Genomic DNA, 112,271 nt, shown 5'->3' on the forward strand with positions numbered 1-112,271 from the left:
GCCGAGCAATAATGGAGCCGCGCCATGAATGCGTGGAATGACCCTGAAACCCACGACAACCCGTTCGGCACGAGGTTGTCACCCATGTCTTAGGTACAACCTGTTACCTATGTCTTCAGGCCGGACAATGCGGGTGGGTGGCGGAGAGAGAGGGATTCGAACCCTCGATACAGCTTGAGACCGTATGACGCTTTAGCAAAGCGTTGCCTTCAGCCACTCGGCCACCTCTCCGGTGCCAGCCTTATGCATCTAATTGCTTGGGCCGGTCAATTTGGAAGCGTGTGTTTTCGTTCAAATATTCCCAACGAATTGCACCGGCCAGGATGTCCGCGCCGATTCCCGGGCGACTTCACCCTTATATAGAGTCTCCATGCCACCCATGAACGGCGGCTGGATTGTGCTTGTCCTGCCAGGAATCGCCGACAGATACAGGGCATTACACATCTCATTGAGTCCTCTTGCCGATTCCACGATTCGAGCGCGCGCGAGCTGTCTGTGTGCGTAAGTCGGCCTGCCAGCCGTCGGCCCGGAACTTTGGCGCCAAGTGGAACCGGTAAAAAAGATCAACAAGAACAGTATGTTGCAAGCAAGGCTCGATCACATCTGCGTGTTATTTGTGCAACACCTGCCGGAAAACAAACTTCATAGGCCCGTTTCGAAGCGTTCTCTTGTTGTGTGTGCAAGGACGTTCGGTAATTGTGAACGAGCGACGGAGGGGGGCATCCCAAGGTCGTCCCGTTTAGGTCTTTCGCTTAAGTCCCTCGCGTTCATGCGGGTGTGTCCGAAGACGCGAAGGTGGCCAAAGCGGTGATTTAGAGGGGGTTGGGGAATTGGCCGTTCGGGTCAGTGACCTTCCCTGAAGAGCAACTTGGAGGTTTAACATGAAGTTGGTTAAGAGCCTTTTGCTCGGCTCAGCGGCGGGTCTGATCGCCGTGGGCGGAGCTCAGGCAGCCGATCTCCCCGTGAAGGCCAAGGCGGTCGAATACGTGAAGATCTGCTCCCTGTACGGTGCGGGTTTCTACTATATCCCGGGCACCGACACCTGCATCAAGCTGGGTGGTTATCTGCGCGCTGAAGCCGCGCTGAACACCAACTCGGACTTCAGCGGTCAGCTCACGTCGAACAACGGTTCGCGCAACCGTCTGACGAACTACTACACTTTCCGCGCTCGTGAAGACCTGAACATCGACACGCGCACCGCCACCGAATACGGCGTTGTCCGTACCTTCTTCGACGGCGTGTTCTCGTGGACGACCGGTAACTATGCCGGCACCGGCAGCGCGACCGGCACGACCGCCTATAGCGGCACGCTGGCTCTGAACACCTCGGGTGCGACCCCGGCTCTCGTTGGTTCCTCGATCAACGGCACCGACGGCAACACCTCGGCCGGTTCGCTCGGCGTGTACTATGCCTTCATCCAGTTCGCTGGCTTCACGATGGGTAAGGCCGTGTCGCAGTTCGACGCGCCCTGGACCAACTATCCCGGCAACAACTTCGACTCTCTCCCCGGCGGTTCCGGCACGGTCACTGGTATCACGCAGTTCAGCTACACCGCTGACTTCGGCCAGGGCGTGACGGCTTCGTTCTCGGCGGAAGATCCGACCGCGTACATGCAGGCCGGCAACCTCAACATGACCGGCGCTTCGGCAACCGGCATGATCGGTGGTTCGTACGGCTCCAACGCCATCGGCGGTTCGCGTTCGCCGAACCTCGTCGGTGCGGTGCGTGTCGACCAGGCCTGGGGTCTGTTCCAGGCGTCGGTTGCGGCGCATGACAACCACGTTGCCTATTACGGCGCGACCGAGCCGACCGGCCACCCCGACGACAAGTGGGGTTGGGCAGTTCAGCTCGCTCTGTCGATCAAGAACATCCCGACCGGCGCGGGTGACACGATCAACATCCAGGGCGTCTACACCGACGGTGCGACCCGCTACAACTTCCAGAACCTCGCGGGCAGCACCTACTCGATGTTCGGCAGCTCGGGCACCGCTTACCAGAGCGTCGGCTTCGCCAATGCTCCGGACACGGTGTTCGTCACCGGCTCCTCGCAGGAGACGGTCAAGACCTGGGGCTTCCGTGGCGCTTACACCCACAACTGGGATCCCTACTGGAACACCTCGATCTACGGTGCTTACGCTCAGGCGCAGTTCGGCACCTTGGCTAAGACCACCCTCTGCGGCGCGACCGGAACCGGTGGCGTGTTCGGCGGCCTGGCTGGCGTGACGGGTTGTAACCCGGACTTCGCGGTTGGCTCGGTTGGTATCATCACCCGTTGGACCCCGGTCAAGAACCTCACGTTCTCGGCTGACCTCAACTGGCTCCGCGTCGACCAGAAGTACTCCGGCACCGTTGCTTACGCTGGCTCCGGCACCACCGCCAAGCCGGCTGCGGTTTACGAGCTGAAGGATCAGGACACGGTCACTCTGCTCCTCCGCGCCCAGCGCAACTGGTAAGTTCGGTCTAACGACCTGACGAGAGAGCCCCGGCGGGAAACCGCCGGGGCTTTTCTTTTGCGACCATTTCGAAACCCCTTGAGAGTGACGAAGCCTGCCGCTCTGTGTCGGCTGCATTCACCTAGACCGCTTGCACTTTCGATCAACGCGCGTTGCCGCGGGCGAGGCGCGGCCGAATGGGCTGGAACGTGACGGGCGACTGACGCGTCTATCTGGGTAGAACGCGCGGCCGTGAAGTCGCTCCGCCGAAGTGCTGGGGCCCGCGAGTCCCAGAAGACCTGCCAAAGCACGCCTGAGTTCATGTGCGGCGTTGCGAGGTGTCCAGTCAGGACACGGGGCGAGAGGCGACCGTGCCGCCGAGGCTCTGGTCCCGGCCGATGCGACGGTGCCGCTATTCCACGCTGCCGGCGCCGCGGCGCAGATCGGCCTCGATCTGCAACCGCGTGCCGCCGCCGAAGCGGGCGCGGTAGACCTGAAGATTCTCCATGATCCGCTGCACGTAATTGCGCGTCTCGGAGAAGGGGATGAGCTCGACCCAGTCGACCGCATCAACCTTGGGATCGCGCGGGTCGCCATAGCGGTCGATCCACTTCTTCACGCTGCCGCGGCCGGCATTGTAGGCCGCGAAGGTCATGATGTAGGAGCCGCGATAGTCCTCGAGCAGGCCGCCAAGCTCGGCGGCGCCGAGCGTGGCATTGTAGGACGAATCGTTCTTCAGCCGCGACAGGTCATAGGTCGCGCCGTGCCGCTTGCAGACATAGCGCGCGGCATCCGGCGTCACCTGCATCAGGCCATAGGCCTGCGCCGGCGAGACCACCGCGGGGTTGAATGCGCTTTCCTGCCGCGCGATGGCGTAGACGATGCTGCGTTCGACCTCGGGGCCGATCTGGGTGAACTGCGGAATGCCGTTGACGGGATAGGCGTAGAAATCGAACGGCAGGCCGCGATTGAGCGCGGCCTTGCCGAGCAGCAGCATGCCGCGCGCATCGCTATAGCGCTGGGTCAGCTCGCCGAGGCCGGTCAGCGCCTCAGGATCGCCGTTCTCGCCCATGTCGGCAAGCATCGGGACCGCCATCTCGCGCTCGTCGAGCTCGTAGAGCAGTTGCGCGGCACGCACGATCTCCAGCCGCTCGGCGCCGCGGCTGCGCGGCTGGCTGTTGAGCTCGATCTGCGGCAGGCCGAGCTTGGCGCGCGCGAGCTGGCCGTAATAGCTGGTCGACTGCTCGGCGGCGCGGGCATAGGCGTTGCGCGCTTCCTGCTGGCGGCCAGCGGCTTCGGCCGCGCGGCCCTGCCAATAGCCGGCACGCGCCAGCGTGGTCGGATTGACACTGCCGACACCGATCCGGGCAAAATGCTGGGCGGCGGCAGTCGGATCGTTGAGGAAGCGCAGCGCGATCCACCCCGCCGTGAACTCCTGCTCGGTCTTGTAGATGTCGCGCGAGGGCAGGGCCGCGTCGCGCGCGATCAGATAGGCGCTGCGGAAGTCCTCGGTGTCGATCATCTTGCGCGCCAGCAGACGCCGCTCGATCCACCATTCGTCGAGATTGTAGAGCCGGTTCGGATCCTTCGGCGCCGACAGCATCAACTGAGCCGCTTCGGCAAACTTCTCTTCGCGGCGCAGCAGCTGGATCTTGCTGAAGATGAAGCCGGGATCGCTGTGCAGCTCGCGCGGGACTTCTTCGAGCAGCGCGCGTGTGTTGGGCGCCTTCTTGAAGGAGGCGATACGGGCTTTCGCAAGCGCGACATAGCCGGCGCCGAGCCGCTTGGCCGCGCGCAGCGCAGCCTCGTGCTCGCTGCCATAGAGCAGCGTGTCCATCCGCGCCTTCTGGTCACCCGGCGTGAGCAACGCGCCGAATTGATCGAGCGCGTTGTTCTCCGTGTCTTCCGACATCGGATCGCTGCGCCAGGCCTCCCGCACCAGCCGCTCGGCATTGGCGCGATCGCCGCGCGCCAGCATCGCCTTGGCGAGCACGAAGCGGCCCTTGGCCGACACAGGGGATTCGTTCTCGAACCAGGACCAGCCGACCGAATCGTCGCGCCGATCGTCCCACATCGCCGCTTCAAGGCGTCGGCGCAGGAAGGTCTGCGACGGCCAGCTCGGATTGGCGGAGAGGAAGGCGCGGTAGCGCTCGGCGCTGGCGCCGTTGTCCTCGCTGCGCAGGATGATCCATTCCGCCAGTTTTCGTGCGACCGGATCCGCAATCGAATCGGCGTAGCTGGTGGCGTCGCCCGGCTTGCGCTTGCGCACCGCCTCGATGATGTTCTCCAGCGTGTCCTTGTCGGCCTGCGAGGTCGACGAGGTCGCAGCGACCGCGGCTGGCGTGACCGGTTTGCGCGGCGCGGCGTGCTGACGGGTCGCGGGCGCCAGCACAGGCGTCGCGACAGGTCTGGTGGAGACAGGGGCCGGGGCGGAAGGTCTCACGGTGGCCGTCACTGCCGGCGCGGCCTGGTCGGGAGCATTGGCAGTTGGTCGGGATTTCGGCGCCGGGGCTGCAGCCGCGGGCTTCGGCTTGTCCTTCGCTGCGTCCTTGCCGATATCTTTCCCCGCAGGTTTCGCAGCATTCTTGGAAGCGGTCTTCGCGGCATCCTTCGCTGGGGCTGCCGCCTTGCTCGCGCCCTTGGTTGTATCCTTGACTGTTTCCTTGGCCGATCCCTTCGAAGCGTCCTTCGCGGGCTGCTTGGCGGCCGGCTTCGCGGTTCCCTTCGCGTTTCCATTGGTGGCTTGCTTGGCCGGTTCCTTTGCACCGTCCTCGGCGGTCTCGCCGGACTTGGCCAAAGCGACGCAGCCCATCGACAGGCCGGCCATCACGCAGAAGGCCAGACCGGCAGATCGCCAAGCGGCGCGGGAGAAGGAGGTCACGGCGGTTCGTCGCCCCGAATCAGTCAATTGGCTCAAGACCTATCTGTACAAGATCTGGCTGTATTTGATTGAATATGCGGACAAAATACCAACAGCCGCTTACCGCCGCCGGGTTTGCACCACCACCACGGCAAAATCGCGGCTTAAACGGTGCGTCACACGGATGCAGCCCTTTTACCGGCCGGATAGACCCGATAAGAATGGGGCTTGCTCTAAAATCACGCCGCGTACGGAGGAAGTCCATGGCAGCCAAGACGAAATTCCGGGGATCGTTCACCGCCTTGGTCACGCCGTTCAAGAATGGCTCGCTGGACGAGGCGGCATTCCGGTCGCTGGTCAATTGGCAGATCTCCGAGGGGACCAATGGCCTGGTCCCGGTCGGCACCACCGGCGAGAGCCCGACGCTGAGCCATGACGAGCACAAGAAGGTCGTCGAATGGTGCATCGAGGAGGCCAAGGGCCGCGTGCCCGTGATCGCCGGCGCAGGCTCGAACTCGACCAAGGAAGCCATCGAGCTCGCCCAGCACGCCGAGAAGGCCGGCGCCAATGCCGTGCTGGTGGTGACGCCCTACTACAACAAGCCGACCCAGGAGGGCATGTACCAGCACTTCAAGGCGATCAACGATGCGATCGGCATCCCGATCATCATCTACAACATCCCGCCGCGCTCGGTGATCGACATGTCGGTCGACACCATGAAGCGGCTGTGGGAGCTGAAGAACATCGCCGGCGTCAAGGACGCCACCGCCAGCATGGTGCGGGTGTCGCAGCAGCGCGCCGCGATGGGCGAAGACTTCAACCAGCTCTCCGGAGAGGACGCCACCATCATCGGCTACATGGCCCATGGCGGCCATGGCTGCATCTCGGTGACCTCCAATGTCGCGCCGCGCCTGTGCGCGGAGTTCCACGCGGCCTGGCAGAAGGGCGACACCAAGGCGGCGCTCGCGATCCACGACAAGCTGATGCCGCTGCACAATAACCTGTTCATCGAGAGCAATCCGGCGCCGATCAAATACGCGATGTCGCTGCTCGGCAAGCTGGACGAAACGCTGAGGCTGCCGATGGTCCCGGTGTCCGAGCCGACCCGCGCGGCCGTGCGCAGCGCGATGGTTCACGCCGGCCTGGTCAACTGACGCGTTTGCCTATCGGGAGCCGTTCATGAGTGTCGATGAAAAAGGCATGCGGATGCTCAAGGAGTTCCGCGAGTTTGCCATGAAGGGCAATGTCGTCGACCTCGCAGTCGGCGTTATCATCGGCGCGGCCTTCGGTGCGATCGTCACTTCGCTGGTCGGTGATATCATCATGCCGATCATCGGCGCCGCGACCGGCGGTCTCGACTTCTCGAACTACTTCATCCCCTTGTCGAAAGCGGTGACAGCCACCAACTTAGCGGATGCGAAAAAGCAGGGCGCTGTGCTTGCTTACGGCAGTTTCCTGACGCTGACGATCAACTTCATCATCGTCGCCTTCGTGCTGTTCCTGGTGATCCGCGCCATGAACACATTGAAGCGCAAGGAGGAGACCAAGCCAGCCGAGCCGCCGAAGCCTTCCGCGGAGGTCGTGCTGCTGACCGAGATCCGCGATCTCCTCAAGAAGTGACGCGCGCGCTTCATCCGAGCTGATAAGTTCCCCGCGTATCTCGATCAGGTTTGTTGTCCATGGCCGATAAGAACGAACGTCCGATCAAGGTCATGGCGGAAAATCGCAAGGCCCGCTTCAACTATGCCATCGAGGATACGATCGAGGCGGGGATTGCGCTCACCGGAACCGAGGTGAAATCGATCCGCAACGGCAAGAGCACGATTGCGGAATCCTACGCCGACTCCAAGAACGGCGAGATCTGGCTGATCAACGCCACCATTCCCGAATACCTCCAAGGCAACCGGTTCAACCACGAGCCCAAGCGGCCACGAAAGCTGCTGCTGCACCGCCGGCAGATCAACAAGTTGATGGGCGCGGTCGATCGCGAAGGCATGACGCTGATTCCGCTTAAGCTGTATTTCAACGAGCGCGGGCGCGCCAAGCTGCAACTCGCAGTTGCGAAAGGCAAGAAGCTGCACGATAAGCGCGAGAGCGAGAAGAAGCGCGACTGGAGCCGGGAGAAGGGCCGGCTGATGCGGGCGAGGGGATAGCGGGATGACTCAGAAGAACCTGCTCGAGGTGGATTGGAGCCAGATTCCCGCGCCTGTCGACGATGGCGGTGCCGCGCATCTGAAGGGCCTGATGCTCCCTGCGATCAGCCTGCTCGCCACCGACGACACCTCGGTCAATCTGTCGGCGCTCCCCGGCCGCACCGTGGTGTTCGCCTATCCGCGCACCGGCGAGCCGGGCAAGATTGGGCTGGTCGACGACTGGGACATGATCCCGGGCGCGCGGGGATGCACGCCGCAGACCTGTGCGTTTCGCGACCTGTTCGCCGAGCTGAAGACGGCCGGTGCCGCGCAGGTGTTTGGCCTCTCGACCCAGAGCAACGCCTATCAGACCGAGATGGCCTCGCGGCTGCATCTGCCGTTCCCGGTGCTGTCGGACGAGAAGCTGGCGCTCACGCGCGCCCTCAATCTGCCGACCATGGCGGTCGCTGGCCTCATCCTGATCAAGCGACTCGCGCTTGTGATCGACGATGCCAGGATCAAGCATGTGTTTTACCCGGTGTTTCCGCCCGACCGGAATGCCGGCGATGTGCTGGACTGGCTGAAGGCCAATCCTGTCGAGGCTTAGTCGAGGTCGGCTTTCACCTTGGCGAAGACGCTGCGGAACATGTCGGTCGTCAGCACGCCCGTGTTCGTGTTGTAGCGGGAGCAATGATAGCTGTCGTACAGCTTGAACCGGCCTGCCTGATGCACGGCGCCGTGGCCGAAGGGCGCTTGCGAGGCCTTCAGCCCGAGCGGCTTGAGCACGCTGTCGTGCGCAATCCGCCCGAGCGCGACGATCGCGCGCAGCTTCGGCATCGTTTCGAGATTCGCGACGAGAAACTGGCGGCAGGTGTTGATCTCGACCGGCAGCGGCTTGTTCTGCGGCGGCACGCAATGCACGGCATTGGCGATCCGGCAGTCGGCCAGCTTCAAGCCGTCATCGGGACGGGCCTGGTAGCTGCCCTTGGCAAATCCGTATTCGAGCAGCGTGGCGTAGAGCAGGTCGCCGGCGTAGTCGCCGGTGAAGGGGCGGCCCGTCCGGTTGGCGCCCTGCATCCCAGGCGCAAGACCGACGATAAGGAGGCGCGCGGTGATGTCGCCGAAAGGCGCGACCGGAGCATTGTGCCACAACGGCTCACGCGCGCGGTTCGCCTCGCGAAAGGCGACCAGGCGCGGGCAGAGCGGACAGTCACGGTCGGGGACGAGGGCGGAAGCCCGGCGGCTTGGCCGGGCCGCCTCACTCCTCGAAATCGTCATCGCTCCTCGGCGCCATCGTGGTCGCGCGCTGGAGGAACTGCGGGGCGTGGTGGCGTCCCTCGCCACGCTCGCCGCGATCACGCGGGGCCGGGCGCTCGGACGGGTCGCGGCCCAGCTTGGACTGCAATTCCACGAGATCGGTGAAGACATCGGCCTGGCGGCGCAGCTCGTCGGCGATCATCGGAGGCTGGCTGGCGATGGTCGAAACCACCGTGACCCGGACCCCGCGGCGCTGCACGGCTTCGACCAGCGACCGGAAGTCGCCGTCGCCCGAGAACAGCACCATCTGATCGATGTGCTCGGCGAGCTCCATGGCATCCACGGCAAGCTCGATGTCCATGTTGCCCTTCACCTTGCGGCGGCCGGAGGCATCGATGAATTCCTTGGTCGCCTTGGTGACGACGGTGTAGCCGTTGTAGTCGAGCCAATCGATCAGGGGGCGTATCGAGGAATATTCCTGATCCTCGATGATCGCCGTGTAGTAGAACGCCCGCAGCAGTGTCCCGCGGCTCTGAAATTCCTTCAGAAGGCGCTTGTAGTCGATGTCGAAGCCGAGAGTTTTCGCCGTTGCGTAAAGATTGGCCCCGTCGATGAAGAGCGCGATCTTGTTGGTAGGGGAAGGTGACATTCAGTTTGCTCGCGTAGTGTGTTCGTGATTGATCGTTTTATTGTTGGCGCGACGGCAGCGTGCCGCGCATTCAAAGTGCTGCCAAAACCCGTCGAAACCGCAATCCGGAGAAGTCGGGGCAATCAAGGTATAGTTATGGCGGCCCTGCCTACACCCGGCGCCGCCCACAATGGCAGCCCGGGAGACCGCCCATCCCAGCCCCAATGTGGGGGTAGCAGAGCCGTTTGGCGAGGCCAAATCACAAATTGGCCTTGCGAAATTGCCCCGGCCCCTATAACTAGCCCCGATCATCCACATATTTCGTCCCACCCACAACGGAGCGACAGTCCATGGCTCGCGTCACCGTAGAAGATTGTATCGACAAGGTCGACAACCGGTTTGACCTGGTCCTGCTGGCCGCCCACCGTGCCCGCATGATTTCGTCCGGCTCACAACTAACGGTTGACCGCGATAACGACAAGAACCCTGTTGTATCCTTGCGCGAAATCGCCGACCAGACCATTTCGCCGGAAGACCTCCGCGAGGAGCTGGTCCACTCCCTGCAGAAGTTCGTCGAGGTGGATGAGCCCGAGCCGGACACTGTGCCGCTGATCGGTTCCGCCGGCGCCAGCGTCGATGCTGACGATACCGAAGTGGCTGTGGAGCGCATGACCGAAGAGGAACTCCTGAAGGGCCTCGAAGGCCTCGCGCCGCCGGAAGAGCAGCCCGAAGAGGACGAGTGATCGTCTTACTCGCGATCGTCGAATTCTTGTGATCTTATCAGAGGCCCGAACCCGCGTTCGGGCCTTTGCTTTTGTTGGCGTTTTCGTGGTTACCATAGCATTGCCTGATCGCACCGCGCCAGTCACCGAATTGATCGGCAGCGCCTGCGATCGGAGCTTAGGATGTATACAACGGGCCGTTTGACGGTTCGTTTGAAGGCAGGACGGCATGGTGTATCGACGCCGCAGATCAACGCAGATGCAGGCCGCATCCGAATCGGTCGCCGTGGCCCCGACTGCGCCAGTGGCGCGGCCAGCGAAGCCGCGCGCGCGGATGATGCGTCAATATGATCTCGTCGAGCGCGTCCGGTCCTACAATCCGAACACCAATGAGGACCTGCTGAACCGCGCCTATGTCTATGCCATGAAGGCGCATGGTTCGCAGACCCGCGCCTCGGGCGACCCGTATTTCTCCCACCCACTCGAAGTGGCGGCGATTCTCACCGACCTGAAGCTTGACGATGCCACCATCGTCGCCGCGCTGCTGCACGACACGATCGAGGACACCGAAGCCACGCGCGCCGAGATCGATCAGCTGTTCGGCCCCGAGATCGGTGCGCTGGTCGAGGGGCTGACCAAGCTGAAGCGGCTCGAGCTGGTGTCGCGCGAGGCCAAGCAGGCCGAGAACCTGCGCAAATTGTTGCTGGCCATTGCCGACGATGTCCGGGTGCTGCTGGTCAAGCTCGCCGACCGCCTGCACAACATGCGCACGCTTGACTTCGTGCCCACCGAATCGCGCCGGCGCATCGCCGAGGAGACGCTCGACATCTACGCACCGCTCGCCGGGCGCATGGGCATGCAGGAAATGCGCGAGGAGCTGGAGGATCTGTCCTTCCGTACCCTCGATCCCGAAGCCTATTCGGTGGTGATGCAGCGGCTCGATGCGCTGGCCGAGCGCAATCGCAATCTGATCGGAGAGATCGAGGACCAGCTCTCCAACAATCTGCGCCACCGCGGCCTGGGGGCGCGGGTCTATGGCCGCCGCAAGAAGCCGTTCTCGATCTGGACCAAGATGGAGCGCAAGTCGGTCGGCTTCGAGCAGCTGTCCGACATCTTCGGCTTCCGCGTCGTCGTGAACGACATCGAGGCCTGCTATCGCGCGCTCGGTATCGTCCACACCACCTGGCCGGTCGTGCCGGGGCGTTTCAAGGACTACATCTCGACACCGAAGCAGAACGACTATCGCTCGATCCACACCACAGTGATCGGCCCCGGCAACCAGCGCGTCGAGCTGCAGATCCGCACCGAGGCGATGGACCAGATCGCCGAGCGCGGCATCGCTGCGCACGTCTTCTACAAGGAGGGCGTAGGCTCGCCGACCGAGTTCCTCAAGCGCGAGTCGAATGCGTTCGCCTGGTTGCGCCACACCATCGGCATCCTCTCGGAGAGCGCCAACCCGGAAGAATTTCTCGAGCACACCAAGCTCGAGCTGTTCCACGACCAGGTGTTCTGCTTCACCCCGAAAGGCAAGCTCATCGCGCTGCCGCGCCATGCCAATGTGATCGACTTCGCCTATGCCGTGCATACCGACGTCGGCAACAGCGCCGTGGGGTGCAAGATCAACGGCAAGTTCGCGCCGCTGTCCTCGGAGCTCCAGAACGGCGACGAAGTCGAGGTGCTGACCTCGGAAGCGCAATCGGCGCCGCCGTCGGCCTGGGAAACGCTCGCCGTCACCGGCAAGGCGCGCGCCGCGATCCGCCGTGCCACGCGCACCGCGGTGCGCGACCAGTATGTCGGCCTTGGCCGGCGCATCGTCGAGCGCCTGTTCGAGCGTGCCAAGATCGAATATGCCGACGACAAGCTCAAGGGCGCGCTGCCGCGGTTGGCGCGCACCTCGATCGAGGACGTCATGGCGGCTGTGGGGCGCGGCGAGATCAAGGCTTCCCACGTCGCACGCGCGATGTATCCGGATTACAAGGAGGAGCGCGTCGCGCGCTACGGCGTCAAGAAGGGGCTTGCCGCCAAGCTCAAGGAAAAATCGCCGGAGCCGTCGCGCAGCCCGGTTGCGATTCCCATTGGTGGCAACAATTCCGATCTTCCGGTGAAGTTCGCGCCGAACGGCGGCGCCGTGCCCGGCGATCGCATCGTCGGCATCGTCACGCCGGGCGAGGGGATCACGATCTATCCGATCCAGTCGCCGGCGCTGAAGGATTTCGAGGACGAGCCGGAGCGCTGGCTCGATGTGCGCTGGGACATCGAGGACTCTGCGCCGCAGCGCTTCCCGGCGCGCATCAAGGTCGAGAACGTCAACGAGCCCGGCGCGCTGGCGCAGATCGCCACCGTGATCGCCGAGCACGACGGCAATATCGACAATATCAGCATGCAGCGCCGCTCGCCCGACTTCACGGAGACGACGATCGATCTCGAAGTCTACGATCTCAAGCATTTGAGCGCGATCCTGGCCCAGCTCCGCGCCAAGGCGGTCGTCGCCAAAGTCGAACGTGTTAATGGATAGGCGTCTGTCGCATCCGCCTGTTTCTCCGACCTCGTGAGTCCCGAAATGCCTGCATCTCCGCTCCGCCTCGGCGTCAATATCGATCATGTCGCGACCGTCCGTAACGCCCGCGGCGGCCGCCATCCCGATCCGGTCCGCGCCGCGCTGCTGGCGATCGAAGCCGGCGCCGACGGCATCACCGCGCATTTGCGCGAGGACCGCCGGCACATCCGCGACGAGGACATGGCGCGGCTGAAGGCCGAGATCTCCAAGCCGCTGAATTTCGAGATGGCGGCCACCGACGACATGATGCGCATCTCGCTCGCCACCAGGCCGCACGCGGTGTGTCTGGTGCCGGAGCGCCGCCAGGAGGTGACGACCGAGGGCGGCCTCGACGTTGTCGGCCAGCACAACGCGCTGGCGCCCTATATCGCGCGGCTGAACGATGCCGGCATCCGCGTCTCGCTGTTCATCGCAGCCGATCCCGCGCAGATCGAGATGGCGGCGCGCCTGCGCGCGCCCGTGATCGAGATCCACACCGGGGCCTGGTGCGATGCCGTCACCGACGGCCACACCGAGAAGGCCGAGGCCGAATGGCGGCGGATCGTGGCGGGGGTGAAGGTCGCCAAGAACGCTGGCCTCGAGGTTCATGCCGGCCACGGGCTCGACTATGCCACGGCCGAGACGATCGCCGCGCTGCCCGAGATCATGGAGCTCAACATCGGCTACTACATGATCGGCGAGGCGCTGTTCGTCGGCCTTGCGGAGACCGTGCGCAAGATGCGCGCCGCGATGGACCGCGGCCGGAGCCGGGCATGATCATCGGCATCGGCTCCGACCTGATCGACATCACCCGCGTCGGCAAGGTGATCGAACGCCACGGCGAGCGTTTCCTCGACCGCATTTTCACCGCGGCCGAGCGGGCCAAGGCGGAGCGGCGGGCCAAGAACGAGAAGATGGTGGTGGCGACCTACGCCAAGCGCTTTGCCGCCAAGGAGGCCTGCTCCAAGGCGCTCGGCACCGGCATCCGGCAGGGGGTCTGGTGGCGCGACATGGGGGTGGTCAACCTGCCGGGCGGGAAGCCCTCGATGCGGCTGACCGGGGGGGCGCTGGCCCGGCTCCAGGCCCTGACGCCTGATGGCTTCGAGGCGCAGATCGACCTGTCGATCACCGACGACTGGCCGCTGGCACAGGCCTTCGTGATCATTTCGGCCGTCCCGCAAGCCAAGCCCTGAGCGCCTGATAGGCATTTTATAATTCTTGATTGATATCAATTGCTTATGAAGTTTCGATGGGAATCCTTGATTGCGCGGCCAGCGACAACCGTCTAAAAGTCCGCGGACGCAAATCAGGCTGGGCGAATTCGGCTTTACGCCGGAATTAGCCCTCACTATCAGAATCAGGACAATCTCCTTGAGCCGCGAACCGGCGGGCTGTTCGCGGGAGGAGGGCGTTCTGTGACCGCCGGCCGGAATTGAGAGAGCAATGAGCGTGACTTCGGGAACGAAAACTGAAAGCGGCGTCGGCGAAACGGTCCGGGTCGTGATCCATGCTCTTCTGATCGCGCTGGTGATCCGCACCTTCCTGTTCCAGCCGTTCAACATCCCGTCCGGCTCGATGAAGGCGACGCTGCTGGTCGGCGACTATCTGTTCGTCTCGAAATATTCCTACGGCTACAGCCACTATTCGATCCCGTTCTCGCCGCCGCTGTTCTCGGGGCGGATCTGGGGCTCGGATCCGAACCGCGGCGACATCGTCGTGTTCCGGCTGCCGAAGGACGACTCCACCGACTACATCAAGCGTGTGATCGGCCTTCCCGGCGACCACATCCAGATGAAGGACGGGCTGCTCTACATCAACGACGTCCCGGTCGAGCGCCAGCGCATGAGCGAGTATGTCGGCGAGGATCCGTGCGGCTCCGAGGGCGGCGGCATCTCGCGCGTGAAGCGCTGGAAGGAGACGCTGCCGAACGGCGTTTCCTACGAGACGCTCGATTGTGCCGACAACGGCTACATGGACAACACCAACGTCTACACCGTGCCATCAGGCCATTTCTTCATGATGGGCGACAACCGCGACAACTCCACCGACAGCCGCTTCCTCGGCCAGGTCGGCTACGTGCCGGCGGAAAATCTGATCGGCCGCGCGCAGATGATCTTCTTCTCCATCGGCGAAGGCGAGCATGCCTGGATGTTCTGGCGCTGGCCATGGTCGGTGCGCTGGAGTCGCTTCTTCAAAATCGTCCGATGAAAGACGAAGCCAAGGATATCGCGACCCAATCGATCGACGCGCAAGCCGCCCCTGAGGGCGAAGCTGCAACCAAGACGCCTGCGAGTAAGGCTTCCGAGAGCAAGGCGCCCGAAACCAGGGCGCCTGCGAAGAAGAAGCGGACGCGCAGCAGCAAGGCCAAGGACAAGGCGAAGGCTGCGGCCGACGCCAATGCTGCGCTCGAGGCGCGGATCGGCCACAGCTTCACGGACCCGAACCTCTTGATGCAGGCGATTACGCATGTCTCGGCGCTGAAGTCCGGGCGCAAGCGCGGCGACAGCTACCAGCGGCTGGAGTTCCTCGGCGACCACGTGCTCGGGCTTGTCGTCTCCGACATGCTGTATCACGCCTATCCGAATGCCGATGAGGGCGAGCTGTCCAAGCGACTTGCCGAGCTCGTGCGCAAGGAAAGTTGCGCCGACGTTGCCAAGTCGCTCGGCCTGCTCGACGACATCAAGCTCGGCTCGGTCGGCTCCAGCGCCGACGCCCGCCTGCGCAAATCCATCCTCGGTGACATCTGCGAAGCGGTGATTGGTGCGATCTTCCTCGACGGCGGCCATGCGGCGGCGGACGAGTTCGTCAAGCGCAATTGGACCGAGCGCATGCACAAGCCGCGGCGTCCGTTGCGCGATCCCAAGACCGTGCTGCAGGAATGGGCGCAGGGGAAGGGATTGCCGACGCCCGTTTACCGCGAGGTCGAGCGCACCGGCCCGCACCACGATCCGCAGTTCCGTGTCGCCGTCGACTTGCCGGGGCTCGCGCCGGCCGAAGGCATCGGCGGCAGCAAGCGCGCGGCGGAGAAAGTAGCAGCTTCAGTGATGATCGAACGTGAAGGCGTTGGCGGCGGCAATGACGGCTGAAACGAGCGGCGAGGTGCCGACCGCGACGCGCTGCGGCTTCGTTGCGCTAATCGGCGCGCCCAATGTCGGCAAGTCCACGCTGGTCAATGCGCTGGTCGGAGCCAAGGTCACGATCGTCTCGCGCAAGGTGCAGACCACGCGCGCGCTGATCCGCGGCATCGTGATCGAGAACAATGCGCAGATCATTCTGGTCGACACGCCAGGCATCTTCCTGCCCAAGCGAAGGCTCGACCGCGCCATGGTCTCGACCGCCTGGAGCGGGGCGCATGATGCTGACCTCGTCTGCGTGCTGCTCGACGCCAAGACCGGGATCGACGAGGAGGCCGAGGCCATCCTCGCCAAGGCGGCCAGCGTCAATCACGACAAGATCCTGGTCATCAACAAGGTCGACCTGGTCCAGCGCGAGAAGCTCCTGGCGCTGGCGCAGGCCGCCAACGAGCGCATGAAGTTCGCGCGAACCTTCATGATCGCGGCGATCTCGGGCGACGGCGTCGACGACGTCCGCAAGACTCTCGCCGAGATGGTGCCGCCGGGACCGTATCTCTACCCCGAGGACCAGATGTCGGACGCGCCGATGCGGCAGCTGGCGGCCGAGATCACGCGCGAGAAGATCTATCAGAAGCTGCACCAGGAATTGCCCTATCAATCCACGGTCGAGACCGACAAGTGGGAGGAACGCAAGGACAAGTCGGTGCGCATCGAGCAGACGATCTTCGTCGAGCGCGAGAGCCAGCGCAAGATCGTGCTCGGCAAGGGCGGCGCCACCATCAAGTCGATCGGCGCGGATTCGCGCAAAGAACTGATGCAGATCCTGGACGTGCCGGTGCATCTGTTCCTGTTCGTGAAGGTGCGCGAGAACTGGGGTGACGACCCCGATCGCTACCGCGAGATGGGCCTGGAATTTCCCAAAGAATAAGCAAGAACAGATCGGTCTTTTATGAGCGTGCCTCGCAACGTCCAGCGCTTCGAAGCGCTGCTGTACGCATCGCTGATGCTGGACTCCTTGTCGGTGGCGGTGCAGGACCGCACGCCCACCGTCGAGACAACCGAGCAGATGATCATGACGGCGACGCTGCTCGCCGGCGGGATGATCCTGCTGCTGGTCTATTTCGTCTGGCTGGCCGCGCATGGCCGCAAGAACTGGCCACGCTGGGTGCTGGCCGCGGCGTTGGCGCTGTCGGTGATCTCGCTCGGCCAGATCCTCGGCGAGAAGGGCCTCGAGCTCGACAGCGCCATCGAGATCATCTCCTGCGCCCTGACGGCGTTCGGGCTGTATTTCTCGTTTACCGGCGACGCGCAGGGCTGGTTCAACGCGTGACGGCCTCGTGTCCCGGACCAGGTGCAGCGCGTCAGCGCTGCGCCGCAGAGCCGGGACACGAGGAGTGCGCGGAGAGGTGGGCCCCGGCTCGGCAATGCGCCGCTTGCGCGCCGCGTTTTGTCCGGGGCACGAGTGCGTGCGAGAGGCACTGGAATCCTGTAGAGTCACGCCCATGGAATGGACCGACGAGGGCATCGTGCTGGGCGTGCGGCGGCATGGCGAAAGCAGCGCCATCGTCGAGCTCTTGACGCGCCAGCATGGAAGGCATCTCGGTCTGGTGCGTGGCGGCGCCAGTTCGCGGCTGCGGCCGCTGCTGCAGCCCGGTAACAGCGTCAGCGCGGTTTGGCGGGCGCGGCTCGACGAGCATCTCGGCACCTATGCGATCGAGGGATTGAAGCTGCGCGCGGCAACGTTGCTGGGATCCTCGCATGGCGTCTACGGCGTCACCCATTTGGCCTCGATTGCGCGGCTCCTTCCCGAGCGCGATCCGCACGAGGAGATCTTTGCGCTGCTCGAGCATTCGCTGGACGATTTCGACGATATCGGCAGCGCCGCCGTGCATCTCATCCATTTCGAGCTGGCGATGCTCGCCGAACTCGGCTTCGGGCTGGCGCTGGAAAACTGCGCGGTGACCGGCGAGACCAATGATCTGATCTACGTCTCGCCAAAATCCGGCGGTGCGGTGTCGCGCGGCGCGGGCGAGCCCTGGCGCGACCGGTTGCTGCGGCTGCCGCCGTTTCTGCGCCACGGTGAAACGGCCGATGACCTCACCGATGAGGATCTCCAGGACGGCTTTCGGCTCACCGGCCTGTTCCTGCTGCGTCACGTGCTGGAGCCGCGGGGCCAGGCCCATTCGGACGCGCGCGCCGGCTTCATCAATGCGCTGATCCGGCAGCAGGCCAAGGCGGCGCTTGGCGCGCCATGAGCTGGTCGCGCGTCTGCATTGTCTGACGACATGGTGTTCCCGGGGAACGAAATAGGGTTCTCTGCGTCGGCCGGGCAGGTTCCGCAAGGGGGCAGCCCACATGTTGATCAGGGGTTTCGCGCTGACCGCGGCGTTGCTGGCTTTTGCGCCCGACGCGATGGCCGGCGAGCCGCAACCGGGCGTGTTTCGAAGGGCCTCCTGCACCGTGGTCCGGTACTATGTGGCGAAATATTCCGCTGCGGCGGCAGAGACATGGGCGCGCTCCCACGGCGCAACCGATGCCGAAATCGAGGCGGCCCGCCGCTGCGTGGCCAACATGCCGGCGACGCCTCCGGCCAAGGTCGAGCCGACAGTGACCGCCGGCTGGGCAGGGCAGTAGAAGCCCACAGGGAACAATCGATCCTTGCCCGATTCGCTTCCACGGTTTAACCGGGCGGCATGGGAAAACGAATCGTTCCTCCGGAAGAACCGGCCGAAATTCACGAAGTGCCGCTGCGCGACGCGCTGGAAGAGCGCTATCTTGCCTATGCGCTCTCCACCATCATGCACCGCGCGCTGCCCGACACGCGCGACGGCCTGAAGCCGGTGCACCGGCGCATCCTCTACGGCATGCGCCTGCTCAGGCTCGACCCGGGCACGGCCTTCAAGAAATCCGCAAAAATCGTCGGCGACGTGATGGGCTCGTTCCATCCGCATGGCGACCAGGCCATCTACGACGCCATGGTGCGCCTCGCGCAGGATTTCTCCTCGCGCTATCCGCTGGTCGACGGCCAGGGCAATTTCGGCAATATCGACGGCGATAACCCGGCCGCCTACCGCTACACCGAAGCGCGCATGACCGACGTCGCGCGGCTTCTGCTCGAAGGCATCGACGAGGACGGCGTCGAGTTCCGTGCCAATTATGACGGCCAGTCGAAAGAGCCCGTCGTCTTGCCCGGCGGCTTCCCGAACCTGCTCGCCAACGGCGCGCAAGGCATCGCGGTCGGCATGGCCACCTCGATCCCGCCGCACAACGCCGCCGAGCTGTGTGACGCGGCGCTCCATCTGATCGAGAAGCCCGACGCGAAGTCGAAGGCGTTGATGAAGTGGGTCAAGGGTCCGGACTTCCCGACCGGCGGCATCTGCGTCGATTCCAAGCAGGCGATTGCCGAAGCCTACACGACCGGCCGGGGCTCCTTCCGCGTTCGCGCCCGTTGGCAACAGGAAGAGGGCAACCGCGGCACTTGGGCGGTCGTCGTCACCGAGATCCCTTTCCTGGTGCAGAAGTCGCGGCTGATAGAGAAGGTCGCCGAGCTGCTGGACCAGAAGAAGCTGCCGCTGGTCGGCGACATCAGGGACGAGTCGGCCGAAGACGTCCGCATCGTCATCGAGCCGAAGTCGAAGAACGTCGATCCTGCCCTGATGATGGAATCGCTGTTCCGGCTCACCGAGCTCGAAAACAAGATTCCGCTGAACCTCAACGTGCTGATCAAGGGCCGTATCCCCAAGGTCGTCGGGCTCGCGGAATGCCTGCGCGAATGGCTCGACCATCTCCGCGACGTGCTGATCCGTCGCTCCAACTTCCGCAAGGGGCAGATCGAGCACCGCCTCGAGGTGCTCGGCGGTCATCTGATCGCCTATCTCAACCTCGACAAGGTGATCAAGATCATCCGCACCGAGGACGAGCCGAAGCCGGCCTTGATCAAGGCTTTCAAGCTCACCGAGATCCAGGCGGAAGCCATCCTCAACATGCGCCTGCGCAATCTGCGCAGGCTCGAGGAAATGCAAATCCGCGACGAGGACAGGGATCTCCGCAAGGAGCTTAGGGGCATTGAGGGCCTGCTCGCATCCGAAGCCGAGCAGTGGAAGAAGGTCGGCGAGCAGGTCGGGAAGGTTCGCGACATGTTCGGACCGAAGACGCCGCTCGGCAAGCGCCGCACCACTTTTGCCGATGCGCCCGAGCACGATCTCGCCGCGATGGAAGAAGCCCTCGTCGAGCGCGAGCCGGTGACCGTCGTCGTCTCCGACAAGGGCTGGATCCGCACCATGAAGGGCCATGTCGAGGATCTCTCGGGCCTGGCCTTCAAGCAGGACGACAAGCTCGGCTTTGCCTTCTTCGCCGAGACGACCTCGAAGCTTTTGCTGTTCGCCACCAACGGCAAGTTCTATTCGCTCGACGTTGCGAAGCTGCCGGGCGGCCGCGGCCATGGCGAGCCGATCCGCCTGTTCATCGACCTCGAGCAGGAGGCGGCTCCCGTCGCGCTGTTCGTGCACAAGGGCGGACGCAAATTCCTGGTCGCGAGCCACGAGGGTCAGGGCTTCGTCGTCAACGAGGATGATTGCGTCGGCACCACCAAGAAGGGCAAGCAGGTCCTCAACGTCGACATGCCGAACGAGGCGCGCGCCATCACCGAGGTGCTCGGCGACACCGTCGCGGTCATCGGCGACAACCGCAAGATGCTGATCTTCCCGCTCGACCAGGTGCCGGAGATGGCGCGTGGCCGCGGCGTGCGCCTGCAGAAGTACAAGGACGGCGGTCTGTCCGACGTCGCCGTGTTCGACGCCAAGACGGGTCTGACCTGGAAGGACTCCGCCGGTCGCGAGTTCTCCGCGACCATGAAGGAGCTCGCGGAATGGCAGGGCACCCGTGCGGATGCCGGCCGGCTGCCGCCGAAGGGTTTCCCGAAGTCGAACAAGTTCGGCAAGGCGATCGGGTAGAGGCGCCGCCTCCGACTGTTTGCCACAACACCGGTGTCATGCCCCGCGAAGGCGGGGCATCCAGCACGCCGCGTCTTCTCCGTATACGTCGCTGTCTCTGGAATACTGGATCGCCCGGTCAAGGCCGGGCGATAACCGCGAGGGCGGGACGCGCAAACGCCTAGCAGATAGTCGTGAGCGCATAAGTGCCTTGGCCGTGTGGGCATGAACATTGCTTTTTCCTGGCAACCGCAAACGTCGAAAGCCAAGAAGAAACCGATGTTCAAACTGAAGTCTTTCATTCCAGCATTGTTCGCCCTCGCGCTGGTCGCCTCCCCCGTGCAGGCCGCAGGCAATCTCGTCGCGGTGCTCGAGGCCGAAATCGTCACGCTCGATCCGCATTTCTCCACCGCCTATATTTCGCGCACCTTCGGCTACATGGTGTTCGACACGCTGTTCGCTCAGGATTCCAAGGGCGAGGTCAAGCCGCAGATGGTGCAGGATTGGAAGGTCTCCGCCGACGGACTGACCTACACTTTCACGCTCCGCGACGGACTGAAGTGGCATGACGGCCAGCCCGTGACTGCGACCGATTGCGTCGCGTCGCTGCGCCGCTGGGGCACCCGCAGCGCGCTCGGCCGCCGCATCTTTGCAATCACGGCCTCGCTCGAGCCGGCCGACGCAAAGACCTTCGTGCTGACGCTGAAGGAGCCTTCCGGCCTCGTCATCAACGCACTCGGCAATCCCGTCAGCCCGGTGGCCTTCATGATGCCCGAGCGCATCGCGAAAACGCCCGGCGACCAGCGCATCACCGAGATCGTCGGCTCCGGTCCGTTCGTCTACAACAAGGCCGATCATCGCACCGGGGATCGCATGATCCTGAAGAAGTTCGCCGACTATGTGCCGCGTCCGGAGCCTGCGGACTTCCTCGCCGGCGGCAAGCGCGTCAACATCGACACGCTCGAGATCCGCGTCATCCCTGACGGTGCGACCGCGGCGTCCGCGCTCCAGGCCGGCGAGATCGACTTCATGCAATACGCGCCGTTCGATCTGCTGCCGCAACTCGAGAAGAATTCTCGGGTCAAGCTCGTCAATTTCACCGGCGGCAACATGTTCGCCGGCGCCTATCGCCTCAACGCCGCATCAAAACCATTCGATGATCCTGCAATCCGGCGCGTACTGTGGAAGCTGGTCGATCAGCGCGAGGTGCTGGACGCGCTCGGGCTCGACGCCAAATACGCCACGCCCTGCGCGACGTTCTTCACCTGCGGCACGACCTATGAGAGCAAGGCCGGCACGGAAGCCGCGGCGAGCCCGTCGATCGAGGCGGCGAAGACGGCGCTGAAGGCGACGAAATATGCCGGCGAGCCTGTGGTCGTGATGGAGGCCAACGATCTCGAAGCTCCGCGCGTCTCGGCGCAGGTGCTGGCCGAGCGGCTGAAGGCCGCCGGCTTCAACGTCGATCTCCAGGTGATGGACTGGGCCAGTGTGCTGGCGCGCCGCGCCAAGAAGGAAGGCTGGAGCGTGTATGGCGTTCACGCCGGCGGCTTTGACCTTGGTTCGCCGCTTACCAACGTGATGGTTGCGTTCAACTGTGCCGACTTCACCGGCTGGCAATGCGATCAGCGGATCACGCCGCTGATGGAAGCCTTCGCCAAGGCGCCCACCGAGGAGGGCCGCAAGACGATCGCCGGCGAGATCCAGAGCGTGATGTACGATCAGGCGCCCGCGATCCCGTGGGGGCAATTCGCGCAGCCGGCGCTTTATCGCGCAACGCTTCGCAATCTGATACCGTCCGCCATCCCCGTTTTCTGGAATGTTGAGAAGTAACGCAATGTACGATGTCATTGTTGTCGGCGGTGGCTCGGCCGGTGCCGCTGTGGCCGCAAGGCTGTCCGAAGATCCGGCACGGCGCGTCCTGCTGCTCGAGGCGGGGCTCGACTGGCGTGCTGATGAAGCGCCGTGGGAAGTGAGGACGCCGAACCCGATCCCGATCATCCACAAGCGCGAGTACCAGGAGAAATGGCAGTGGCCTGATCTCCTGACGCGGCGGGTGGCGGGGCAGGAGCCGCGCTTCTACTGGCGTGGCAAGGGACTCGGCGGCTCGTCGATGATGAACGGGCAGATCGCAATCCGCGGCGTCGCTGACGCATTCGACGAATGGGCGGCCAATGGCTGCGCCGGCTGGTCGGCCAGGGAGGTGATGCCGCTGTTCTCCGTGATCGAGGACGATCTGGAATTCGGCAAGCTTGAAGGTCACGGCCGCGGCGGCCCGCTGCCGGTTTATCGCGCGCCGCCGGAAAAATGGGGCCCGATCGATCGCGGCTTGCGTGATGCGGCATTGGCGAGCGGCTATCCCTGGTGCGCCGACCTCAACGGCCCTGATGGCGAAGGCGTTGCCTGCTATCCGATCAACAGCCGCGACAGCCGCCGCATCACCACCAACGAGGGCTATCTCGAACCCGCGCGGGGCCGTGCCAATCTGGAAATCCGGGGCAGGACGCTGGTCGATCGCGTGCTGATCAGCGACGGCCGTGCGACGGGCTTGCGCGTTCACACCGAGGGGCAGGGCACCAGCGAAATCAGCGCGCGGCAGATCGTGCTCTGCGCCGGCGCGATCCACAGCCCGGCGATCCTGCTGCGCTCGGGCATCGGTCCTGCCGAGGAGCTGCAAGCGATGGGCATCTCGGTGATGCGCGATCTGCCGGTCGGCCGCCATTTCTTCGATCACCCGTTGTTTCGGGCCACGATCCAGCTGCACGAGAAGCTGCGGCCCACCGATCCCGATACCCGCCACACCAATTGCTGCGTGACCTATTCCTCGGGTCTTGCCGAGGGCGGCAAGCGCGACATGATCCTGATTGCCTTCAACCACCGCGGCATCGGCATGCCCGGCGCGATCGGCGCTGGCCTGTTCAATGCCTATTCGCGCGGAACGCTGAAGCTGGCTTCGACCGATCCCAGTATCGATCCGGTCGTCGAGGAGAACATGCTGGCCGATCCACGTGACATGCTGCGCATGATGGATGCGGTGAAGCGGCTCGCCGTGATCACCTCGCAGCCGGCACTCGCAGGCATCGCCGACTGGATCAGGCTGGCCGACACCGATCTGACCTTGCCGCAGGCGGCCGCGCTCCCGGATCACGAACTGGATGCGTTGTTGCGGCGCGAGACCGGCGATATCCAGCACGCCGCGGGGAGTTGCCGCATGAGCGGAATCAACGACGGAGATGGCGTCGTCAATCCGGACGGCACCGTGAAGGGCATCTCGGGCCTGCGCGTCGCGGACGCCTCGATCATGCCGTCCGATTGCCGCGCCAACACCCACTTCACGACAGTGGTGATCGGGGAAGCGATCGCGCGGATGATGATGCGGTAGTCCGACTGCCTCCGATGCCTGGCGTGGATCGAGCAGGAAGGACAACAGACGACCGGCCACGTTTTCAACAGTGAGCCACGCCGAAGCTGATGCCGCAACCGGCATCAGCTTCGGCGCGAAGGTTTCAGCTATCAGTTACGGCTTCACCTTGTTGGTCGGCCAGTTGTGGGTCTCGGCCGTGGCATCTCGGCACCAGCGATAGAAGGCGTCGTAGAGCAGCATGCCGGCCTCGAGCTGTTCGAGGTCGTCGTCGTACATCCGCGACAGCCCGAGCGATGCGGCGAGCAGACCGGGCGCCTCGGGTGCAAGATCCGGCCTTGCCGTGTCGGCGCCGCGCACCAGCGTGGCCAGCCGCAGCAGGGCCGGTGTCGCGATTCCGAACTCCTCGATCATGACGTCGAAGGTGCAGAGCTCGCCGCGGTGGCTCCAGAACACGTTCTCGATGTCGAATGGCGCGGCGTTGAAGCGCTCGCCGACCGCGACGACCTCGGAGGGGGCCACGTAGAGGAACACCGCGTTCGGATCGACGAAGCGGCGGATCAGCCAGGGGCAGGCGATGCGGTCGACCTTGGGGCGGGCCCGCGTCACCCAGATGGTGCGTCCCTTGGCGTCGCGCGGCGGCAGTTTGCGGGTATCGAGCAGCGGCAATTTGGCTGCTTTCCAGCCCTCGAAGCCTCCCTCCAGCGTTTCGGCTTCGGCGCCGAGCTGGCGGAGCCAGGCCGCCGTGCCTTGTGCCAGCTTTTCACCGCGGAAGCAGGAGACGATGGTGCGGCGGCCGGCGAAGTCACCGCCCCAATCCGCAACCGTCTCGTGGCTGAATCTGACAGAGCCCGGGATCAGCCGCCGGTCGGCGGCAAAATCCTCCTCCGTCCGCACGTCGATCAGGACAGGAGCGTTGGCCGTGCCGATCAGGCGTGCCAATTTATCGGATGATATGGTCGTGAATGTAGACATGTTGATGCGTCCTCGTGGGAACCGAACGGGACGCGATACTTGGGCATGTCGCCTCGTGGGGAGATCGCTCAAATCCCCATGCGCTGATTACAGCGAAACCGCGTCAGCCTGTCAATCGGCTGATGCATCGGCATTGGAGATTAGAAAGATAGCTGCCGCGCCCTATAATGCTTGGAGGCGGAATTCTGCGGCGGGATCGGGGTTGATCCTCGGTCGCAGCAAGCAGGCGCTGCAAGGAAGGACCAGGGATGACGCGCAAGATCATGTCCAAGACCACGCTCGCTCTCGCCGTTGCCGCATTCGCGCTATCGACCCAGACTGGGTTCGCGCAGCAGCAGGGCGTTGAGAAGCTTTACATCATGAATTGTGGAGAGGGCGTCGCCGGCGATATCGGGCGCTGGTCGCCCGGGGTGAACGAGGGCAAGTCGATGGACTTCGTTGACACCTGCTATCTCATCAAGCACCCGAAGGGCTGGTTCCTCTGGGACACCGGCATTCCCGACGCCGTCGCGGCGATGCCGAACGGGCTCGCGCCGGCCGATCCCAAGGCCGTGACCTGGAAGCGGCCGAAGACGCTGGCGTCGCAGCTCGAGCAGATCGGCGTCAAGCCCGCCGATATCAAGGCGATGGGCGTGTCGCACACCCATCCCGATCACATCGGCAATGTCGAGATGTTCCCGCAAGCGACGCTCTACGTGCAGAAGGCCGAGTATGACTGGCCCGGCGCCAACAACGAGCCGCGCTTCAAGCCCTCGCATCCGGTCGAATTGCTCGCCGGCGACAAGGACGTGTTCGGCGATGGCAGCATCACCATCCTCTCGACGCCCGGCCACACGCCGGGACACCAGTCGTTGATGGTGCGATTGCCGAAGACCGGCGTGGTGGTGCTCTCAGGGGATGCCGCCCACTTCAAGGACAATTACGACAATCGCCGCGTCCCTGTGAACAATGTCAACAAGGAGCAGTCGCTCGCCTCGATGCAGAAGATCGCCGACACCATTTCGAAGGAGAAGGCGCAGCTCTGGATCAACCACGACAAGGCCCAGCGCGACATCCAGAAGATGTCACCGGAGTTTTACGACTAGTTTTCGCCGGCATCGCTGTTGCCATCAGGGTGGCAGCAGGGGTGTGATAAGCGCCTCCGAAACTCCGGAACGGGAGGCGAAGGCGTGGGGGAGTGGCTCGGCGTCGCGATCGCGCTTGTGTCGAGCAGCATCGGCGGCAGTGCTGCAGCGATCACCCGCTATCTCGTCACCGGCGCCGACCCGGTCATGCTGGCGATCCTGCGTTGGGGGATTGGTTTCCTCTGCCTGCTGCCTTGCGCGCTGCTGCTCCGCGTGCGCTGGCCTGAGCGTTCGGACTGGCCGGCGGTGATGGCGCTCGGGATCTGCTTCTTCGGCCTGTTCTTCATCCTCTACAACATTGCGATCTCCTACACGACCGCTGCCCGCGCGAGTCTCGCGCTGGCGACGCTGCCGCTTCACACCATGGTGGTCGGCGCCATTCTCGGCGTTGAGCGGCTGACCGCGCGCAAGATCGTCGGTGTCGGCATCGCCGTGCTCGGCGTGGTGGCGGCGCTGGCCGTGGGCCTGGCGCAGAGCCCGCCCGGTTCCTGGCGCGGCGAGCTGATCATGACCGGGGCGGTGTTCTGCATGGCGTTCTACAACGTGCTGTCGCGCCCGCTGATGCAGCGCTCCAGCGCGCTTGGCTTTCTCACGGTCGGCATGGGCGCGGGCGCTGTGGTGCTGATACTTGCAGGGCTCTTGAAGGGTAGTTTTGCCGCGCTTGCGCAGTTCACGCCGGCGCAGTGGATTGCCGGGATCTATCTTGGCGCCGGAGGCGGCGCGCTCGCCTTCATCCTTTGGGTCATGGCGCTGCGGCGCGCGACGCCGACGCGGGTGGCGAACACGATGACGGTCAATCCGATCGCGGCCACGTTGCTGGCGGCGCTGCTGATCGGCGAGCCGATCGCGCCGAATCTTCTGATCGGGCTCGTCGCCGTGTTCGCCGGCATCTGGATCGCGACCAGCAAGGCGAAGACGGATTGATGAATCTCGCGCAGCGCGACGGGCTACATATTTCGTCGAACTCTACCAATAATCCCTCGCGGAGCAGGACGTCGTGCAGCTCAATGCAGGTGCAAGCGGCTCGCCGTCCTTTGTGCTGCCTATAGTTTCGTCAAAGCGGTCATCGATGATGCAAATAGGCGCGCAATTTGGAAGAGCAGCAATGCATTCTCCGAAATTCCGAAGAGACGTCACTTAAGCGTCCTTTAAAGAGTCGGTCGATAAGCATGCAAGCGTAAGTCAATCAGCGGTACGGCAAGCAAATGCGAAATGCGATCGGACGGCGTCAGTTCTTGTGCGGTTGTTGCGCAGTGATCGGTGCTGCGGCTGTGCCGGGGCGCGTTCGCGCCGCTGATAATCCCGAGATCGTGCCGGTCGAGTTCGCGAGCTTTCATGATCAGACATTCAAGAACGACTATCTGCAGTTCATGAATGTGACGATCCCGTCCGGACAGATCGCGGCGTATCACAGTCACACCAAGGACTTTGCCCAGGTGTACATGGCCGTGTCGGATGCGGAGGGGACGCCGCTCGGCGGCAAGCCCGTCATTACGCCGCGCAAGGTCGGCGAAGTGCTGTTCACGAACTACACGAAGAAACCGATCGTGCACCAGGTCGCCAATGTCGGCGCCAGCGACTTCCGGATCATGGGATTTGAACTGTTCGATTCAGAGCCCGGCCGCTTCTCGCCGCAGGCGCGCCCCGAGCCCTACATCTCGGTGATGGATAACCACCGCGTCCAGGCCTGGCGGCTGATCCTCCAGCCCGGCCAGGTTGCGCCGGCGATGACGCAGGCCGCGCCCGGCGTGCGCATCGTGGTGCAGGGCGGCATGTTGGTCGAGGGCGTGCAGGGCAAGCCGGACCACAAGCTGAACCTGAAATATGGCGACTTCGCCTGGCAGAATACGGGTCCGGTTCGGACCATGCGAAATGTGGGGACGTCGACCGTCGAGCTCGTCGAGTTCGAACTGAAGTAAGGCACGTGCAGAGCGTGGGAGCTGGCGGGGGCCGGTCCTCACGTCGAAGTTCGATGCGAATGAGGAGCGGGGCATGTCTATCAAGCGGTCGGGTATTGCGATTGCGGCGCTGATGTCGGGCGTCGTCGTCCTGACGTCGGGGCTGCAACTGCGGGAGCGCTGGATCGCTTACCAGAACGCCATCGCGGCGCATGCCCTGGAGACGCGCCTGGCCGCCGGCTTCGACGTCGTCGGTAACCTGACCATCGAGCGAGGTCCGGTCAACCGCGCGCTGCTCGGCAAATCCGCGGCCGATGATGCGGTGCTCAGGGAATTTGCCGACAATCGCCGCAGCAGCGACGAGGCGCTGGCGAAGCTGGAAGCGCTCGGCAGCGGCGACGCCGACCTGACGCAGCGGGTCAAGGCTGCCACGGCGAAGATAGCCGCCGCGCGCGAGGAGGCCGCTTCGCACTGGAAGAAGCCGCTGACCGAGCGTCCCAGCGGCGCCGCCGCCAAGGCCATGCGCGACTACGCCGAGGCCATGGCCAGCCTGAATGAACTGCTGGAGTCCGGCATCAAGGCGACGATGCGGCTAAGCACCGCGGCGGGCAATCTGCTCGACGTCGCACAGAAGGGCTGGGTGATCCGGCAGACCGCCGGCCAGGTCTCGCTGCTGATCTCGGGGCTGGTGGCGTCGAACCGTCCGGCCACCCTGGCGGAACGGGACGAATTGAATGCCGCCAATGGCCAGATGATGCGGCTCTGGGCTGAAATCCTCGACCGTGGCGACGACGTTCTCGCGCCCAAGAATACGCGGGCCAGCGTCGGCGCGGCCCGGGACCGCTATTTCGGCTCGGACAAGCCGCTGCGCGAGGCGCTGACGAAGGCGGCATTCGATGGCACGCCTTACGCGGTGCCGGTGGACGAGTGGCGCAAATCCGCCACGGCCGCGAATGCCTCGCTGCTGGGGATCCGCGATGCCGCACTACGCGACGCGCAGGCGGTGGCCGAGCGGGACGAAGCCGACGGGCTCGGCGGCATCCTCTTCGCTGCTGCTGCCATCCTCGTCGTGCTGGGATTGTCGGTGGCTTCGTCGGTGCTGCTGGTGCGTCATCTGCTGACGCCGATCTCGGAACTTTCTGACGTCATGACCCGGCTCGCCCGCAACGAGGAGGCCGAGGTGCCATTCGCCGTCCGCAAGGATGAGATTGGCGGCATGGCTCAAGCCGTGCAGGTGTTCAAGGAGGCCATGGCCACGACCAACAGGCTGGCCGGTGAGCAGGCCGCCGAGCGGATCGTCAAGGAGAAGCGCGCGACCCGTCTGGAAGGCCTTGTCAGCGATTTCGAAGCCAAGGCGGGGGCCATGGTGGCGCTGCTGGCGTCGGGAGCGACCGAGCTCGAGACAACGGCGCGATCCATGTCCTCCACCGCGACGCAGACCAAGGGGCAGGCGACAACCGTTGCCGCCGCCGCCGAGGAAGCGAGCGTCGGCGCGAGCACGGTTGCCTCTGCGGCCGAGGAACTGACGGCATCGATCACGGAGATCAGCCGGCAGGTCGCGCAATCGTCGACGATCGCCGGACGCGCGGTGGCCGATGCGCAGCGGACCGACAGGATCGTTCAGACCCTGGCCGAGGGTGCCGAGAAGATCGGCGAGGTGGTGACCCTGATTCAGGCTATCGCCGCTCAGACAAACCTCCTCGCCCTGAACGCGACGATCGAGGCGGCGCGGGCCGGGGAGGCCGGCAGAGGCTTTGCCGTGGTCGCCTCCGAGGTGAAGATGCTGGCAACCCAGACGGCGTCAGCGACGGCGGATATCGGTGCCCAGATCGAGCAAATTCAGGGTGCCACCAAGGAGGCTGTCGACGCGATCCGCGCAATTGCGGGGACGATCGAAGAGGTCAGTTCGATCTCGAACGTGATCGCCACGGCAGTCCAGGCGCAGGGCGTGGCAACGGCGGAAATCGCCCGCAACGTCCAACAGACCTCGCAGTCGGTGAAGGACGTGACGACGAACATCAGCGGCGTGAGCAAGGCGGCCACCGAAACAGGCGTCGCGGCGAGCGAGGTGCTGAGTGCGGCGGACGGTCTGTCGCGACAGGCCGAGCAGTTGACGAGCGAGGTCGGCAGCTTCGTCGAGGAGGTTCGGGCCGCCTAGCGCGGCAGGCTTCAGCGCGGCGCTGTCACGGCCGGCGGGGCGCCTTCCGGCGTCTTTTTCGGCTTCAGCGTGCCGGCATAGAACGAGACCAGCCACACCAGCAGGACGGCGAGCAGATAGACCCCCCAGGCCTGCGGCGGGGTCATGGCCCAGCGCAGGAGGCCCTTGAGGGTGCGGGGCGGGCTGTTGTCTTCGGTCATGCTGCGCTTGTGCGCGAAAGCCGCAAGCCCGTCAATCCGGCCGGCTCCCGGCGCGGATCAGGAACAGCGCGGACAGCGCCGACAGGCTGAGCGCAGACGAGACCATCAGCACCTTGGCGCCCATCACATCGATCAGCAGGCCGAAGGCCAGTGGCGATATCGCCTGTGCCATCCGCGCCGGCGCCCCGATGATGCCGAGGCGATAGCCAAAGTCCTTCGGACCGAAGATCGACAGCGGCAGCGTGCCGCGCGCAATGGTCAGGATGCCGTTGCCGGAGCCGTGCAGCAGCGCAAAGGCGCTTGCGGCGGGGGCGCCGAAGATGGCGACGACGGCGGCTCCAATCGGGTGGGTGAGGCACGCAAGCCGCGTCGACCACAGCGGATGGAAGCGGGAGAGAATGCTGGCTTCGAGAATGCGCGCGACCACCTGCGCCGGGCCGATCAGCGCACCGGCCGCAATCGCTTCGACATGGCTCGCGCCGGTTGCCTCCAGGATGCGTGGGAAATGCACGGCCATGGCGCCGGTGACGGTCCAGACCGCCGCAAACACGAAGGCGAGCAGGACCATGGTGCGGTCGAGCGGGACGTGCGGCTTCTCGGCTGTTGCCGCAGCCTGCTGGGCGCCCTTGATCGCCGGCAGCATGAAGAAATTGAGCGGCAGGCCGATCAGGATGTTGGCGGCGGCCCACGCAAAACAGGTCTCGCGCCAGCCGATATGGGCCAGTCCCCAGGCGGTGAGGGGCCAGCCGACGGTCGAGGCAAACCCCGCCATCAACGTGATGCCGGTGATCGAGCCGCGCGCCTCGGTGCCATAGATGCGGCCGAGCGCGGCGAAGGCGGCGTCGTAGAGTCCCATCGCCATGCCAATGCCGAGCACGAGCCAGGCGAACGCCATCAAAGCCACCGATTGCGAAAGGCCGAGCAGGACGAGACCTGCAGCAATGGTCAGGTTCGAGGCGGACAGCACCTGCCGCCCGCCGACGAGATCGATCTGCCGGCCGATGCGTGGCCCGAGCAACGCGGAGATCACGAGCGAGGCCGAGAACGCGCCAAAGATCCAGTTCGTGGAAATGCCGAGGTCGTGGGCCATGGGATCGGCGACCAGTGCCGGCAAATAATAGCTGGAAGCCCAGGCCAGAGTCTGCGTCGTGCCGAGCGCCAGGATGATCGGAAGCTGGCGCTGGCTCATGTCCCCGTGTTTCCGGTCGCTGGTGTCATCATTTTGCATTTGCAGCCGGCGCGCAAAGTGCGTCAACAGCGTTCGCGGCATATTCGACCTGCTGCGGACGGGAGCCTGGTTGCGGCCTTTCGTTCGTCACGAATGCACGCCATAATGGCGCATGCAACTCTCCTCCCGCCTTGCGTTGATGAACTGGCTGGCCGGCCAGGGGCTCACCGGCCTTCCCGAACCCGAACTCCTGCGCGGTTTCTGCGAGCGCTGCCGCGCCGAAGGGCTGGAACTCTCGCGCGGGCTCGTCGTCATCGATACGCTGCACCCAATCTACGAGGGACGTGCCTTCCGCTGGAGCGACACGCCGACCAACGAGAGCGACGTCGTCGAGTACGGCTCGACGGCGGAGGGCGATGCGGCCAAGAACTGGCGCCGCTCGGTGTTCTATCATCTGCTCGAGCATGGCAACGACGAGATGGTGATCGATCTTGCGGACGCGCCCTCGCTCGATTTCTCGCAGATCGGCGAGCTCGCCGAAAACGGCCACCGCCATTTCCTGGCCTTCGTGCACCGCTTCGGCGAGACCGGCGCGCTCGGGCAGATGGACTGCCTCTATTCCTATTGGACGACGCGGCGGGACGATGGTTTTAGCGACGCCGAGCTCGCCGCGCTGCGCGACCTCGTGCCGGTGCTGGGACTTGCGATCAAATCGGCGCAGCAGGTCGACATCGTGCGGACGCTGGGGCGGGTCTATCTCGGCCGCGACGCCTCGGAGCAGGTGCTACGCGGGCGCATCTCGCGCGGCGTCACCGAGCGCATCAATGCCGTGCTCTGGTATTCGGATTTGCGCGGCTCGACCGGGATCAGCGAGAGCATCGGCCCCGACGAGATCATCCCGTTCCTCAACGATTATGCGCAAGCCGTCATCGACGCGATCCACGAGGCCGGCGGCGACGTCTTGAAGCTGATCGGCGACGGCGTGCTCGCGATGTTCTGGGGCGAGGACATGGCGGATGCGCGGCGGGCCGCGTTGCGGGCCGAGCACCTCTTTCGCCAAAACGTCGCGGCGTTGAACGCACGCCGGGCGGCGGAGGGGCGTCCGACCACCTCGGCCTATATCGGGCTGCATGTCGGCGAGGTCTTTTATGGCAACATCGGCAGCCAGGACCGGCTCGATTTCACCGTGGTGGGACCGACCGTCAACGAGGTCAGCCGCATCGCCTCGATGAGCCGCTCGGTCGATCGCGAGCTGCTGGCCTCGGCCGAATTCTACAAGGGGCTGGATGCGGCCGGCCGCCGCTATCTCGTCTCCACCGGCCGCTACGCGCTGCGCGGCATCGGCCGTGCGCAGGATCTCTACACGCTCGATCCCGAGGTCGACGCCAGCGAGCCGGTGACGGGCAGCTACGAGCGCTACTTGGCGAATTAGGCCCGGGCTGCTTCCACATACTCCGTCATTGCGAGGAGCCCTTGCGACGAAGCAATCCAGACTGGTTCCACGGAAACATTTCCGGATTGCCTCGCTTCGCTCGCAATGACGGTGTGCCTAACAGCCCACCGCCGCCTCATCTCCCACCATGGCCGGCTGCCGATCCAGCGTCACTGCGGGCGAGAGCCAGATCACCAGCGCCTGGACGGCGAACACGGCGGCGGCAAGATAGAGGCAGGCTTCCGCGCTCCAGAGGCCGCCGACGATGGCGCCGAGTGCCGAGCCGAGCGGACGGGCGCCGTAGCTCATGATGTTGATGGCGGAGACGCGGCCGAGCAGCCGCGGCGGCGTCACCGATTGACGCAAGGTCGTGGTCGAGATCACCCACAGGATCGGCCCGACGCCGAGCAGAAAGAAGCTCAAGCCCGCAAGCCAGGGCGAGGGCACCAGCACCGTCAGGGCCATCACCACAGCGGCGACGAAGCCGGTGACCGGGCCGAGGCCAACCACGGTGCCGAACGCGATGCGCTTCATCACGCGCGTGGCGAACAGCGCGCCGATCACCATGCCGACGCCGTACATCGTCAGCACGGAGCCGACACCGGCGGCGGTCAGGCCGAGATGGCGGACCGCGTAGGGCACGAACACCGCGATCTGCAGGAACCAGCCGGTGTTGAAGATGAACTGGGTGATGAAGACCGGCCGCAGCAGCGGATGGTGAAATACGAACGCGGCGCCCTCGCGAATGTCCTGGAATGGATGGCGGCGCGGCATGGGCGCACGTGCCGGCTCGTAGAGGCCGGAGAGCAGCACCACGGCGATCGCCGAGAGCGCGGCAGCAAAGCCGAAGGCCGGGCTCGCGCCCCACCACCCGACCAGTGCGCCGCCGAGCGCAGGGCCGCTGGCAAAGGCGATGGTGCGGGCAAGTTCGATGCGGGCATTCGCAGCCGGCAGCAGCTCCGCAGCTACCAGCGAGGGCACCAGCGCCGGCGCGGCGACGCTGTAGACCACGGTGCCGCACACCGCGGCAAAGCCGAGCAGCGCCAGCAGCGGCAGATTGAGCGCGCCGTACGCGAGCAGCAGCACGATGGCACCCAGCGCCGCGGCGCGCAGCGCCTCGGCACCTGCCATCAGCGAGCGGCGGGAGATGCGGTCGACGAGCAGGCCGGCGGGAATCGCGAACAGCACGAAGGGCAAAGTGAGGGCGGTCTGGAGTAGGCCGGTTTGGCCCTCGGCGACGCCCAGCGTCAGCACGGCGACGATGGGCGCCGCGGCCAGCGCGATCTGCTCGGCCGATTGTGCCGCGAGATTGGACCAGGCGAGGCGGTTGAAGGTGTCGGGGAGGCGGGGCGGATTTGACATGGCGCATTTCCTGCAATCGCGTGATGCCGCCAATATTCACTTCCGGGGCGGTCAAACCCACCCGCTTCCCGACTGGGCTGGGTACAACGCTCCTGGCAAAGGGAACCGATGCGGCTAGATGCAGTTGCAAATGAGTTGCAATAAGATTCGACTTCGGTATTCTCGCCCCATGGATGCCCGATCGCCCGATCTGACCCCAGAGCTGTCCCAGGACCTGCCTAAAGACCTGACTCAAGGCTCGGCCGCCGGCTGGCGCGATGACGCGCCGGCGACCAGGAGCCTGTCCGAGGTGAACGCCACGGTGGCCATCCCGGCGGCGGGGGCCTGGTGGCGGCGGCTGCTGGCCTTCGTTGGTCCGGGCTACATGGTCTCGGTCGGCTACATGGACCCCGGCAATTGGGCGACCGACCTCGCCGGCGGATCGAAGTTCGGCTACACGCTGCTCTCGGTCATCCTGCTCTCGAACCTGATGGCGATCCTGCTGCAGTCGCTGGCGGCGCGGCTCGGCATCGTCACCGACCGGGACCTCGCGCAGGCCTGCCGCGCCACCTATTCGCCTGCGGTGAACGTCCTGCTCTGGCTCGCCTGCGAAGCGGCAATCATCGCCTGTGATCTCGCCGAGGTCATCGGCACGGCGATCGCGCTGAAACTGCTGTTCGGCATTCCCCTGATCGGCGGCGCGCTGCTTGCCGCGCTCGACGCCTTCCTGCTGCTGCTCCTGATGAACCGCGGCTTCCGCTTCCTCGAAGCCTTCGTCATGGCGCTGCTGGCGGTGATCGCGGTGTGCTTTGCGGTCCAGATCGTGGCGGCAGCTCCGCCGGTTGCGGACGTCCTGCACGGCTTTTTGCCGAAGACCGAGATCTTCACCAATTCCGAGATGCTCTACATCGCGATCGGCATCATCGGCGCGACCGTGATGCCGCATAATCTCTATCTGCATTCGTCGATCGTGCAGACGCGCGCCTATGCGCGCGACGACGAGGGCCGGCGCGAGGCGATCAAATGGGCGACGACGGACTCGACCATCGCCCTGATGCTGGCGCTGTTCATCAATGCCGCGATCCTCGTCGTGGCGGCCGCGACCTTCCATAGAAGCGGCCATTCCGACGTCGCCGAGATCGGCCAGGCCTTCGAGCTGCTCTCGCCGCTGCTCGGCCTCGGCATCGCTTCGACGCTGTTCGCGGTGGCGCTGCTCGCCTCGGGTCTCAACTCGACGGTGACGGCGACGCTCGCCGGCCAGATCGTGATGGAGGGCTTTCTCGACCTGCGCCTGCCGAGCTGGGCGCGCCGCCTGCTGACGCGCGGCATCGCCATCATTCCGGTGATCATCGTCACCGCGATCTATGGCGAGCGCGGCACGGCGGATCTGCTGGTGTTCAGCCAGGTCGTGCTGTCGATGCAGCTTCCCTTCGCCGTGATCCCGCTGGTCCGCTTCGTCTCGGATCGGCGCAAGATGGGCCAGTTCGCGATCCCGGCGTCCGTCGCCGCGATCGCGTGGATCGTCGCGGGCGTCATCGTGATTTTGAACGTGAAGCTGCTGGTGGATACGCTTTTCGCGTGAGAGCGCTTGCGCCTGGCCGCTAGCACAGCCCGCTCAGGTGCCTGAACTTCCAGAGCGATGGCACATCTTGCGGATTGGTCTTGGGTATGTACCCTCGTAGCGTGGCCTTCGGTCCCTTTGCCTTGTTCGCATCGAAACCGCATGACGTTGGGCCATCGTAGATGCTGACCGTCACATAGTAGAAATCCGGCAGCACTTTCTCGATCTTTGCTTCGGACTCGATGTCTGCGCTCGGGCGCTTCCATGAATGGATGATCTTGCGGCCGGGGTCTGGCTTGTCGAACAAGGGAATGTCGGAGGCGAAGAGATCGGCGACTTCGCCAACCTTGTTCGCCTGCTGCCCATAGTCCTTGAGGAACTTGAGAAGCTTGGCAGGCGGCGATTTGGCTTCGACGCAGCGTCCGTAATAGTCCTTGAAGCCGGCATCGCAGGCGTGGGCATCGGCCGTCGCTGCCAAAGCCAGGAACGACCAGAGCAGAGCCTGGACACCGAAACGGCGCGCATCGACACATTGCGTCGGTGGCGCGGCTGCGCCTGCGCGCTCGGCGCCACGCGGAAACATCGTTTCCTAATCCTGCGGCTCGGACGCCGCATCGCCCTGCGCGTCGATGCGCAGCCAGCCTGAGGGCGCGAGGCGCTGCTGCGGCAGGAAGCGGGCCTTGTAGTCCATCTTCTTGGAGCCTTCGATCCAATAGCCCAGATAGACGTAGGGCAGTCCCTGGCGGCGGGCGCGCGCGATGTGGTCGAGGATCATGAAAGTGCCCATCGAGCGGCTGACCTGGCTCGGCTCGAAGAACGAATAGACCATCGACAGGCCGTCGCTGAGCACGTCGGTGAGCGCGACTGCGATCAGCTCCTCGCCGCGGCCGGTGAGGCCGCTGTCGGGACCGCGCTTGCGGTATTCGATGATGCGGGTCTCGACATGGCTGTCCTCGACCATCATGGCGTAGTCGAGCACGGTCATGTCGGCCATGCCGCCATGGCGGTGGCGGGCATCGAGATAGGCGCGGAATACCGAATATTGCTCGGAGGTCGGCACCGCGCTGCGCTGCTCGCCGATGATGTCGGCGTTGCGCGCCATCACCTTGCGGAAGTTGCGGGACGGACGGAATTCGTTGGCCACCACCCGGACCGAGACGCAGGCCCGGCACTGGTCGCAGGCCGGCCGGTAGGCGATCGACTGGCTGCGACGGAAGCCGCCATGGGTCAGGAGGTCGTTGAGGTCGCCGGCGCGATCCCCCACGAGGTGCGTGAACACCTTGCGCTCATGCCGGCCCGGCAGATACGGGCAGGGCGACGGCGCCGTGAGGTAAAATTGGGGGGTGTCGCGCGAGTGCTGGGTCAAGGGACGTCGTGGGCCTCCGAAATGGGTATCAGCATCGCGCTACGAAGGCCCCTGGTCAATCGGTCTGCTGGGCAGGTCAGGTCCGTCAGCTTAATGGATCCGGGTTGATAGGTTCTTGATCAGTACGTTCTGGCTGCCTGCGGCACGGGCGCCCGAACCGAATTGTTGATCACGACCGTTCCCAGCACGAAATCGTGCAGCAGGCGCCGGCGGCCGTTGAACAGGCCGACCAGGACGACAAAGGGCGACAGGAACGACACCGTGACCCAGAACAGCACGGCATGGGTGGCCCCGAGCACGAAATAGCCGGGCGCGCCGTACCAGGTGCGCAGCTCCAGGTCCATGATCCGCATCCCGATCGTCGCCGACGAGGGACCGCCGATGCAGGCGCCGTAATAGACGATGGCCCAGACCACGGAGGCCGGCCAGGCCAGCCAGAACAGCGCCCAGCCGATGCCGAGCGTGACCACGCCGAACACCGCGATGAAGATGTAGCCGAGGATGACCGGAACTGAGATCACGACCATGTCGATCAGGAACGCGAACGACCGCCGCGTCGCAACACCGCGGAACAGTTCCGGATGCAGATAGGGATCATAGGCGTGCGGCTGCGTGCCGCCGTCATTGCGCCAGGTGTTGCCCGAGTCCGAGTACGACATGTCCGCTCTCCAGAGGAAAGTCCCCGCGGCAGGACATGGGAACAGGCTCTTCGCCTGCCAAGGGCGCGCGGGCGTTAAGAAGCGGAAATATTCGGGCGATTCGTGGGCGGGGAGGCCGGCGAAGCTCGTGCCACAATTGCCGGTATCGTCCCGGCCTTCGCCCGGAACGACGCAAGTGGTTATCCCTGCTGGTTATCCCTGCGCCCGCAGCTTCTCCGCCGCCTTCGGCGCGAAATAGCTGAGCACACCGTCGGCGCCGGCGCGCTTGAAGGCGAGCAGGCTCTCCATCATGGCGCGGTCGCCGTCGAGCCAACCGTTGCCGCTTGCTGCCGCGATCATCGCGTATTCGCCGGAGACCTGGTAGGCGAAGGTCGGCATCGCGAAGGTGTCCTTCACGCGGCGGACCACGTCGAGATAGGGCATGCCGGGCTTCACCATCACCATGTCGGCGCCTTCGGCGATGTCGAGCTCGACCTCGCGCAGCGCTTCGTCGGTGTTGGCGCTGTCCATCTGGTAGGTGCGCTTGTCGCCGGTCAGCGTCTTGGCCGAGCCGATGGCATCGCGGAACGGGCCGTAGAAGGCGGAGGCGTATTTGGCCGCGTAGGCCATGATCTGCACGTCGAGCAGACCGGAACGATCCAGCCCCTCGCGGATCGCGGCGACGCGGCCGTCCATCATGTCCGAGGGCGCGATGATGTCGCAGCCGGCTTCCGCCTGCACCAGGGCTTGGCGCACCAGCACCGCGACCGTCTCGTCATTGAGGATCTTGCCGTCGGAGATCAGGCCGTCATGGCCGTGGCTGGTGAAGGGATCGAGCGCGACGTCGCAGAGGACGCCGATGTCGGGGAATTCCTTTTTGATCGCGCGCACCGCCTGGCAGACCAGATTGTCCGGATTGGTCGCTTCCGAGCCTTCCTCGTCACGCAGGGACGGCTCGGTGTAGGGGAACAGCGCGAGGCAGGGGATCGTCAGCTTCATGGCGCGCTCGGCCTCGCGCACGGCTTGGTCGACGCTGAGGCGCTCGACGCCGGGCATCGAGGCGACGGGCTCGCGCTTGTTGTTGCCGTCGATCAGGAACAGCGGCCAGATCAGGTCGTCGGTGGTGAGCACGTTCTCGCGCACCATGCGCCTGGCCCATTCGGCCTTGCGATTGCGGCGCGGGCGGACGGTCAGATCGAGGGCATGGGGCACCGGTGCACCCGTCCCGCGCGCGACCTCGCGCAATTCGATCGGACGTCCGTATTTGATCGCCATCACTGTTCTCCCGGCTGGAATTATTCTTATACCAGCTCGCATGGTTCCCGTCACCGCGGCTTGACCTTCCGCAAGGCAGATTTGAACCGCCCGCGCTGCCGATTGATTTTGCCGGGCGAACCAGCCAGAAGGGGACCATGTCCGAGATTTCCACCCGCGATGCGGCCCGCGACAGCGCCAGTGCCAGGGATGCCGTCAGGGACAACTCCCGAGACGGTGCGTTGTCGGTGGCGGCGATCTCGTCGGAGCGATCTGAGTCCGACGACAATGTCTGGACGCGCCGACTGGTGTTGTTCCTGCGGGTGATGGCGCTGCTGTCGATCCTCAAGGGCCTCTATCATTGGGCGCAGGTGACGGGTTTCGTCGGTGGCGAGGACGAGGCGTTCGAGAACCAGTCGATGGCCTGGCAGGCCTCGACCATCTACTTCGCCGTGATCGAACTCGTCGCCGCTGTGGGCTTGTGGCTCGCCACGCCCTGGGGCGCGGTGGTGTGGCTCACGACCGTGGTCTCGATGGCGGTGATCGAATTGATGTTCCCGGGCATCTACGGCGGCAGCCTGATCGTCGTCGGCGTCGAAGCCTCCATGCTCGCCGCTTATCTGGCGCTCGCCTGGATGGCCGCGCGCGAACGGCCGCCGTAGGGCGCAGACGTTGTCTCGCCCCCGCGCTCGTGCCCCGGACGCAGCGCAGCACGTCGTGATGCGCTGCTGAGCCGGGGCCCATCTCTCCGCAATCGCATAGGTCTCGCTTCGCTCGTGCCGGACGCGAAAGCGGAGTTGTGGTGACTTGGTTGACCCGTGGTTGCCTCAAATTCGAGGTAACTTTTCATTGACCTGGCGATTTCGGCCACAGCTCTTACGCCTGCGTTTCGAAACGGGGCGGGGCTGTTCTGTAATGCGACAACGGGGGCGGACGGAGGGTGAACAGGACCTTGCCACGGTCAACAGACGGTTGCGAAAAGTGCTTGTGGCACAGGCTTAATCCGCAATTCACTGTCTTAAATTCATGATCTCTTTATTCTCTTATTTAAGCCGATCTTCAAACGGCCCCCTTAAGTTGGACCTATCAGACGGAACACAAGTTGCGTCGAATAAGTGTCGATAAAAACGACAACAGGGGAAGTGTCATGATGAAAGCCGTCGCAACTGCGGCAGATGCCGCAGAGCGCGTTTCCGGCCCGCAGGGTTCGGTGCAGTCGCTCTATCTGGAAGCTTTGACTCTGGTGGAGCGGCTGCATCGCCGGCTCCTCGACGTGATCAAGGACGAGTTCGATCGTCGTGGCCGCGCCGACATCAATTCCGTGCAGGCGCTCCTGCTCTATAACATCGGCGACAAGGAGCTGACCGCGGGCGAGCTGCGCACGCGCGGTTACTATCTCGGCTCCAACGTGTCCTACAATCTGAAGAAGCTCGTCGAGCTCGGCTTCCTCGATCATCAGCGCTCGCGCGTTGATCGCCGCTCGGTGCGCATCCGCCTGACGCCGCAGGGCCAGGAAGTCCGCCGCATCGTCGACTCGCTCTACCAGAAGCACGTCAAGACGGTCGAGCAGGTCGGTGGCATCTCCGGCGAGGAGTTCTCGACTCTCAACAAGTCGCTGCACCGCCTCGAACGGTTCTGGACCGACCAGATCCTGTATCGGCTCTGAGTTCCCACAGGGATCAAGGCCAAGCCGGCCGCAACAAGACCGGCGAGCCTTCCCTGACGTGCCTGACTTCCCCCAGCGCGTCGGCCCGGCTTGACCCGGACCGGCGCGTTTTGACGTTCTTTCGCATCTGCCTTCGCACGTGCGAAAAAATTGTCATTGTCGTCGGAACCAGGACTTCGCGCCGCAGTTGTCTCTCTGGATCGGAGGACGCGATGCTGGTCGAGCGCGGATTGGAGGCTCTGAACGTCGAGCTCGTGAGTGATGCCTATGCCATCGCCGCGAATTACCTGCGCCGCTCCGGCGCGATCCCCGACACGCTCGTCACCGATGAACGCCTGCTGAAGATCCTCATCAAGCTGCTCCAGCACGGCGAGTTCAACAAGATCAGGCTCGCCAACAAGGCGATCGCGCGCTTCGAGGCGCAGGGCGAGGCCAGCGCGGTTGCCTGAGCAGGATTGCAACAATTCCGCAAGACCAGAGGGTGCCATGGAAGCTGCCATCGACCGCATCATGAAGACCTATGACCTGCTCGCCAACCGGACCGCGGCGGCGAGCGAGGAGGCGCGGGAAAAGGTGACGAACTACCTCAACACCCTGATGGAAGCCGGCGAGAAGGACACCCACAGGTTGACCGTCTGCGGTCTGACCTATCTGCGGCAGCTCGACGGCAGCGTGGACCCTGTGAAGGCGGGGTATACCGGGCTGTAGACAACGGCGCCGGGTCCATCTCCCCCTGAGAGGTCATCGATCCGGCTTGGTAAGCGACGCAGCGGCCCAATCCGTGCGTTGGCGCCGTACGAGCCCGGCAAAGTTGCGGGGCCAAATCCTGTGATCCCCACCATATCTGGCATAATTCCCGCGCCCGACCCGCAAATGCTTGGCCGGGACGGGGGGATGTGGTAAGTCGCGCCTGCTTCCGACCGCCACACCAGACCGACCGTAGCCCGCCGCAGGGCTGCGGCGGTGGAGATATTCCACGATGACCCTCGCAAAGACCGCCTCCGCGCCCGATTCGTTTTTCACCGCCTCGCTCGAGCAGGCCGACCCGGAAATCGCCGCCGCCATCAAGGGCGAGCTTGGCCGGCAGCGTCATGAAGTCGAGCTGATCGCCTCCGAGAACATCGTCAGCCGGGCCGTGCTGGAAGCGCAGGGTTCGGTCATGACTAACAAGTATGCGGAGGGTTATCCGGGCGCGCGCTACTACGGCGGTTGTGAGTGGGTCGACGTCGCCGAGAACCTCGCGATCGATCGCGCCAAGAAGCTGTTCGGCGCCAATTTCGCCAATGTGCAGCCGAACTCCGGCAGCCAGATGAACCAGGCGGTGTTCCTGGCGCTGCTGCAGCCGGGCGACACCTTCATGGGTCTCGATCTCGCGGCCGGCGGCCATCTCACCCATGGCTCGCCCGTCAACATGAGCGGCAAGTGGTTCAAGGCCTCGCACTACACCGTGCGCCGCGAGGACCAGCTCATCGACATGGATGCGGTCGCGAAGCAGGCCGAAGAGGTCAAGCCGAAGCTGATCGTCGCCGGCGGCTCGGCCTATTCGCGCGCCTGGGATTTCAAGCGTTTTCGTGAGATCGCGGATTCGGTCGGCGCCTACCTGCTGGTCGACATGGCGCACTTTGCCGGCCTCGTGGCCGGCGGCGTGCATGCCTCGCCGGTGCCGTACGCCCACGTCACCACCACGACGACGCACAAATCGCTGCGTGGTCCGCGCGGCGGCCTGATCCTCAGCAATGACGAGGTGCTCGCCAAGAAGCTGAACTCGGCGATCTTCCCGGGCCTGCAGGGCGGTCCCCTGATGCATGTGATCGCGGCCAAGGCGGTTGCCTTCGGCGAGGCGCTGCGTCCGGACTTCAAGGTCTATGCGAAGAACGTCGTCGAGAACGCCAAGGCGCTCGCCGAGACGATGAAGAGCCACGGCTTCGATATTGTCTCCGGCGGCACCGATAACCATCTGATGCTGGTCGACCTCAGGCCGAAGGGCCTGAAGGGCAACGTCTCGGAGAAGGCGCTGGTCCGCGCCGCCATCACCTGCAACAAGAACGGCATTCCGTTCGACCCCGAAAAGCCGTTCGTCACCTCGGGCCTGCGTCTCGGCACGCCCGCGGCGACGACCCGCGGTTTCGGCGTAGCCGAATTCCAGCAGGTCGGCGGCATGATCGCCGAGGTCCTCAACGCGATCGCGCAATCCGACGACGGCAAGGCGCCGCTGGTCGAGGCCGCGATCAAGGAACGGGTCAAGGCGCTCACCGACCGGTTCCCGATCTATCAGTAAGAGGCCAAGTCTAGGGATCAAGGTACTCGGATGCGCTGCCCGAACTGCAACAGTCTCGATACGCAGGTAAAGGACTCGCGTCCGACCGAGGACTCTTCCGTCATCCGCAGGCGGCGCGTGTGCGTCGCCTGCAATTTCCGCTTCACCACCTTCGAGCGCGTGCAGCTGCGCGAGCTCACGGTGATCAAGCGCAACGGCCGCCGCGTGCCGTTCGATCGCGACAAGCTGATGCGCTCGGTCCAGATCTCGCTTCGCAAGCGGCAGGTCGATCCCGAAAGGGTGGAGAAGATGGTCTCCACCATCGTGCGCGAGCTCGAGACCGGGGGCGAAGCCGAGATCTCTTCCGAGGTGATCGGCGAGACCGTGATGGAGCATCTGCGCACGCTCGACGACGTCGCCTATGTGCGCTTTGCTTCCGTCTACCGCAATTTCCGCGAGGCCAAGGATTTCGCCGAGGTGCTGGGCGAGCTCTCCGGCGAGGAGGAAGCGCGGCTCGCCGCGATCCGCAAATGATCTTCCGCATCCTGGAAGATCAGTTCGCCGCGAGGATCCGCGAGTCCAAGGACGCCGATCGCCGTTTCATGCAGCTGGCGCTGGCGCTGGGGAAGCGCGGGCAGGGGCGGACCTGGCCCAATCCCGCCGTTGGTGCCGTCATCGTCAAGGATGGTGTCATCGTCGGCCGGGGCTGGACGCAAGCAGGTGGACGGCCGCATGCCGAGCCTGAAGCATTGCGACGGGCGGGCGAGGCGGCGCGGGGCGCCACGCTCTATGTCACACTCGAACCGTGCTCGCATTTCGGCAAGTCGCCGCCCTGTGCGGATGCGGTGATCGCGGCGGGCATCAAGCGCGTGGTGGCCGCGATCGAGGATCCCAATCCTGAGGTCGCGGGGCAGGGGCATGCGCGCCTGCGCGCTGCCGGCATCACCGTGGATGTGGGCCTGTGTGCCGCCGAGGCGGCGTTCGACCACGCCGGCCATTTTCGTCGTATCAGGGACAAGCGTCCGCATGTGGTCCTGAAGCTTGCAGTCTCGCCCGACGGCAAGATCGGCGCTGCCGGCGGCAAGCCGCTCGCGATCACGGGCGAAGCCGTGCGCGACCGCGTGCATCTGCTGCGCGCGCAGAGCGACGCCATCCTGGTCGGCATCGGCACGATTCTGGCGGACGATCCGCAGCTCAACTGCCGTTTGCCGGGCATGGAATTACGTTCTCCGGTACGTGTCGTCCTCGACCGGAATCTGCGCATTCCGGCCGCGAGCCAGCTTGTTCGATCTGCGCGCGAGACGCCGCTTTGGGTGATGGCGTCCGAACTCGCAGAAGCGGCGGCTGCGACCCGTCTCGGTGCGGCCGGTGCACAGATCATGCGCATGCCGGCTGGAAATGCATCCGGGCTCGATCTTCCGGCTGTTCTGCACGCGCTGGCTGAGAAGGGGATCACCCGATTGATGGTCGAGGGTGGCAGCCGCGTTGCGGCTTCGTTCGTGTCAGCCGACCTCGTCGACGAGATCTGGCTGTTCCGCGGCGCGGACGAGGTCGGCGCTGGCGGCGTCGATGCGCTCGATGCATTGCCCCTGTCGAAAATCACGCAGTCGCAGGCCTACAAGGTTCATGCTAGCGAGACATTCGGCCACGATACTCTCACCATCTACGAGCGCGCCTAACATGTTCACCGGCATTGTCACCGATATCGGCGAGATCGTCAGCTTCAAACCCGTGGCGCAGGGGCAATTGCACCGCCTGCGCATTGCCTGCAGCTACGATCAGACCACCATCGCCGACGGCGCTTCGATCGCCTGCAACGGCGTCTGTCTCACCGTGGTCGCCTCCGGCGTCGCTGATGGCAAAACCTGGTTCGAGGTCGATACCGCCGCGGAGACGCTGGCGCTGACGACGGCCAAACACTGGAAGCTTGGCACGAAGCTCAATCTCGAGCGCGCGCTCAAGATCGGCGACGAGCTTGGCGGCCACATCGTCGCCGGCCATGCTGACGGCATCGCCACCATCGTCAGCCGCGAGGATCTGCCCGACATGGCGCGGTTCGTGCTCTCGACGACGCGGGAGCTGGCGCGCTTCATCGCCACCAAGGGCTCGATCACGCTCGACGGTGTCTCGCTGACGGTGAATACGGTCGATGACGTGACCTTTTCGGTGCTGATCATTCCGCATACGCTGGATGTCACGACGATCGGCGGCTGGAAGGCGGGCAGCGAAGTTAATATCGAGGTCGATCTGATGGCCCGCTATGCGGCGCGGCTGACGGAAATGAAGTGACCGGCAGAGCCGGAATGACCCCTTTTAAGAACTTGGCTTACACGCCTGCGGCGACTACATAACGCGCCGACCCAGTAGAACGGATTTAGACGATGGCAGACGCGCGGCGCGCACCCCTGAAGGACCAGACCGACATTTCCGGCGCGCGTGCGCTTATCGTCGAGGCACGGTTCTACGACGATCTCCAGGACGCGCTTCTGGACGGCGCGGTCACTGAACTGAAGGCGGCGGGCCTCACCCATGACGTCATCACGGTTCCCGGCGCGCTGGAGATCCCGGCGGCCGTGGCGATCGCGGTCGACGCGGCGGCGGCGAACGGCAAGCCCTATGATGCAGTGATCGCGCTCGGCTGCGTCATCCGCGGCGACACCATTCATTTCGAGATCGTCTCGCAGGAATCCTCGCGCGCGCTGATGGACCTTGCGGTGGCGCGAAAGCTGCCGCTCGGCAACGGCATTCTCACCGTCAACAACGAGGACCAGGCCTGGGCGCGGGCGCGCGCCAGCGAGCTGAACAAGGGCGGCGATGCCGCGCGCGCGGCGCTGGCGATGCTGCGTATCAAGCGCCGCCTGGCGCGGGCCTGAACCATGGCTGACACCAGGAAACCAGCTGCGCCCGCAGAGAAGAAAGCGAACCGGCGCGGTGCGGCGCGGCTCGCGGCCGTTCAGGCCTTGTACCAGATGGACATCGCCGGCGCCGGCATCAATGACATCTTCGCGGAGTTCGAAAGCCACTGGCTCGGCAACGAGGTCGAGGGCGACACCTACCTGCCGGCGGAAGCCGCATTCTTCCGCGACGTCGTCTCCGGCGTCGTGCGCGACCAGAAGAAGCTCGATCCCTTGATCGACGAGGCGCTGTCGAAGGGCTGGCCCTTGAAGCGGATCGAGGCCATCCTGCGCGCGGTGTTGCGGGCCGGGGCCTATGAGCTTCAGCATCGCAAGGACGTGCCGGGCCGCGTCGTCGTGTCCGAATATGTCGATGTCGCCAACGCCTTCGTCGACCGCGAGGAGACCGGCATGGTCAACGCCGTGCTCGACCAGATCGGCCGCCAGTTTCGCGGTGACGAGTTCGGGCGAAGTAATTGAGACGACGACTTCCGCCGTAGCCGTCACCCCCGCGCAATGGCGAAGCCATTGTCGCTGGAGGTGCCGGAGCGAAGCGGAGGCCTCGAAGGGCGGCGGCGTGCCGTCGCGGTCGCACCTTGGCCGTGCATCCTTCGAGGCTCGCAAGGGCTCGCACCTCAGGATGACGGTTCTGCTATCGTGAGTCAGGACAGAAACCAAGCCTCCGGCGAAGACTCCCTCATCGCGCGCTACTTCAAGCCGCTGGTGACTGATCCGGGCGCATTCGCCCTGGTTGATGATGCCGCGATCCTGTCCTCGTCGGGCGAGGACATCGTCGTCACCACCGATGCGGTGGTCGAAGGCGTGCATTATCTTGCCACCGATCCGCCGGATACCATCGCGCGCAAGGCGCTGCGGGTGAACCTGTCGGATCTCGCCGCCAAGGGGGCTGCGCCCGCAGGCTTCTTGCTCACGCTGGCATTGCGCAGCAAGCAGGACGCCTGGCTGAAGCCGTTTGCGGATGCGCTCGGCGAGGACGCAAGGATCTTCGGCTGCCCGCTGCTCGGCGGCGACACGGTCTCGACGCCGGGACCGCAGATGATCTCGATCACCGCTTTCGGACGCGTGCCGAAGGGGCGGATGGTCGGCCGCACCGGCGCGAGGCCGGGTGACTGCATTTTGGTGACCGGAACGATCGGCGATGCCGCGCTCGGGCTCGACGTGCTCACCGGCGGCGCGGCGGCCACCGCGCTGGCGTCCGATCTCGCCGCCAAGGAAGCACTGATCTCGCGCTACCGTATCCCGCAGCCGCGCAATGTGCTGGCACCGGCCGTGCGCGATCATGCGTCGGCCTCGATGGACGTCTCCGACGGGCTCGCCGGCGACTTGACGAAGCTCTGCGCGGCGTCCGATGTCTCCGCCATTGTCGACGTGGCGAGCGTGCCTTTGTCGGCAGAGGCGGCGGGCCTGATTGCGCGCGAGGCGATTTGCGTTGAGACGCTGCTGGCCGGGGGCGACGACTACGAGGTGCTGTGCACGGCACCTCCCGCGCAATGCGATGCGCTGATCGCCGCGGGGCAGGCGGTGGGCCTTGCCGTCACGGCGATCGGCACGATCGTCGCCGGCCATGAACGCCCGCGCTTCCTGGACGGGCAAGGCCGGGAACTGGTCTTGAAGCGATTGTCCTTCAGCCACTTCTAGCAATTGCGCCGGCCGGCGGTCGGACGCTCGGGACTAGTCTAAATACCTGCCGAGATCGGCAATTTCGTCCCGATACGGCGTTGCACCCTCAATTTGATTAAGGCAAGCTTGCGGCTGACTGAAGCCGCCTGAGGGCGGCTTTGTTCAGAATCAAGGCGCCAAACCGCTCGACGGACAAGAAAAGGCGCCGGGGGTACATCAAGGATCTAAGGCAAAAATCACATGACAGCATTATGGTTGATAGTGCTCTGCGGAGTGCTTTCCGTCGTCTACGCGATTTGGGCGACGTCTTCTGTGTTGGGCGCGGATGCGGGGTCGCCGCGCATGCAAGAAATTGCAGGAGCGGTGCGCGAAGGCGCGCAGGCCTATCTGCGGCGTCAGTACACCACCATCGGCATCGTCGGCATCGTCATCTTCGTGCTGCTTGCCTATTTCCTCGGCCTCTATGTCGCGATTGGTTTTGCCATCGGTGCGATCCTGTCGGGGGCGGCGGGTTTCATCGGCATGAACGTCTCGGTTCGGGCCAACGTGCGGACCGCCCAAGCTGCGACGACGTCGCTCGCCGGCGGCCTCGAGCTCGCCTTCAAGGCGGGCGCGATCACCGGCCTGCTGGTCGCCGGTCTCGCGCTGCTCGGCGTGACGCTGTATTTCGGCTTCTTGACCTATTCGCTGAAGCTCGCGCCCGATAGCCGCACCGTGGTCGACGCCATGGTGGCGCTCGGCTTCGGCGCCTCGCTGATCTCGATCTTCGCCCGTCTCGGCGGCGGCATCTTCACCAAGGGTGCCGATGTCGGCGGCGATCTCGTCGGCAAGGTCGAAGCGGGCATTCCCGAGGATGATCCGCGTAACCCGGCCACGATCGCCGACAACGTCGGCGACAACGTCGGCGACTGCGCCGGCATGGCCGCCGACCTGTTCGAGACCTATGCGGTGACTGCGGTTGCCACCATGGTGCTGGCTGCGATCTTCTTCGCCAAGACGCCGATCCTCACCAACATGATGACGCTGCCGCTCGCCATCGGCGGCATCTGCATCATCACCTCGATCATCGGCACCTTCTTCGTCAAGCTCGGGCCGAGCCAGTCGATCATGGGCGCACTCTACAAGGGCCTGATCGCAACCGGCATCCTGTCGCTGATCGGCATCGCGCTGGTGATTTATTACCTGATCGGCTTCGGCAAGCTCGAGGGCGTCGATTACACCGGCATGGCGCTGTTCGAATGCGGCGTGGTCGGCCTCGTCGTCACCGCGCTGATCATCTGGATCACCGAGTACTACACCGGCACGGACTATCGTCCGGTGAAGTCGATCGCCCAGGCCTCGGTGACCGGCCACGGCACCAACGTGATCCAGGGCCTCGCCGTCTCGATGGAAGCGACCGCGCTGCCCGCGCTCGTTATCATCGCCGGCATCCTCGTCACCTACAGCCTGGCCGGCCTGTTCGGCATCGCGATCGCGACGGCCACCATGCTGGCGCTGGCCGGCATGGTCGTCGCGCTCGATGCGTTCGGCCCGGTGACGGACAACGCCGGCGGCATCGCCGAGATGGCGGGCCTGCCGAAGGAGGTGCGCAAGTCGACCGACGCGCTCGACGCGGTCGGCAACACCACCAAGGCGGTGACGAAGGGTTACGCGATCGGCTCCGCCGGTCTCGGCGCTCTCGTGCTGTTCGCGGCCTACAACCAGGACCTCAAGTTCTTCGTTGCAGACAGCGCGCATCATGCCTATTTCGCCGGCGTCAATCCGGACTTCTCGCTGAACAACCCCTACGTCGTGGTCGGCCTGTTGTTCGGCGGCCTGCTGCCGTATCTGTTCGGCGCGATGGGCATGACCGCCGTCGGCCGTGCGGCCGGCGCGATCGTCGAGGAGGTGCGGCGCCAGTTCCGCGAGAAGCCGGGCATCATGCAGGGCACCGACAAGCCTGACTACGGCAAGGCGGTCGACTTGCTGACGCGCGCGGCGATCAAGGAAATGATCATCCCCTCGCTGCTTCCGGTGTTGTCGCCGATCGTCGTCTATTTCGTGATCTATGTGATCGCGGGCGGCGGCGTCGCCGGCAAGTCGGCGGCATTCTCGGCCGTCGGCGCCATGCTGCTCGGTGTGATCGTGACGGGCCTGTTCGTCGCGATCTCCATGACCTCGGGTGGCGGCGCCTGGGACAACGCCAAGAAGTACATCGAGGACGGCCACTTCGGCGGCAAGGGCAGCGATGCTCACAAGTCGGCCGTGACAGGCGATACCGTCGGCGATCCCTACAAGGACACGGCGGGACCCGCGGTGAACCCGATGATCAAGATCACCAACATCGTGGCCCTGCTGCTGCTGGCGATCCTGGCGCACTGAGGCTGACGCGATCCCACAAGACAAAACCCCGCGGCGCGAGCCGCGGGATTTTTATCCGGGCGCTCGTAGTCGAGCTGCACGACAAAATAGAGCTTGACGGTCAAGCATCAGTCTTTCGGCGGCGATCCGTCTTCGGCTCTTTGCGCAAATACCTCCTTCGCTGCGAACAGCCCGTTGAGGGCAGCCGGGAAGCCGGCATAGACGGCCATCTGCATGAGGATCTCGACGATCTCGTCGCGGCTGAGCCCGACATTGAGACCCGCCTCGATATGCACTTTGAGCTGAGGCGCAGCGTTCCCCATGGCCGCGAGCGCGGCGATTGTTGCGATCTCGCGCGAACGCAGGTCGAGCCCGGGCCGTGAATAGATGTCGCCAAATGGAAATTCGAAAATATAGGTGGCGAAGTCCGGGGCGATGTCGGCAAGCGCCGCCACGACCTTGTGGCCGGCCTCTCCGTCGATCTCAGCGAGTGCGCGCCGACCGCGCTCCAACCGGTTTTCGGCGGCGTTCGGGAAGTGTTGCATCATAATCCTTCATCCTCTGTTCCGTTTCGGCATAACCGCCGATCTTGGTGTCGAGGGCGAGAAGACAGGCATTCAGCTCGTCGACATGGGCGCGCACACTTTCGCGGTGCCGCTCCAGCAGCGCGCGCCGCTCGGCCTCGGTGCCGCTGCCTCGGTCCCGGAGCTCCGCGTAAAGCAGCATGTCCCGGATCGGCATGCCTGTTGTCTTCAGACGGCCGAGAAATTCGATCCACACGAGGATCGAGGCGTCGTAGTCGCGCCGGCTGGAGCGATCCCGGTCGGCGTAAGGCAACAACCCGATCCGCTCGTAGTAGCGGATCGTATGGGCCGTCAGTCCGGAACGCTTGGCGAGTTCGCCGATCTTCATGACTGTCTCTCATCACGACGCACGGAAACTACGTGTTCGAGCGCACTCTAAGTCAAGAGAGATTCCGGCGCTGCCTCTGCGAGCGTCGCGCCTGAAGTGAGACACGATAATTACAGTGAGAGTGGGGTTGCCTGGAGGCCGGATGTCAGCTGGCATTCCGTGCGTCGCCTACGGCGATCGGCTGTTGCGTTTCCGAATTGGTCATGGTGGCATTATGCCACTGTTTTGCCCGACGGGTCAAAGGAAATTCGAAAAAGGCGAAGTCGCCTTCGGTTTCGCTCGGCGCGACCGCGTGCCGCGCATGGCGGTGATGGCCAGCGCGAGGCCGCTTGTCGGTCGCTCGACCCGCAATTGATCTGACCCGATCGACCGCGTGCCGCGCGACCGCACCTCTACTGTGCATGGGGTTGTTTTTCATTTTTTGCCGAAGGGGGCCGCGCGATCCGGCAGCGACTGGTGAGGACGCATCGTCGTCTGCCGGCGGAGCGGGACCTACTGAACGTCCATCTGCAGCCCTTCCTTTTGGATGATGCCGGCGAATTTCTTCGTCTCGGCGTCCACGAAGTCGGAGAATTGCTGCGGGGTGCCGTAGTCGGCGCGAGCGCCCATGGCGGCGATCTGCTTCTTGATGTCGTCGCGCTCCAGCATCGCCTTGACCTGGAGATTGAGCGCCTCGAGCACGGGCGCGGGGACGCCCTTCGGCAGGAAGACCGAGAACCACGACGACACGTCGAAATTCGCAAGCTCCGGCGCGCTTTCGCGCATCGTCGGCAGGTTCGGCGCGAGGTCGCTGCGTTCGGTGGTGGTGACGCAGAGGCCGTTGAGCGTGCCGTTCTGCACCTGCGGCAGGCTCGGATAGAGATTGTCGAACAGGATCTGGATGTCGCCGGCGAGGGCGGCCTGAAGCGCCGGCCCCGCGCCGCGGAACGGGATGTGCGTCATCTTCAGCCCGGTGAGCTGGAGGAACCAGGCGCCGGTGAGGTGAGGGCTCTGGCCGACACCCGACGAGGCGTAGCTCAGCTTGTCCGGATTGGCCTTCAGATAGGCGATCAGCTCGGCGATCGATTTGATGCCGGTCTTGGGATGCGCCGACACGATGTTCGGGATCCGGATCATGTTGGTCACAGGTTGGAGCTGGTCCGGCTTGTAGGTGAGGTTCTTGAAGATGCTGTAGGCGATCGCGTTCGGCCCGGGATTGCCGATCAGGACGGTATGACCGTCGGCCTTGGAGCGCACCACTTCCGCCGTGCCGATCGTGCCGCCGCCGCCCGAGCGATTCTCCACGACGGCAGTCTGGCCCCAGGCCGATTGGAGATGGGCGGCAAGCAATCGGCCCATCACGTCGGTCGAGCCGCCGGCTGCGGCCGGCACGATAATGCGGATGTTTTCGGTCGGTTTCCAATCGGCAAGGCTCGATCGCGGCACGATCGCGGCGGCCGAAAGCCCGGCGATACCGGCAAGCACGCGACGGCGGGACAGAATGTTGTTTGGCACGAATCCACTCCCAGCTTCTTGTTTTGCAGGGAGCGTAGGGAACCCGGCGTGCAACGGCAAGTCGCACGCCCGCGCAAACAGCGGCACGACGCCGCAGGCTGAAGGCTCAGTTAAAGCTGAGCAACTTGAACAGCGGTGCGAGGTAGCTCATCTCCTGGCCCGACGTCGGCGTGGTCCGGCTGATCGAGTCGAAGATCTTGCCGTCCTGGAGGCCATAATTCGCAAGCCGGCGCACGCGCCGGTTCTTGTCGAAATAGATCGCGATCACGCGCTGGTCGACGACCTTCTGGTTCATGAAGGCGACCATGCGCTCGGAGCGCTGCGAGATGTAATAGAACACCTCGCCGTCCAGCGTCGCGACGGTCGAGGGTGTGCCCATCACGATCAGCACCTGGTCCTGGCTCGCGCCGATCGGAATCTGCTCGAGGGCGCCGGGTGGCAGGATGTAGCCCTTCTGGAACTGTTCGCCGGCGCAGCCTGCAAGGGCGGCACCGACCAGGGTCACGGCCGCGAGCATGCACAAGCCGCGCCAGCGCGAATTCAAGCCGTGCCAACGCGCATGAAGGCCGCGCCGCTTGTTCAGGCGCAGGCTGGTCTGGTTCGTTATCGTCATAGCGGAACTGATTCCGTCCCCTTGCGTCGCGCGAGGCGCTGAAGTACCGGGCTGGGCGACTTGATGCAACTCACGCGCGCCCGCTTGCGGAAACCACAATGCTTTGGCCGTTCAATCACTTCAGGAAACCCCGGCTAACCCCGGCCGGCACCATTGAGGCCATCTATGGCATGATCGTGACGCAGGCGCGAGAACCCATATTTTACCGGGACTTGGGCGTGCCGGATACGGTTAATGGCCGTTTCGACCTATTACTCCTGCACCTCTGGCTGTTGCTGCGGCGGTTGCGGGCGGCCCAAAGCGGGGTGGAGCTGTCGCAGGCCCTGTTCGACCGCTTTTGCGAGGACATGGACGACAATCTGCGCGAGATGGGGGTGGGCGATCAGGTCGTCCCGAAGCGGATGCAGGCCTTCGGCGAGGCCTTTTATGGCCGCGTCCAGGCTTACGACCAGGCGATCGAGACGGGCCCTGAGGCGCTGGCGCAGGCGATCTGCAAGAATATCTTGAACGGGGTCAGCCTGGATCACGCGCGGCATCTGGCCGCCTATGCAGTGGCCGCGAATGCGGATCTCGGCCTAACTGATGAGGCCGCGCTGCGGCTCGGATCTTTCAAATTCCCTGCACCGCTGCAGGAAGGTGAGGCGTCATGACCAGACCGGAGACCGGATCTAAACCCGATCCCTGGCGCTCGCCGGTAATGGTGGCGCAAATTCCCGACACCGGACTGCATCGCAAGCTTGAAGCTTCGGCGGCCGAGCGCCAGGCCATGGCCGATGTTGCGGGCCTGCGCGACATCCTGGCGGCCCACGCCGATTTCGACGTCGTGCCGAAGAGCGGCGGCCGGATCCAGGTCACTGGCCGCGTCCGGGCCAGGGTCGGCCAGACCTGCGTGGTTACGCTCGATCCGATCGAGAACGAAATCGATGAAGAGGTCGATCTGACCTTTGCCCCGGAAGCCGAGACGCGACGGCTCGAGGACCTGATCGAGGAGGGGCAGGACGACGACGAGCCGCCGGAAGTTGCCGATCCGCCGGAGGCCATCGTCAACGGAGCCATCGACCTCGGCCGCATCGCCACCGATGCGCTGTTCCTGGCGATCGATCCCTATCCCCGCAAGCCGGGTGCGGTGTTCGAGGCTGACGTGACCGCGCCCGATCCCGAGGACCATCCATTCGCGGCGCTGAAGGCCCTCCAGGACAACAAGCGGGGCAAGAAGAAGGGCAAATAGCTGGGTATTGCCCGTAAGAGCCCGTTGCCTCGAGGCGCGAGGTGTTTGCGGGAGTGCTTTCAATGGTTGTTTTATCTAGCTGATCTGTAATTGTTTTTCGCGAAATCGCCAGTTCGTCGCCAGGTCGCCTGTGATACAAAAGGCTGGGGGCAAGAGGTTGTTTCGGGATAACAAAACGCTATTGTCCGCCCCGGTCCGGGTGCGGCGTGGCGCTTGGCCGGTCGCCATGTCCATGGCGAGCCCATTTCGCGGCCCCGCTAATTCAAGACCGCACCAGACCAGGTTTCCGGGACTTCTATGCCAAGCAAGGTTCGCATCGCGCTGGACGCCATGGGGGGCGACGCCGGCGCCGCCGTGGTCATTCCGGGCGCCGCCATCTCGCTCGGCAGGCATCGCGATACTGAATTCCTGCTGGTCGGGGACCGCGCCAAAATCGAGCCCGAACTCGATCGGCATCCCCAGCTCAAGGCCGCCGCGAAGATCATCCATACCGACGTGGCCGTGAGCGGCTCGGACAAGCCGAGCCAGGCGCTGCGCCGCGGACGGAAGACCTCCTCGATGTGGCTTGCCATCGATGCCGTGAAGAAGGGCGAGGCCGATGTCGCGGTCTCCGCCGGCAATACCGGCGCGCTGATGGCGATGGCCCGGTTCCACCTGCGCACGCTGCCCGGTATCGACCGTCCTGCCATCAGCGCGATCTGGCCGACCAGGCGCGGTGAGTCGGTCGTGCTCGATCTCGGCGCTACGATCGGCGGCGATGCGCATCACCTGGTGTCGCTTGCGATCATGGGTGCAGCCATGGTCAGCGTGGTGTTCGACAAGAGGCGCCCGACCGTCGGCCTGCTCAATATCGGCACCGAGGAGATCAAGGGGCACGAGGAGATCCGCGAGGCCGGCGAAATGCTGCGTGCGATGAACCTGCCGGAACTCGACTATATCGGCTTCGTCGAAGGTGACGGCATCGGCAAGGGAATGGCGGATGTGATCGTGACCGAGGGCTACGCCGGCAACATCGCGCTCAAGGCTGCCGAGGGAACCGCGCGCCAGATGGCGGACTTACTCCGTAACGAGATTCAGCGGAGCTGGCTGTCGCGGCTCGGTTATCTCTTTGCCCGCAACGCCTTTCAGGCGCTGCGCGACAAGATGGATCCGAACAAGTCGAACGGTGGCGTGCTGCTCGGGCTGAACGGGCTCGTGGTCAAGAGCCACGGCGGAATCAACGCCGAAGGCTTTGCCTATGCGATCGATGTTGGCTATGAGATGGCTCACTACGATCTCCTGAACAAGATCAATCAGATGCTCAACCGCGAGGGTGGTGCACTCAGTTCCGTGCAGACCGCGCCGGAGGATGTTTCGTGACTCAAATTCGTTCGGTCGTGCTCGGCTGCGGCTCTTATCTGCCGGAGCAGGTGGTGACCAACGCCCAACTGGCGGCGCGTATCGACACGTCCGACGAATGGATCGTGCAGCGCACGGGCATTCGCGAGCGGCACATCGCGGCCGAGGGCGAGTTCACGTCGCATCTTGCGATCAAGGCCGCGCAGGCCGCGCTGACCGACGCCGGCGTGGACGCGCAGTCGATCGAGCTGATCGTGCTCGCGACCTCGACGCCCGACAACACCTTCCCCGCCACCGCGGTTGCCGTGCAGCACGGGCTCGGCATCAATCATGGCGCGGCTTTCGATCTCCAGGCGGTGTGCTCCGGCTTCGTGTTCGCGCTTGCCACCGCAGACAATTTCCTGCGCACCGGCGCCTATAAGCGCGCGCTGGTGATCGGCGCCGAGACCTTCTCGCGCATCCTCGACTGGAACGACCGCGGCACCTGCGTGCTGTTCGGCGACGGCGCCGGCGCGGTGGTGCTGGAGGCGCAGGAGCAGCCGGGCAATCCCGCGACCGACCGCGGCATCGTCACCACGCATTTGCGCTCCGACGGGCGCCACAAGGCCAAGCTGTTCGTCGACGGCGGGCCGTCCTCGACCCAGACCGTCGGCCATCTGCGCATGGAGGGACGCGAGGTCTTCAAGCACGCGGTCGGCATGATCACCGACGTGATCGTCGACGCCTTCAAGGCAACCGGGCTCGATGCCGAGGGCATCGACTGGTTCGTGCCGCACCAGGCCAACAAGCGAATCATCGACGCCTCCGCCCACAAGCTGCACATCGCGCCGGAGAAGGTGGTGCTGACGGTGGACCGCCACGGCAACACGTCGGCGGCCTCGATCCCGCTGGCGCTGGCCGTGGCGCGCAAGGACGGCCGCATCAAGAAGGGCGATATGGTTCTCTTGGAGGCCATGGGCGGCGGCTTCACCTGGGGCTCGGCGCTGGTGCGCTGGTAAAGCCACATCGATAAAATTTTGCCGGAATTCGTGCTCGATATCGATGCGTCTGCATTGATGAACGGTGTTGACCGTCGTATCGTAAGTTCATAATTTCAGACAACAATTGTTCGCCGTGATGTGGGGCAGGGCGATGACCGATCAAAGCAAAACCGTAACGCGTGTGGATCTCTGCGAAGCCGTCTACCAGAAGGTGGGACTGTCGCGCACGGAATCGTCCGCCTTCGTGGAACTCGTGCTGAAGGAGATCACCGATTGCCTTGAGAAGGGCGAGACGGTGAAGCTGTCGTCGTTCGGTTCCTTCATGGTCCGCAAGAAGGGCCAGCGCATCGGCCGCAATCCGAAGACCGGCACCGAGGTGCCGATCTCGCCGCGCCGGGTGATGGTGTTTAAGCCGTCGGCGATCCTGAAGCAGCGGATCAACGCCCAGCACCGCACCAATGGCGATGCCACCAAGGCTCCCCAGGAGGCCTAACGCCTCTCGCAAAGGATTTGGCATTTGGACAAGGCGCCGGATGCGTTCCGAACCATCAGCGAAGTAGCGCAGGAACTCGACATCCCGCAGCACGTGCTGCGGTTCTGGGAGACCCGCTTCTCCCAGATCAAGCCGATGAAGCGCAGCGGCGGCCGCCGCTATTACCGCCCCGACGACGTCGACCTGCTCAAGGGCATCCGCCGTCTGCTCTACGGGGAGGGCTACACCATCCGCGGGGTGCAGCGGATCCTCAAGGAGCACGGCGTCAAATCAGTGCAGGGCCTCGCCGACAGCGCAGCCGCCGTCTCGTTCGGGGCGATCGAGGATGCCATCGGCGCGAGCCTGATGGAGGTGGACGAGGAGCCGCCGATCAAGGGCGTCACCGACAGCGACGATGACGACTACCAGGGCGAGGAGGAGGAAGGCATCGACTTCCGCTTCGCCGAGATCGACGACGAGGAGATCCTCACCACCTTCCGCAAGGGCGGCGCCGCCGCCGCGCCGGCCGGGCCCAGCGCGCTGGACCGGGAGCGGTTGGAACGGGTGCTCGGCGACCTCGTCGCCTGCAAGGACATGCTGGATCAGGCGCTGAAGGATGGCTGAGGGGGCATCCGCCGCAGATGGGCCCGCGCCCGCAAGCGGGCTCGATCCCGTCCGTTCCTTCACCCGCTGGATGCTTTGAGAAAAATGGTCGGAGCGAGAGGATTTGAACCTCCGACCCCTAGTCTCCCAGACTAGTGCGCTAACCGGGCTGCGCCACGCTCCGAACGTCGTTCCATTAGCTAGGATCGGCGCGATGCGCAAGGCGAGGTCGCAGCATTTTAGCGTTCCCGCCCACACCCCCGGAACGGCCCACGCAGGCAGCGAAAAGCGTGGTAGTGGCTGCCACCGGTGGCCGGCAGACCAAACTATCGAAAACAACCCCATGCACAGTAGCGGAGTTGCCACGGGGTAACGTTTTTCCGAATTTTACTTGATCCGTCGGGCAAAACAGTGGCATGATGTCATCCTGCCAGCCGCATCGCCCCGCTAGCTGGAGCCGAGACCACCGCCGCCGCCGGGCAAAGGGGCGTCGAGTTCGCCTATACCGTGCTCCGGCGCGAGATCGTTTCGCTCACCCTGCGACCGGGCGCGCCGCTCGATGAGGCAGTCCTCGCTGCAAGGCTGGGCCTGTCGCGAACCCCCATGCACGAAGCCCTGGTCGGGCTCGCCTCGGAATCGCTGGTGGTGGTGCTGCCGAACCGCGGCGCCAGCGTTGCAAGTCTCAACTGGGATGATCTTCGCGAGATGTTCGAGGCGCTCGATATCACCCAGCGGCTCGTCACGAGGTGGGCGGCGCTACGCCGAACCGATGCCCAGCTTGCCGAGATCGATGCCGAACGTGTTGCATTCGAACAGCACGAGGCGGCGGGTCGCGCGGAGGAGATGAACGAGAGCAATTGGCGGTTTCATGCGCTGATCGCCGCTGCCTGCGGCAACAAGCTGATCGAGCGCAACGACCTGCACCTCCTCACGCTCGCGCTGCGCATCGCCTATCTGGCCTACAATGTGGAGCACTTCGCCTCGAAGGCTGCGTATCAGAAGCACATGAATACGATCCTGACGGAGCACATCGCGATGGTCGCCGCGATCAGGGGCCGGGATGCGGACAAAATGGATGCCTTGGGGCGCTCGCACGCCGATCTCGGCCGGCAACGGATTCAGGATGCGCTCACGCGAGGGGTGAGCAGCGAGCTTGATATCGCGCTCGATCATCCGATCGCGATGTTGAGGCCATGGTGGCGTGGCCAGGGGATGCCTTCACATCAACGGCGCGGGGGAGTTTGTCTCGGTTCAATTTAGCGCTGTCACCGAATCCCGCGTTTCGCTCGATGTCGAGGCAAGATGGGAGTGATGGTCACGGCAGCGGACACACTGGCCGCGCAGAAGGCGGCCGTTGCTGAACGTTTCTCACGCTCGGAATGGACGTCTCTGCCCCAGCTTCCGTGATCGCGATGAAGAGGCAATTTTCGTTCCTCAAAACCACGCATTACGCGGCGGCGTCTGCGCAACCCCATCATTGCGGGCGCGGTGGTGCGGCCGTGAGCGGCGCCGTGTGGGCGTTCTGGACGGGGCTTCAAAGCGAGCGCCGCGGCGCCGATCTCAGTTCCTAAATAGTCAACTTAGCAGCGTCCACTTCGCAGCAACGACGAGGCCAAGGCCTACGGTCACGGCTGTGGCGCCGCATTTGTGAATGTGATCTGAATGACCGGGTTAGGGATAACTGCAGGAAGGTGTGGCTGAGGATTGCCAAGGTTCGGTTGCCGATCAAATCGCAGACCTGCAGCGCGGAGAGCATCAACTACGATCTTAGATTCTGTTGAGTTTGGGTCGAAAAACGCAACTCCAATACCGGATGGAACAGTGTGAGGCCCGCCCATCAGGACTTGATTTCTCACCACCCATCCTGGGTTGGCCGAGAAGGCGGCTACAAAGTTCTCGGCAAGAATGTGACAATCGAAGCAAGATGATTCTTGATAGATTTGTACCAAGGGAGTGAGTCCTGCCGGAAGCTGCAGTTTTCTGGTTAGCTCTTCCTGTTGGCTTGCAGTCAGGCGACGAGGTTCCAACTTGGATAGCCTCGCTTCCAATGTATCAATGCGGGCTTTTGCTTGGTCTGGTGACGCACCGCCCAGCTTGTCTTTGTAGTCGTCCCTTTGGCTCTTGAGCAGAGCTATTTCTGATTCTTTGTTGCTAATGACGCTGTCACGATCAGCCAAGCGCTGGTTATAAACCTGCCCAAATAGATACCATACGACACCAACCATAAGAACTAAGATCACTAGGAACGTGGGCAGGTTAGCGCGGATCATCGGCCAACCCGTAATTAGGTCTTGCAGCCACTGGGGCATAGATTCTCTCGGCATGGGATAATCTTGTTGCGTGAGGGAAGGACTTTCGCACGTCACGCTAGCAGGGCGAAAGGACGATAATCGGTGAGACAAGGATTGTCTGGGACGATTTCAAATCCTTGCAACAGCTTTCTCTCTAACCGCGCCGTGCCCTGACAATGGGGACGAGTAGCGTGTGATAGGATCGCCGGCTTCGCAACCATCATCGGCAAGGATGGAAGAAATCCCCTGAATGCCCGGTACACGGATTGCAACGGGCGCGTGGCCGTACTGATTATCTCTCGGCTCTCGGCTCGCGCAACTGACCGGCGCCTGCGTGAAACCTGACACGATATTCGTTGGGCAGAACGCTCAAACGCCGACGGAAAGCGCGGCGCATGTGCTCTTCGCTTTGAAAGCCGGCACGAGCTGCGATTTCCTTGATGCGCGCTTCGGATTCTTCGAGAGCGCGACGCGCCGCCTCGACGCGAAATTCCTCAACGGTCTTGCCGGGGGACTGCCCCGTTCGTTTCCGGAACATCCGGGCGAACGTGCGGGGGCTCATCTTGGCCTGCTCGGCCAATCGTTCGACGCGCAAATCTCCGCCAAGATTGTCCTGGATCCATGCCGAGATCTCCTCGAATGCCGGATGGTCGGACGATTGCACTGAAAGCGGCACACTGAACTGGGCCTGGCCGCCGGGCCGCTTGAGAAAGACGACCAATCTGCGCGCGACCCTCATCGCTTCGCGATGGCCGAGGTCGTCCTCCAGCAGCGTGAGCGCCAGATCGATGCCGGCGGTGACCCCTGCCGAAGTCCAGATGCCCCGGTCATGAACGAACACAGGATCGACTTCGACCGTGACGTCGGGATAGCGCGTCCTCAGCAAATCGCATGATCCCCAATGCGTCGTCGCGCGACGACCGGCAAGGAGGTCGGCTGCTGCCAGGACAAACGCCCCCGTGCAAACCGAGCAGACCCGCCTGACGTGCGGAGCGGCCGATCGAAAGAATGCGATGAGCCTGGGATCCGTGGCGGCCCGGTGCACGCCGGGCCCACCGCCGATGATCAGCGTGTCGATGCCCTCCACATCGACCGGGAGGGGGCGCGTCATGACTTCAAGGCCGGCGGAGGTCCGAACAGGCCCGCCGCTCACGGAGCAGATCTCCCACAAATAAGGCGGATTCGACGGGGCCGTTTCGCAAGCCAGTTCAAAGACTTGAAGCGGCCCCCCAAAATCGAGCAGAAGCCCATCCTCGAACAGGACGAAGACGAGACGTCGGGGCGAGGCGGCGGTCATGTCAGCCTTGGCAGAAAATGCGTGTCGTTTGACATTTCGGCAAAGCCCGGCGGCTGTCAACATCGTCCCCGTCAAGGACGAGGCGGCATCAGTCAAAGGAAGAGGCGATCAATGTCCAGCAAGCCCATTCACATCGGGATCGTCTACTTCCCGGGCATGACCCAGCTCGATGTCACCGGACCATTTGAGGTTCTGGCCCGTTTGCCGAACGCCAGGGTTCATCTGCTTTGGAAGCGCATCGAGCCGATCGTGAGCGACGTCGGACTGCCGCTGCTGCCGACAACGACGTTCGGCGAGTGTCCTGACCTCGACATTTTCTGCATCGGGGGAGGTCCCGGCATGACGTCGATCATGGGCGATGACGAGGTGATTTCGTTCGTCCGCGAGAAGGGCGGCTCGACGCGCTATGTCACGTCGATCTGCGCCGGCAGCCTCGTGCTGGGATCGGCTGGCCTGCTCACGGGATACAGATCGGCTTGCCATTGGTTGATGCGAGACATGCTGGCCTCGTTCGGTGCAATCGCCGTCGACCAGCGCGTCGTCGTCGATCGCAATCGCATCTCGGGAGGCGGCGTCACGGCCGGCGTCGATTTCGCGTTCCGGGTCGCCGCAGAAGTCTGCGGCGAGGACGTCGCGAAACGGTTGCAGCTCTTCCTCGAGTATCAACCCGAGCCGCCCTTTGACATCACGGTGCAGAACGCCCCTTCGGAGCTTTTGGAGAAGATCAAATCAGACTCGCAGCCGTGGCTCCGCGCTCGTCAGGCCGCCGTCGATCGTGCGGCAGAAAAGCTCCGGTCGCGCAAGCCGGTATCGGCTTAGGACGCGGCAAGGCCAAGGGGGCGGACAAGGGGCGGACAGGGCGCGGACAACCAGCTGCGACGCCAAGTCAGCTCTCACGATTGCAGGTCTCACGACTGCAATGCTGAAGCGACCACGCGACATATTTGGGGGCGTCGAATGACCGATCATGGGTCCAGGAAGGAATTGTTGATGCGATGTCAGGGACGGCGAGGGGCCCGCGGTGCTGTTCTGCTGGCGACCATGGCGTTCATATCGTGTTGTAGCGCGGCAAATGCGGCGGAGTTTTCAGGCGGCGTCATCAAGATCGGCGTCATCAACGATCAGACCGGCCCGCTCTCCGACATCAATGGACCGGGATCAGTCGTCGCGGCAAAGCTTGCGGTCGAGGACTTTCAGAAGACCAATCCCTCGGTCAAGGTCGAGATCATATCGGCCGACCATCAGAACAAGGCGGATATTGGCGTCGGCATCGTGCGCAGATGGTTCGATATCGATGGCGTCGACATGGTCGCGGATGTCGGCAATTCGGCGGTCGGGCTGGCGATCCAATCGCTGGCAAGAGACAAGAACAAGATCGTCATCTACACGTCGGTCGCAACGACCGAACTGACCGGCAAACAGTGCACCAAGACAGGCCTCGCCTGGCTTCATGATTCCTATAACCTCGTCGCAGGCCCCATTCGAACACTCGTCTCCCAGGGCTTCGATAGCTGGTACTTCATCGCCGCCGACTATGCTTTTGGGAAGAACATGGTGCTGGAGTCGCAGCGTGTGCTCGCCTCGAGCGGCGGCAAGGCCGTCGGGGCGGTCTACCACCCGCTCGGCAATGCCGACTACGGCTCGTTCCTTCTTCAAGCGCAAGCCTCGGGTGCCAAGGTCGTCGCCTTCGCCAATGCGGGCGACCAGCTCGTCAACTCCATGAAACAATGGAACGAGTTCGGCATGACGGCCGGTTCTCAGAAACCCGTCGCCGAACTGATGTTCATCAGCGACGTGCATGCCATGGGCGCCCAGACCGCGCGAGGTCTGACGACCCTGACGGCATGGTATTGGGCGCGGAACGAGGAAACGAGAGCATTTTCCCAACGTTTCTTCAAACTTCGAAACGCCATGCCGACGGAGCCGCAAGCCGCCACCTATTCTGGCGTGCTTCACTATCTCAAGGCTGCCGTGTCGGCCGATACCGACGAGACCGATGCGGTTCTGGAGAAAATGCGCGCGACCCCGGTTGATGATGTCTACGCGAGAGGGGCGACCATCCGGGAAGACGGAAAGCTCATTCACGACTTCTATCTGGCGCAGGTCAAGGAGCCCTCAGAGATCACCGCCCCCTGGGAGTACTATAACATCATCAAAACCGTGCCGAGCAGCGAGGCTTACTTTCCCTTGAGCGAGAGCGAATGCCCCTTGGTCAAGAAGTGACCCGGGCTCGGTCGCGACGCGCTCCGGCATGTGGGCCCCGCGCCGCGGTCGTCATATCGTCGGATTGAACGTCATGGCAGGCACGACCTGGAATCGCTTGGATGCGGCCACCTTGCGAACGCTGGCTGCGCGCGACGCGATTGTGCTGCTGCCCGTCGCATCCACGGAACAACATGGTCCGCACTTGCCGACCGGCGTCGACGACATGCTGGTCACGGAGGTGTGCCGGCGGGTGGCTGGCTTGTTGAGTTCGGAACTGCCGATCGTGGTCACGCCGACGGTATGGTGTGGGCTGGCCGACCACCATGTCCCGTTCGGAGGGACGTTCTCGCTGACGCTTCAGACATATTGTCTGCTCTTGCGGGACCTGTGCCGCTCCGTGCTGGACGCCGGCTTTCGCAAGATCGTCCTTGTCAACGGACATGCTGGAAACATCGCGGCCTTGGCTGCGATCACGGCGGATCTGACGCGTGTGCTGAATGCGCCGATCGCCACCGTGACCTATTTCATGGCGGCCCGCGAGGCGATCTCGAATATTCTGCAGGATCAGTCAGGTCTCATGCACGCGTGCGAAGCCGAAACGTCGATGATGATGGCCGTGCATCCCGAGTTGGTCGATGCCGACCGTCTCGGGGAAGCGCAGGGGCCGGCGTTCGACGTTGTTGCCTCGCTGGTGCCGACGCTGAAGCGGTTCGTGTCGTTCGACCAGGTGACTTCGACAGGCGTTGCGGGGGACGCCAGGCGCAGCTCGCGGGATAAGGGGGAGGCGTTGCTGGCCGCATGCGCGTCCGCGCTGGCCGACGGTCTGCGGCGTGGTGAGCCCTGGGAAAAGCCGGCGTTTCCCTCGACGTCGCAGGCAAGGGGGGAGTGATGGTCACCGCCGCGGCCGGAGAGACAGCCCCGGCTTGCAGGGGCTAGGGGGGATGGGCCGGGGCCGCTCCGCCGGCTCGGCGGCGAGCCAGCGCAAGGACAATCACCGGCGCGTTCTTCGAGTTCCTAACCGGGCCACACAATCGCTAGCGTCGTCCTCCTCGGACGACGCGGAAGCGGGGAGTCGCCAGCTTCTCCGGCGGGATGCGAACAGGAGGAGTAAAGTCGGTATCTACGCGGCGCGCCCCCTTGCAGTTGGGGCAGATGAAGAGATGTGCGACGGTGGATTGCTGGTCATCACGAACCAGCTCCGAGCGAAACCACCTCATGGTGAGGTGGCAATTTGGGCAGTCCGGAGCTTCGAGGTGCTCCAACGCGTTTCTAAGCCGTTCCATCCGCGCCCCCCTCGGTCAGAAACTATAGTCGCGCACGCGGTGGCGGATACATCAAATGTTGTGCCGCTGAGGGTGGAGGATGTGCGGGCAGATGGTTCGCGAGGACGCGCGCAGCGCAAGCGGTCGCAGGTTCACGCCGGCGGCCGGCGGGAAAAAGGCCCCAGCTCCACCAAAAGGACTGAAGTAGAGCTGGGGCACGAGTTACCTTCGGCCCAGGATCACGAACCTGGGCTATCGGGAAAACTTGGTAATCTCCCCGGCGTTCCGAGCGGCTTTTCCTAGTACGCTGCTGATGCTGTGATTGTGTTCCAGGCCGGGAAACCTCCATGGAAGGTTGCAGAAGACAGCGACATCGCGACAAGGCTGCTGAGGCTGGCCTTCAGCGCCGGCTGCGCGGACACCGCCGCTCCGCAGCAACACTGCCGCGGGGCTTTGCCGGAGCGGCGAAGGCCAGCTGATATTGCCCCATCGTATCCACGAAGGAGGCTTGCGCGCTCTCCAGGCGTTTGGTCAATCCGCTGAAGTCCAGGTCGACGGCTGCGTCAACGGCCAGAACGGACATCGAGACGCATGCGATCGTGGCTGCAATCGCGATGGCCCTCCATTCCGGTGACTGAATCATCTGACTTTCTCAGGTATCTACCTGTCCGGATAGGTAGGAGTCCCGCCCGGGATTCAACCCCTCGCATGGCTCGCGCACGCATTCTTGAAGTGCGACGGTTCTGTAACGAGGTAACGCGCGTCGTCCTGGTCGTCGCAAACGATCGCGGCTTGGATGCGCCAGCGCTGAAGCCTGCTCCGCTAACGAATGCTAGGCGGCTGGGCGCAAAAATCCCACCACCATCCTCGTCGTCTCGTTCACCAGCGTCCGCACCATTTTCTCCGACGGCAGCTCCGCGTGGTTCAGCACCGTGTTGTGCGCGATCGCCTCGATGGCGCTGACACAGATGAAGGTCGCGACATCGAGGTCGATCTTGCGCATTTCCTTGCGGTGGTTCTCGAAGTAGGCGCGGACGAGGCCGTGGACCTCGCGGTTGGAGGCTTCGACGTCGAGCTTTCCGGCGCGAGGAATCTGCTCGGCAAGCACCCGATGCAGTTTCGGATTGACGCGGTGCGCGTCGATCGCGACGGAGACGAGGCGGCGGACGGCCTTCTCGATCGGCATGGCCGCAACCTCGGTGAGCGTGGTGCGGACGATGGCCATGATCTCCTCGTTGTGGCGCTCGATCACGGCCGCGACGAGCGCCTCCTTGCTGGGGAAATATTGATAGAGCGAGCCGACGCTGACGCCGGCGAGGTCCGCGATCCGGTTGGTGCTCGTCTTCTCGAAACCGTCCTTGACCAGAATGCGAGCAGTCGCCTCGATCAGCGCGTCGACCGTCGCGCGGGATCGCTCCTGCGAGGCGTTTTTCCGGGGTGTGGTGGGCGGTTTGCGAGCCACGGCCTTGTGATCCGAATGCGAGTAGGAAAAGCGAGTGAATGCTCGCATTATAGCTGCAATCGGCGGCGGGTCCGCAAGCCTTTCGTCGCCGGGTCGAAACAGCCAGATGGGGATGTGGCGATGAGCGTTGCAAGACTTGTGTCGGCCTTGCAGTTTTGCCCGGTCGGTTGCGTGTTCAGCCCGCCGGCCCGGCGCGATCCCGCGCCGAGCCTGCAGAGCCGCCTGTTCAACCTGCTGCTGCGGCAGCTTCCCTACAAGCAGCAGCTCGCCTCCGCCGAGGCCGTGCAGGCCCATGTGCAGAAGCTCGCACTCGCGCCTGCATCCTTCGAGCCGACGGGGTTGGGGCGCGGCGTCGAGGCGGTGCTGACCAAGATGGGCGGATGGCCGGTCTATTACACCGCGCCGTCGTCCGGCCATGAGGGCTGCAACTTCGTCATGTTCCTGCATGGCGGCGGCTACATCAACGAGATCGCGCCGGCGCATTGGCGCTTTGTCGGCGAGATGACGCGCAGGGCGGGCGTCGTCTGCGTCGTGCCGATCTACCCGCTGGCGCCGCGCGCCACCGCGAAGGATGTGGTGCCTGTTACGGGCGAGCTGTTGCGGATGCTGCTGGAGGATGCGGGCCAGGCAAAGGTCACCGTGGTCGGAAATTCGGCCGGTGCGGGTCTTGCGCTTGCGGCGTGCCAATGGCTGCGCGACCACGGACACCGGCAGCCGAACCTGATGATCCTGATCTCGCCTGGAGCCGACGCGGCTGTCGGCCGCCCCGAGCAGAGGGAGATCGCCGCGCGCGATCCGATCCAGGACATTCCCGGCATCGTCGAGGCCGGGCGGCTCTATGCCGGCGAGCTAGATATCGGCCATCCCTTCGTCAGCCCGCTCAACGGCGCGTTCCGCTGCCTTGCGCCGATGACGATCTTCTCGGGCACGCGCGATCTGCTCTACCCCGATAGCGTCGATCTCGCCGCGCGGGCGCGGGCCGCAGGCGTGCCGGTCGAGCTGCATCTGTGGCGCGACCAGCCGCACAATTACGCGCTGATGCCGACGCCGGAGGGACGACGGGCGCGCAAGATGATCCTGCAGGCCATCGCCTGAACGAGTGCGGCGCCGGCGTCATGCCTTCGCGGGTTACGTCAAATACTGAACTGGATGCCGTCGGGTCAGAAGGGCTGACGTAAGTTAAATTAAACTTGATTTAATATCTATAATCGAGCAGCATAAAAAAATAGAGCAGGGAGTGGACGTCATGAAGTCACTCGGGGCCTGGGGAACGGCGGCGGCGTTCGTTTTTGGCGCAATCTGCGCCAGTCCGATTTCATCGGCGCGTGCAGATATCGTTTGGAATCTCAGCAACCTCCAATTCGTGCTGCCGAATAGCGCCCCGGATGGTGGAACGCTGAACGGCACGTTCACGATCAATGTGTATGGCTACAACGGGCCGGTCAACATCACGACCACGACGGGCGTTGCGATGGCCGGTGATGTCTATACCGGTCTTTGGAATTCCAGCATCAACAATCCGACCGATACGGTGACAATCTTCCTTTCGGACGGATTGATCTATCAGCGGTACATCCAGCTGACATTTGCCAATCCGCTGACGGTGCCGGGAGTGGACCCGATCGTGGGAGGAGCTGGGGGCCCGTCATTCGAGTGCAACAATTGGAGCTGCAGCGGGGGAATTCGCTACCTCGCCGAAGGTTCAGCTGCGATCTCTGCCGTTCCGGAGCCCTCGAGTTGGGCGATGATGGTTCTGGGATTCGCGGCCATGGGCGTCCTTGCGTTTCGTCGGAAGACCAAGGTCGCGGTCGGCATCTGAGAGCTTGGCGGTCGAGGTAGACGTCTAACGCCTTGACGCCTTCGCGGAGGTCTGGCGCGAATTTGATGTGCCTCTGGTCCTCTAGGTCCCGATGAGCCTGCTGGCCCCCGGGCGTCTCCTCGGTATCAGTAGTTTTGCGGGGCCTTAGGCGTGGCCCTTGATCTCGTAGTGGCCCGGCACGCATTTGTAGCGATCCAGCCGCCAGTTGGCGTGATAGATCGGATGCTCGTCCATCCACTTGGCGAGGGGTGCCTGCGCACCGACCGCGCACGCCATCATCGACATATCGGGCGTCATGTTGCTGTCGGTCACGATTTCCTCGACGCAGTTGCCGGAGGCAGCAGCACCGAGCCGGCAGAGCACGGCAACGACGGTTATGAACATTCCAGTCACCTCATTGGTGGTTTCGACCACGAGGAGGATGCAAGCCGAGTGCCACAGCCTGTGTCGGAAACGACACGCCGGCCGGGCCTGCTCGCCCCAGCTTCCTCATTTGACGATTCGGATTGTAAAAAAAATGCCCTTAAACCGAAGCCGGACAATTACGGGAACCGCAGCGGAATCGCCCCGTAGGAATGCTGGATTCCGGGGGGCAGCCGCCGAGACGGCGGGCGCCGCCAGGAGCTCGCGTGGAAAACTGCCGAATAGTCCGCGCGCCGAAATAATCGATGGCGGGACGCAGCGCCGATCCGCTTTTACCTGCCGATACGGCGCTGCTACATTTTGCGCGCGTCGCTAGGCGCGGCGTGCCAATGAAGAAACAGGCCGACAAGGGGAGGGGCCGAAAGTCCCATGAAGGAATTTGCTGGAAAGACGGCCGTCATCACCGGGGGCGGAACGGGCATGGGGCGGGAGCTCGCCCGGCAGCTCGTCGCCGAGGGCTGCAATGTCGCGATGTGCGACGTCTCGGAGGCTGCAATGGCCGAGACCAAGCGGCTGTGCGAGATCGAGAAGCTGCCGCAAGGCCTGCGCGTCACGACGCATGTCGCCGACGTGTCGATCGAGGATCATCTCAAGCGCTTTCGCGACGAGCTCGCCGAGCAGCAGAAGACCGACAAGATCCATCTCTTGTTCAACAATGCCGGCATTGGCGGCGGCGGCAGCCTGTTCACCAACACGCGCGAGCAGTGGGAACGCACCTTCAACATCTGCTGGGGCGGCGTCTATCTCGGCGTGCGCACCTTCCTGCCCATGCTGGTCAAGGCGGACGAAGCGCACATCATCAACACCGCCAGCGTCAACGGTTTCTGGGCCTCGATCGGCATGGGCCAAGCGCACACCGCCTACAGCTCGGCCAAGTTCGCGGTGAAAGGTTTTACCGAGGCCCTGATCAACGATCTCCGCCTGCACGCGCCGCATGTCAAATGCTCGGTGGTGATGCCCGGCCATATCGGCACCTCGATCGTCTCCAATTCGCGCAAGGTGCAGAGCGGCGACGGTTCGGATCGTCTCAATGCGGACGAGGTCGCGCTGACCCGCAACCGCATGGTCGCAGCCGGGGTGCCGGATGCTGCCAAAATGTCGGACGAGGACATCCAGGCGGTCTTCACGGAGCGCGCCCGCAGTTTTCTGGAGGATGCGCCGACCACGGCGGCGCAGGCCGCGAAGATCATTCTCGACGGAGTGAAAGCGGAGCGCTGGCGCATCCTGGTCGGCGAGGACGCCAGGCGCCTCGACGAGCGCGTACGGGCGACGCCCGAACAGGCCTATGACCGCGCCTTCTACGAAAGCTTTGCGCAGGAGGTCGGCTGGAAGCTCGGTTGAGGCCGTCGGTGAGCGCGTGCGGATGTAGGTATGATAACCGTCATCTCAAGAGCGATGCCGGTCATTTTACACAGGTCATTTGACCCGTTACCTCCGCGCGTTCGCCCCTCGCATGACGATACGGAATGTCACGCATGCGCGACATTCCCGCGTTCAAGCGATGGTGATCTCAAACATGCATCATTTGATGTAACCCAACTTGGTCGGTGAACTGAAATGGTTTAGTCAGTCAGGCCTGACGCCACGATCGAGCGTAGCTCCGATGATACCCGCATGCCTCTCCGACGATTTCATTCTTTGCCCGGAGAGAGAGGATATCTCCGCTGAATTCACGCGGCTGCTCACCGCGGCCCAGGAGGGCGGCGCCACCATCGCCGAATGCCTGATGATCGCGCGCCAGCTGAAGCGCGGCGACGAGCAGTCCTGGCATCGCGAGTGGAAGAAGCTCGCGCGGGTCAACCGGCAACGCGCCGAGGCGGCGTTCGCGGAAGGCCATCTGGTGACCGCGCAGCGCAACTGGCTGCGCGCGATGAACTACTACGGCGCGGCCGCGATGCCGCTCGATCCGGCCGACGAGCGGCGCTGGGTCGCGGTGCTCGCGATGCAGGAATGCGCCCGCCGTTACCTTGCGGCGCGCAGGCCGAGCGGCGAAGTCGTGACGATCCCCTGGGTCGAAGGACATGCGCTGCAGGGCTATTTCCTGCCGGCGCCCTCGGGGAACGGACGAGCACCGACCGTGATCTGCGTCGGCGAGCCCGGACATCGCAAGGAGGAGTTCCTGGTCAAGCTCGCGCCGCATGCGCGCGAGCGCGGCTTTGCGATGCTGGCGCTCGACCTGCTCGGCGACGAGCGCGACGATTACGCCGACATCCTGCTGCAGCGTCGCGATCTCGAAAGCTCGATCGGAAGCGTCATGGATTATCTGGAGCTGCGCAGCGACGTCGATTTCGACCGCGTCGCGATCGTGGCGGACGGGTGGGGCTCTTCGTTCGTGGCGCGTGCGGTGTTGCAGGAACCGCGTCTCGCCGCCGCGGTCTGCGACGGCGGCCTGTGGGACCTGCACGAGCGATCGTTCTTTGCCAGCCGGTTTGCGATGAGCGACCTCAGCATCGTGCCGGTGCCGCATGCGCCGCTGATGGCCTCCAGCGCCGAATGCCCGGTGCTGATCACGATCGGCGAGGACGGTTGGCTCAAGGCCGATCGGGCACGTCAGATCGTGCAGAAATCCCAGCTCGGCAGCTCGGACATCATGCTGAAGGTGTTCACGGCGGCGGAGACCGGCGCGGCGCAAGCCCATGCCGACAACCCGAGCCTTGCCAACGAATACATCTTCGACTGGCTGGAATCGCGCCTCGGTGTCGCCGGCAGACGGATCTGAGCGCGGCCGGTCAGTTCGCGGATTGGCGTTTCACAGATCCAGGGAGATCCTCACGCAGGCCTTCTCGAGCCGGGTCTTCAGCGTCGCGAGCTTGGTGGTGAATTCCGTCAGCTCGTTCTCGTCGAACTCCTGGAAGACGAATTCGCGAATCGTCTTGTACTGCTCGTTGAGGCTGGCGATGTGCTTTTGCGTCTTCTCGACCAGCGACAGCCGCACCACGCGCGCGTCGGTCGGCGAGGGACGTCGGCGCAGCAGGCCCTTCTTCTCGAGCAGCTTGGACTGGGTGGTGACGAAAGAGGGATCGACGTGGAGGAGTTTCGAGACCACGTTGACGGGGACGCCGTCATCCTTGTCGAGGTCGGAAATCGCCATCAGGATCAGCCATTGCGGCCCGCTGATGCCGAGCGTCCTGGCCCAGAACTGACGCAGCTCCTCCAGATACATGTTGATCGACGATATCTCCCAGGTGAATCGCCTGATGATATCGAGGTTGCCGGCGGAGCGGAGGCGCGCCCCTTCTTTCCTCGTCGCTGACACAGCGTCACTCCCGCAGGCTGATTTCCGTCTGGCCGGTGTTCGCGGCGGCCATAGTCCACGCAAGTCTGCCCTGACGCAAGTGCAGAGCAGGATAATTTTGTCACGGAAATTACAAATATGAGCAGGTCATGATTCGTGCCGGCGCGGTGTGTTGCGCCGCGGACACAGAATTGGCGAAACCACAAAGCTGATCTAATAAACTATTTTGATTAATGGAACGGCGCAGTCATAGTGCCCGTGACGGTGGGGGGTTCTCGATCGTCCCGTTGCAGGTGGTTCGCTCACGTCCCTCGCGTCCAATGCGGGTGTGTCCGGAAGCGCGAAGCGGCCGAGCGGATTTCAAGAGACGGGGATCTTGGGGGGCCTCACGGTCCGGTCTCCGCAAAATGAGCAACTTGGAGGTTTTAAATGAAAGTGGTGAAGAGCCTTTTGCTCGGCACTGCGGCGGGTCTTATCGCCGTCGGCGGAGCTCAGGCGGCTGATCTTCCGGTCAAGGCCAAGGCTGTCGAATACGTGAAGATCTGCTCGCTCTACGGCCAGGGCTTCTACTACATCCCGGGCACCGACACCTGCATCAAGCTGGGCGGCTATCTCCGTGCGGAAGTCGCGCTCAATGCCGGCGGCAACTACAGCGCCCAGTACAACGGCGTGTTCGCGACGAACAATCGCCTGAACAACTACTACTCGCTGCGCGCTCGTGAAGATCTCAACATCGACACGCGCACCGCGACCGAATATGGCGTGGTCCGCACCTATTTCGACGCGGTCTTCACCTGGACGACCGGCAACTATGTCGGCACCGGTTCGGGAACGGGCGCGACCCAGTACAGCGGCACGCTCGGCCTCAACGCGGCCGGCACCGGCCTCGTCGGATCGGGCAGCGGTGCCGTCAACGGCACCGACGGCGGCATCTCGGGCGGTTCGCTCGGCGTCTACTACGCCTTCATCCAGTTCGCCGGCTTCACTCTCGGTAAGACAGTGTCGCAGTTCGATGCGCCCTGGATCAACTATCCCGGCAACAACTTCGACCAGCTGGTCGGCGGCAGCGGCACCACCAACGGCGTTCCGCAAGCGAGCTACACCGCCGATTTCGGTCAGGGCGTGACGGGGACGATCTCGGTCCAGGACCAGACCCAGATCTTCCAGACCAACATCTGGAATACGGCCGGCATGTCCACCACCGGTGTGCTCGGCGGCGCCTATGGCTCCAACGATTTCGGCGGCACGCGCGCGCCCGACATCGTCGGCAACATCCGCGTCGATCAGGCCTGGGGCCTGTTCCAGGCGTCGGTTGCGGCGCACGACAACCACGTCGGCTATTACGGCGCGACCGAGACGACCGGTCACCCCGAAGACAAGTGGGGTTGGGCGGTCCAGCTCGCGCTGTCGATCAAGAACATCCCGACCGGTGCCGGTGACGTGATCAACGTGTCGGGCGTCTACACCGAGGGCGCGAGCCGCTACAACTTCCAGGAGCTGGCGGCGACCAGCTACTCGATGTTCGGCAGCTCGAACGCGGCCTATCAGAGCATCGGCTTCGCCGGCGTGTCCGACGCGGTGTTCGCACCGGGCGGCGGCCTCGAGCTGACCAAGACCTACGGCTTCCGTGGCGCCTATACTCACAACTGGAATCCGTACTGGAACACGGCGCTCTACGGTGCGTGGGCCGCGGTGAACTACAGCGGCACGGCCAAGGGCCTGATCTGCGGCAGCGCTGCATTCGCCACCCTGACCGGTACGTGCAACCCGGACTTCAACATCGGCCAGGTCGGTGTCATCACCCGCTGGACGCCGGTCAAGAACCTGACCTTCTCGGCTGACTTCACCTACAGCCACCTCGACCAGAAGTACTCGGGCACGATCACGACGCCGGCGCTGACGTCGGTTGCCAAGCCCGCGGCGACCTACGAGCTGAAGGATCAGGACACCTACAGCCTGCTGCTGCGCGCCCAGCGCAACTGGTAAGCGCGGGATTTCCTGACGATCTGACCAAGCCCCGGCGGCATACCGCCGGGGCTTTTTTTTGGATCGTCAAGGGTTCCGAAAATCAGAATATCCCCGCGCTGACAACGAAGACGAGCTATGCGATTTGATCGGCACCAATCTTATTTACTTACCTGAGTTGATCAGCTATATAGATCGCAGCCGGTTTCGAAAGTCACGGCTCTTAGCTTCACGCTAAGCCTCCAAGAACCTCCGGTAGTGCCCTGCCGGAGGTTTTTCGTTGTGGGGCAGGCACGGCTGAGGTTCAGCCGCGCATGAGGCGTGCGCGGGAGTTCGGCCGGTAGGCGAGGCGGCTGTGACCGGCGCAATAGGGCTGGCCGTCATGCACGGCGTTGCCGCAGAAGCAGAAATCCTCTGCGCCCGGCGTCGAAATCGGCCAGCGGCAGCTGGATTCGCCGAGCTGCATCAGTGAACAGCGATTGGCGTCGTCAATCGGTCCAGCCGCGACGGGCGCGTCGGTCTCGCCATAGATCGTCGCGAGCATTTCGTATTGCAGCCGCGGTACGGGTCGCCTCGTGCGTGCCGGCGCCAAGCCTCTGTCCTGGACCTTGCGGTCGTCGACTGTCCGCCCGCGCGTGAGATTGAGGCGCGACAGTTTGCCGATCACGGCGTTGCGGCTGACGCCGATGTCGGCGGCGATCTCGCGGCACGATAGTCCGGCCTCGAAGTGCTGCTTCAACAGTTCAATTCGTTCAACGGTCCAGGTTGGTGAGAGAACAGGCATTTGTAACGACCCCAGGTTGCGACATCTGGCCATCCGTCGCCGAGATCCGTCCACTTCACGCGCCTCGCACGCTCACGTCCTGCCATTGTCGCGAATCGACAAAAGCCCGTCCTTGATGGCCAGACGGATGCCTTCCTCGATCAATGTCCGTGCGACGCCGGGAACGCTGGTGCCGTGGGTGCCCTGTCTCACCAACTTCTCCAGGTAGGTGATGGTCGAGAGCGCCAAGGTTACGGGGATGCGGTCAGTCTCGGCTTTTTCGGTGGCCATGGCCCGAACGCTAGCCTCTTACTCGGGTACATAAAAGTAACGATTAAGACTCTATTTAGGTTCGAGGGGGGAAGTCAAATCCGTAGCATGACGGTGGTTCAGCGCATTGGAATCGCTAGGAAAAAATCGCGCACCCCGGCGCGCCGCGCGGAATCGCGCGCGGCGTCGTGGCGTCGGCAGGTCAGGAGGTTGGGGCCGGGCTCAGCCGTGCACGATCGCCTTTTCGATCATGCAATGGATGCCTTTGGAGCCGTTGACGGTCTGGGTGACCCGCAGATCGGCCGCGAGACTGCACAGGGTGTAGGCGTCCTCGCGCGACAGACCTCTGATCTCGCCGAGCAGCGCGATCATGTCGCGCAGCGCGCGCACCGCGCATTGGTCGAGGTCGGGGTCCATCGCCATCGTCATGTAGTGGGTCGGCGTTTCCGCGCGCGGATAATCGAACCTGAGATCTTTCCGCAGAGTCAGCCGGAAACGGCCCTGGAGCGCGGTCTCGATCGCGGTGACGCAGACCTCGCCGTCGCCCTGGACGCCATGACCGTCGCCGCAGGAGAACATCGCGCCGGGGACGAACACGGGCAGATACAATTTGGCGCCGGCGCCGAGCTCCTTGTTGTCGAGATTGCCGCCCATGGCGCGTGGAACGAGCGAGGAGATGCGGCCCCAGCCAGGCGGTGGCGCCACGCCCATCACCCCGAAGAACGGCTTCAAAGGCAGATCGAGGCCCCAGGGCAGGCGGCCGACCATCCGCGACCGGTCGAGCGGGATGTTGAGAATGCGCGTCTCGTGGAAATCGTCGGGCAGGGTGCCCGACAGAGGCTTGATCAGATTCCAGCCCCAATCCTGCCGAAGCTCGACGTCGAGGATCTCCACTTCCAGCACGTCGCCGGGAGCGGCGCCTTCGATCGCGACCGGGCCGGTGAGGATGTGGCCGGGGAGCATGCGTTCGCTCTTGGCGTGAACCTCGAACATCTCAGGCGGAATGTGAAACTTGCTGCGGTCGGGCACGACGTCCGGGCCGCCGCTGATGGTATCGATGGTGACCTCGTCACCGCTGGCGACGGTCAGAACCGGCTTGAGCGCGGCTTCAAAGAAACCCCAATGGCAGGTTTCGGGGCTCGAATGCAGATGGTGATGGGTCATTTGCCGCGTCCAATCGGTTTGATGAGATCTTGTTGGGGCCGGGCTTGACCCGGCAATCGATCCTCTTCCAAGAAGATTTCTGGAGATAAGCGGGCAGGTCAAGCCTGCGCGTCACCGGCACGATCATTTCCGCGAGGTTTCTCCTGTTCTTCGTTCTTTCCAAGACGCTTGGCGCTGCGGTGCTGCCGATCAATCTTCTGGTCGAGCTCGGCATCATCTCGCTCGTGCTGATGGCAACGCGCTTCGCCGGGCTCGGCCGCAAGCTGGCCGCGACCACGCTGATCCTGCTTGCTCTCGCCGCGTTCTCGCCGCTCGGCAATCTCTTGCTCTATCCGCTGGAGTCGCGCTTTCCGCCGTGGGATGCCTCGCGCGGTGCGCCCGACGGCATCATCGTGCTGGGCGGCTCGGTCGACACCGATCTGTCGGCGGCCCATCGCACGCCGGTCGTACCGCACGCTGCCGATCGCCTGTTCGCGCCGGCCGAGCTTGCGCGCCGCTACCCGAATGCGCGCATCGTTTTCACCGGCGGGTCGGCAAACCTGGTCTCGACCAGCGCCAGGGAAGCCGACTATTCAGTCCTGATCCTCGAAAGCATCGGCATCCCGCGCGAACGTCTGATCCTGGAACGGGACTCGCGCAACACCTATGAGAACGCGATCTTCACGAAGCGTCTGGTGGCGCCGAAGCCGGGCGAGCGCTGGCTGCTGGTCACCTCGGCCTTTCACATGCCGCGTTCGATGGGCATCTTCCGCAAGGCCGGATTCGACGTCGAAGCCTATCCCGTCGACTGGCGGATGAGGGGGCCGGACGATTTGTTCTCCTTCACCAACGCGGGCGCTGATGGTCTCGGCCGCACCGACGTGGCCGCGCGCGAATGGATCGGCCTTTTGGCCTACCGTCTCATGGGACGGACCAGCGAGTTGCTTCCAGGTCCTGCCAAGGACTAGAACAGGTTTGACCAAGCGCAACGATCCGCGTCGGGAGGATGCCATGCAGCAGCAAGCCGCTGAGACGATCGACCTTGCCGGCCTCGTGGCCGATCTCAACAGCCTGTTGCGACTGAAGACGACGGTCACAGGCATGAAGCTGTTCGCGCATGCCGCGGACATGGAGGCGATCCCGAAAATCCGGCGGCCGAATGCGGTTCATACCACCGATCAGATCGTCAGCATGGCCTCGCGGCTCGGCTGGACCGTCGGCATCACTGGCGACGACCTCGTCGGCGCGCAGTGCCGCGCGGTGATCGGCCTTGGGCCCCAGGACGAGAAATGGCTGGCCGGCGAAAGCTATGTCGGCGTCTGGCACGGCACGGCGGAGGATGCGCGCAAGCGACAGGAAGCGCTGGACGTGGTTCCATTCGGACAATATCAAGCGCTCGCCGTCAGCCCGCTCGCCAGCGGCCGGCTCAATCCGCCCGATATCTGCCTCGTCTACGCGACGCCCGGCCAGATGATCATCCTGATCAACGGGCTGCAATATACCGGCTACAAGAAGTTCGAATGGGGCGTGGTCGGCGAGACCGCCTGCGCCGATTCCTGGGGGCGGGCGTTGAAATCGGGCGAGCCGAGCCTGTCCTTGCCATGCTATGCCGAACGGCGCTATGGCGGCGTGCCGGACGAGGAAATGCTGATGGCCTTGAAGCCTCACCATCTCGCCAAGGCGATCGAGGGCATGAAGGCGCTGGCCAGGAACGGCCTGCGCTATCCGATCCCGCCCTATGGAATTCAAAGTGACGTTCGCGCCGGGATGGGCGTGAGTTACGCAAAGAAATAAAGGCCGATCATGAGTGCTGCGAAGTTCGACATCGTTGTCTACGGCGCGACCGGTTTCACCGGCCAGCTCGTCGCCGAATATCTGGCAACGCATTACAAGGGCGATGTCGCGCTGAAATGGGCGATGGCGGGCCGCAGCCTCGACAAGCTGAAATCCGTGCGCGATGCCATCGGTGCGCCCACTGACACGCCGCTGCTCGTGGCCGACGCCTCCGACGCGGCCTCGCTGAAGGCGATGGTGGAGCAGACGAAGGCGGTGATCACGACGGTCGGTCCGTATCAGCTCTACGGCGAGTCGCTGCTCGCCGCCTGCATCGCCTCAGGCACCGATTATTTCGACCTCTGCGGCGAGCCGATCTGGATGCGGCAGATGATCGACAAATACGAGGCGGCCGCGAAGGGCAGCGGCGCGCGCATCGTGTTCTCCTGCGGCTTCGATTCCGTGCCGTTCGAGCTCGGCACGTTCTTCGTGCAGGCCGAGGCCAAACGCGTGTTCGGCGCCCCGGCCGCACGCGTGAAGGGCCGCGTGCGCGACATGCGCGGCACGCTTTCGGGCGGCACCGCGGCGAGCGCGAAGGCGACCTTCGATGCCGTGGCCAAGGACATCAGCCTCGTTGCGATCCTGAACGATCCATTCGCGCTGACGCCCGGCTTCACCGGTCCGAAGCAGCCGAGGGGCAACAAGCCGCTGATCGAGGAGGATCTGAATTCCTGGGCCGCGCCGTTCATGATGGCGCTGATCAACACCCGCAACGTCCATCGCTCCAACATGCTGATGGGCTTTCCCTACGGCCAGGACTTCGTCTACGACGAGATGGTCCTGACCGGTCCCGGCGAGAAGGGCGAGGCCAACGCCAAGCGCGTGATGGCGGCTAATGCCGAGAAGACGGGTCCGAGCGCGCCGAAGCCGGGCGAGGGGCCGTCGAAGCAAGAGCGCGAGAACGGGCTCTTCAACCTGCTTTATGTCGCGATCGCGCCCGATGGCCGCATGGTTCGCGCCGGCGTCACCGGCGACCGCGATCCCGGCTACGGTTCGACCTCGAAGATGATCTCGGAATGCGCGATCTGCCTGCTGCGCGACGTCAAGGACGTCGCCGCCGGCTTCTGGACCCCGGGCGCAGCGATGCAGCACAAGCTGATCAAGCGGCTGATCGATCATGCCGGGCTGAGGTTCGAGGTGGAAGGCTAGGTCGGCTGCCGTAGGGTGGGCAAAGCGGAGCGTGCCCACCACCTGTCGCGATTAGAGAGAGATGGTGGGCACGGCGCGCTGCGCCTTTGCCCACCCTACGGCACCGGGTCCGCTACGCCGCCCTTGCATCATACGAGTACATGAAATCCATGCTCTTCGATCCCAGCGGCAACAGCAGTTTGATCATCTGATTGCGGATGAAGGCGCCGGCGGCGCTGAACTCGCGCTTGTTGTTGCCGTTGCGGCGGGCGATGGCGACGACCTTTTCGGCGCGGGGACGCCGCTCGGCCTCGAAGGCCTGGAAGGTGGCGGTGAGCTCCTGGCCCTCCTGCATCAGGCGCGCCAGCCGCATCGCATCCTCCAGCGCCAGCGAGGCGCCCTGGCCGGCATGGGGACTGGTCGCATGGGCGGCATCGCCGATCAGCAGCGAGCGCTTGCGCGACCAGGTCGGCAAGGTCGCGACATCGAGCGTGTCGGTGACCACGATGTTCTCGGCGGCCTCGATGATGGCGGGAATCGGATCGTGCCAGCCGCGATGGAAACCGCGCAGATGCTGCTTCAACGTCTGCGCGTCGAGCGCACGGAACATTGCGGCATCCATGCCATGCGCGGGCTGGGTGCTCCACCACATCACGCCGTCCTTCGGATCCGGGCTGCAATAGCCGTAGCCGAAGAAACCGCTTTGCCCGAACGTCGTCTCGACATGCCGCCCGATCGCCCGGCCGTCGAGGACCGAATGCGGCACGAAGCCGCCGAAGCCGACCAGGCCGGTGTCGAAGGGTTTTGGTCCATCCGGCACGACCTGGCGCCGTGCGATCGAATGCACGCCGTCGGCGCCGATCAGGAAATCGCCCTCGGCTGTGGTGCCGTCGGCGAAATAGGCGATAACAGGCTGGTCACCGCGATCCTCGACCTTGATCAGTCGCTTCTCGAAGTAGAGCGAGACGCAAGCGCACCAGGCCTTGTCGATCAGGATTTCGTTCAGCACCGCCCGGGAGATGTTGACGGCCGGCTGGCCGAAGCGCCGCGCCATGTCGCGGTTGATCGAACCGAGCCGCTCGCCGCCTTGCGAATAGAAATCGAAGGACTCCGCGATCGAGCCGCGGCTGATCAGCTCGTTCGCAAGCCCGATCTCGTCCATCACGTGCATGCCGTTCGGCGCGATCTGGAGGCCGCCGCCGATGCCTTTCGAATAGGGCCGGGCTTCGTAGATCGCGGATTCGATGCCGGCGCGGCGCAGCAGGATCGCGGCAACGGGGCCGGCGATGCCGGCGCCGATGATCAGGGCCTTGCGGCGACGATGAGGCATTGGCTTGCTCCCGACGTTTCCGTGGTGCTAGGAGAAATTAAGGTCACTAAATATCTTAGTGACTAAGATATATATCGACTAAGAGATGGGGTCGGCCTTGTCAAGGACGAAAGCGCGCGCGGCGTTGTTGGGGGAATTGGAGGAGGCGATGCGGCGGTCGTCCGCGCAGGGCGTGCTTTATGGACAAGCCGTTGCGAACGTGGCCGGAATCGCCAACTCCGACCTCGAATGCATGGACATTCTGTATCTCGAGGGACGTGTGGCCGCAGGCCGGCTTGCCGAGGTGACGGGGCTCACGACCGGCGCCATCACCGGCGTGGTCGATCGGCTCGAGAAGGCCGGACTGGTACGCCGCGAGAGGGACGAGACGGACCGCCGGAAGGTTTTCATCGCCGTCGTCCCGGAGACCGCCATGAAGATCGGCCAGCTCTACGTGCCGATGCAGCAGGCGATGGAGAAGGTCTTCAGCAACTATTCCGATGAGGAACTGCGCCTGCTGCTGCGTTTTGCCAATGAGGGCTACAAGAGCATCCTGGCTGCGACCACGACCCTGAAGGGGTTGATCGACACACCACCCGAGAAGCGACCTGCGCTGAAGCTCAAGCTGACGAAGCGTCCCCGTCAGACCTGATCTTGTAGGCCTGCGCGGCCGCGATCATGCCCCACATCGCGCCCAGCATCATCCAGAAATGGCGCCAGTGGTCGGTGTCGATCACGAAGCTTTCGCCGACGGTGCCGACGAAGGCCGAGAACACCGCCAGATAAGCGCGCTGCCAGGGCACGCGGACGAAGATGTGCCGGAACCCCGTGATCACGGTGGTGAAGACCAGCGCCGGATAGCACACGCCGGAGAGCCAGCCGCCTGACATGAAGGCGTTCAGATAGGAATTGTGGGTGTCTTCGGGAAAGAAGCGGTGGAATTGCAGGGGACCGATGCCGAACGGCAGGTCGAGCGCCATCTCCGCGCCGAGGATGTGCCGGCCGAACCGGCCGAAGCGACCCTCGTCGTAGCTCTGGTCGAAACTTGCGCGCTGCTTGAACATCTCGGCGATGGAATCGAACGACAGCAGCACGGCGATCAGCGCGAGGCCCAGCACCACCGCGACGATGGCCATGATGATGATTCGCGAGCGCTGCGCATTGGTGCGGCTGGTCAGCACCATCAACGCCAGCATGAAGGCCGAGGTCAGGATCAACCCGCCCCAGGCGGCGCGGGAGAAGGCCAGCAGGATCGCCAGCGACATGATGCCGAAGGCGATGACGTTGCGGAACGCCTTGGCGAGCTTGTCCGAGACCACGCTCTGCAGCGCGAACAGCGCCGGCAGGATCAGGAAGGCGCCGAGCACGTTCGGGTCCTTGAACGTGCCGCGGGCGCGCTCGTAGAGCGTCAGCAGGTCGTGGCCGCCGGGAACGAGGTTGAAATAACCGGCGATCGCCGAGAGAGAGGCGACCATCGCGCCAACCACGAGGCCGCGGCGCAGCATGTCCAGACGCGCGGCCGTGTCCTCGGAGGTGACCATGGCAAAGAACAACACCGTCACCGCCATGTACCAGGAGGTCGCGATCCAGCTTGCCACCTCGGGCTGGTCGAGCAGCGGGATCGCGCTGATGGTGTAGCCGACATTGAGCAGGACCAGCAGCAGCACCAGCGGCATCAGCACCAGCCGCAGGCGCAGGCCGGTGGCGAAGAAGGCGACCGTGGCGAGCAGCGTCGCGATCTCGTAAGGGCTCGGCTCGATGAACACGATCGCCCCGGACGCGCCGACCAGCCACACCAATGCGCGCTGGAGCGCCAGCACGCCGGGCGCGGCCGGTGCGGCTGCGTTCATTCCACCGGCTGTTGCCGCATACGCCATCCGACGCTCACGTTACTGGTACGCCACAAAACTCGGCGTCGCGGCCGGGCCTGACCGGCCATGACGGAAACTCAATACGCGTTCTCGTTCTTGGTCAGCAGCGAGAGTGGCGTTTTCAGGAGAATGACGAGGTCGAACAGCACCGACCAGTTCTCGATGTAATAGAGGTCGAACTCGACGCGCTTCTGGATCTTCTCTTCGTTGTCGATCTCGCCGCGCCAGCCGTTGATCTGGGCCCAGCCGGTGATGCCGGGCTTGACGCGGTGGCGGGCGAAATAGCCGTCGACGGCCTCGTCGAACAGCCGGCTCTGCAGCTTGCCCTGCACCGCATGCGGACGCGGGCCGACCAGGGAGAGATTGCCTGAAAACACCACGTTGAACAGCTGCGGCAGTTCGTCGAGGCTGGTCTTGCGGATGAAGCGGCCGACGCGGGTGACGCGCGGATCGTTCTTGGTCACGACCTTCGCGGCGGTCGGGTCGGCCTGGTGGTGATACATCGAGCGGAACTTGTAGACGTCGATGCGCTCGTTGTTGAAGCCGAACCGCTTCTGGCGGAACAGCACCGGGCCGGGGCTGTCAAGCTTCACGGCGAGCGCCACCAGAGCCATCACCGGAAGCGCGGCGAGCAGCGCGAGGCCGCCGACGAGGCGGTCGAACAGCCACTTCATCACCAGGTCCCAGTCGGTGATCGGCGCCTCGAACACGTCGAGCGTCGGCACCTCGCCGAGATAGGAATAGGAGCGGGGACGGAAGCGCAGCTTGTTGGTGTGGGCGGAGAGGCGGATGTCGACCGGGAGCACCCAGAGTTTCTTCAGCATCTCCAGGATGCGTGTCTCCGCCGAGATCGGCAGCGCGAACAGCACGAGATCGACGCGGGTGCGGCGGGCGAGCTCGACGATGTCGTCGACCTTGCCGAGCTTGGGCGCGCCGGCGCAGGTGTCGAGCGCGCGGCTGTCGTTGCGGTCGTCGAACACGCCGAGCACGTGGATGTCGGAATCCTGCTGCGCCTTCAGCGCTTCGACCAGTTCCTCGCCGTTGCTGTCGGAGCCGACGATGATGGTGCGGCGGTCGAGCCGTCCCTGGCGCGCCCAGTTGCGCACCAGCGAGCGCAGCACCAGGCGCTCGGAGGTGAGCGCGGCAAGTCCGAGAACGTAGAAGGCGGCAAGCCACAGCCGCGACATGTCGCTGCCGAACTTGGCGAAGAAGGAGATGCCAATGAACAGCAGGAAGACGAACGACCAGGACGAGATCATCCGCGTCATCTGCCGGAGCTGCCCCCGGAACAGCTGCACCTCGTAGATGTCGGCGGCCTGGAAGCAGACCACGGCCGCCACCGCGACCGCGATGATCTCCGCCGGATAGGCCCAGTTGAATCCGCAGAGCGGCATGACATAGCCGACATAGAGCGCGATGCCGACGAGGCTCAGCAGCGCGAAATCGATGGCGCGGACGATGCCGGCAATCACGATCGGCGAATAGGCGCGCGCGACCTTCTGGTTGACGACTTCGAGCGCCGCGGGCGTGAGCCGGCGCCGGCGTTCGACGAAAGTGGTTTCAGCAGGCCTTGCCGCGGCGCTGGTCGCGGCATCGAGCATCGAGCGTGCGTTGAGCGGTTCCACTGATGTCCACGTCCATTCCTAAACCCCGAAAGACGGCCGTGCGCCCCGGGCATGCATCCCCTGGCAAGTCGATTATCGGACAAATCGGAAGATTCTCTAAAGCGAACCAGAGGATGGTTAATGATTGGCAAATGCGTCGCGGTAGCCGGCAAGCACGCCATTGACCATCGCCTGCTGGGAGAAGTGCGCCGAGATGCGCTCGCGCAAGGCGGATGCACGCTGCGCGGTCGCCCCAGTATCCGCAAGCGCAGCCGCGATCGCCTCGGCCATGGCTTCGGCGTTGCTTGCCGCGAACAGGGCCGGGCTTTCGCTGCCAAAAATCTCGGGGATGCCGCCGACGCGCGCCGCGATCATGGGAATGCCGGCCGCGCCCGCCTCGATCACGACATAGGGCATGGAATCGCCGCGCGAGGGAACCACCAGCAGTCGTCCCTTGGAGAAGCCGTAGCGCGCCTTGACGTGGCCGATGAAGCGGATCGCGTCCGTCAGGCCGAGCCGCTCGACCTGCGCCTTCAGTGCTGCCGTCTCCTCGCCATCGCCGCCGAGCGTCAACGTCACCTTCTTGCCGCGCTCGTGCAGCCGCGCCACCGCATCGACCAGGAGATCGGCGCCCTTGATGTGCCGGAACTCGCCGACATACGCGAGGTCCGTGGCGTCGTCGGCGATGGCGACGGGCTCGAACTCTTCCGGTGTCACACCATTGAAGACGCAATGCACGACGCCCTTCGGCTTGCCCACGATGCGCTGATAGGTATCGCGGGCGAACGCGCTCTCGAACAGGAACAGATCGGTCGAATCCATCAGCACCCGCTCGAGCCGCGCGTAGAATTCGCCCTTGAAGGTGTTGAGGGGGTAATGCAGCGAGCCGCCATGCGGGGTGTAGATGCGAATGGTGTCGTCGGAGCGCCGCCGCATGCGGACGAAGGCGCCGGCCTTGGCGCCGTGGCCGTGCATGACGTCGGGCTTGAGCGTGGCGATCAGGCGTCGCATCCGGAGCCAAACGAGAAAATCCTCCGGCGAGGGTTCGCGACGGATCGCAAGCCGATGCACGCCGAGCTTCAACCGCGGCGCAAGCTCGGCCAGCGCCTTCTCGGCACGCTCGCCGCCGGTGAGGCTGTCGGCGAGAATCCCGACATGGTGACCGCGGTCGACCTGGCCGTTGGCGAGGTCGAGGATGTGCCTGATGATGCCGCCGACCGGCGCACGCACGGCGTGCAGGATTCGAAGCGGCTGGTCAGGAGAGGGGGGCATGATCAAAACCAGCGCTCGACGGCCACTGCCGAACAATGTTCTCGAAATATCGAGACGGATTAAGGGGCCTCGTGGTTAACAAACGGTGACGGGTGCGCCAGCGCCACCCGCGAGATGCTGCGATTAACCCAGCGGCAACCTTAATGGAGTGTAATCGGTCCCAATTGAGGTAGACGAGTGGCGTTGCCCTGCGGGAGTGTTCGATGCGTTTAGCGTTCTGGCGTGCCGGCAAGGACAAGGCCGTCATCGAGCGGGCCGTTTCGAAGGCCAAGTCTGAGATCAAGCCCAGAGTTGAAACCAGGCCGGCGCCGGTCATCGCGAAGCAGGCGCCAGCGGAATCCGGTGATATCGATCTGCATGCGCTGGGCGGCGCGCTTGCGCGCAAGCGCGGCTGGATCATCGTGCCGACGGTGCTGGCGCTCGTCGCGTCCGTCGCGGTCGTCAATCTCATCACGCCGCGCTACAAATCCGAGGCGCGGATCCTGATCGACGGTCGCGAGAATGTCTTCCTGCGGCCGAGCAGCGATCGCAGCACCGAGGAGCGGCAGGCGCTCGATGCCGAGGCCGTCACCAGCCAGGTGCAGCTCGTGCTGTCGCGCGATCTCGCGCGCGAGATCATCAAGAAGAACAAGCTTGCCGAGCGCCCCGAGTTCGATCCGGTGCTGCAGGGCGTCTCGCCGCTGAAATCGCTCGCCGCGCTGGTCGGCGTCGGCCGCGATCCGTTCTCGATGACGCCGGAAGAGCGCGTGCTCGACGCCTATTACGATCGTCTCCAGGCCTACGCCGTCGACAAATCGCGCGTGATCGTGGTCGAATTCCAGTCGCAGGATCCCGAGCTGGCAGTGCGTGTCGCCAATTCGATTGCCGACGGCTACCTCGTGCTTCAGCAGAATGCCCGCCAGGACCAGGCGCGCAACGCCAGCCAGTGGCTCGCCGGCGAGATCGAGAGTTTGCGCAAGAAGGTCTCCGAGGCCGAAGCCAAGGTCGAGGACTTCCGTTCCAAGTCCTCGCTTTTCGTCGGCACCAACAACACGACGCTGTCGAACCAGCAGATGGGCGAGGTCAACACCCAGCTCAACAATGCGCGCGCGCTGAAGGCGGATGCTGAATCCAAGGCCCGGCTGATCCGCGAGATGCTTCAGAGCGGCAAGCCGATCGAGGCCTCCGAGGTCGTGAACTCCGAGTTGATGCGGCGCTTGTCGGAGCAGCGGGTGACGCTGCGCGCCCAGTTGGCCGAGCAGTCGTCCACGCTGCTCGGCAATCACCCCCGCATCAAGGAACTGAAGGCGCAGCTCGGGGACCTCGACAACCAGATCCGCGACGAGGCGGCCAAGATCTCGCGCTCGCTCGAGAACGATGCGCGGATCGCCGGCGGGCGCGTCGACGGCCTGACCGCGAGCCTCGAGCAGCTCAAGAAGCAGGCGACCTCGACCAACGGCCAGGATGTCCAGCTCCGTGCGCTGGAGCGAGAAGCCAAGGCGCAGCGCGATTTGCTGGAGACCTATCTCGCCAAATACCGCGAGGCCAATACCCGCGAGACCATCGACACGGCGCCAACGGAGGGCCGCATCATCTCGCGCGCCATCGTTTCCAACACGCCGGCCTATCCGAAGAAGCTGCCAATCGTGCTGATTGCGACGCTGGCGACGCTGCTGCTCTCGTCCGGTCTCGTCGTCACCGGCGAGCTGCTGCGCCAGACTGCGCCGCGCGCCGTTGCCACGCTCACGCAGCCGGTGGCTCGCCCGGAGCCGGTCATCGATGTCGTCGAAATGGAGCCGGTGACGCTCCAGCCTGATATGACTGCATATGCCGAGGTCAACGAAGTCGCCGAGATCGGGCAGCTTGCTGAAAGCCTCAAGGCTGCGGGTTCGGCCGCGCAGAAGGTCACGGTGCTCGGCACCGCGCCGGGCGAGGCCATCACGCTGTCGACCCTGACGCTCGCCCGGCATCTTGCCCGCGATGCGCGCGTCGTCGTGGTCGATCTTGCCGCGTCCTCGCCGACGATTGCGGCTGTGTCCGTCGATCCGGCGGCGCCCGGTCTTGCCGAGCTGATGCAGGGGCAGGCCTCGTTTGCGCAAGTGATCACGCGCGACAAGCTCTCGCGGCTGCACCTGGTCATGGCCGGTCGTCCCGGTTTCGACCGCAGCCTGCTGCAGTCGCCGCGGGTGACGCTCGCCATCGACGCCTTGCTGCGCGCCTACGATCACGTGCTGATCGACGCGGGCAGCGCCTCCGATCTGCCGGCCGAACTGCTGACGGCGAATGCCCGCGCCGTCGTGGTGCCCGACACGTCGATGGAAGCGGACGCACGCGCCCTGATGTGCGAGCAGCTCAGGGCCGTCGGCTTTAGCGAGGTGACGATGCTGAGCCGCCCCGTGCAGCCGTCGGATGCCGGCGAGACGCCGCGCGTGGTGGCGGCGTGACAGTCCTGCCCCTGGTGGGAGGAAGCAGCTACCCGAACGCCTGACGCAGCCGTCGGGCCAGATCGAACAGCATCTGGTTCTGCTTCACCAGGCGCTTGCCGTGGCTGAGCGAGGACATCGCCATCGCGGCGACTCTGCCGCGCGAGGTCAGGGGCACGAAGCTGTCGAAAATATCCTCGTCACCCTTGCAGAACATGCGCTTGTAATCGTCCGTGCCGATGCCGAGGTCGAGCGAGCGGTAGCCGCGTTCGGCGTAGCGGTCGATCATGTAACGCATCAGGATCAGGCCCGGGCTGTAGCGGGCGTGCTCCGACATCGTGTAGGTGTTGAACATCGTCGAGAAGCGCTGGCCGTCGGCGACGCCGGCGAAGATTGCAATCACTTCCTCGTCGCATTCGAGTGCATGGATGTCGATGACCCGGCCTTCGCCGCGCGGCGCAAGGCAGGCGCTGCGGACGAATTGCTCGACCCCTGGCTCGGCAAAAACGTTCGGTAGTTTCTGTTCCGCCATCCGCGCCGGTTTGACGCGGAAGAACCAGTCGAGCAGGCGGGTGATGTCCGCGTCGGTCGTGGCAAGGTGGTAGCGATAGCCGGCGAGCGCCTGCAGCTTCTTTTCCTTGCTCTTCAGCCGACGGCGCAAGGAATTGCTGATCCTGGAGGCGGGCGGGCCACCAGCCTCCATCTCCAGCAGGGGGCAGCCGTTGATGGTGCTTTGCGGTGGCAGCAGCGCGAACGGATTCTGTTGACCGTGCCAGCGCCTGGGCTGCTGAATCAGCGCGAGAACGTCGGCCTGATCACGTAAGGGCGCGAACAGCGCGTCGAGATCCGCAGCGACGGCTTGGCTTGCGAACTCGGCGCTCCACAGTCCCATGTTGAAAGTCGTGTGCTTGCCACCCATGAAGCAGGCCGTGCGCACGCCGTGGCCTTGGTGGAGCGCGAGCGGCAACAGAGCAAGCGGCCTCTGTTCGGCATCGCGGGCGATCACGACGAAGGGGCGGGCGCCTTCACGCATCCCGACCGAGCGCTGCCACGAGGCGAGGAGATCGAACCGCTGATAGGGCGTGAAGAGATGTCCGGGCTCCTCGAGCGCGCGCCAGGCCGGCTCGGCTTCGGCGAGATCGGCGGCGATGTCGACATGCGCGATGTGGCTCGCTTTCGGCCGCGCTGGCTTTTCTGCCGTCCGGCTTTGTATCGCCGCAGCCATGGTCATCCGCGAAACCTGTCGAGAAAGCAAAAAATACGTATTTCGGCCTGTGGCCGACCTTTGCAAAGAAACGTCAACAAAGGGTAATGACGATGGCTGAGGGAACAGGCCGCCAGCGAACCCGAAGGTGGGATATTGGCAAGCGACAACAGATGGCCGGAGCGCTTGCGGCTCGAACTGGCCTGGTTCACCGGTCAGCCCCTGCTGCGCAGCCGCGGCGCAGGCGCCATCCTGCGTTTCGAGCGCGTGCGGCCACGGCGGGACGGCGCGTTCCAGCCGCTGCGCCGGCACGAGATCACACCGGAGTTTCTCGATCGCGCCATTCGCGCGCTGAAGCGCTGGAACTATGATTTCCTCGGCATGGACGAGGTCTGCCGACGCGCGGTGACGCTGCCCGAGACGCGACGCTTCGTGGCGTTGACCTTCGATGGCTCGAGCAAGGACCTGATCAGCTTTGCCTATCCGGTGCTGGCGCGCCACGCCGTGCCGTTCACGCTCTACGTTCCCACCGCCTTTCCGGATGGCGTCGGCGAGGCTTGGTGGCTCGGGCTCGAGCAGGTGATTGCACGCGAGAGCCGCATCAGCCTGATGATGGGGGACAAGGAGCAGCGTTTCACCGTCACCGACATCTCCGGGAAGCAGGCGCTGTTCTCGCATCTCGAGAGCTGGCTGCGCTCGCTGCCTCCGGCGGATCTGTCGACGGCGATCGCCGATCTCTGCACGCGATACCGGGTCGATCTCGCGGCCGTCTCGCGCGAGGCGTCGATGAACTGGGAGGATCTGGCCCGACTGGCCGCCGATCCGCTGGTCACGATCGGCAGCGCGACCGTGAACTATCCCAACCTCGCCAGCATGAAGGACCTGGCCGCGCTGCGCGAGATGACGATGGGCAGGGCGGTGGCGGAAGCCGCGTTTCGCCGGGAGGTCAGGCATCTGGCGTTTCCGTTCGGCGATCGTGGCTCGTTCCAGCGCCGCCACGTCGTGATGGCGGAGGAGGCAGGTTTTGCCAGCGCGGTATCGACCATCTCCGGAATCGTCGATGCGGAAGGGCGCACCAATCTGCGCGCGCTGCCGCGGATTGCCTGGGATGGGAGGATGCGCTCGCTCCGCATGCTGCGGGTGCTGGTGTCAGGCGTTGCCTTCGCGCCGGTGAAACCGACCGGCAGCGTCACGAGCTAGATTTGGCGCGATCCGGTCGCTGCATCCAGCTCACGATCGGCATCGCCGGCAGCACCCAGCCCATGCCGACCACGACATAGTAGATCGCCTGACGCCAGCCCGACTCGGCGATCCACGGCATCTGCGCCGCCGCCATGCCGAGCAGAGCCCAGACGGTGGCCAGCAGAAGTAGCAGAATGGCGCCGAGGAACTTGCGGGTACGGATCGTCATGGCGGGGACTTGAGGCTTTCGCGTAACTTGCGCTGCAGGAGCGGGGGACTATAAGGGGCACGCAGTCCGGTTCAAGTAGCTTGGGTACAAGGCTTGGTTTGCCCCTGATATGACGACGAATTTCGCCCCGACCAACCATCGCGCCGTGCGCTGGTGGCTGATTTCCGTGGCCGCCCTGATCGCGCTGATGGTGCTGGTCGGCGGCGCGACGCGGCTGACGGAATCGGGCCTTTCGATCGTCGAATGGAAGCCGGTGACCGGCAGTCTGCCGCCGCTGTCGGAGGCGCAGTGGACTGACGCCTTCGAGGCCTACAAGACGATCCCGCAATACCGCGAGCTCAATGCGGGCATGAGCCTGTCGGAGTTCAAGCAGATCTTCTGGTGGGAGTGGAGCCACCGGCTGCTTGGCCGCTTCATCGGCATCGCCTATCTGCTGCCGTTCCTGTTCTTCCTGTGGCGTGGCGGACTGTCCGGCGAGTTGAAGCGGCGGCTGTGGCTGCTGTTCGCGCTCGGCGGTCTCCAGGGCGCGGTCGGCTGGTGGATGGTGGCTTCAGGCCTGTCCGAGCGGGTCGAAGTGTCGCAATATCGCCTGGCGACCCATCTGGTGCTGGCGCTGCTGATCTTTGCCGGCATCGTCTGGACAGTGTGGCGGCTGGCGGCTCGGCCGCAGCTTGCGGTCCCGGCGCGGCTGCGGGTGACGAGCGCGCTCCTGGTGATCGTGACCTTCGTCCAGATCTATTTCGGCGCGCTGGTGGCGGGCCTGCGCGCCGGACGCGCCTACAATACCTGGCCGCAGATCGACGGCGCGTTGATTCCCTCGGCCGAGCGGCTGTGGTTCGAGACGCCCTGGTGGCGCAACATGTTCGACAATGTGCTGACGGTGCAGTTCGAACACCGCATGACGGCTTATTTGCTGTTCACGCTGGCGGCGCTGCACGCCTTCGACGCGGTGCGCACGCGCGCCGGCTCGGCGGCGCGTGGCGCGCTCTGGCTGCTGGCGGCGGTGAGCCTGCAGGCCGTGCTCGGCATCCTGACGCTGCTCAACCAGGTCCCGATCGATCTCGCGCTCTCGCACCAGGCGGTCGCGATCATCGTGCTCACGCTTGCGGTGATGCAGGCGGAGCGGCTGGCGTCGCGGCAGCCTGCCGAGCTGCAGCCGCGTGGAGTTCCGCTGGGACAACCCGGCTGATCAGATCAGCAATAGCCGTAGATGCCGCACGAGTAGGGCAGGCGCCAGAAATAGTCGACCTGCTTCCCGCCGTAATACGAGCCCTGATAGTCATAGTCCCAGGGGCGACCGTAATAACCTGGCAGCGTATGGGAGCCCGGCAACAGCGGCGTGCCCGGCAGGTTCCGGATGTAGCTGCCGATGCCATAGGCGGGCGAGATCAGTGCGTCAGGATCGGTCTCGACATAGACCTTCGGCGGCTCCTGCGCCGGAACGACGGTGGCGCGTCGCTTCGTATGCGCCGGCAAGTCGGCGGCGTCGGCGGCCGAGACCGTCAGCATCACGGCCAGGGCGGGCACCATCCAGCGCAGCATTGTCGGCTCCGAATCAAGGGGCGATCCAGCGACGATGTATGCGGCAGATATGGTTAATGACTGTTAACTGGCGGCGGCCAGGATTGCCGTGGTCATTCCGGGACGGTCCGGCAGGACCGAACCCGGAATCCAGGGCAGATCAGGCAAGATCGGGCTTCCAGGTTCGGTGCTTCGCACCACCCCGGAACGACGAGGAAATTACCCTGCCAGCGCCTGCTCCAGGTCGGCAATGAGGTCTTCCTTGTCCTCGATGCCGACCGAGAGCCGGACAACGTCGGGGCCGGCGCCGGACTTGATCTTGGCGGCGTCGTCGAGCTGGCTGTGCGTGGTCGAGGCCGGGTGGATCACCAGCGAGCGGGTGTCGCCGACATTGGCCAGGTGAGAGAACAGCTGCAGCTTCGACACCAGGCTGACACCGGCGTCATAACCGCCTTTCAGGCTGAAGGTGAACACGGCGCCTGCGCCCTTCGGCGCATATTTGCGCGCGAGCTGGTTGTACTTGTCGCTCGGAAGACCGGCATAGCTCACCGAGGCCACGGCGGGGTGACCAGCGAGGAATTCGGCAACCGCTTTGGCGTTGTCGCAGTGCTTCTGCATGCGCAGCGGCAGCGTCTCGATACCGGTGAGGATCATGAAGGCATTGAACGGCGACAGTGCCGGCCCGAGATCGCGAAGGCCCAACACGCGGCAGGCGATCGCGAAGGCAAAATTGCCGAACGTCTCCTGCAGCCGAATACCGTGATATTCCGGCCGCGGCTCCGACAGCATGGGGTATTTGCCGCCTGTGGACCAATCGAACGTACCGGCATCGACGATGATGCCGCCGAGCGAATTGCCGTGGCCGCCCAGGAATTTCGTCAGCGAGTGCACGACGATGTCGGCGCCGTGGTCGATCGGGCGGATCAGATAGGGCGAGGCCAGCGTGTTGTCGACGATCAGCGGCACGCCCGCCTTGCGCGCCACCGTCGAGATCGCCTCGATGTCGGTGATGCTGCCGGCGGGATTGGCAATGGACTCGATGAAGATCGCCTTCGTGCGCGGCGTCACCGCGCGCTCGAAGCTTGCGATGTCGTCGGGATCGGCCCACACCACGTTCCAGCCAAAGCTCTTGAACGCATGCGTGAACTGGTTGATCGAGCCGCCATAGAGCTTTCGCGCCGCGATGAACTCGTCGCCCGGCTGGAGCAATTGCTGCAGCACCACGACCTGCGCGGCATGGCCCGATGCGACCGCAAGCGCGGCCGTGCCGCCCTCGAGCGCGGCGACCCGCTCTTCCAGCACGGCGTTGGTCGGATTGCCGATGCGGGTATAGATGTTGCCGAATGCCTGCAGGCCGAACAGCGAGGCGGCGTGGTCGGCGTCATTGAAGACGAATGAGGTCGTTTGGTAAATCGGAGTCGCGCGCGCACCGGTGGTCGGATCGGGCTGTGCACCGGCATGCACGGCGAGGGTGGAAAATCCCGGAAGGCGATCGCTCATTGAGGGCGTCCTGTTCTTGTCTGAAATCGCGCGGCATGCTGATGGGAGCCGTGCCCGGCGTCAAGCCGCGGCTTCACATCGCAACGATCGTGCTACGCATTGACGCGTTCGCGAAACGAATCCTTCGCAATTGCGTCAGCTTTGCTCGCTCTTGTTTTTCGCTGCGCGATCGGAGGCGGCCGTATCGCCGCCGCCGACACTCATCCGATTGAGGGATAGGCGCATGCCCTGCGTCGGCGCCGGCGGGCGTTTGGAACTGAGCGTGCGGGAATTGACGCCCATCCAGGAGATTTCCGAGGACAGCCGGCCATATTCGATCTTGGGGCAGCGGTTCATCACGACCTTGATACCGGCGGCCTCGGCCTTTTCCGCCGCCGCATCGTCGCGCGCGCCAAGCTGCATCCAGATCACCTTCGGCAGCGGATCGAGCGTGAGCGCTTCTTCGACGACGGGCATGATGTGGCTGGAGTTGCGGAAGATGTCGATCATGTCGACGGGGCGGCCGATGTCGCGCAGCGAGGCGACGAACGGCTTGCCGAGCAGGTCCTTGCCGACATGGCCGGGATTGACCGGAATCATGTCGTAGCCGCGCTGTGCCAGATATTTGAACGCGAAATAGCTCGGCCGCACATTGACCGGCGAGGCGCCGACCATCGCGATCGACTTGACGCTGTTGAGGATGCCGCGGATGTAATTGTCGGGATAGGCGTCGTGGTTCATTGCCGGTCTTTTCTTGTCACTCATCCCGCCAGGTCGGCGCACGCTTCTCGATGAACGCGCCAATGCCTTCTTCGGCATCGCGCGCCATCATGTTCTCGGTCATCACCTCTGCCGCATAGCGATAGGCATCGGCAAGGCTCATCTCGGCCTGGCGATAGAATGCTTCCTTGCCGAGCTTGACGGTGTAGGCGGATTTCAGCGCGACCTGCTCGGCGAGCGCAATCGCGGCGTCGCGCTCGGTGCCGGCGGCGACCACGCGATTGACGAGGCCGATCTCTCGCGCGCGTGCGGCCGGGACCGGCTCACCCGTCAGCAGCATTTCCATCGCCTGCTTGCGCGGCACGTTCCTCGACAATGCCACCATCGGCGTCGAGCAGAACAGGCCGATGTCGACGCCGGGCGTGGCGAAGCTCGCCGCGTCCGACGCGATCGCAAGGTCGCAGCTTGCCACGAGCTGGCAGCCGGCCGCGGTCGCGATGCCCTGGACGGAGGCGACCACCGGCTTGGGCAGATGCACGATCGCCTGCATCATGGCGCTGCAGGCGTTCATGGTCTCGGCGAAGAAGGCGCGGCCGCAATCGGGGTCAGCTCGGCGCGCGGTCAGCTCCTTCATGTCGTGGCCGGCCGAGAAGGCGGGACCGTTGGCCGCCAACACCACGCCGCGGACGGTCTTGTCGCTGCCGATCTCATCGAGCGCGGCATGCAGGCTCGCGATCATCGCCGTCGACAGGCTGTTGCGGGCGGCCGGCCGGTTGAGGGTCAGCACCGCGATGGAGCCCACTGTTTCGCGCAGCAGAATTGACTGAGGCGGGGAGGGGGCGCGGGCGGCCTGGGTGGACATTGCGGCGTTTCCGGTTGGATTATTACAGTGAGATGATGCAGATAACCTAATGTAGCAAGCGACGCGAAGCGAGGGTGGGGAACGGCATGGCGGCAGCGAAAATGAGCGTGGCGGAGCTCGAGCAGTTTCTCCGCGACGAATTTCCCCAGGCTTTCAGCGGTGACGACATCACCATCGAGAGCGCGGATGGCCAGACCTGCCTCCTGCGTCAGCGCTACAGCGAGCGGATGCTGCGGCCGGGCGGAACCGTGTCCGGCCCGACGCTGATGGCGCTGGCTGATTTCGCCATGTACGTGGTGCTGCTGTCGGCGATCGGTCCGATCGGGCTTGCGGTCACGACCAATCTCAACATCAATTTCCTCCGCAAGGGCCAGCCGGGACAGGACGTGCTGGCGGAGGCCCGGCTGCTCAAGCTCGGCAAGCGCCTGGCGGTCGGGGAGGTCAATCTGCTGTCGGGGACCTCGCCCGACCCGATTGCCCATGTCACATCGACCTATTCCATTCCAAATGTTTGAGCTTTTTGCAGGTAATATCACACCATATTTTTAAGATATTGATTTTACTGGTGTAAATTCATCTGTTGGGCATTGACCATTGCGCGCCTGTTCTCTAGAAACCCGCGCAGTCCGGTGCGGTGTTCGCGCCGATGTCTCCCTTCACGGAAATTCAGAGATGAAAACCTTTTCGGCAAAGCCGGCCGAGGTGACGAAGAAGTGGGTGCTGATCGACGCCAAGGGTCTGGTCGTCGGCCGTCTCGCCACCATCGTCGCCATGCGTCTGCGCGGCAAGCACCTCCCGACCTACACCCCGCACGTTGATTGCGGCGACAATGTCATCATCATCAACGCGCAGCACGCAGTCCTCACCGGACGCAAGCGCGAGCAGAAGACCTACTTCAAGCACACCGGTTATGTCGGCCACGTCAAGGAGCGCACCGCGCGCCAGATCCTCGAAGGCCGTCATCCCGAGCGCGTGCTCGAGAAGGCCGTCGAGCGCATGATCCCGCGTGGTCCGCTCGGTCGCGTGCAGATGGGCAACCTCCGCGTCTATGGCGGCGCCGATCATCCGCACGAGGCGCAGACCCCCGAGAAGCTCGATATCGCCAAGTTGAACCGCAAGAACACGAGGGCCGCATAATCATGGCCGAATCCATTCAGTCGCTCGACCAGCTCTCGCAGCTCAAGACCACAGCCGTGGCGCCCGATGCGCCCAAGCACGAGAAGAAGGTCGACAAGTTCAACCGCGCCTACGCCACCGGCAAGCGCAAGGACGCGGTCGCCCGTGTCTGGATCAAGCCGGGCGCCGGCAAGGTCACCGTCAATTCGCGCGAGGTCGAGGTCTATTTCGCCCGGCCCGTGCTGCGCATGATGATCGAGCAGCCGTTCTCGGTGGCCCAGCGCTCGGGCCAGTATGACGTGATCTGCACCGTCGCCGGCGGCGGTCTGTCCGGTCAGGCCGGTGCCGTGCGTCATGGCATCTCCAAGGCTCTCACCTATTTCGAGCCGGAGCTGCGCAGCGTGCTCAAGAAGGGCGGCTTCCTCACCCGCGACTCGCGCGTGGTCGAGCGTAAGAAGTACGGCAAGGCCAAGGCCCGCCGGTCCTTCCAGTTCTCGAAGCGTTAATCGCTTCGGTCACATTCGCCGCGAAAGCGGCTTCAATGAAATGCAAAAAGGCGCTGATTTCAGCGCCTTTTTTGTTGATCGTTTGTACGCAAATTGAGCGCGTGTTTCCCGAAAACTTGGCCTCCCGCGAAAACCCGATTGGAACTCGCAGCACATAGCGTCGCCTTTGGAAGGGCGCGCAAGTCGGCTGGGCCGATCGCGTAACTGCTATGTCTTGAAGGGGGCCGACATGATGTCGCTCGATAGCATCACGCTCTATTTGGTTGCCACCATGGTCGCCGCGCTGCTCGGCGCCATGATGGTGTTTTTCGGCAAGCAGGAGAACAGCCCTGCGCTGAAATGGTGGGGCACCGCCTATCTGCTCGGTGCGGCCTCCGTGGCGTTGTGGACTGCGGCCGGCGACAAGCTCGGGCCACATCTCTATCTGGCGCTGAACGCAGTCGGCTTCGTCGCCTGCGGCATGGTGTGGAATGCGGCGCGCGTCTTCCACGGCCGCAAGCCGAACTGGCCGGGCCTGCTCGTCGGCGCGCTCGCCTGGGTCGCGGCCGCCTCGCTGCTCGATCCCGCTTCGTCCATGCTGCGCATGCTCGTCGGCGCCGGCATCGTCTCGATCTATGCGGCGCTGACTGCGGGCGAGCTCTGGGTCGAGCGGCGCAAGAGCCTGCAGCGTCGCTGGCCCGCGTTCGCGGTGCCTGTCATGCACGGCTGCGTTCTGATGCTGCCGATCCTGATCGGCAGCTTCCTGCGTCCGAACGATGCGGGCTTCTCCAGCAGCATCTGGGTCACCGCCTTCGCGGTCGAGCTCGTGCTCTATGCCGTCGGCACCGTGTTCGTGATCTTCATGCTGGTGTCCGAGCGCACGGTGACCGCGCACCGGACCGCAGCATCCACCGACCCCCTGACGGGCATGCTCAATCGCCGCGGCTTTTCGGAAGCCTGCAGCCGGGTGATCGAGCGGGAGGCGAAGGCCGGGCGTCCCGTGACCGTGATGATCTTCGACATCGACCATTTCAAGTCGATCAACGACCGCTTCGGTCATCCTGCCGGCGACGAGATGTTGAAATTGTTTTCGACCGTCGTCGTCAGCAATCTGCGCATCTCCGATCTTTCCGGCCGCATCGGCGGCGAGGAATTTGCGGCGCTGCTGCCGTGCTCGCTCGAGGAGGGCGTGCTGGTCGCCGAGCGCGTGCGCGAGGCGTTCGAGACGTCGGGTGTCGTCGTCGACGAGGGTCCGGTCGACACCACCGTCAGCATCGGCGTCGCCGGCGGTCCGGCCGGCACCGAGCTCGAGGTGCTGCTGGCCTCGGCCGACACCGCGCTCTACCAGGCCAAGCGCGGCGGCCGCAATCGCGTCGAGTCGGCGGAAGAGCTGCCGCTGTCGCTGGAGAACTGGCGCCGCCAGAGCGCGGCGCGGACCGGCGTGCCGCAGACGCGTCCGGCCACGGCATGAGGCAAACGGGCGCTTGAAGCCGCCGCAAGCTCGGCGCGCGGCGGCTTCGCCTGTCTGTTCTCGACGGCAGACGAATACTGTTCGCCTGAGAGTGCCGCATTTTCGGCCGGGCAGGGCGCCGTTTCGGCGCCTTTTTCTTTGGTCCCGTCTGCGCTAGACACGGCCACCAACAAAAGGGTGGAAACCGATGATCACCGAGATCGCGCAAATCGACGTCAAGCCGGGCAGCGAGAAGGACTTTGAGGCCGCCGTCGCCAAGGCCAAGGCCGCCTTCGGCCGCTCCAAGGGCTTCCACGGTTTTGAGCTGCACAAGTCGATCGAGAAGCCGCAGCGCTACCGGCTGATGGTGAAATGGGCCGCGCTGGAGAACCATACCGTCGATTTCCGCGGCTCCGAGAATTTCACCGAATGGCGCGGCCTCGTCGGCCAGTTCTTCGCCTCGCCTCCGGAGGTCGAGCACACCGAAACCGTGCTGACGACGTAAGCGGGGTCAGGCCGCCTCGGCCAGAGGCGGCGCCTCATACGTCTTGAAATGGTCGATCATGACCTTGGCGATGGCGACGAGCGGGAGCGCCAGCGCCAGGCCCCAGACGCCGAAGACGACGCCGAGCAGAATCTGGAACGCGAACAGCGTGGCCGGTGGGATGTTCAGCGCCTGGCGCTGCAGCAGCGGCGTCAGCACGTAGCTCTCCATCGCATGCACGCCGAGGAACAGGATCAGCGCTGACAGCGCCGGAATCCAGCCCGAGGCGAGGCTCGCCAGCACCACGACGACGCCGGCGATGATGGCGCCGACGGTCGGGATGAAGGCCAGCAGGCCGGCCTGGATGCCCAGGATGAACGAGCCGGGGATGCCGATGATCGCAAGCCCGATCCAGGTCACGATGCCGACGGCGAGCATGACGATGATCTGTGCGATCAGCCAGCGCTCCAGCGTCTCGCCGATGCGGTCGACGATGAGGGTCGCACGGAGGCGATGCCTGGCCGGTGCGAGGAACAGCAGGCCATCGTGATAGACGCCGGGCTGCGTGGCGAAGGCGAGCCCCAGGAACAGCACGATGAAGATGTTGCCGACGGCGCTGATCGCGCCGAACAGCAGCTTGAAAGTCTGGCTGACGATCGCTCCGCCGCTGGAGGCAAGCGCTCCCGCGCCCGGCAATTGGCCGCGCGCATTCGGGCTCGGCGCCGGCGGCTGCGCCGTATCGCCCGAAGATGAAGCGGCGGAGGTGGTATTGCCAATGTCGAAGAAGCTGGTGTCGATGCCGTGGTTTTCGAGGAAAGACCTGAGATGCGAGATCTGCGACTTGATGGTGTTGCTGAGGACTGAGGCCTGATCGGCAATCGTCGCGCCGCCGAGAAAGGCGACGCCGGCAAGCAGAACCGCAAGCACGCTGCAGACAATCGCAAGCCGCACCGCATGCGGCAGGTGCACGCGGCGGCCGAGCGCATTGGTCAGGGCGTTGAGGCCGACGCCGAGCAGCATGCCGGTGAAGATCAGGAGCAGGGTGGCGGCAAAATACCAGGTGAAGACCAGCGCCGTGGTGAACAGCACGACGGCGACGCCGCCGACGGCGATGGCCCAAGCCATGTCAGAAGCCCTGTCAGAAGCCCTGTCCCGGGCGATGCCCGGAACCAGATCGGCGCGAGTTTTGGGCCGTTCATCGCTGGGGACGGTCACATCGTGTCCTTTTCTTCGGAGCGGGCAGCAGTACTCTTTCGTGAAATCCGGCCGGGGATCAAGCCGGCTCCGCTTGCCGGATTGAAGCGTGCTGGCGCCTTGCTGCCGCCCCCTTGGATGGGCGGGGAGCTCCGAGCGGTGGATTTGCGCAAAAATAGCATTGCCGTCCCGCGATCCCTTCTGTTGAATTTGTTCCATCCGGGGGGCATGTTGAGAGAATCTTTTTCGGCGCGGAGGTCGGAACGGGAGATGAGAAAGCCGGTCGTCGGCGTGATCGGGAATTCCCATCGCGTCGAAAATCGATTTCAGGTCCAGATGGTCGGCGAGCGCAATTTGCGCGCCGTGGCGGAGGTTTCCGGCGGCTTGCCGCTGATGTTTGCGGGCTCCCCTGACATCACCGATATCGCGGCGCTGCTCGATACCGTCGACGGCATCGTGCTGACCGGAGCCCGTGCCAACGTCCACCCGACCCGGTTCAACGTCGATCCCTGCGAGAAGCACGAGCCTTACGACATCCACCGCGACGAGGTTGCGCTGGCGCTCTCGGTCGCCTGCGTCTCGCGCGGCATTCCGCTGTTCGGTATCTGTCGGGGCCTGCAGGAGATGAACGTCGCCTTCGGCGGCTCGCTGCATCCCGAGATCCGCGAAATTCCCGGCCGCATGAACCATCGCATGCCCCGGCTCGAGAATGGCGAGATCCACCCCGATCCGACCGTCGTGTTCGCCGACCGTCACGACGTCGCACTCACGCCCGGTGGCGCCTTTGCCAGGCTGCTCGGCTGCGAGAAGATCCGGGTCAATTCGCTGCACGGGCAGGGAATCCTCGATCCCGGCAAGCGCGTGCTGATCGAGGGCGTCGCCGAGGACGGCACCATCGAGGCGATCCGGATCGCGGAAGCCCCGACCTTCGCGCTCGGTGTCCAATGGCACGCCGAATACGACCCACAACGCAATCCGATCAATCGCAAGCTGTTCGAGGCTTTTGGCGAGGCGATGGTGGCGAAGCAGAGGGCGGCGGCGTAGGCCGGGCGGCGTCGCTCTGACCTCATTGGTCGGGAGTTGTGCCGAGCCAACCTCGCGCGTTACGCTCCGGGCCGGATCTTCCGGTTCGGAATTCATGCCCGATGCTACGCAACGTCGCCGTCTCGGCTCTCATCGCGATCGTCTCGCCCGCCTTTGCCCAGACTGCTCCGCCGCAAGAAGGACCGATCACCTGTGCTTCGCCAATTGCACGGGATGATACGGAGACGCGCCTGAAGCAGCGTTACGGCCAGGAAGCCGTGGACCAGGACCTGCCGGGCGCCGAAGGCGAGACGTACAAGGGCCTGGTGCTGTTTCCGAAGGCGATGGATCGCCGCATCGAGATCGCCTTCACCGACGACAAGGCGAGACGCGCCGCCGGTTTCACTCTTCGCGACACCGCAAAGAGCAGCCGCTGGAGCGTCAACGGCATCACGATTGGATCGAGCCTCGCCGACGTGCAGAAGGCGAACGGCAAGCCGTTTCTGGTCGCCGGCTTCGAGTGGGACTATGGCGGCTTCGTCACCGACTGGAAGGGCGGCGCGCTCAGCCATCCGATGCCCGGCGGCTGCACCTTGACGATACGCTTTGGCAAGAACGCCGCCGCACCGAAATCTCTGCTCGGCGACGGCGTGAAAGTCGCCTCGGATAACGCCACATTGGTGAAGTGGGCGCCGGGAGTGGCGGAGATCGGAGTGAATTTTCCGGAGAAGTGAGCAAGCGACAATTGCGCGCACAACATCTCCGGCGGAGTAAACCAATCAGCAAGAATTGCTGCGCGCTGATTTTCATGATTCCGATTCGTTCTTTAAGAACGAAGTGGAGTCAGATGCAGAACGAAAGTTGATGGCTTCGGGGCGCAACCTCACGCCGCTCGCTCCATCCGTCGCGCGCGATATGCCTGCGGCGACATCAAGGTCAGCTTGCGGAACGCCTTGCGAAAGCTGCTTTCGTCCTCATAGCCCGCCGCACGCGCGATGGTCTTGATCGGCTGGGCCGTCGTCTCCAGCAGCGTTCGTGCGCGCTCGACACGGCGGCGCATGATGAAGGCCTGCGGCGGCTCGTTGGTGAGCTCCCGGAATCTTCGGTTGAGCGTGCGCTCGCTGAGGCCGAGCGCCTTGGCGAGGCGCTTGACAGTCATCGGGCTTTTGCCGGTACGACGGACCAGCAGATCGGCCTTGGTCAGCAGCGGGTCTTCCGAGAGCAAATAGCCGACGGGCATGAAGATCGATTGGGTGCGCTGCGCGGTGTCGATGACGACATAATCCGCGCTCAGCCTGGCGGTTTCCTTGCTCTCGACCGTTTCGATCAGCCGGAGCAGAAGATCGACCCACGACATCGGGCCGGCCGCGCAGACGATGCGGTCCGCTACCGTGACGACGGCGTCGGCAGCAAGGTCGATGGTGGGATGACGCTCTCGCAGCTCGCCTTGCAGCCACCAGGTGATGGTGGCGCGGCGGTTGTCGAGCAGGCCGGCTCCGGCAAGCAGGAAGACGCCGCTGCAGAACGCGCCGATCAGCCGCCCGTTCGCATGCTGCTGCCGGAGCCAGGCGCCGGCGCGGTCATATTGCGGTTGCAGGCGCTTTGCCGTGGCGTGATCGACGAGATTGCCGGGAACAACGATCGCGTCAAAGCGGCCGGCTTTGCTCGTCGCGCCGTCGACCGTGACGATCTGGCCGCCGCCGGCGCGTACGTTCCTTCCGTCGAGCGAGAGGGTCTGACAGGTGAAGCGCGGTTTTGCGCCACTTTGCTGCATCACGTGATTGGCGAGCGCGAAAATGTCGGCGATCCCCGCGATCGCCGAATGCATGCAGCCTTCCAGCGCGAGAATTGCGAGCTTCATGGGACCTCCGGGTATGCGACGGTATCCGATCGACGCGGCAAGCGCATGGCGGAAATTGCCCGATCTCTGTCTTATCGGCCGCTGCCGTCTTCGGCATCAGGATGCAATCCTTGGCCGTCGTCATGCGACATGATTGGAGAAAGACATGCCTTACGTCACCATTTCCACCGTCCGCGGCATCCTCGACGCTGCGCAGAAGAAGGCTCTGCTCGAACGTATCACCGACTTGATGGTCGAGGTCGAAGGGCAGGGCAATCCGGAGTTCCGCCGCAACGTCTGGGTCCGGATCGAGGAGCAGGAGCCCGCGCACTGGTCGCTCGGCGGCATGCAGCCGACGGCTGAGATCATCGCGGGCATGTTCGGCGCGATCGGGGCGGATGGGGTGCGGGTCGCGAAATCGTAAGCGCATTCGCCCAAGCGAAAAGGCGCTCCTCGCGGAGCGCCTTTTGCTTGTCGTGTTCCGTTCGAGCCGCTTAGCCCGAATAGTACATCTCGAACTCGACCGGGTGCGGGGTCATCTCGAAGCGGGCGACTTCTGTCATCTTCAGCTCGATGTAAGCGTCGATGAAGTCGTCGTCGAACACGCCGCCGTTCTTGAGGAAGCCGCGGTCTTTGTCGAGGTTCTCCAGCGCTTCGCGGAGCGAACCGCAGACGGTCGGGATCTGCTTCAACTCCTCCTTCGGCAGATCATAGAGATCCTTGTCCATCGCCGGACCCGGATCGATCTTGTTCTTGATGCCGTCGAGGCCGGCCATCAGCATCGCGGCGAAGCCGAGATAGGGATTGGCCATCGGATCGGGGAAGCGCACCTCGACACGCTTGGCCTTCGGCGAAGCGGTGTAGGGGATGCGGCAGGAGGCCGAACGGTTGCGCGCGGAGTAGGCGAGCAGCACGGGGGCCTCATAGCCCGGGACCAGACGCTTGTAGGAATTGGTCGACGGGTTGGTGAAGGCGTTGATCGCCTTGGCGTGCTTGATGATGCCGCCGATGTAATGGAGGCAGGTCTCCGACAGGTCGGCATATTTGTTGCCGGCGAACACCGGCTTGCCGTCCTTCCAGATCGACTGGTGCACGTGCATGCCCGAGCCGTTGTCGCCATAAACAGGCTTCGGCATGAAGGTGGCGGTCTTGCCGTAGATGTGCGCGACCTGGTGGATGCAGTACTTGTAGATCTGCATGTGGTCGGCCATCAGCGTCAGCGTGTCGAACTTCATGCCGAGCTCGTGCTGGGCGGAAGCGACCTCGTGGTGATGCTTCTCGACCTTCACGCCCATCTTGGCCATGGCCCCGAGCATTTCGGAGCGCATGTCCTGCACGGAGTCCTGCGGCGGAACGGGGAAGTAGCCGCCCTTGGTGCGGACACGGTGGCCGAGATTGCCGCCTTCATATTCGGTGTCGGAATTGATCGGCAACTCCGAGGAATCGAGGCGGAAGCCGGTCTTGTAGGGATCGGACGAATAGCGCACGTCGTCGAACACGAAGAACTCGGCTTCGGGGCCGACGAACACGCTGTCGCCGACGCCCATCGACTTCACCATGGCTTCCGCCTTCTTGGCGATGCCGCGGGGGTCGCGGTTGTAGGGCTCGCCGGTGGTCGGCTCGAGCACGTCGCAGGTGATGACCATGGTGGTTTCGGCGAAGAAGGGATCGATCGTCGCGGTCACCGGATCGGGCATCAGGCACATGTCGGACTCGTTGATCGCCTTCCAGCCGGCGATCGAGGAGCCGTCGAACATCGTTCCTTCGGCGAAAATGTCCTCATCGATCATGCTGACGTCGAACGTGACGTGCTGCCACTTGCCGCGCGGATCGGTGAAGCGCAGGTCGACGTACTTGACGTCGTTGTCCTTGATCGATTTCAGGACGTCTTTGGCGGTCTTCATGCATACCCCTTATGGCTCTGCGGGTCGGTTTCCAGATGAGCAGATTCGTTCTCGCTTTCGGCGAGTTGGCGCAACCGCACAAACGAAATCAGGCCGCCGAAGCAGCCTTTTTTCTTTCAGAGTGTCGCAAGATTCGGGATAGCACCCGGCTCAGATAGCGTCCAGCCCGGATTCGCCGGTTCGGATGCGGATCGCCTCTTCGATGTTGGAGACGAAGATCTTGCCGTCGCCGATGCGCCCGGTTTGCGCGGCGCGGCGGATTGCGTCGATCGCACGCTCGACGAGGTCATCGCCGATCACGATCTCGATCTTCACCTTGGGCAGGAAGTCGACGATGTATTCTGCGCCGCGGTAAAGCTCGGCATGGCCCTTCTGGCGGCCAAAGCCCTTGGCCTCGGTCACGGTGATGCCCTGAAGGCCGACTTCCTGAAGCGCTTCCTTCACCTCGTCGAGCTTGAACGGCTTGATGATGGCTTCGATCTTTTTCACTGCGCGCCTCCCGGCCTTTCGATCAAATAGCAACGTCTACGTCAGGATGCGCTTTCTTCACGCACGATCTTGTCTTCGCTATGCCGGGACCTGACCAGCCCGGCAACGACGGCCGGCCACACCCAGATGATGTCAGTGAGCACGACGAACCGAAGCGGCTTCCTCGAAAGCAGGGTCTATGCCAAGTTGCAAATGCCCTGGATATTGGAGCGTTATCAGCCTTTTAACGAGCGTTCCTGATAGGTGGGGCCGGCCGGCTTAAAATACCTCAGACTACGAAATAGGCAAACGGTTCAATATCTGTGCAAGTGGGTGTTCAGTTAGTCGGATCGGTACGAAACGTGCCTGTTGAAAAGGCGTTTGGACCAGAGAAGTGGCATGGAAGTTCTAACCACCGCCGAGATGCAGCGAGCTGATCAACTCAGCATCACGGCCGGGACGCCCGGCTTCAAGCTGATGCTGAGCGCCGGCCAAGCCGTCGCGGAGGCCGCGAGCGCCCTGGTGGAGGAGGGGCCAATTCTGATCGTGGCCGGCCCCGGCAACAATGGCGGCGACGGTTTTGTCGCAGCCGCCGAGCTCGCCGCGCAAGGACGCGAGGTCTCGGTCATCCTGATGTGCGAGCGCGATCAGCTCCAGGGCGATGCGGCCTCCGCCGCGCGCGGCTGGAAGCACCCGGTGCTGCCGTTCAATCCGCAGGCGATCGGAAGGCCGGCGCTGATCATCGATGCGCTGTTCGGCGCGGGCCTCAGCCGCCCCGTCGACGGTGAGGCGCGCGAGATGATCGAGGCGATCAACGCCAATGGCGCGCCCGTGCTCGCCGTCGATCTGCCCAGCGGCATCAACGGCACCAGCGCGGCGGTGATGGGCGCGGCGGTGGACGCAACCGAGACAGTGACCTTCTTCCGCAAGAAGCCCGCGCATCTCTTGCTGCCCGGCCGCATGCATTGCGGCCGCGTGCGCGTTGCCGACATCGGTATCGACGCACAGGTGCTCGACGGAATCGTGCCCCGGACTTTCGAGAACGATCCGGACTTCTGGGGCACGGCTTTCCCGGTGCCCCGCATCGACGGACACAAATACGCACGCGGCCATGTGCTGGCGGTCTCGGGCGATGCCGCCGCGACCGGCGCTGCACGGCTGGCTGCCCGCGGGAGCTTGCGCGCCGGGGCGGGCCTGGTGACGCTGGCCACTCCGCGCGATGCGCTGGCGATCAATGCGGGCGCACTCACCGCGGTGATGGTTCGGCCGGTCGACACGGCGATCGAGTTCGGCGCGCTGCTCGGCGACGCCAGATACAACACCTGCATGATCGGCCCCGGCGCCGGCATCGGCGAACGCACCTGCGACATGGTGCACACCGCGATCGCGGCGCGGCGCCATGTCGTGCTCGACGCGGACGCGCTGACGAGCTTTGCCGCAAAACCCGAGCGGCTGTTCGAATCGATCAAATCATCGCCTGAAGCACAGGTGGTGTTGACGCCGCATGAGGGCGAGTTTCCGCGCCTGTTCTCCGACCTCAGCAACAAAAATCCGGGCCGTTCGAAGCTGGAGCGCGTGCGCGCCGCCGCCGAACGCTCGGGCGCCGTCGTGCTCTTGAAAGGCCCTGACACCACGATCGCCGCTCCCGACGGCCGCGCAACCATCGCCGCCAACGCGCCGCCCTGGCTGGCCAGCGCCGGCGCCGGCGACGTGCTCGCCGGCATCATCGCAGGCCTCCTGGCGCAAGGCGTGCCGGCATTCGAAGCCGCCAGTATCGGCGTCTGGATGCACGGCGAGGCGGCAAGCGAAGCAGGCCCCGGCCTGATTGCCGAAGATCTCACCGAGACGCTCCCGGCGGTGCACCGCCGGATCTACAACGCGCTCGGGATCGAGTACTGATGCTGCGGCTGCTCGCGCTCACCGACATGAGCGCTGCGGCGCACATCCATCGGCTCGCATTCGATCAGGCCATGCCATGGCTCGCCGGGCTGCATACGCCGGACGAGGACTGCTGGTTCTATTCCGAGCGCATCTTCCCGACATGTCGGGTGTGGGGACATTTCGACGGCGATGAGCTCTGCGGGATCATCGCCTTCCAAGCGGGCTGGATCGAACAGCTCTACGTCCACCCGGCCGCGCACGGCCGCGGTGTTGGCACAGAACTCCTCAACATTGCCAAAGCCGCCAGCGACCGGCTGGAGCTTTGGACCTTCCAGCGCAACGCGCCGGCCCGGCGCTTCTACGAAGCGCGCGGATTTACACCGGCCGAGCAGACCGACGGAGCGCGCAACGAGGAGAAGGAGCCCGACTTGCGCTACGTCTGGGCGCGCGCAGGCCGGTAGTTCACACCACCCCATACCATCGCACCAGCCGCGGCGCGGCCCAGTCCGTCACGACGGATTCCATCAGCCATCGTCCCGGCGAGGTCGCAGCGAAGGCGATGCGCTCGGTCTGGCCGGGCTCGATGGCGAGGGTGTCGAGCCAGTACGGCTTCCAGCCGTCGTCGAGCCGGTCGAGCAGGCGAAAATGATGGCCATGAAGGTGGAAGATGGTGGTGACCGGGGCAGGGTTCTTCAACGCCAGCACGACGGTCCGGCCGGCCTTGGCGCGGAAGGCGGGGGCGGAGGCGGTGGAGAAGTTTGCGGTCCGCGCCCAGCCGGCCTCGGTCGCGTCGAGCGCGACATCGAACCGCAGGGCGCTTTTCAGGTCGAGCTTTTCGGGGAGACCATTCGAGGGGAGGGCTTGTGGCGGGCGAAGCGGTGCGCGCTCGATCTTGCCGGAAACCGCAAGGCGTCCGAGCGGGCGCGCCGCCTTGCCATCGTGCAGCACGAATGTGGCCGATGTGGCCGCATCCACGAAGGCGTCGGCGCGCGCACCGGGGGCCAGGACCAGCGCGCCGTTGCGGGCCGGGAACGGCTCGGCCGGCTGTCCGTCCAGGGCCATTACCCGGACTTCGTGGCTTTCCAATTTAGCTGCCAATACAGAGCGTTGTGAGCCGTTGATGAAGCGCAATCGAAGCCGTTCGCCGGCGGAAGCTGACAGTTCGAATGAAGTCTGCCCGTTCAGCGTATAAAGCGGGCTCGTGCCTTCTGCGGGACGGCCTGGCGGAAGCGCGCTCCCGTCCGGTCGCAGGCGCCATTCCTCGATCAGCAGCACCTCGTCACGATCGACGCTGGCCGGATTGGTCTCCGTCGCGATGACCGGGAGCGCGCGCGCCGGCTGGCTCAGGCGGTCCTCAAAGAGCCGAAAGTTGGCCAGCAAGGTTCCCGCATTTGGCATTGAAACAATTGATGTTTCTGTCGAGTCTGGGGCGGCGGGGGCGCGGCCTCCCAGCGGGTCGGGCAAAGCTGCGCCATCAAGGCCATACCAGACCGGCGCGAGCGGCACAGGCAGGTCGTTTCTGAAAACCAGTTCGCAGCGGTCCCCGCGCTTGAAACGCACATTCCCGATATGGCTTGCGGCGGCCAGCTCCCAAATTGGTGTAGCCGGCTGCCCCGGCCTCAGAGCCAAAGTGGTCGGTCGTGCCTGAAGCAGGGCCTGCGCGGTGGGAAGCGGGCTTGCGCCGCCCGCGATCATCCCGGCGGCCGAAGCGCTGAAGGATGCTCCCAGGCCGGCCAAAACCTCGCGCCGAGACAGATCCGAAATCCGCGGTTTCATGGCCCGATCCGGACCATGCCGCGCTGGATAAGTCCAGCCATCATGCCTACTTGAAGCCTGCCTCGATCAGGCCATTTTTTTGCTGCGAACAGTCGGGCACATGCTATAAGCCCGGCCGCCCGCGGCATCGCGGCCGGTCTAGATGCAAATTCACGCGGGCGTGGCGGAACTGGTAGACGCGCTGGATTTAGGTTCCAGTGACGAAAGTTGTGGGGGTTCGAGTCCCTCCGCCCGCACCAAGCGCTTATCGCGTTTGCACGGATTACGAGGGCCTGCTCCTCGCGGATGGTCGTCCGCCTGAAGCCGGGCTCGATGAACCACCGGCGTCGAGGTGTTTTGCCTCGCGCCGGATCGATTAATGACAGCGTCCCGACGCGGAGAGCGTGCCGGGACCGAACGAGAAGAAGATTGGACGCCATGCAGGTCACAGAAACCCTCTCGGAAGGTTTGAAGCACGAGTTCAAGATCAGCGTTCCCGCGTCTGATCTCGACGCAAAAGCTGGCGCCAAGCTCGTCGACCTCAAGGACAAGGTGCGCCTCAACGGCTTCCGTCCCGGCAAGGTGCCGGTCACGCACCTCAAGAAGGTCTATGGCCGCTCGGTGATGGCCGAGACGATCGATCAGACCATCCGCGACACCAACACCCAGCTCTTCACCGAGCGCGGCTTCAAGCTCGCAACCGAGCCGAAGATCACCATGCCGACCGAGCAGGCCGAGGTCGAGGAACTCCTCACCGGCAAGACCGATCTGACCTACACGGTCGCGATCGAGGTGGTTCCCGCGATCGCGCTCGCCGATTTCAAGACCTTCCAGGTCGAGAAGCCGGTTGCCGACGTTTCCGATTCGGATGTCGACGAGGCGATCAAGCGCATCGCCGACACCAACCGCGGCTACGCCGCCAAGGGTGAGGGCGCGAAGGCCGCCTCCGGCGACCGCGTCACCATCAGCTTCAAGGGCACCATCAACGGTGAAGCCTTTGAGGGCGGCACCGGTGAAGGCATTCAAGTCGTGATCGGCTCGAACACCTTCATCCCCGGTTTCGAGGAGCAGCTCATCGGCATTGGCGCGAACGAGACGCGCACGCTGAAGGTCTCCTTCCCCAAGAACTACATGAGCGAGAAGCTCGCCGGCCAGCCGGCCGAGTTCGAGACCACCGCGACGCTGATCGAGGCGCCGCAGGATATCGCCATCGACGACGAGTTCGCCAAGACGCTCGGCCTGGAATCGCTCGACAAGCTCAAGGAAGCCGCGCGCGAGCGTCTGGTTGCCGAGTACGCCGGTGCGACGCGCCAGCGCGTCAAGCGTGCGCTGCTCGACCGCCTCGACGAGGCGCATCGGTTCGAGGCGCCGCCCTCGCTCGTCGACGAGGAGTTCAATCTGATGTGGAACTCGGTCAAGGCCGAGATGGATTCCGCCGGCAAGACCTTTGCCGACGAGGATACCACCGAGGACAAGGCCAAGGAGGAGTACCGCAAGATCGCCGATCGCCGCGTGCGTCTCGGCCTCGTGCTGTCCGAGATCGGCGAGAAGAACAAGATCACCGTGACCGACGACGAAGTCGGCCGCGCCGTGATCGAGCGCGCGCGCCAGATGCCGGGCCGCGAGAAGGAGGTCTGGGACTATTACCGCAACAACGCTCAGGCGCTGGCCCAGCTTCGTGCACCAATCTATGAGGACAAGGTCGTCGACTTCATCCTCGAACTCGCCAACGTGACCGAGAAGAAGGTCTCGCGCGAGGACCTCTACAAGGATGACGAGGAAAAGACTGCGGCCTGAAGGCCTTGAGCGGCTCTTTTGAGAAAGCCTTCTATTAAGGATGATCGGCGGAAGCGCCCAGCTAGCCAGATGGCCGGCTGGGCCTTTTTGCAAGAATCAGCTTCAAGTGCCGCAAAGGATCCGGTCGATTAAGCCTTAATTCGGTCCGCACTTGTCTGGCGCGAATTGGGCTATATCTGTCGGTACCTACGCGTTCTACCTCTACCAACTTCCTGCATCACGGGACGTCCATCGGCCTTCCGGCACATCCAGTCCGACTGGCAGCCAAGACTGCAGCCAGGATACTGGAGCCAGGACTGGCGATGTCCGCCTCTAAAACCCTAGGTGACTCATGCGCGATCCGGTTGAAACCTACATGAACCTCGTGCCCATGGTGGTCGAGCAGACCAACCGTGGCGAGCGCGCCTACGACATTTTCTCGCGCCTTCTGAAAGAGCGCATCATCTTCGTGACCGGACCGGTCGAGGACGGCATGTCGACGCTGATCGTCGCGCAGCTGTTGTTCCTCGAGGCGGAAAATCCGAAGAAGGAAATCTCGATGTACATCAACTCGCCGGGCGGCGTGGTGACGTCGGGCCTTGCGATCTACGACACCATGCAGTTCATCCGCCCGCCGGTCTCGACCCTGTGCACGGGCCAGGCCGCCTCGATGGGCTCGCTGCTGCTCGCTGCCGGCGAGAAGGACATGCGCTTCTCGCTGCCGAACGCACGCATCATGGTGCACCAGCCCTCCGGCGGCTTCCAGGGCCAGGCCACCGACATCATGCTGCACGCTCAGGAAATCCTGAACCTGAAGAAGCGGCTCAACGAGATCTACGTGAAGCACACCGGCCAGACCTACAAGTCGATCGAGGATGCGTTGGAACGCGACAAGTTCCTGACCGCCAACGACGCCAAGGAGTTCGGCCTGGTCGACAAGGTCATCGACAAGCGCGCCGAAGAGGCCGCGCCCACGAAGACCCCGTAGCATTACCGGGAGTGCAACGTTGATCCCCGGAATGAGCGGGGATGACGCAACACGGCGTTCACGTTAAGGACGCCTCGCGAGGGCGCAAAAAGCAGGTTTGCGCCCTGCGGCAGGCAGAAAGTTCCGCTTTCGTGCTTGTTTTTCGTGGCAATCCAGCAACGGCGGCGTGATTTCGATCACTTCGCCCGTGCCAAGACCGCAAATCACGGTATTGTCACGGGTAGCCGTCGACCCCCGATTAGCGAATTCTTGATAGTCGGGTGACAGCATGGTTGGCTACGAATGATGGGCTATGATCGCGGAGAATCGAGTGACCGTGATTCGCACGGGATGTAACGCGTAGGGTCTTTTTTGGTACGGAATTTGCTCTATTTGAATCCCTTGCCCGTTAACGTTTCGGCATGGGACGATCGAGCGGACGGGATCGAACCGCGGACGGAGACATGAATGAGTAAGGTCGGCACGAGCGACTCCAAGAACACGCTATATTGCTCGTTCTGCGGCAAGAGCCAGCACGAAGTCCGCAAACTGATCGCGGGTCCCACGGTCTTCATCTGCGACGAGTGCGTCGAGCTCTGCATGGACATCATCCGTGAGGAGAACAAGTCCTCGCTGGTGAAGTCGCGTGACGGTATTCCGACGCCGAAGGAAATCTGCAAGGTCCTGGACGATTACGTCATCGGCCAGAGCCATGCGAAGAAGGTCCTGTCGGTCGCGGTGCACAATCACTACAAGCGCCTCAACCACCAGACCAAGCACAACGACGTCGAGCTCGCGAAGTCGAACATCCTGCTGATCGGTCCGACCGGTTCGGGCAAGACGCTGCTCGCGCAGACGCTCGCCCGTATCCTGGACGTGCCGTTCACGATGGCGGATGCGACCACGCTGACCGAAGCCGGCTATGTCGGCGAGGACGTCGAGAACATCATCCTGAAGCTGCTCCAGGCCGCCGACTACAATGTCGAGCGCGCCCAGCGCGGCATTGTCTACATCGACGAAATCGACAAGATCAGTCGCAAGTCCGACAATCCCTCGATCACCCGCGACGTGTCGGGCGAGGGCGTGCAGCAGGCGCTGCTGAAGATCATGGAAGGCACGGTGGCTTCGGTCCCGCCGCAGGGCGGCCGCAAGCATCCGCAGCAGGAGTTCCTGCAGGTGGATACCACCAACATCCTGTTCATCTGCGGCGGTGCGTTCGCTGGCCTCGAGAAGATCATCTCGGCGCGCGGCCGGTCGACCTCGATCGGGTTCGCGGCCCAGGTGATGGCGCCGGAAGACCGCCGGACCGGCGAGATCTTCCGTCACGTCGAGCCTGAGGACCTTCTGAAGTACGGCCTGATCCCCGAATTCGTCGGCCGTCTGCCTGTCGTGGCGACGCTCGAGGATCTCGACGAGACCTCACTGAAGAAGATCCTGACCGAGCCGAAGAACGCGCTGGTGAAACAGTACCAGCGGCTGTTCGAGATGGAGAACATCGAGCTGACCTTCGCCGACGAGGCGCTTGGCGCGGTGGCCCGCAAGGCGATCGAGCGCAAGACCGGCGCGCGTGGTCTGCGTTCGATCCTCGAAGCGATCCTGCTCGAGACCATGTTCGACCTGCCGGGCCTGGAAGGTGTGGAAGAAGTCGTGATCTCCCGCGAAGTCGTGGAAGGCACGGCCCGTCCGCTCTACAT

Annotated in this window: 111 protein-coding genes and 3 tRNA genes (1 of these 114 running past the window's edge); 73 read left to right on the forward strand and 41 right to left on the reverse strand. The window is 64.2% G+C overall.

Going from position 1 to position 112,271, the window contains the following annotated elements; genetic code table 11:
• Positions 1–138: 138 nt before the first annotated feature.
• Positions 139–231, reverse strand: a tRNA-Ser gene (locus G8O24_RS12455).
• Between the two features lie 650 nt (positions 232–881).
• On the opposite strand from G8O24_RS12455, the gene G8O24_RS12460 reads away from it, so the two are divergent.
• Entirely contained in the window at positions 882–2,453 is a 1,572-nt protein-coding gene (locus G8O24_RS12460; RefSeq protein WP_188099603.1) for a porin, read from the forward strand.
• A 391-nt stretch (positions 2,454–2,844) separates the two neighbouring features.
• Here G8O24_RS12460 and G8O24_RS12465 read toward each other — a convergent pair whose 3' ends face one another.
• Positions 2,845–5,259, reverse strand: a complete 2,415-nt coding sequence (locus G8O24_RS12465; protein ID WP_188099843.1) for a lytic transglycosylase domain-containing protein — start codon at positions 5,257–5,259, stop codon at positions 2,845–2,847.
• A gap of 296 nt (positions 5,260–5,555) precedes the next feature.
• Between G8O24_RS12465 and dapA the strand changes: the two genes are divergently transcribed.
• From dapA to G8O24_RS12485, 4 genes are read left to right on the forward strand one after another with little or no spacing between them, the layout of a single operon-like run.
• Positions 5,556–6,446 (forward strand): 4-hydroxy-tetrahydrodipicolinate synthase, encoded by an 891-nt coding sequence (gene dapA, locus G8O24_RS12470; RefSeq protein ID WP_188099605.1) that lies wholly within the window; start codon positions 5,556–5,558, stop codon positions 6,444–6,446.
• A 52-nt stretch (positions 6,447–6,498) separates the two neighbouring features.
• Entirely contained in the window at positions 6,499–6,912 is a 414-nt protein-coding gene (gene mscL / locus G8O24_RS12475) for a large conductance mechanosensitive channel protein MscL (RefSeq protein ID WP_188099845.1), read from the forward strand.
• Positions 6,913–6,971: 59 nt separating this feature from the next.
• Positions 6,972–7,445 (forward strand): SsrA-binding protein SmpB, encoded by a 474-nt coding sequence (gene smpB, locus G8O24_RS12480; RefSeq protein WP_024341117.1) that lies wholly within the window; start codon positions 6,972–6,974, stop codon positions 7,443–7,445.
• A 4-nt stretch (positions 7,446–7,449) separates the two neighbouring features.
• Positions 7,450–8,031, forward strand: a complete 582-nt coding sequence (locus G8O24_RS12485; RefSeq protein WP_188099607.1) for a peroxiredoxin — start codon at positions 7,450–7,452, stop codon at positions 8,029–8,031.
• On the opposite strand, the gene G8O24_RS12490 is transcribed toward G8O24_RS12485, so the two are convergent.
• Both G8O24_RS12490 and G8O24_RS12495 read right to left on the reverse strand, forming a co-directional pair.
• The gene (locus G8O24_RS12490; protein WP_188099609.1) at positions 8,028–8,702 is read right to left on the reverse strand and encodes a uracil-DNA glycosylase; all 675 of its coding nucleotides are present in this window, start codon (positions 8,700–8,702) and stop codon (positions 8,028–8,030) included. The two genes, G8O24_RS12485 and G8O24_RS12490, sit on opposite strands and share 4 nt — an antisense overlap.
• Positions 8,683–9,330: a LabA-like NYN domain-containing protein gene (locus tag G8O24_RS12495; protein WP_188099611.1), complete on the reverse strand. Its 648-nt coding sequence runs from the start codon at positions 9,328–9,330 to the stop codon at positions 8,683–8,685. Before G8O24_RS12495 ends, G8O24_RS12490 begins: the two co-directional genes overlap by 20 nt.
• 329 nt (positions 9,331–9,659) lie before the next feature.
• On the opposite strand from G8O24_RS12495, the gene rpoZ reads away from it, so the two are divergent.
• From rpoZ to G8O24_RS12560, 13 genes are all read left to right on the forward strand, one after another.
• The gene (rpoZ, locus tag G8O24_RS12500; protein WP_027522935.1) at positions 9,660–10,052 is read left to right on the forward strand and encodes a DNA-directed RNA polymerase subunit omega; all 393 of its coding nucleotides are present in this window, start codon (positions 9,660–9,662) and stop codon (positions 10,050–10,052) included.
• Positions 10,053–10,260: 208 nt separating this feature from the next.
• Positions 10,261–12,546: a RelA/SpoT family protein gene (locus G8O24_RS12505; protein ID WP_188099612.1), complete on the forward strand. Its 2,286-nt coding sequence runs from the start codon at positions 10,261–10,263 to the stop codon at positions 12,544–12,546.
• Between the two features lie 45 nt (positions 12,547–12,591).
• Positions 12,592–13,344, forward strand: coding sequence for a pyridoxine 5'-phosphate synthase (locus G8O24_RS12510; protein WP_188099614.1), 753 nt, complete (start codon positions 12,592–12,594; stop codon positions 13,342–13,344).
• Positions 13,341–13,760 (forward strand): holo-ACP synthase, encoded by a 420-nt coding sequence (acpS, locus tag G8O24_RS12515; RefSeq protein WP_188099616.1) that lies wholly within the window; start codon positions 13,341–13,343, stop codon positions 13,758–13,760. The genes G8O24_RS12510 and acpS overlap by 4 nt, the downstream gene beginning before the upstream one ends.
• Positions 13,761–14,010: 250 nt before the next feature.
• Positions 14,011–14,775: a signal peptidase I gene (gene lepB, locus G8O24_RS12520; RefSeq protein ID WP_188099618.1), complete on the forward strand. Its 765-nt coding sequence runs from the start codon at positions 14,011–14,013 to the stop codon at positions 14,773–14,775.
• Entirely contained in the window at positions 14,772–15,653 is an 882-nt protein-coding gene (gene rnc / locus G8O24_RS12525; protein WP_188099620.1) for a ribonuclease III, read from the forward strand. Before lepB ends, rnc begins: the two co-directional genes overlap by 4 nt.
• Positions 15,643–16,569, forward strand: a complete 927-nt coding sequence (gene era / locus G8O24_RS12530) for a GTPase Era (protein WP_188099622.1) — start codon at positions 15,643–15,645, stop codon at positions 16,567–16,569. Before rnc ends, era begins: the two co-directional genes overlap by 11 nt.
• 21 nt (positions 16,570–16,590) lie before the next feature.
• Complete coding sequence (locus tag G8O24_RS12535) at positions 16,591–16,971, forward strand: hypothetical protein (protein WP_188099624.1); 381 nt, start codon at positions 16,591–16,593, stop codon at positions 16,969–16,971.
• A gap of 172 nt (positions 16,972–17,143) precedes the next feature.
• Positions 17,144–17,896 carry a DNA repair protein RecO gene (gene recO, locus G8O24_RS12540; protein WP_188099626.1) on the forward strand — a complete coding sequence of 251 codons (753 nt, stop codon included), beginning with the start codon at positions 17,144–17,146 and terminating at the stop codon, positions 17,894–17,896.
• Between the two features lie 100 nt (positions 17,897–17,996).
• On the forward strand, positions 17,997–18,275 hold the full coding sequence (locus G8O24_RS12545; protein ID WP_188099628.1) for a hypothetical protein: 279 nt from the start codon (positions 17,997–17,999) through the stop codon (positions 18,273–18,275).
• 59 nt (positions 18,276–18,334) lie between these two features.
• Entirely contained in the window at positions 18,335–20,593 is a 2,259-nt protein-coding gene (gene parC / locus G8O24_RS12550) for a DNA topoisomerase IV subunit A (RefSeq protein ID WP_188099630.1), read from the forward strand.
• 258 nt (positions 20,594–20,851) lie between these two features.
• On the forward strand, positions 20,852–22,402 hold the full coding sequence (locus G8O24_RS12555) for an ABC transporter substrate-binding protein (protein ID WP_188099632.1): 1,551 nt from the start codon (positions 20,852–20,854) through the stop codon (positions 22,400–22,402).
• Positions 22,403–22,406: 4 nt separating this feature from the next.
• Positions 22,407–23,951: a GMC family oxidoreductase gene (locus tag G8O24_RS12560; RefSeq protein ID WP_188099634.1), complete on the forward strand. Its 1,545-nt coding sequence runs from the start codon at positions 22,407–22,409 to the stop codon at positions 23,949–23,951.
• A gap of 135 nt (positions 23,952–24,086) precedes the next feature.
• Here the strand turns inward: G8O24_RS12560 and G8O24_RS12565 are convergent, their stop codons facing one another.
• The gene (locus tag G8O24_RS12565) at positions 24,087–24,905 is read right to left on the reverse strand and encodes a chromate resistance protein ChrB domain-containing protein (protein ID WP_188099636.1); all 819 of its coding nucleotides are present in this window, start codon (positions 24,903–24,905) and stop codon (positions 24,087–24,089) included.
• Between the two features lie 248 nt (positions 24,906–25,153).
• Between G8O24_RS12565 and G8O24_RS12570 the strand changes: the two genes are divergently transcribed.
• The 4 genes from G8O24_RS12570 (at position 25,154) to G8O24_RS12585 (ending at position 30,085) form a co-directional block, all read left to right on the forward strand.
• Positions 25,154–25,990: an N-acyl homoserine lactonase family protein gene (locus G8O24_RS12570; protein ID WP_188099638.1), complete on the forward strand. Its 837-nt coding sequence runs from the start codon at positions 25,154–25,156 to the stop codon at positions 25,988–25,990.
• An 84-nt stretch (positions 25,991–26,074) separates the two neighbouring features.
• Positions 26,075–26,953: a DMT family transporter gene (locus G8O24_RS12575; protein ID WP_188099640.1), complete on the forward strand. Its 879-nt coding sequence runs from the start codon at positions 26,075–26,077 to the stop codon at positions 26,951–26,953.
• A 347-nt stretch (positions 26,954–27,300) separates the two neighbouring features.
• Entirely contained in the window at positions 27,301–27,948 is a 648-nt protein-coding gene (locus G8O24_RS12580) for a hypothetical protein (protein ID WP_188099642.1), read from the forward strand.
• Positions 27,949–28,060: 112 nt separating this feature from the next.
• On the forward strand, positions 28,061–30,085 hold the full coding sequence (locus G8O24_RS12585) for a methyl-accepting chemotaxis protein (protein ID WP_244645834.1): 2,025 nt from the start codon (positions 28,061–28,063) through the stop codon (positions 30,083–30,085).
• An 11-nt stretch (positions 30,086–30,096) separates the two neighbouring features.
• Here G8O24_RS12585 and G8O24_RS12590 read toward each other — a convergent pair whose 3' ends face one another.
• Together G8O24_RS12590 and G8O24_RS12595 are read right to left on the reverse strand one after the other, a co-directional pair.
• Entirely contained in the window at positions 30,097–30,285 is a 189-nt protein-coding gene (locus G8O24_RS12590) for a hypothetical protein (RefSeq protein WP_188099645.1), read from the reverse strand.
• A gap of 31 nt (positions 30,286–30,316) precedes the next feature.
• Positions 30,317–31,474, reverse strand: coding sequence for an MFS transporter (locus G8O24_RS12595; RefSeq protein ID WP_188099647.1), 1,158 nt, complete (start codon positions 31,472–31,474; stop codon positions 30,317–30,319).
• Positions 31,475–31,625: 151 nt separating this feature from the next.
• Between G8O24_RS12595 and G8O24_RS12600 the strand changes: the two genes are divergently transcribed.
• The gene (locus G8O24_RS12600; RefSeq protein ID WP_188099649.1) at positions 31,626–32,885 is read left to right on the forward strand and encodes an adenylate/guanylate cyclase domain-containing protein; all 1,260 of its coding nucleotides are present in this window, start codon (positions 31,626–31,628) and stop codon (positions 32,883–32,885) included.
• A gap of 117 nt (positions 32,886–33,002) precedes the next feature.
• Here G8O24_RS12600 and G8O24_RS12605 read toward each other — a convergent pair whose 3' ends face one another.
• Positions 33,003–34,247 (reverse strand): MFS transporter, encoded by a 1,245-nt coding sequence (locus G8O24_RS12605; RefSeq protein WP_188099651.1) that lies wholly within the window; start codon positions 34,245–34,247, stop codon positions 33,003–33,005.
• A 169-nt stretch (positions 34,248–34,416) separates the two neighbouring features.
• Between G8O24_RS12605 and G8O24_RS12610 the strand changes: the two genes are divergently transcribed.
• Positions 34,417–35,808, forward strand: coding sequence for an Nramp family divalent metal transporter (locus G8O24_RS12610; RefSeq protein WP_188099653.1), 1,392 nt, complete (start codon positions 34,417–34,419; stop codon positions 35,806–35,808).
• Positions 35,809–35,827: 19 nt separating this feature from the next.
• Here the strand turns inward: G8O24_RS12610 and G8O24_RS12615 are convergent, their stop codons facing one another.
• The 4 genes from G8O24_RS12615 to hemB all read right to left on the reverse strand — a co-directional run bounded on the left by G8O24_RS12615 (position 35,828) and on the right by hemB (position 39,066).
• The gene (locus tag G8O24_RS12615; RefSeq protein WP_188099655.1) at positions 35,828–36,370 is read right to left on the reverse strand and encodes a hypothetical protein; all 543 of its coding nucleotides are present in this window, start codon (positions 36,368–36,370) and stop codon (positions 35,828–35,830) included.
• Positions 36,371–36,376: 6 nt separating this feature from the next.
• Positions 36,377–37,153 carry an arginyltransferase gene (locus tag G8O24_RS12620; protein WP_128926091.1) on the reverse strand — a complete coding sequence of 259 codons (777 nt, stop codon included), beginning with the start codon at positions 37,151–37,153 and terminating at the stop codon, positions 36,377–36,379.
• Between the two features lie 119 nt (positions 37,154–37,272).
• Positions 37,273–37,812 (reverse strand): RDD family protein, encoded by a 540-nt coding sequence (locus tag G8O24_RS12625; RefSeq protein ID WP_188099657.1) that lies wholly within the window; start codon positions 37,810–37,812, stop codon positions 37,273–37,275.
• Positions 37,813–38,004: 192 nt separating this feature from the next.
• Positions 38,005–39,066, reverse strand: coding sequence for a porphobilinogen synthase (gene hemB, locus G8O24_RS12630; RefSeq protein ID WP_188099659.1), 1,062 nt, complete (start codon positions 39,064–39,066; stop codon positions 38,005–38,007).
• A gap of 137 nt (positions 39,067–39,203) precedes the next feature.
• On the opposite strand from hemB, the gene G8O24_RS12635 reads away from it, so the two are divergent.
• From G8O24_RS12635 to G8O24_RS12690, 12 genes are all read left to right on the forward strand, one after another.
• The gene (locus G8O24_RS12635) at positions 39,204–39,707 is read left to right on the forward strand and encodes a DUF6163 family protein (RefSeq protein WP_188099661.1); all 504 of its coding nucleotides are present in this window, start codon (positions 39,204–39,206) and stop codon (positions 39,705–39,707) included.
• A gap of 485 nt (positions 39,708–40,192) precedes the next feature.
• Complete coding sequence (ldtR, locus tag G8O24_RS12640; protein ID WP_188099663.1) at positions 40,193–40,711, forward strand: transcriptional regulator LdtR; 519 nt, start codon at positions 40,193–40,195, stop codon at positions 40,709–40,711.
• A 212-nt stretch (positions 40,712–40,923) separates the two neighbouring features.
• Complete coding sequence (locus G8O24_RS12645) at positions 40,924–41,160, forward strand: hypothetical protein (RefSeq protein WP_188099665.1); 237 nt, start codon at positions 40,924–40,926, stop codon at positions 41,158–41,160.
• A gap of 37 nt (positions 41,161–41,197) precedes the next feature.
• Positions 41,198–41,419, forward strand: coding sequence for a hypothetical protein (locus tag G8O24_RS12650; protein WP_188099667.1), 222 nt, complete (start codon positions 41,198–41,200; stop codon positions 41,417–41,419).
• A 271-nt stretch (positions 41,420–41,690) separates the two neighbouring features.
• Positions 41,691–42,989 carry a serine hydroxymethyltransferase gene (gene glyA, locus G8O24_RS12655; protein WP_188099668.1) on the forward strand — a complete coding sequence of 433 codons (1,299 nt, stop codon included), beginning with the start codon at positions 41,691–41,693 and terminating at the stop codon, positions 42,987–42,989.
• Between the two features lie 30 nt (positions 42,990–43,019).
• Positions 43,020–43,502 carry a transcriptional regulator NrdR gene (gene nrdR / locus G8O24_RS12660; RefSeq protein WP_188099670.1) on the forward strand — a complete coding sequence of 161 codons (483 nt, stop codon included), beginning with the start codon at positions 43,020–43,022 and terminating at the stop codon, positions 43,500–43,502.
• Positions 43,499–44,647 carry a bifunctional diaminohydroxyphosphoribosylaminopyrimidine deaminase/5-amino-6-(5-phosphoribosylamino)uracil reductase RibD gene (gene ribD, locus G8O24_RS12665; RefSeq protein ID WP_188099671.1) on the forward strand — a complete coding sequence of 383 codons (1,149 nt, stop codon included), beginning with the start codon at positions 43,499–43,501 and terminating at the stop codon, positions 44,645–44,647. Before nrdR ends, ribD begins: the two co-directional genes overlap by 4 nt.
• Position 44,648: 1 nt before the next feature.
• Entirely contained in the window at positions 44,649–45,257 is a 609-nt protein-coding gene (locus tag G8O24_RS12670) for a riboflavin synthase (protein WP_188099673.1), read from the forward strand.
• A 92-nt stretch (positions 45,258–45,349) separates the two neighbouring features.
• Positions 45,350–45,841 carry a 6,7-dimethyl-8-ribityllumazine synthase gene (ribH, locus tag G8O24_RS12675; protein ID WP_063683084.1) on the forward strand — a complete coding sequence of 164 codons (492 nt, stop codon included), beginning with the start codon at positions 45,350–45,352 and terminating at the stop codon, positions 45,839–45,841.
• 3 nt (positions 45,842–45,844) lie between these two features.
• Positions 45,845–46,342: a transcription antitermination factor NusB gene (nusB, locus tag G8O24_RS12680; RefSeq protein ID WP_188099675.1), complete on the forward strand. Its 498-nt coding sequence runs from the start codon at positions 45,845–45,847 to the stop codon at positions 46,340–46,342.
• Between the two features lie 177 nt (positions 46,343–46,519).
• Positions 46,520–47,521: a thiamine-phosphate kinase gene (gene thiL, locus G8O24_RS12685; protein WP_311972300.1), complete on the forward strand. Its 1,002-nt coding sequence runs from the start codon at positions 46,520–46,522 to the stop codon at positions 47,519–47,521.
• Between the two features lie 222 nt (positions 47,522–47,743).
• The gene (locus G8O24_RS12690; RefSeq protein WP_188099678.1) at positions 47,744–49,864 is read left to right on the forward strand and encodes a sodium-translocating pyrophosphatase; all 2,121 of its coding nucleotides are present in this window, start codon (positions 47,744–47,746) and stop codon (positions 49,862–49,864) included.
• A gap of 107 nt (positions 49,865–49,971) precedes the next feature.
• Here the strand turns inward: G8O24_RS12690 and G8O24_RS12695 are convergent, their stop codons facing one another.
• Both G8O24_RS12695 and G8O24_RS12700 read right to left on the reverse strand, forming a co-directional pair.
• Positions 49,972–50,388: a carboxymuconolactone decarboxylase family protein gene (locus G8O24_RS12695; RefSeq protein WP_188099846.1), complete on the reverse strand. Its 417-nt coding sequence runs from the start codon at positions 50,386–50,388 to the stop codon at positions 49,972–49,974.
• Complete coding sequence (locus G8O24_RS12700; RefSeq protein WP_188099680.1) at positions 50,327–50,755, reverse strand: MerR family transcriptional regulator; 429 nt, start codon at positions 50,753–50,755, stop codon at positions 50,327–50,329. The genes G8O24_RS12695 and G8O24_RS12700 overlap by 62 nt, the downstream gene beginning before the upstream one ends.
• A gap of 142 nt (positions 50,756–50,897) precedes the next feature.
• Between G8O24_RS12700 and G8O24_RS12705 the strand changes: the two genes are divergently transcribed.
• Positions 50,898–51,110 carry a hypothetical protein gene (locus tag G8O24_RS12705; RefSeq protein ID WP_188099682.1) on the forward strand — a complete coding sequence of 71 codons (213 nt, stop codon included), beginning with the start codon at positions 50,898–50,900 and terminating at the stop codon, positions 51,108–51,110.
• A gap of 137 nt (positions 51,111–51,247) precedes the next feature.
• Here the strand turns inward: G8O24_RS12705 and G8O24_RS12710 are convergent, their stop codons facing one another.
• Positions 51,248–52,249: a Bug family tripartite tricarboxylate transporter substrate binding protein gene (locus G8O24_RS12710; RefSeq protein WP_188099683.1), complete on the reverse strand. Its 1,002-nt coding sequence runs from the start codon at positions 52,247–52,249 to the stop codon at positions 51,248–51,250.
• Positions 52,250–52,355: 106 nt separating this feature from the next.
• On the reverse strand, positions 52,356–52,862 hold the full coding sequence (locus G8O24_RS12715; protein ID WP_188099685.1) for an outer membrane protein assembly factor BamE: 507 nt from the start codon (positions 52,860–52,862) through the stop codon (positions 52,356–52,358).
• 98 nt (positions 52,863–52,960) lie between these two features.
• Here G8O24_RS12715 and G8O24_RS12720 point away from each other — a divergent pair, with 98 nt between their 5' ends.
• The 6 genes from G8O24_RS12720 to G8O24_RS12745 all read left to right on the forward strand — a co-directional run bounded on the left by G8O24_RS12720 (position 52,961) and on the right by G8O24_RS12745 (position 57,504).
• Entirely contained in the window at positions 52,961–53,512 is a 552-nt protein-coding gene (locus G8O24_RS12720; RefSeq protein ID WP_188099687.1) for a ubiquinol-cytochrome C chaperone family protein, read from the forward strand.
• A complete protein-coding gene (locus G8O24_RS12725; RefSeq protein WP_188099689.1) occupies positions 53,509–54,090 on the forward strand; it encodes a YceD family protein in 582 nt (193 codons plus the stop codon). Before G8O24_RS12720 ends, G8O24_RS12725 begins: the two co-directional genes overlap by 4 nt.
• A gap of 297 nt (positions 54,091–54,387) precedes the next feature.
• The gene (gene plsX, locus G8O24_RS12730) at positions 54,388–55,449 is read left to right on the forward strand and encodes a phosphate acyltransferase PlsX (RefSeq protein ID WP_188099690.1); all 1,062 of its coding nucleotides are present in this window, start codon (positions 54,388–54,390) and stop codon (positions 55,447–55,449) included.
• Entirely contained in the window at positions 55,446–56,426 is a 981-nt protein-coding gene (locus tag G8O24_RS12735; RefSeq protein ID WP_188099692.1) for a beta-ketoacyl-ACP synthase III, read from the forward strand. The genes plsX and G8O24_RS12735 overlap by 4 nt, the downstream gene beginning before the upstream one ends.
• A 133-nt stretch (positions 56,427–56,559) precedes the next feature.
• Positions 56,560–56,901 carry an integration host factor subunit alpha gene (locus G8O24_RS12740; RefSeq protein ID WP_188099694.1) on the forward strand — a complete coding sequence of 114 codons (342 nt, stop codon included), beginning with the start codon at positions 56,560–56,562 and terminating at the stop codon, positions 56,899–56,901.
• A gap of 24 nt (positions 56,902–56,925) precedes the next feature.
• The gene (locus G8O24_RS12745) at positions 56,926–57,504 is read left to right on the forward strand and encodes a MerR family transcriptional regulator (protein ID WP_188099695.1); all 579 of its coding nucleotides are present in this window, start codon (positions 56,926–56,928) and stop codon (positions 57,502–57,504) included.
• Positions 57,505–57,589: 85 nt separating this feature from the next.
• On the opposite strand, the gene G8O24_RS12750 is transcribed toward G8O24_RS12745, so the two are convergent.
• Positions 57,590–57,667, reverse strand: a tRNA-Pro gene (locus G8O24_RS12750).
• Between the two features lie 323 nt (positions 57,668–57,990).
• Between G8O24_RS12750 and G8O24_RS12755 the strand changes: the two genes are divergently transcribed.
• Entirely contained in the window at positions 57,991–58,743 is a 753-nt protein-coding gene (locus tag G8O24_RS12755) for a GntR family transcriptional regulator (RefSeq protein WP_188099698.1), read from the forward strand.
• Between the two features lie 365 nt (positions 58,744–59,108).
• On the opposite strand, the gene G8O24_RS12760 is transcribed toward G8O24_RS12755, so the two are convergent.
• Positions 59,109–59,792, reverse strand: a complete 684-nt coding sequence (locus G8O24_RS12760) for a hypothetical protein (RefSeq protein ID WP_188099700.1) — start codon at positions 59,790–59,792, stop codon at positions 59,109–59,111.
• 274 nt (positions 59,793–60,066) lie between these two features.
• Entirely contained in the window at positions 60,067–61,071 is a 1,005-nt protein-coding gene (locus G8O24_RS12765; protein WP_188099702.1) for a GlxA family transcriptional regulator, read from the reverse strand.
• 111 nt (positions 61,072–61,182) lie between these two features.
• Here G8O24_RS12765 and G8O24_RS12770 point away from each other — a divergent pair, with 111 nt between their 5' ends.
• The 3 genes from G8O24_RS12770 (at position 61,183) to G8O24_RS12780 (ending at position 64,165) form a co-directional block, all read left to right on the forward strand.
• Complete coding sequence (locus tag G8O24_RS12770) at positions 61,183–61,890, forward strand: DJ-1/PfpI family protein (protein ID WP_188099704.1); 708 nt, start codon at positions 61,183–61,185, stop codon at positions 61,888–61,890.
• A gap of 222 nt (positions 61,891–62,112) precedes the next feature.
• Positions 62,113–63,294 (forward strand): ABC transporter substrate-binding protein, encoded by a 1,182-nt coding sequence (locus G8O24_RS12775; RefSeq protein WP_244645835.1) that lies wholly within the window; start codon positions 62,113–62,115, stop codon positions 63,292–63,294.
• Positions 63,295–63,367: 73 nt separating this feature from the next.
• The gene (locus tag G8O24_RS12780) at positions 63,368–64,165 is read left to right on the forward strand and encodes a creatininase family protein (protein WP_188099706.1); all 798 of its coding nucleotides are present in this window, start codon (positions 63,368–63,370) and stop codon (positions 64,163–64,165) included.
• 773 nt (positions 64,166–64,938) lie between these two features.
• Here G8O24_RS12780 and G8O24_RS12785 read toward each other — a convergent pair.
• Both G8O24_RS12785 and G8O24_RS12790 read right to left on the reverse strand, forming a co-directional pair.
• A complete protein-coding gene (locus G8O24_RS12785; RefSeq protein WP_188099707.1) occupies positions 64,939–65,121 on the reverse strand; it encodes a hypothetical protein in 183 nt (60 codons plus the stop codon).
• Between the two features lie 249 nt (positions 65,122–65,370).
• Positions 65,371–66,000 (reverse strand): TetR/AcrR family transcriptional regulator, encoded by a 630-nt coding sequence (locus G8O24_RS12790; protein WP_188099709.1) that lies wholly within the window; start codon positions 65,998–66,000, stop codon positions 65,371–65,373.
• 120 nt (positions 66,001–66,120) lie between these two features.
• Between G8O24_RS12790 and G8O24_RS12795 the strand changes: the two genes are divergently transcribed.
• Both G8O24_RS12795 and G8O24_RS12800 read left to right on the forward strand, forming a co-directional pair.
• Complete coding sequence (locus G8O24_RS12795; protein WP_188099711.1) at positions 66,121–67,095, forward strand: alpha/beta hydrolase fold domain-containing protein; 975 nt, start codon at positions 66,121–66,123, stop codon at positions 67,093–67,095.
• A 151-nt stretch (positions 67,096–67,246) separates the two neighbouring features.
• Positions 67,247–67,819 (forward strand): PEP-CTERM sorting domain-containing protein, encoded by a 573-nt coding sequence (locus G8O24_RS12800; protein WP_188099713.1) that lies wholly within the window; start codon positions 67,247–67,249, stop codon positions 67,817–67,819.
• Between the two features lie 144 nt (positions 67,820–67,963).
• Here G8O24_RS12800 and G8O24_RS12805 read toward each other — a convergent pair whose 3' ends face one another.
• Positions 67,964–68,203, reverse strand: coding sequence for a hypothetical protein (locus tag G8O24_RS12805; protein WP_188099714.1), 240 nt, complete (start codon positions 68,201–68,203; stop codon positions 67,964–67,966).
• 408 nt (positions 68,204–68,611) lie between these two features.
• Between G8O24_RS12805 and G8O24_RS12810 the strand changes: the two genes are divergently transcribed.
• A complete protein-coding gene (locus tag G8O24_RS12810) occupies positions 68,612–69,583 on the forward strand; it encodes an SDR family NAD(P)-dependent oxidoreductase (protein ID WP_188099716.1) in 972 nt (323 codons plus the stop codon).
• Between the two features lie 262 nt (positions 69,584–69,845).
• Entirely contained in the window at positions 69,846–70,961 is a 1,116-nt protein-coding gene (locus tag G8O24_RS12815) for an alpha/beta hydrolase family protein (RefSeq protein WP_188099718.1), read from the forward strand.
• Between the two features lie 30 nt (positions 70,962–70,991).
• Here G8O24_RS12815 and G8O24_RS12820 read toward each other — a convergent pair whose 3' ends face one another.
• Positions 70,992–71,498, reverse strand: coding sequence for a MarR family winged helix-turn-helix transcriptional regulator (locus tag G8O24_RS12820; protein WP_188099720.1), 507 nt, complete (start codon positions 71,496–71,498; stop codon positions 70,992–70,994).
• Positions 71,499–71,906: 408 nt separating this feature from the next.
• Between G8O24_RS12820 and G8O24_RS12825 the strand changes: the two genes are divergently transcribed.
• Positions 71,907–73,463: a porin gene (locus G8O24_RS12825; protein ID WP_188099722.1), complete on the forward strand. Its 1,557-nt coding sequence runs from the start codon at positions 71,907–71,909 to the stop codon at positions 73,461–73,463.
• A gap of 283 nt (positions 73,464–73,746) precedes the next feature.
• On the opposite strand, the gene G8O24_RS12830 is transcribed toward G8O24_RS12825, so the two are convergent.
• The 3 genes from G8O24_RS12830 to G8O24_RS12840 all read right to left on the reverse strand — a co-directional run bounded on the left by G8O24_RS12830 (position 73,747) and on the right by G8O24_RS12840 (position 75,639).
• Positions 73,747–74,226, reverse strand: a complete 480-nt coding sequence (locus G8O24_RS12830) for a GcrA family cell cycle regulator (protein WP_188099724.1) — start codon at positions 74,224–74,226, stop codon at positions 73,747–73,749.
• Between the two features lie 72 nt (positions 74,227–74,298).
• Positions 74,299–74,496, reverse strand: coding sequence for a hypothetical protein (locus tag G8O24_RS12835; protein WP_007603456.1), 198 nt, complete (start codon positions 74,494–74,496; stop codon positions 74,299–74,301).
• Positions 74,497–74,697: 201 nt separating this feature from the next.
• A complete protein-coding gene (locus tag G8O24_RS12840; RefSeq protein WP_188099726.1) occupies positions 74,698–75,639 on the reverse strand; it encodes an acetamidase/formamidase family protein in 942 nt (313 codons plus the stop codon).
• A 179-nt stretch (positions 75,640–75,818) separates the two neighbouring features.
• On the opposite strand from G8O24_RS12840, the gene G8O24_RS12845 reads away from it, so the two are divergent.
• The 3 genes from G8O24_RS12845 to G8O24_RS12855 are packed head-to-tail and all read left to right on the forward strand — an operon-like array spanning position 75,819 to position 78,600.
• Positions 75,819–76,586 carry a YdcF family protein gene (locus G8O24_RS12845; protein ID WP_188099728.1) on the forward strand — a complete coding sequence of 256 codons (768 nt, stop codon included), beginning with the start codon at positions 75,819–75,821 and terminating at the stop codon, positions 76,584–76,586.
• 43 nt (positions 76,587–76,629) lie between these two features.
• Positions 76,630–77,412, forward strand: a complete 783-nt coding sequence (locus G8O24_RS12850) for a DUF169 domain-containing protein (protein ID WP_188099730.1) — start codon at positions 76,630–76,632, stop codon at positions 77,410–77,412.
• Between the two features lie 9 nt (positions 77,413–77,421).
• On the forward strand, positions 77,422–78,600 hold the full coding sequence (locus tag G8O24_RS12855; protein ID WP_188099732.1) for a saccharopine dehydrogenase family protein: 1,179 nt from the start codon (positions 77,422–77,424) through the stop codon (positions 78,598–78,600).
• A gap of 112 nt (positions 78,601–78,712) precedes the next feature.
• On the opposite strand, the gene G8O24_RS12860 is transcribed toward G8O24_RS12855, so the two are convergent.
• A complete protein-coding gene (locus tag G8O24_RS12860) occupies positions 78,713–79,909 on the reverse strand; it encodes an FAD-dependent oxidoreductase (protein ID WP_188099734.1) in 1,197 nt (398 codons plus the stop codon).
• Between the two features lie 148 nt (positions 79,910–80,057).
• On the opposite strand from G8O24_RS12860, the gene G8O24_RS12865 reads away from it, so the two are divergent.
• Positions 80,058–80,540 carry a MarR family transcriptional regulator gene (locus G8O24_RS12865; RefSeq protein ID WP_244645836.1) on the forward strand — a complete coding sequence of 161 codons (483 nt, stop codon included), beginning with the start codon at positions 80,058–80,060 and terminating at the stop codon, positions 80,538–80,540.
• Here G8O24_RS12865 and G8O24_RS12870 read toward each other — a convergent pair.
• The 3 genes from G8O24_RS12870 to G8O24_RS12880 all read right to left on the reverse strand — a co-directional run bounded on the left by G8O24_RS12870 (position 80,509) and on the right by G8O24_RS12880 (position 84,635).
• Positions 80,509–81,765, reverse strand: coding sequence for an O-antigen ligase family protein (locus tag G8O24_RS12870; RefSeq protein ID WP_188099738.1), 1,257 nt, complete (start codon positions 81,763–81,765; stop codon positions 80,509–80,511). The two genes, G8O24_RS12865 and G8O24_RS12870, sit on opposite strands and share 32 nt — an antisense overlap.
• Before the next feature lie 71 nt (positions 81,766–81,836).
• Positions 81,837–83,384, reverse strand: a complete 1,548-nt coding sequence (locus G8O24_RS12875) for an undecaprenyl-phosphate glucose phosphotransferase (RefSeq protein ID WP_188099740.1) — start codon at positions 83,382–83,384, stop codon at positions 81,837–81,839.
• A gap of 117 nt (positions 83,385–83,501) precedes the next feature.
• On the reverse strand, positions 83,502–84,635 hold the full coding sequence (locus G8O24_RS12880) for a glycosyltransferase family 4 protein (RefSeq protein ID WP_188099742.1): 1,134 nt from the start codon (positions 84,633–84,635) through the stop codon (positions 83,502–83,504).
• A 203-nt stretch (positions 84,636–84,838) separates the two neighbouring features.
• On the opposite strand from G8O24_RS12880, the gene G8O24_RS12885 reads away from it, so the two are divergent.
• Positions 84,839–87,058: a GumC family protein gene (locus tag G8O24_RS12885; protein WP_188099744.1), complete on the forward strand. Its 2,220-nt coding sequence runs from the start codon at positions 84,839–84,841 to the stop codon at positions 87,056–87,058.
• A gap of 28 nt (positions 87,059–87,086) precedes the next feature.
• Here the strand turns inward: G8O24_RS12885 and G8O24_RS12890 are convergent, their stop codons facing one another.
• Positions 87,087–88,268: a GNAT family N-acetyltransferase gene (locus G8O24_RS12890; protein WP_188099746.1), complete on the reverse strand. Its 1,182-nt coding sequence runs from the start codon at positions 88,266–88,268 to the stop codon at positions 87,087–87,089.
• A 129-nt stretch (positions 88,269–88,397) separates the two neighbouring features.
• Between G8O24_RS12890 and G8O24_RS12895 the strand changes: the two genes are divergently transcribed.
• Complete coding sequence (locus G8O24_RS12895) at positions 88,398–89,441, forward strand: polysaccharide deacetylase family protein (protein ID WP_188099748.1); 1,044 nt, start codon at positions 88,398–88,400, stop codon at positions 89,439–89,441.
• On the opposite strand, the gene G8O24_RS12900 is transcribed toward G8O24_RS12895, so the two are convergent.
• Positions 89,431–89,652, reverse strand: a complete 222-nt coding sequence (locus G8O24_RS12900; protein WP_188099750.1) for a DUF2842 domain-containing protein — start codon at positions 89,650–89,652, stop codon at positions 89,431–89,433. The two genes, G8O24_RS12895 and G8O24_RS12900, sit on opposite strands and share 11 nt — an antisense overlap.
• A 109-nt stretch (positions 89,653–89,761) precedes the next feature.
• Between G8O24_RS12900 and G8O24_RS12905 the strand changes: the two genes are divergently transcribed.
• The gene (locus G8O24_RS12905) at positions 89,762–90,841 is read left to right on the forward strand and encodes a COX15/CtaA family protein (RefSeq protein WP_188099752.1); all 1,080 of its coding nucleotides are present in this window, start codon (positions 89,762–89,764) and stop codon (positions 90,839–90,841) included.
• Positions 90,842–90,846: 5 nt separating this feature from the next.
• Here G8O24_RS12905 and G8O24_RS12910 read toward each other — a convergent pair whose 3' ends face one another.
• From G8O24_RS12910 to G8O24_RS12925, 4 genes are all read right to left on the reverse strand, one after another.
• Positions 90,847–91,194 (reverse strand): hypothetical protein, encoded by a 348-nt coding sequence (locus tag G8O24_RS12910; protein ID WP_188099754.1) that lies wholly within the window; start codon positions 91,192–91,194, stop codon positions 90,847–90,849.
• A gap of 198 nt (positions 91,195–91,392) precedes the next feature.
• Positions 91,393–92,673 carry an O-acetylhomoserine aminocarboxypropyltransferase gene (locus tag G8O24_RS12915; protein WP_188099756.1) on the reverse strand — a complete coding sequence of 427 codons (1,281 nt, stop codon included), beginning with the start codon at positions 92,671–92,673 and terminating at the stop codon, positions 91,393–91,395.
• A gap of 135 nt (positions 92,674–92,808) precedes the next feature.
• Entirely contained in the window at positions 92,809–93,393 is a 585-nt protein-coding gene (locus G8O24_RS12920) for a CoA-binding protein (RefSeq protein WP_188099758.1), read from the reverse strand.
• A 16-nt stretch (positions 93,394–93,409) separates the two neighbouring features.
• Complete coding sequence (locus G8O24_RS12925; protein WP_188099761.1) at positions 93,410–94,234, reverse strand: enoyl-CoA hydratase; 825 nt, start codon at positions 94,232–94,234, stop codon at positions 93,410–93,412.
• 86 nt (positions 94,235–94,320) lie between these two features.
• On the opposite strand from G8O24_RS12925, the gene G8O24_RS12930 reads away from it, so the two are divergent.
• The 5 genes from G8O24_RS12930 to G8O24_RS12950 all read left to right on the forward strand — a co-directional run bounded on the left by G8O24_RS12930 (position 94,321) and on the right by G8O24_RS12950 (position 97,790).
• Positions 94,321–94,749 carry a PaaI family thioesterase gene (locus G8O24_RS12930; RefSeq protein WP_188099763.1) on the forward strand — a complete coding sequence of 143 codons (429 nt, stop codon included), beginning with the start codon at positions 94,321–94,323 and terminating at the stop codon, positions 94,747–94,749.
• A gap of 157 nt (positions 94,750–94,906) precedes the next feature.
• On the forward strand, positions 94,907–95,371 hold the full coding sequence (rplM, locus tag G8O24_RS12935; RefSeq protein ID WP_188099765.1) for a 50S ribosomal protein L13: 465 nt from the start codon (positions 94,907–94,909) through the stop codon (positions 95,369–95,371).
• Between the two features lie 2 nt (positions 95,372–95,373).
• A complete protein-coding gene (rpsI, locus tag G8O24_RS12940; protein WP_188099767.1) occupies positions 95,374–95,856 on the forward strand; it encodes a 30S ribosomal protein S9 in 483 nt (160 codons plus the stop codon).
• Between the two features lie 229 nt (positions 95,857–96,085).
• Entirely contained in the window at positions 96,086–97,306 is a 1,221-nt protein-coding gene (locus G8O24_RS12945) for a GGDEF domain-containing protein (protein WP_188099769.1), read from the forward strand.
• Between the two features lie 187 nt (positions 97,307–97,493).
• Positions 97,494–97,790, forward strand: a complete 297-nt coding sequence (locus G8O24_RS12950; RefSeq protein WP_188099771.1) for an antibiotic biosynthesis monooxygenase family protein — start codon at positions 97,494–97,496, stop codon at positions 97,788–97,790.
• A gap of 6 nt (positions 97,791–97,796) precedes the next feature.
• On the opposite strand, the gene G8O24_RS12955 is transcribed toward G8O24_RS12950, so the two are convergent.
• Entirely contained in the window at positions 97,797–98,984 is a 1,188-nt protein-coding gene (locus tag G8O24_RS12955) for an AI-2E family transporter (RefSeq protein ID WP_188099772.1), read from the reverse strand.
• A 249-nt stretch (positions 98,985–99,233) separates the two neighbouring features.
• Between G8O24_RS12955 and G8O24_RS12960 the strand changes: the two genes are divergently transcribed.
• Both G8O24_RS12960 and G8O24_RS12965 read left to right on the forward strand, forming a co-directional pair.
• Positions 99,234–100,007 carry a gamma-glutamyl-gamma-aminobutyrate hydrolase family protein gene (locus tag G8O24_RS12960; protein ID WP_188099774.1) on the forward strand — a complete coding sequence of 258 codons (774 nt, stop codon included), beginning with the start codon at positions 99,234–99,236 and terminating at the stop codon, positions 100,005–100,007.
• A gap of 101 nt (positions 100,008–100,108) precedes the next feature.
• Complete coding sequence (locus tag G8O24_RS12965; protein WP_188099775.1) at positions 100,109–100,720, forward strand: hypothetical protein; 612 nt, start codon at positions 100,109–100,111, stop codon at positions 100,718–100,720.
• 149 nt (positions 100,721–100,869) lie between these two features.
• Here the strand turns inward: G8O24_RS12965 and G8O24_RS12970 are convergent, their stop codons facing one another.
• The gene (locus G8O24_RS12970; RefSeq protein ID WP_188099777.1) at positions 100,870–101,847 is read right to left on the reverse strand and encodes a GlxA family transcriptional regulator; all 978 of its coding nucleotides are present in this window, start codon (positions 101,845–101,847) and stop codon (positions 100,870–100,872) included.
• Positions 101,848–101,992: 145 nt separating this feature from the next.
• On the opposite strand from G8O24_RS12970, the gene G8O24_RS12975 reads away from it, so the two are divergent.
• Positions 101,993–102,250, forward strand: coding sequence for a tautomerase family protein (locus G8O24_RS12975; RefSeq protein WP_188099779.1), 258 nt, complete (start codon positions 101,993–101,995; stop codon positions 102,248–102,250).
• Between the two features lie 70 nt (positions 102,251–102,320).
• Here the strand turns inward: G8O24_RS12975 and glnA are convergent, their stop codons facing one another.
• A complete protein-coding gene (gene glnA, locus G8O24_RS12980) occupies positions 102,321–103,730 on the reverse strand; it encodes a type I glutamate--ammonia ligase (RefSeq protein ID WP_188099780.1) in 1,410 nt (469 codons plus the stop codon).
• 150 nt (positions 103,731–103,880) lie between these two features.
• A complete protein-coding gene (locus G8O24_RS12985) occupies positions 103,881–104,219 on the reverse strand; it encodes a P-II family nitrogen regulator (protein ID WP_007603495.1) in 339 nt (112 codons plus the stop codon).
• A gap of 378 nt (positions 104,220–104,597) precedes the next feature.
• Between G8O24_RS12985 and G8O24_RS12990 the strand changes: the two genes are divergently transcribed.
• Together G8O24_RS12990 and G8O24_RS12995 are read left to right on the forward strand one after the other, a co-directional pair.
• Positions 104,598–106,097 carry an NAD(P)H-hydrate dehydratase gene (locus tag G8O24_RS12990; RefSeq protein WP_188099782.1) on the forward strand — a complete coding sequence of 500 codons (1,500 nt, stop codon included), beginning with the start codon at positions 104,598–104,600 and terminating at the stop codon, positions 106,095–106,097.
• A complete protein-coding gene (locus tag G8O24_RS12995) occupies positions 106,097–106,540 on the forward strand; it encodes a GNAT family N-acetyltransferase (protein WP_188099784.1) in 444 nt (147 codons plus the stop codon). Before G8O24_RS12990 ends, G8O24_RS12995 begins: the two co-directional genes overlap by 1 nt.
• Position 106,541: 1 nt before the next feature.
• Here G8O24_RS12995 and G8O24_RS13000 read toward each other — a convergent pair whose 3' ends face one another.
• The gene (locus tag G8O24_RS13000) at positions 106,542–107,855 is read right to left on the reverse strand and encodes a multicopper oxidase family protein (RefSeq protein ID WP_188099785.1); all 1,314 of its coding nucleotides are present in this window, start codon (positions 107,853–107,855) and stop codon (positions 106,542–106,544) included.
• 154 nt (positions 107,856–108,009) lie between these two features.
• On the opposite strand from G8O24_RS13000, the gene G8O24_RS13005 reads away from it, so the two are divergent.
• The 4 genes from G8O24_RS13005 to clpX form a co-directional block, all read left to right on the forward strand.
• Positions 108,010–108,094: transfer RNA gene (locus G8O24_RS13005), tRNA-Leu, on the forward strand.
• Positions 108,095–108,272: 178 nt separating this feature from the next.
• Positions 108,273–109,631, forward strand: a complete 1,359-nt coding sequence (gene tig, locus G8O24_RS13010) for a trigger factor (protein WP_188099786.1) — start codon at positions 108,273–108,275, stop codon at positions 109,629–109,631.
• Between the two features lie 331 nt (positions 109,632–109,962).
• A complete protein-coding gene (locus G8O24_RS13015) occupies positions 109,963–110,598 on the forward strand; it encodes an ATP-dependent Clp protease proteolytic subunit (protein ID WP_188099787.1) in 636 nt (211 codons plus the stop codon).
• 447 nt (positions 110,599–111,045) lie between these two features.
• Positions 111,046–112,271, forward strand: partial view of an ATP-dependent Clp protease ATP-binding subunit ClpX gene (gene clpX / locus G8O24_RS13020; RefSeq protein WP_018642420.1) — the 5' portion only. The gene runs 46 nt beyond the window's last position; only the first 1,226 of its 1,272 coding nucleotides appear in the window; the start codon lies at positions 111,046–111,048; the stop codon falls past the right edge of the window.

This window comes from Bradyrhizobium campsiandrae, assembly GCF_014529705.1.
GTDB lineage: Bacteria > Pseudomonadota > Alphaproteobacteria > Rhizobiales > Xanthobacteraceae > Bradyrhizobium > Bradyrhizobium campsiandrae.

Coding starts and splice junctions, on each gene's coding strand:
- G8O24_RS12635 (WP_188099661.1), top strand. CDS start 39,204: ATGTCCGAGATTTCCACCCGCGATGCGGCCCGCGACAGCGCCAGTGCC.
- G8O24_RS12995 (WP_188099784.1), top strand. CDS start 106,097: ATGCTGCGGCTGCTCGCGCTCACCGACATGAGCGCTGCGGCGCACATC.
- rpsI (WP_188099767.1), top strand. CDS start 95,374: ATGGCCGAATCCATTCAGTCGCTCGACCAGCTCTCGCAGCTCAAGACC.
- G8O24_RS12960 (WP_188099774.1), top strand. CDS start 99,234: ATGAGAAAGCCGGTCGTCGGCGTGATCGGGAATTCCCATCGCGTCGAA.
- G8O24_RS12600 (WP_188099649.1), top strand. CDS start 31,626: ATGCAACTCTCCTCCCGCCTTGCGTTGATGAACTGGCTGGCCGGCCAG.
- G8O24_RS12585 (WP_244645834.1), top strand. CDS start 28,061: ATGTCGGGCGTCGTCGTCCTGACGTCGGGGCTGCAACTGCGGGAGCGC.
- G8O24_RS12460 (WP_188099603.1), top strand. CDS start 882: ATGAAGTTGGTTAAGAGCCTTTTGCTCGGCTCAGCGGCGGGTCTGATC.
- G8O24_RS12505 (WP_188099612.1), top strand. CDS start 10,261: ATGGTGTATCGACGCCGCAGATCAACGCAGATGCAGGCCGCATCCGAA.
- G8O24_RS12945 (WP_188099769.1), top strand. CDS start 96,086: ATGATGTCGCTCGATAGCATCACGCTCTATTTGGTTGCCACCATGGTC.
- G8O24_RS12625 (WP_188099657.1), bottom strand. CDS start 37,812: ATGTCGTACTCGGACTCGGGCAACACCTGGCGCAATGACGGCGGCACG.
- G8O24_RS12785 (WP_188099707.1), bottom strand. CDS start 65,121: ATGTCCGTTCTGGCCGTTGACGCAGCCGTCGACCTGGACTTCAGCGGA.
- G8O24_RS12765 (WP_188099702.1), bottom strand. CDS start 61,071: ATGACCGCCGCCTCGCCCCGACGTCTCGTCTTCGTCCTGTTCGAGGAT.
- G8O24_RS12715 (WP_188099685.1), bottom strand. CDS start 52,862: ATGACGATAACGAACCAGACCAGCCTGCGCCTGAACAAGCGGCGCGGC.
- G8O24_RS12590 (WP_188099645.1), bottom strand. CDS start 30,285: ATGACCGAAGACAACAGCCCGCCCCGCACCCTCAAGGGCCTCCTGCGC.
- G8O24_RS12965 (WP_188099775.1), top strand. CDS start 100,109: ATGCTACGCAACGTCGCCGTCTCGGCTCTCATCGCGATCGTCTCGCCC.
- recO (WP_188099626.1), top strand. CDS start 17,144: ATGGAATGGACCGACGAGGGCATCGTGCTGGGCGTGCGGCGGCATGGC.
- G8O24_RS12915 (WP_188099756.1), bottom strand. CDS start 92,673: ATGAGCGATCGCCTTCCGGGATTTTCCACCCTCGCCGTGCATGCCGGT.
- G8O24_RS12835 (WP_007603456.1), bottom strand. CDS start 74,496: ATGGCCACCGAAAAAGCCGAGACTGACCGCATCCCCGTAACCTTGGCG.
- G8O24_RS12725 (WP_188099689.1), top strand. CDS start 53,509: ATGACCAGACCGGAGACCGGATCTAAACCCGATCCCTGGCGCTCGCCG.
- G8O24_RS12855 (WP_188099732.1), top strand. CDS start 77,422: ATGAGTGCTGCGAAGTTCGACATCGTTGTCTACGGCGCGACCGGTTTC.
- G8O24_RS12970 (WP_188099777.1), bottom strand. CDS start 101,847: ATGAAGCTCGCAATTCTCGCGCTGGAAGGCTGCATGCATTCGGCGATC.
- G8O24_RS12815 (WP_188099718.1), top strand. CDS start 69,846: ATGATACCCGCATGCCTCTCCGACGATTTCATTCTTTGCCCGGAGAGA.
- rpoZ (WP_027522935.1), top strand. CDS start 9,660: ATGGCTCGCGTCACCGTAGAAGATTGTATCGACAAGGTCGACAACCGG.
- nusB (WP_188099675.1), top strand. CDS start 45,845: ATGGCTGACACCAGGAAACCAGCTGCGCCCGCAGAGAAGAAAGCGAAC.
- G8O24_RS12975 (WP_188099779.1), top strand. CDS start 101,993: ATGCCTTACGTCACCATTTCCACCGTCCGCGGCATCCTCGACGCTGCG.
- G8O24_RS12495 (WP_188099611.1), bottom strand. CDS start 9,330: ATGTCACCTTCCCCTACCAACAAGATCGCGCTCTTCATCGACGGGGCC.
- G8O24_RS12615 (WP_188099655.1), bottom strand. CDS start 36,370: ATGTTTCCGCGTGGCGCCGAGCGCGCAGGCGCAGCCGCGCCACCGACG.
- smpB (WP_024341117.1), top strand. CDS start 6,972: ATGGCCGATAAGAACGAACGTCCGATCAAGGTCATGGCGGAAAATCGC.
- G8O24_RS12900 (WP_188099750.1), bottom strand. CDS start 89,652: ATGACGATCCGTACCCGCAAGTTCCTCGGCGCCATTCTGCTACTTCTG.
- G8O24_RS12885 (WP_188099744.1), top strand. CDS start 84,839: ATGCGTTTAGCGTTCTGGCGTGCCGGCAAGGACAAGGCCGTCATCGAG.
- G8O24_RS12775 (WP_244645835.1), top strand. CDS start 62,113: ATGGCGTTCATATCGTGTTGTAGCGCGGCAAATGCGGCGGAGTTTTCA.
- G8O24_RS12705 (WP_188099682.1), top strand. CDS start 50,898: ATGTCAGCTGGCATTCCGTGCGTCGCCTACGGCGATCGGCTGTTGCGT.
- G8O24_RS12860 (WP_188099734.1), bottom strand. CDS start 79,909: ATGCCTCATCGTCGCCGCAAGGCCCTGATCATCGGCGCCGGCATCGCC.
- G8O24_RS12800 (WP_188099713.1), top strand. CDS start 67,247: ATGAAGTCACTCGGGGCCTGGGGAACGGCGGCGGCGTTCGTTTTTGGC.
- G8O24_RS12990 (WP_188099782.1), top strand. CDS start 104,598: ATGGAAGTTCTAACCACCGCCGAGATGCAGCGAGCTGATCAACTCAGC.
- G8O24_RS12920 (WP_188099758.1), bottom strand. CDS start 93,393: ATGAACCACGACGCCTATCCCGACAATTACATCCGCGGCATCCTCAAC.
- G8O24_RS12720 (WP_188099687.1), top strand. CDS start 52,961: ATGCTTTGGCCGTTCAATCACTTCAGGAAACCCCGGCTAACCCCGGCC.
- plsX (WP_188099690.1), top strand. CDS start 54,388: ATGCCAAGCAAGGTTCGCATCGCGCTGGACGCCATGGGGGGCGACGCC.
- G8O24_RS12740 (WP_188099694.1), top strand. CDS start 56,560: ATGACCGATCAAAGCAAAACCGTAACGCGTGTGGATCTCTGCGAAGCC.
- G8O24_RS12780 (WP_188099706.1), top strand. CDS start 63,368: ATGGCAGGCACGACCTGGAATCGCTTGGATGCGGCCACCTTGCGAACG.
- G8O24_RS12770 (WP_188099704.1), top strand. CDS start 61,183: ATGTCCAGCAAGCCCATTCACATCGGGATCGTCTACTTCCCGGGCATG.
- G8O24_RS12850 (WP_188099730.1), top strand. CDS start 76,630: ATGCAGCAGCAAGCCGCTGAGACGATCGACCTTGCCGGCCTCGTGGCC.
- G8O24_RS12950 (WP_188099771.1), top strand. CDS start 97,494: ATGATCACCGAGATCGCGCAAATCGACGTCAAGCCGGGCAGCGAGAAG.
- parC (WP_188099630.1), top strand. CDS start 18,335: ATGGGAAAACGAATCGTTCCTCCGGAAGAACCGGCCGAAATTCACGAA.
- G8O24_RS12555 (WP_188099632.1), top strand. CDS start 20,852: ATGTTCAAACTGAAGTCTTTCATTCCAGCATTGTTCGCCCTCGCGCTG.
- ribD (WP_188099671.1), top strand. CDS start 43,499: ATGATCTTCCGCATCCTGGAAGATCAGTTCGCCGCGAGGATCCGCGAG.
- lepB (WP_188099618.1), top strand. CDS start 14,011: ATGAGCGTGACTTCGGGAACGAAAACTGAAAGCGGCGTCGGCGAAACG.
- G8O24_RS12795 (WP_188099711.1), top strand. CDS start 66,121: ATGAGCGTTGCAAGACTTGTGTCGGCCTTGCAGTTTTGCCCGGTCGGT.
- G8O24_RS12880 (WP_188099742.1), bottom strand. CDS start 84,635: ATGCCCCCCTCTCCTGACCAGCCGCTTCGAATCCTGCACGCCGTGCGT.
- G8O24_RS12485 (WP_188099607.1), top strand. CDS start 7,450: ATGACTCAGAAGAACCTGCTCGAGGTGGATTGGAGCCAGATTCCCGCG.
- G8O24_RS12700 (WP_188099680.1), bottom strand. CDS start 50,755: ATGAAGATCGGCGAACTCGCCAAGCGTTCCGGACTGACGGCCCATACG.
- G8O24_RS12670 (WP_188099673.1), top strand. CDS start 44,649: ATGTTCACCGGCATTGTCACCGATATCGGCGAGATCGTCAGCTTCAAA.
- G8O24_RS12605 (WP_188099651.1), bottom strand. CDS start 34,247: ATGTCAAATCCGCCCCGCCTCCCCGACACCTTCAACCGCCTCGCCTGG.
- hemB (WP_188099659.1), bottom strand. CDS start 39,066: ATGGCGATCAAATACGGACGTCCGATCGAATTGCGCGAGGTCGCGCGC.
- era (WP_188099622.1), top strand. CDS start 15,643: ATGACGGCTGAAACGAGCGGCGAGGTGCCGACCGCGACGCGCTGCGGC.
- G8O24_RS12805 (WP_188099714.1), bottom strand. CDS start 68,203: ATGTTCATAACCGTCGTTGCCGTGCTCTGCCGGCTCGGTGCTGCTGCC.
- G8O24_RS12645 (WP_188099665.1), top strand. CDS start 40,924: ATGCTGGTCGAGCGCGGATTGGAGGCTCTGAACGTCGAGCTCGTGAGT.
- G8O24_RS12830 (WP_188099724.1), bottom strand. CDS start 74,226: ATGCCTGTTCTCTCACCAACCTGGACCGTTGAACGAATTGAACTGTTG.
- rnc (WP_188099620.1), top strand. CDS start 14,772: ATGAAAGACGAAGCCAAGGATATCGCGACCCAATCGATCGACGCGCAA.
- G8O24_RS12565 (WP_188099636.1), bottom strand. CDS start 24,905: ATGTCTACATTCACGACCATATCATCCGATAAATTGGCACGCCTGATC.
- G8O24_RS12910 (WP_188099754.1), bottom strand. CDS start 91,194: ATGCTGCGCTGGATGGTGCCCGCCCTGGCCGTGATGCTGACGGTCTCG.
- rplM (WP_188099765.1), top strand. CDS start 94,907: ATGAAAACCTTTTCGGCAAAGCCGGCCGAGGTGACGAAGAAGTGGGTG.
- G8O24_RS12930 (WP_188099763.1), top strand. CDS start 94,321: ATGGCGGCAGCGAAAATGAGCGTGGCGGAGCTCGAGCAGTTTCTCCGC.
- dapA (WP_188099605.1), top strand. CDS start 5,556: ATGGCAGCCAAGACGAAATTCCGGGGATCGTTCACCGCCTTGGTCACG.
- G8O24_RS12825 (WP_188099722.1), top strand. CDS start 71,907: ATGAAAGTGGTGAAGAGCCTTTTGCTCGGCACTGCGGCGGGTCTTATC.
- G8O24_RS12595 (WP_188099647.1), bottom strand. CDS start 31,474: ATGAGCCAGCGCCAGCTTCCGATCATCCTGGCGCTCGGCACGACGCAG.
- G8O24_RS12465 (WP_188099843.1), bottom strand. CDS start 5,259: ATGGCCGGCCTGTCGATGGGCTGCGTCGCTTTGGCCAAGTCCGGCGAG.
- tig (WP_188099786.1), top strand. CDS start 108,273: ATGCAGGTCACAGAAACCCTCTCGGAAGGTTTGAAGCACGAGTTCAAG.
- G8O24_RS12925 (WP_188099761.1), bottom strand. CDS start 94,234: ATGTCCACCCAGGCCGCCCGCGCCCCCTCCCCGCCTCAGTCAATTCTG.
- nrdR (WP_188099670.1), top strand. CDS start 43,020: ATGCGCTGCCCGAACTGCAACAGTCTCGATACGCAGGTAAAGGACTCG.
- G8O24_RS12545 (WP_188099628.1), top strand. CDS start 17,997: ATGTTGATCAGGGGTTTCGCGCTGACCGCGGCGTTGCTGGCTTTTGCG.
- G8O24_RS13015 (WP_188099787.1), top strand. CDS start 109,963: ATGCGCGATCCGGTTGAAACCTACATGAACCTCGTGCCCATGGTGGTC.
- G8O24_RS12810 (WP_188099716.1), top strand. CDS start 68,612: ATGAAGGAATTTGCTGGAAAGACGGCCGTCATCACCGGGGGCGGAACG.
- G8O24_RS12535 (WP_188099624.1), top strand. CDS start 16,591: ATGAGCGTGCCTCGCAACGTCCAGCGCTTCGAAGCGCTGCTGTACGCA.
- glyA (WP_188099668.1), top strand. CDS start 41,691: ATGACCCTCGCAAAGACCGCCTCCGCGCCCGATTCGTTTTTCACCGCC.
- G8O24_RS13000 (WP_188099785.1), bottom strand. CDS start 107,855: ATGAAACCGCGGATTTCGGATCTGTCTCGGCGCGAGGTTTTGGCCGGC.
- G8O24_RS12695 (WP_188099846.1), bottom strand. CDS start 50,388: ATGCAACACTTCCCGAACGCCGCCGAAAACCGGTTGGAGCGCGGTCGG.
- G8O24_RS12610 (WP_188099653.1), top strand. CDS start 34,417: ATGGATGCCCGATCGCCCGATCTGACCCCAGAGCTGTCCCAGGACCTG.
- G8O24_RS12570 (WP_188099638.1), top strand. CDS start 25,154: ATGACGCGCAAGATCATGTCCAAGACCACGCTCGCTCTCGCCGTTGCC.
- G8O24_RS12760 (WP_188099700.1), bottom strand. CDS start 59,792: ATGCCCCAGTGGCTGCAAGACCTAATTACGGGTTGGCCGATGATCCGC.
- G8O24_RS12510 (WP_188099614.1), top strand. CDS start 12,592: ATGCCTGCATCTCCGCTCCGCCTCGGCGTCAATATCGATCATGTCGCG.
- G8O24_RS12870 (WP_188099738.1), bottom strand. CDS start 81,765: ATGGCGTATGCGGCAACAGCCGGTGGAATGAACGCAGCCGCACCGGCC.
- acpS (WP_188099616.1), top strand. CDS start 13,341: ATGATCATCGGCATCGGCTCCGACCTGATCGACATCACCCGCGTCGGC.
- G8O24_RS12840 (WP_188099726.1), bottom strand. CDS start 75,639: ATGACCCATCACCATCTGCATTCGAGCCCCGAAACCTGCCATTGGGGT.
- G8O24_RS12690 (WP_188099678.1), top strand. CDS start 47,744: ATGACAGCATTATGGTTGATAGTGCTCTGCGGAGTGCTTTCCGTCGTC.
- G8O24_RS12865 (WP_244645836.1), top strand. CDS start 80,058: ATGCGGCGGTCGTCCGCGCAGGGCGTGCTTTATGGACAAGCCGTTGCG.
- ldtR (WP_188099663.1), top strand. CDS start 40,193: ATGATGAAAGCCGTCGCAACTGCGGCAGATGCCGCAGAGCGCGTTTCC.
- ribH (WP_063683084.1), top strand. CDS start 45,350: ATGGCAGACGCGCGGCGCGCACCCCTGAAGGACCAGACCGACATTTCC.
- G8O24_RS12560 (WP_188099634.1), top strand. CDS start 22,407: ATGTACGATGTCATTGTTGTCGGCGGTGGCTCGGCCGGTGCCGCTGTG.
- G8O24_RS12890 (WP_188099746.1), bottom strand. CDS start 88,268: ATGACCATGGCTGCGGCGATACAAAGCCGGACGGCAGAAAAGCCAGCG.
- G8O24_RS12490 (WP_188099609.1), bottom strand. CDS start 8,702: ATGACGATTTCGAGGAGTGAGGCGGCCCGGCCAAGCCGCCGGGCTTCC.
- mscL (WP_188099845.1), top strand. CDS start 6,499: ATGCTCAAGGAGTTCCGCGAGTTTGCCATGAAGGGCAATGTCGTCGAC.
- glnA (WP_188099780.1), bottom strand. CDS start 103,730: ATGAAGACCGCCAAAGACGTCCTGAAATCGATCAAGGACAACGACGTC.
- G8O24_RS12905 (WP_188099752.1), top strand. CDS start 89,762: ATGACGACGAATTTCGCCCCGACCAACCATCGCGCCGTGCGCTGGTGG.
- G8O24_RS12650 (WP_188099667.1), top strand. CDS start 41,198: ATGGAAGCTGCCATCGACCGCATCATGAAGACCTATGACCTGCTCGCC.